This is a genomic window from Mycolicibacterium sp. XJ879, from assembly GCF_053483935.1.
In genome coordinates, this window is the sequence record NZ_JBEFTH010000002.1 from 229,353 (window position 1) to 340,752 (window position 111,400).

Here is a 111,400-nt window from a genome sequence, read left to right on the forward strand (position 1 = left end):
AGCAGGTGTTCGAGGAAGCCGCCGTCGACCTCGGTAAAGGCCTGAAAGCGTGGTCTGATTCGCGATCGGGAAAGCGTAAAGGCAAGCGGGTCGGGTTCCCGCGCTTCAAGAAGAAGAATGGGGGCATCCCATCGTTTCGGCTACGCAATAAACATCGGCAAGGCAAACCGCCGGCCATCCGCATCGGCGACAATAATCGCCCACGCTCAGTCACGCTGCCTGGCATCGGATTGGTCGGGGTGCATGACGACACCCGCCGGTTGCGCCGCATGCTCGCCAAGTGCCGGGCGAAAATCCTGTTCGCCACCATCAGCCACCACGGCGGCCGGTGGTGGATCTCGCTGAACGTGCAGGCCGCTGACCTGCACCCCGACCACCAACATCCGACCCGCCCTGACGATGGTGGCGGCTGGGTGGGCGTGGACCGCGGCCTGTCGGCGTTTCTGGTCGCCGCCACCGCCGAGGGCACCGAGGTCGCCCGCATCAGCGACGCGCCCAAAGCGTTAGCCGCCGGCATGCAACAGCAACGGCGGTTGGCGAGGTCGTTGTCGCGTAAGAGGAAAGGATCACATAACCGCAAGGATGCCGCGGCCCGGCTGGGTCGGCATCACCATCGTGTCGCCAATGTGCGCCGCCATTTTCTGCATCAGGTATCCGGCGAGCTGGTCAAGACCCACGACCGGCTCGTCATCGAGAACCTCAACGTGGCGGGAATGCTGCGTAATCATCGGTTGGCTCGCGCCATTTCCGATGCCGGCTGGTCAGAGTTCGCCCGGATGCTGCGCTACAAGCAGGCCTGGCGCGGCGGGCAGCTCGTCCAAGCCGACCGCTGGTACCCCTCGACGCGCCTGTGCCCCCAATGCGGGGTAGTCGACAGGGCGATGACACTGGCCGATCGGGTGTTCACCTGCGGTTGCGGGCATACCGCCGACAGAGACACCAACGCGGCGACCAATCTGGCCCGTTGGGGCCAGGCCCTTCACGACCCTTATCGATCCCCGGACCCCCAAGCAGGAGGCCGGGCCACCAATGTCCGCCGACGGGACGGCGCTGACCAACACCCTCGTGTTGGTGAAACCAGCCCGAATGACGCGGGAACCGACGTTCACACCGCACCCGCGGCCTGAACCAACGGACGCCCGAGAAGGGCGGCGCCGAACACCAGAGTTGTTCGACACGCTTTAGTCTCGTCCATCGGACCACCCGCGATGACGGAAGAGGAAGGATTCGCCATGCGCACCACCGACATGTTTGACGCCGCCGCCGAAACCGGAACCGCGATGGAGCAAGCGGTCGCGGTTTTCATGTTGCATCCGGAGACGTTCGGCGAGAGCGCTGCCGCCGGCTACGCGAACCCGTTCGCCGGATACGTCGCCGGCCGCGGTGGTGTGCTGGGTGAGACCACCGGCGCCACGGTCGCGGCGGTGTTCGCCGTGTTCGAACCCACCGGTTTGGCGGCGCTGTGGGACGAGGGCCGGGCGGTCGACGGCGCCGCCGGTGCGGCGCAACGCTATTGGGAACAGGCCGCCGAGTTCGCGCGCAAGTACCTCACCGGTGCGACGGGTCTGCAGCGCGTCGCCGAACTGGGGGAGAAGCTGATCGCCTCGACGCCGGCCGCCGGGCTGCCGCTGTATGCCGGATGGCGCGCGATGCCGTTGGCCGACGACGCCCCGGCACGCGCGTTGCAGGTGATGTTCGTGCTGCGGGAGCTGCGGGCCGGGGTGCACTTCAACGCGCTCACCATCTCCGGTATCGCCCCGATCGAGGCGCACATGCTCAACAAGGGCGCTCAGTACGCCGCGATGTTCGGGTGGCCCGAACCGTATGCCGACGGCGCCGATAAGAAGGACCGCTACGACGAGGTCGAAAACCTGACCAACCGGCGGATGACCGAGTTGTTCGACGCCGCTTACGACGTCGCCGAAGCCCAGGAGCTGGCCCGGCTCAGCACCGACGCGCTGGTGACGCTCAAGGCCAACGCCGCAAACTAGCTGGGCCAGCCCGCCAGTGCCCGTTCGGCCAGGGCGTGCAGATCCGCGCGGCTCGCCCCGCTTCGCGCCTGGACGGCGATGCCCTGGCACACCGCGGCCAGCCAGCGCGCCAACACCATGGTGTCGACACCGTACAGTTCGCCGTCCGCGACCGCCTCGTCGAACCGTTGGGCGATCAATTGCACGGTGTCCTCGCGCATTTCGGCCAGCCCCGGGCCGTCGTCGACCGTGAGGCATCCGCGCGGTCCGGTGCTGACGGTGTCGGCGGCGCCGTGCACCGCCGCCTCGGCGACACCGCGCGCGGTCGGCAGGGTGAGCGCCTCAACCAGATAACCTCCGGGTCCGGTGTGGTAGCGCTCGACGGCCCGCGCGTACAACTGTTTCTTGGACCCGAACTCGGTGTAGATGCCGCGGCGGTTGACCCCCGTTGCGGCGGTGACGTCGGAGATCGAGACGCCGTCGAAGCCGCGCGCCCAAAACAGCTTCATCGCCGCGTCCACCACCGCATCGGGGTCGAACTCCCGCGGCCGTCCCACCGCCATGGCCCAGCCTCCTCTCTGCGATCCCGAAAACCGGGAATATCCCCGCAACCTAATGTCTTGACCTGAGCGTACTAAGGAACATATCGGTTCGTAACTCTGAGGAAGGCCCCGAAATGAGCACAGCACCCCTGACCGGTCGGCGCGCGTTGGTCACTGGAGGTTCCCGCGGGATAGGCGCGGAGACAGTACGGCGACTGACAGCTGACGGCGCCGCGGTCGCCTTCACGTACTCGGCCTCAGCGACCGAAGCCGAGAAACTCGTCGCCGAAGTCGCCGAACACGGCGGCCGCGCCGTCGCGATCCAGGCGGACGCCGCCGATCCCGCGCAGGTCACCGCCGCCGTCGAGCAGACCGTCGCCGAACTCGGTGGGCTGGACGTGCTGGTGAACAACGCCGCCGTCGCCCATATGGCACCGATCGACGAGTTTCCGGGCGAGGAGTTCGACCGTCTGGTGGCGGTCAACATCGGCGGAATGTTCTGGGCGGTCCGCGCCGCGGTGAAACATCTCGGCAAGGGCGCGCGGATCATCAACATCGGCAGCATAAACGCCGATCAGATTCCGCTGCCGGGGTTTTCGGTGTACGGCATGACCAAAGGCGCGGTCGCCTCGTTCACCCGCGGCCTGGCACGCGATCTCGGCACACGCGGCATCACCGTCAACAACGTGCAGCCGGGCCCCATCGACACCGATGCCAATCCCGACAACGGCAGTGACTTCTCCGAGGGAGCCAAGAAGTTGATGCCGCTCGGCCGCTACGGGCATGTCAGCGACGTCGCTGCCATCGTGAGCTTTCTGGCGGGCCCGGAATCGGGGTACGTGACCGGCGCCAACTGGAACGTCGACGGCGGGTTCACGGTCTAGTCAGGCCACGTTCCTGCCGTTTTCGATCCGAGGCGTCGGGGTAAGTGACGCGCGTGGGTCAACCCAGCTCCGACGACTCCGCGCCCAGGCCGGATCGCGGAACGCTGCTCGCGAGCGGCGCGCTGTCGGCGGCGAAGTGGTCGGTGGTCATCGTGGCGATCGCCGCTGGTGCGGTGGTACTCGGCTGGGTGGCAGCCAAGCTGTGGGTGATCTTCCTGCCGGTGCTACTGGCGGTCGTGCTCTGTACCGTGCTGTGGCCGCCGGCGCGGGTCCTGGTGGACCGTGTCGGTATGCCGCCGGCGGCCGCGGCGCTGACCACGCTCGTGCTGTTCCTGGCGATCGCGTCGGGCCTCATTGCGCTGATCGTTCCTCCGCTGCTGGACCAGATGCCGGCACTGGTCGACCAGGCGACCGCGGGCATCGACAGGCTGCAGGAGTGGATCGCAGGCCCGCCGATCAACTTGCAGCAGGAACAGTTGGACCGCTTCGTCGAATCACTGGTGAACGCGATGCGGGAATCCTCCTCGGCGATCGCGACAGGGGTTGTCAGCGGTGTGAGCACGGTCGGCAGCGTCCTGGTGACCCTGGTCCTGACCGTCGTGCTGTCGTTCTTCGTCCTCAAAGACGGTCGCAAGTTCGTGCCCTGGCTGACCGGGCTCACCGGTCGTCGCGCGGGGCGACACCTCGACGCGGTGCTCACCCGGATGTGGGACAACCTCGGCGGCTTCATCCGCGCACAGGCCGGGGTGGCGTTGATCGACGCGGTGTTCATCGGCGCGGGGCTGCTGATTCTCGGTGTGCCCCTGGCTCCGGCGCTGGCGGTGCTGACCTTCATCGGAGCGTTCGTGCCGTTTGTCGGCGCTTTCGTGGCCGGGGCGCTCGCCGTGCTGATTGCGTTGGTGGCCAACGGTTTTGTCAATGCGTTGCTGGTGCTCGCCGTCATCATCGCGGTGCAGCAGATCGAAGGCAATGTGCTGCAGCCTTTTCTGCAGAGCCGCGTCATGAAGTTGCACGCCGCGGTGATCCTGCTGGCGGTGACCGCCGGCGGTGCGTTGTTCGGGATCGTCGGCGCGTTCCTCGCCGTTCCGACGACCGCGATGCTGGCGGTCATCATCCGCTACCTCAGTGAGCAGATCGACCTGCGGGTGGAGGACGAGGCCGCCGGCGCGGATACCGGAGCCCGTTGAGCACGCCGAGTTCGGCCGCATCGTGCGTGCGATACTCGCGACGTGGTGAGCAAGAAGCCGACGGATTCGACGGTGCGCGAGTTAGCGGCCGTTCAGCTTGCCACCAGCGATCTCGTCGGGGTGGCCCTGCGCAGTGTCGAAGACCTGGAAGTCTCACTGCCACAATTTCGGCTGCTGCGGGTGCTCGACGACCTCGGTGAGGCGGGAGCCACCCGATGTGCCCAGGTGCTCGGCGTCGGTGGTTCATCGATCACCCGTTTGGTCGATCGGCTCGACGCGTCGGGTCACCTGGTGCGCCGTCCCGACGCCGCCAACCGCAGCGCCGTCGTACTCGCCCTCACCGATGAGGGCCGTCGGTTGGTGAAGAAGGTGGAGACACGGCGGCGCCGTGAGCTCAAGAAGGCGTTGGATCGGCTCAGTCCCGACGAGCGAGCCCAGTGCATCGCCGCGTTGGAGCGGCTGCATGACGTGCTGGACGCACCCGAAGATCCGCGGATCCCGTACTGACACATACCCGCATCATCACACGTTCTTGCAACACACAAGACTTGTCTTGCGCAAGACAATAGCTCAGGTTAATCTTGACGAACTCCAGAATCGAGGATCAGATGCGAAGCGCCGAGGACAAACTCCGCGCCGCCGGCCTCCGAGTGACCCGGCCGCGCCTAGCGGTGCTCGCCGAACTGGCGAACAACCCGCACGCCGACGTCGAGACGATCACCGTCGGCGTCCGGCAGCGGCTGGGCAAGGTGTCGACCCAGGCGATCTACGACGTGGTACATGCCCTGACCAAGGTGGGGATATTGCGGCGGGTGGAGCCGGCGGGCTCGCGGACGCTCTTCGAGGTCGAGACCGGCGACAACCATCACCACCTGGTTTGCCGAAGCTGCGCAGCGATCGTCGACATCGCCTGCGCAACAGGCGAAGTGCCGTGTCTGCAGGCCAGCGACGACCAGAGCTTCTGCATCGACGAGGCCGAGGTGACCTTCTGGGGCCGGTGCCCGGAATGCCGAACTGTTTCAACTGAAACCGCCAATTGAATGGAGCATTGCAGATGAACGCGCAAACACTCGAACGCACCGCTGTCCGGGGCCCGCAGAAGCTTGGGCCGCTGACGCCGCTGGTCGGCGAGTGGGAGGGCGACGCCGGTGTCGATCTGAGCTACCACAACCACGACGACGAAACCGGCGAGACAACCTATTTCGAGCGGGCCGTTTTCAAGCCCATCCCGGTTCAGGAGAACGGCCAACAGGTGCTCTGGGGCCTCAACTACTCGATGACGGCCTGGCGCCACGGGGAAGAGGCCATGGACCCCTTCCACGACGAGATCGGCTTCCTGCTCTGGGACAAGGCCAACGGTCAGGTGATTCGCAATGTGGTCTTCGGCCGGGGCATCGCAATCCTGGCCGGCGGCGACGCCGCCGTCGGCGACCGCATGCTGCATTTCAACGCCACACCCGGTGACCCCTGCTACGGCATCCTGCAGAACCGCTATCTACTCGATCGCGCCGAGATCACCGGCTTCACCAGCAGTTTCACGTTCGACGACGACGACACGTTCAGCTACACCTCGGATCTGGTGCTGCGACTTGCCGCCATCGGCGGGGAGATGCACCACACCGACCGAAACACCCTGCGCCGGGTCAAGCGCTACCACCCGGGTAGCGAAATGCGGATCACGGCCTAGACCCACCGCTGGCGCCACCGGGCTAGAGTCCGGGGCATGTTGGCAGCTCAATTGTGGACGGAGAACGACGACGTGGTGGCCGAGGTGCTGGCCAACCCGTTCGTGCGCGGTATCGGCGACGGCTCGCTGGACCGCAACCTGTTCGCCGGCTACATCGCCCAGGACGCGTTCTTTCTCGAATCCTTCGCCCGCGCTTACGGTTTGGCCCTCGCTCGCAGTTCGGACACGGCTACGCTGCTGACGTTCGCCGATCTGCTCGCCGGCGTGCGTGAGGAACTCGGGTTGCACGCGTCCTATGCGGCGTCCTGGGGTATCGAGATGGCCGGTGTCGAGCCTGCCCCGGCGACGCTGGCCTACACCGAGTTCCTCCTGGCCACCGCGGCCACCAGTGATATCGGCGTGGTGTGCGCGGCGATGACCCCGTGCATGCGGCTCTACGCCCACATCGGCACCACGCTGGACGCCGGCACCGCCGGGCCGTACGCGCAGTGGGTGCAGACCTACGCCGATCCCGACTTCGAGGAGGTGGCGGCGCTGCTGGAGCGGCTGCTCGACCAGCACGCGAACGACGTCGATGCCGCGCGCGTGGCTTACGGGCGGGCGATGCGGCTGGAGTTGGCGTTCTTCGACGCGGCGCTCAAGCCGGGTTCCTGAGTCCGCGACGTCAACCATCGCCGCACGATATCGCCGTCGTCGGCCTCGACGGAGCGCAGTTCGGTGAGCGTCGGGTGCCCGGCGTCTAGCAGCGCGCTGTCGGTGCCCTCCTCCGGCTTATCGGACACCTCGACCTCCGCGAGGCGCACGTCACCGCCACGGACCTCCTCGACGCGGGTCTGCACCGCGCCGCCGCGAGCCAGCCGCGCATAGCGGATCGCGCCCACCAGGTCAGCGGGTCGATCGGGGACGTTCAGCGAGAGCACCGTGCCGTCGGGCGCGTCGAGCAACAGATCGAGCACCGGTGCCAGCAGGCCGGCGGCGGTGGCCCAGTGCCGCTCACCGGTCGGGTGCAGCGCGACGTCCAGCGACACCGCCAGCGCGCGGGTGTCGCTGATCTTCGCGGTGAGCGCCGCGCCGACGGTGCCGGAGTGCAGGATGGCCCGTCCGACGTTGGCGCCGTGGTTGATTCCGGACAGCACCAGCTCCGGGCGCGGGTCGAACCAGCCGTTGAGCGCTGCGGCGACGATGTGCCCGGGCTGGGCGTGCACCGCCCATGCCTCGACGCCGTCGAAACCGGGCAGCTCACGCGGTTCGACAACCGTGCGGTCGTCGCGGCGCACCGCCGTCAGCGCCGCGCTCGCACCGCTGGCCTGCTCGGCCGGCGCGGCCACGATCACGTCCAGCCCCGCCTTCTGCGCCGCCCCCACCAGCGCGTGCAGACCGGGGGAGTCGATCCCGTCGTCGTTGGTCACCAGCGCGCGTGGCACCCCTCGTACTCCTTTACTTCCATGGCCGCAGCTCGACCCGTTCGGCAAGCGTTTCGACGGCCTGCCCGCCGCCCGTGCCCAGCCCGTGCCGCACGACGTTGAGCGCCCCGCAGGCCGCACCGATCTGCAACGCCCGGCGCAGCGGTTGACCGCTGGCCAGCGCGGCAACAATGCCCGCGGTCATCGAGTCCCCGGCGCCGGCGGAATCGGCCGGCTCCAACGTCGGCATCACGACCTCGACGACGTCGTCGTCATCGAGCAGGGCCAGGGCCGGAGCGTCGCCGGATCGCGACACGACGACGGCGCACGCGCCTTCGTCGCGCATCGCGCGCATGGCATTGACCAGGTCGGCAGGCTTGTCGGACTTGGCCCGGCCGTCCTCGAGCAGCTCCTCGTGGCTGACCTTGACGAGGTCCGGTTCGCCGGCCAGCACCGCCTCGAGCCGCTCGCCGGCGAGGTCGGCGGCCACCTTGCAGCCGTTGGCGCTCAGATCGGTGGACAGGCGCCGGTAGAGGTCGGCGGGCACCACCCGGTCGCCCTGTGGTCCGGACAACAGGACCCGGCCGTGGGTCAGGCCCTCGGTCAGGGTGAGCTCGTAGAGCGAGTCGAGCTCGTGTCGGTCAAGGGGGCTGCCGGCCGCTTCGGCGATGACTTCCCTTTTGCCCGTACGCCGGTCGTGCACATACGCTCCGTTGCGCGCGCTGACCGGCACCGTCTGCACCGTGATGTCGCGCATGGGCAGCAGGTGGCTGAGCACGTCGCCGGTCTCCCCGCCGAGGGCCGAACACAGCACCACCGGAACGCCCAGCGAGGACATCATCCGCGACTGCCACACCCCCTGGCCCCCGGCGTGGACGTGGATGTCGGCTTCCCCGGAGCGGTCCTCGATGGTCACGGTGAGAACAGGAAGGGGCGCGAAGATGACCACCGCGTCCCGGCCGCCCGCTCCGGCGGCGTTGTCGTCGGGTTCATCCCCGCGGGGCTCCGTGTCCGTCACGGGTGACGGGGTACCCCGTCCGGGGCGGTCGCACTCGGCGATCGCGCGAAGGAGCCCGTTGATGCCCTGACCTCAGGGCATGTTCGTGTCACGATCGGCGATCGGAGTCCAATACTGGCGTGCCGATGCCGCCGTTATCCCGCATGGATTCCAGGCTGAGGATGACGTCGTCGTCTCCGGTGTCGCGGCGCGCCTGTTCGTAGCGGGCCAGCACAAACGGGGCCATCAGAGGCACAGTCAGACATAGTTGACCTCGTTTTGGCGCGAATACGTCACCTTCTTCGATGAGAGCCTGGCGTATCCAGGAAAGTTCCTGGCTGGTCCGGCCGAGGATGCGCGCGAGCTGTGCGGTGGTGGCGCGACCCCCGCACAGGGCTAGGGCGGCAAGGAACTCCATTTGCCGGTCCGGCATGCGATCCCAGCGGGGACCGAGGCTGCGTTGCTCCAAGTGAGCAGCCGCTCTTGGCAATGCCATTTCGACGTCGTCGAGTGTGACGATGCTGGGCCCGGGCGCGACTGTCCACGTCGCGTGGGCGAAGAGCTGCAGGTGCGCCGGATAGCCGTTGCTGGCCGTCACGATGCGTTCGACCGCCTCGGGTTGCCAGCTGATGCCGACGCGACGCGCGGGTTCCACGATGGCGTACGCGGCGTCCTCGGCCTTGAGGGTGAGCGGTAGCGGCTCCAACATGAACAGGCGGTCCGGGTGGGTGACGCCGGCCTTTCGAAGCGCCTCCGGCGTGTGCGGGAGCCCGGTCCCGGTGAAGACGACAGCGGCTTCGGGGTGATCGACGTTGAGCCGGTGCAGTGTGGCTGCGAGCAGTGCCAGATCGGCGGGCGAGGCAACCTGCAGCTCGTCCAGTGTGATGAGCAGCCCGCCATTGGGCCGGTCCTTGCGGACTTCGGCGGCGACGGTCAGCAATGCCTCCGCCAGCGTGCCGGCATCGGTAGGCGGCAATCGGCCTTCTTCTGGCGAACGGGTGGTGAACCCGGCAGTGAAACCTGCCGCGCCAACGTTGACGCCGGCAAGCCGATCGAACGCCTTCTTTGCCCGCTGCCAGGGACCGGCGCCAGCTTGCAGCTTGCCGGTTGCCCTATGCAGGAGCGAATCGACGAGCCCTGCCTGCCCGGCGACGGCCTGAAGGTTCACGACTTCGTAGCCGGTGCTGGAGGCCAGCGTGCCATAGGCCGTCACAGTGACGGTCTTGCCGACGCCCCGGGGACCGGCCAAGATGATGTCCTGCGCTCGGACACGGCCCTGGACCGACACATCGTTGAGCATGAGCTCGAAGTCCTGCAGCAAGGCGTCGCGTCCGGCCAGAACACGGGGGGAATGGCCGGCTCCCGGCGTGTAGACGCTGCCCTCCATGAGCGACGATCACCTAGATTCACCTATAGATTGGTTCCTGTATAGGTGAGTATAGGCGCAGACCGGGACCGGCTCGACAGATCCCGCGCAGTTCGGCTGCGGCATGATGCCACGGTGACCTACCGTTCGCCGTCGTTGGCCGAGATCATCGCCACCCTCGAGGTGGAGCGCCGCGAGGACCACCTGTTTCTCGCCACCCAACTCGACAACCCCGCGCACCACATCGTCGGCGGCCATATCGCGGGCCAGGCGTTGATGGCGGCCAGCCGGACCGCGCCCGGGCGCGTTCCGCACAGCGTGCACGTCTACTACGTACGCGCGGGCGATGCCCGCCACCCCGTCGAACTGCGCGTGGATCCCGCGCGTGACGGCGGCACCCTGTCCACGCGGCAGGTGACCGCCACGCAGGACGGCCACATCCTGCTCGAAGCATTGGTCTCGCTGAGCGAACCGGTCAACTCGCTGGACTACCAGGTACCGATGCCGGCGGTAAGCGACCCGGATCGACTGGCTCCGGTGCAGGAGCAGTTGTCAAGCTACGCAGACGAATTCAGTGGCCACTGGGTGCGCCCGCAGCCGTTCGAGCTGCGCTACGTCGACGCGCCGCCGCGCCTTGCGCTCGAGTTGCCCGAACCGTCTCCGCGGCTGCGCATGTGGTGGCGCCCCGCCGAACCTGTTCCCGTCGACGAGATTCTGCACAGTTGCCTGCTGACGTATCTGTCGGGCACCACGATGCTCGAGGCTGCCCTCGTGATGCGGCGCGCCACCCCGATCGGCACGTTCAACGCGCTGATCGACCACGCGCTGTGGTTTCACCGGCCGGTGGACTTGTCGGATTGGGTGCTTTCGGACCAGTTCTCGGCCAGCGGTATTGCCGGTCGTGGTCTGACCACGTCCACGATGTACAACCGGGCGGGTCAACTCGTGTGCATTGCAACCCAGGAGCTCTATTTCGGCCGAGATCAGCGATTTGTGGAGCGTTAGCCGCGGCTGGCGCGGGTGCGGCACCACAAATCGCTGCATTGCAACTAATCCTCTGCGTCGGGCAGTCCCTCAGGCGGCGGAGTCGAATATGCGGGGTTCGCATGCGGAACGTCCGTTCCGGACGAATCCTGCTGCCCTTCGGTGTCGTTCGAGTCTGGTGACGTCATGGGTCCCCTTCAGCATCGGGTATCGATGCACAGGAATACCCGCATCCGTCACCGCGAATCACCCGCACCCCATGGCCGGACGGCGTGCCCGAGTCGCGCCGGTGCATTACCGTTTCACCAGTCCGATGTCTGATGCGATTGCGGCGGTGTGATGACGACTCTCGACAACCTTCTCGGCGATGCCAGCAGCTTCATCTGGGGTCCGTGGCTGTTGATCCCGCTCCTGCTGCTGACCGGCCTGTATCTCACGGTGCTGTTGCGCGGGATCCAGGTGCGCCGGTTCCGGTTGGCGTTCTGGCTGGCGTTCGTCAAGCGTAAGGACCTAGGCGCCGAAGGCGACATCTCGCACTACCAGGCGCTGTCGACCGCCCTGGCCGCCACCGTCGGCGTCGGCAACATCGCCGGCGTCGCAACCGCGATCGCGCTCGGCGGACCCGGGGCGGTGTTCTGGATGTGGTTCACCGGCATGGTCGGTATGGCGACCAAGTACAGCGAAGCTTTTCTCGGCGTGAAGTTCCGCCGCACCGACGCCGCCGGTGAGCAGTCCGGCGGTCCGATGCACTACCTGCGGCGCGGCATCAAGGGGCCGCTGGGCATCTTCCTCGGCGGGTTCTTCGCGGTCGCAGGGGCGCTGGCCGCGTTCGGCATCGGCAACATGACCCAGGCCAACACCGTCGCGGCCAACGTCAACGAAGAGTGGGGTGTGGCCGCACCGATCACCGGCGCGGTCATCGTGGTGCTGGCGGCCGCGGTCATCCTCGGTGGCATCAAGAGCATCGGCCGAGTGACCAGCCTGTTCGTCCCGGTGATGATCGTCATCTACATCCTCGGGGCGGCAGCCTTGCTCGCCTTCAACATCGGCGAGGTGCCTGGCGCCTTGGGGCTGATCTTCACCGACGCGTTCACGGGCACCTCGGCCACCGGAGGTTTCGCGGGAGCCGCCGTCGCAGCGGCGATTCGGTATGGCGTCGCGCGTGGCATCTTCTCCAACGAGTCCGGGCTGGGGACCGGAGGCATCGCCGCGGCGGCGGCACGGACCACCCATCCGGTCCGGCAAGCGCTCGTGTCAATGACGCAGACTTTCATCGACACGCTGGTGGTGGTGAGCTTCACCGCGCTGACGATCATCGTCACCGGCGTGTGGAAGGAAGCGGGCGCCGACGAGGCCGCCAGTTTCACCGCGCGCGCATTCGCCGAAGGTCTACCCGGCACCTGGGGGAGCATCATCGTCACGCTCAGCGTGATCTTCTTCGCGTTCTCGACCCTGCTCGGCTGGTCCTACTACGGCGAGCGGTGCGTGGAGTACCTGTTCGGACGCAAGGCGGTGGTCCCATACCGGATCCTGTTCATCATCGTGATCTACATCGGCGCAACCACGGCTCTGCAGACGGTGTGGACCTTCTCCGACGTCATGAACGGTCTGATGGCGCTGCCCAACCTGATCGGCTTGGTCATCCTGTCGCCTTTTGTCTACCGCGAGACCCGGGCCTACTTCAGGGGCGAGGAGCATGCGGAGGACATGCGCACGCGTAGCGGGGTGTGAGGAGAGGACGACAATGACCGAACCGCAGCTGGGCTGGGACGAGGTCTATCGACAGAACACCTTGCCGCCGTGGAGTATCGGCGCGCCCCAGCCCGAAATGGCGGCGCTGATCGAACAGGGCAAGGTGCGCAGCGAGGTTCTGGATGCCGGCTGCGGACACGCGGAACTGTCACTGGCGTTGGCGGCACAGGGCTATCGGGTCGTCGGCCTGGACGCGAGCCCGACCGCTGTCGCCGCCGCCACGGCGGCGGCAACCGAGCGGGGGCTGACCTCAGCCACGTTCGCCCAAGCCGACATCACCGACTTTGGTGGCTACGACGGCCGGTTCAACACCGTGCTGGACAGCGGGTGCCTGCATACGTTGCCGGTCGAGAGCAGGCAGGGTTATGTCGAGGCGATTCATCGGGCGGCCGCGCCCGGCGCCGCGTTGTTCGTCCTGGCCTTCGCCGTTCGACCTTTCGGCCACGACGGGCCCGGGCCCAACGGTTTTACTGCCGATGAACTGCGCGACACCCTCGCGACCCGCTGGATCGTCGACGAGGTGCGACCGGCGACGTTGTACGGCAACGACATACCAATGTGTGACGACACGGTTGAGATGTCCAACGTGAAACGCAGCCCCGACGGCATGCTGATGATGCCCGGGTTCTTGCTCAGCGCGCACAAGGATGTTTGCTGAAGTAACCGCGGGCGAACGCATCGGCGCCTATCATCGAGGTCTGGCGACTGGAATCTGACACTAGCGATGGTGGCTCACATGTTTCCGTTGATGCATCTTGGGATGGCGACCGCGGTCCTCGCAGTACTTTTTGCCGCTCCCGCCGGCGCGACAGAAGACGAATACCTGGAAGGCTTGCAGGAACGCTATACGTACCTGCAAGCCGATCCGCTGCTCTCGCTGGGCCACCGGGCGTGCGCGGCCACCAACTCCGGTGTGCTGGCACCCGACGTCGTCATCATGATTCGGGAGGACCTGGGTGTGGCGACTGGCGTAGCGATGGACATCCTGAGCGCCGCGCAACGTGACCTGTGCTGATCGCTTCGTTGGTCTACCGCGAGACCCGTGCCTACTTCCGCGGCGGGAGCATGCGGAGGAGGTGGAAGTGATAATGACCGAGCCACAGATGCATGCGACGCCATCTACCGGCAGGACACCCTGGCGCCGTGGAGCACGGTGCGTCCCAACCCGCACTGGCGGTGCTGATCGAACAGGGCAAGCCGCGTAGCGAGGCGCTCGACGCTCGCCACGGCCGCAGCAGCCGAGCGGGGCGTCACGTCAGCCACCCTCGCCCAAGCCGAATAACCGACTTCGGTGGCTAAGGACGGATGATAGTTCGGCGAAGATGTTGTCAACAGCCCAGAAGCGGTCGGTTGAAAGGCACCATGGAGTGATGGATAGCGCCGAGCAGTCGTCGACCTGCACCGCGGATCCTGGCTACCGCGCCCTCGTGGTCGACGACGAGGTGCCCCTGGCGGAAGTGGTGGCGAGTTATCTCGCCCGCGAACTTTTCGAGGTAACGGTCCGTCACACGGGGCTCGAAGCGCTGGACGCCGCGCGGAACGTAGATCCCGATGTGGTGGTGTTGGATCTCGGCCTGCCCGGCATAGACGGTGTCGAGGTTTGTCGCCAGTTGCGGACCTTCTCCGATGCCTATGTGGTGATGCTGACCGCCCGCGATACCGAGGTCGACACGATCGTCGGCCTCTCGGTCGGCGCAGATGATTACGTGACCAAGCCGTTCAGTCCACGGGAGTTGGTCGCACGGATTCGGGCCATGCTGCGGCGTCCTCGCACCGTCGGCCCACCAGACCCGATGAGCACCGAGGTGGTGGCTCCGCGAAAGTTTGGTCCATTGTCGATCGATGTCGCCGGTCGGCAAGTGTATCTGGGCAACGAGCTGATTGCGTTGACGCGCACTGAGTTCGACATTCTCGCCGTCCTGTCCTCACGCCCCGCCGTGGTGTGGAGCCGGCGGCAGCTCATCGAAGCTGTTTGGGGCGAAACATGGGTCGGTAACCGCCATCTCGTCGATGTCCACGTCGGACATCTTCGACGCAAACTCCGTGACAACCCCACCGACCCCAGGTTCGTGTTCACCGTTCGGGGGGTGGGATACCGGATGGGGACTGGGCAGTGAGAGCGCGGGCGGGCAGCGGGATGCTCCGCCGGTTGCTGTTGGCGCAGGGAGTGGTGTTGCTTGCCGTGGGTGTCACGACCTGGGTAGTGGCGTCACTGGTCGGTCCGCCATTGTTCCGTGAGCATCTCCATCAGGCAGGTGTGTCACAAGACTCCAGTGAGCAGTTCCACGCCGAACAGGCGTACCGGCACGCCACCGCGATTTCAATAGGCGTCGCGATCGCGGTGGCGGCCTTAATCGCGTTTGTGGTCACCGTCTATCTGAGCCGGCGCGTACAACGCTCGGTCGCCGAGATATCAGCGGCAGCGACGACTGTGGCCGAGGGCCGCTACGACACCCGGGTGACACCACCGCGACTGGGCGACGAATTCAGTGGGCTGGCAGCCGCGTTCAACCAGATGGCGCAACGGCTGCAGGAGGTGGATTCGACCCGGCGCCGGCTATTTGGAGATTTAGCTCACGAGATCCGCACCCCGGTGGCGGTGCTCGAAGCGTACCTGGAGGCCGTCGAGGACGGGGTGAAAACCCTCGACCCGCGGACCATCGCGATGCTGCGTGAGCAGACCGGCCGGTTGGTGCGGTTCTCGGCTGACGCCGCCGCTCTCGCGCAAGCCGAGGAGGCCCGCACCACCATCGCACCGGAATGGGTTGACCCCGGCCAACTGGTCGGCGCGGTGAGTGCCGCAGTCGCCGAACGCTATGCCGCAAATGGTGTGGCGCTGAAGGTTCGGGCCGATGGCGTCCCCCGGCTGTGGGGCGACGGTCAGCGCCTGGCCCAGGTGATCGGAAATCTGCTCGACAACGCGCTGCGCCACACCCCGACGGGCGGCCACGTCACCCTCGCTGTCGGGACTGTTGGCATTGACGTGGTTTTCACCGTGTCCGACGACGGCGAAGGCGTCGCCGCCGATCACCTTCCGCATCTCTTTGAGCGTTTCTACCGCGTAGACACCGCCCGAGACCGTGACCGGGGCGGTGCGGGGATCGGGCTGGCGATCGCCAAGGCGCTGACGGAGGCCCATGGCGGCCACATCAGCGCGACCAGCGGCGGACCCGGAAAAGGAACCACCTTCACGGTTGCGGTGCCGATCCACCGGCCGACGTCACGCCGAGCCGACGGTCAGCGCGTGAGTCAACGCGCACCAGAGCATGCGTAGTCGCAACGCCATCCACACGGTGCCGCCCACTACAGCGACTTGAGTATCTCGTTCATCGTATCGATCTCCTTCTGCTGACTGCTCACGATCGACTTGGCTAGCGCGATGGTGTCGAGGAACTCACCGTTGTCGATTTCGTTCTGCGCCATGGTAATTGCGCCCTGGTGGTGCGGGATCATCTGGGTGAGGAACAACTTGCTGGCCTCAACACCCTGAGCGTTCTGCAGGGCTTGCATATCTGCCGGCGACATCATCCCTTCCATCCGGGGCATGTCTCCCATACCCGGCATCATCGGCCGGCTCGGTGCGGGCGATGCAGGGGGAGAGCCGGTTTCGGTGCCAGAGCCAGGCATGCCGCCGTGACCGGGTGGCATGTTGCCCCCAGTGCCTCTTGGCCCGGGCATCCCACGTGCTGCGGGCATACCCCACTGGTCGAGCCAGCTCCGCATCTGTTCGATCTCGGAATTCTGCGCATCCTTGATCTGCCTCGCCAAGTCGGCCACCCGCGGGTCGATGCCCTGCTTTTCCAAGATCATATTGCTCATCTCGACCGCCTGTTGGTGGTGCGGGATCATGTGGTGGGCGAACATCACGTCGGCATGATTGTGGCCGGCAGTTGGAGCTGCACTTGCGGTCTGAGTCGGAGCGGGGGATGCCGATGTCTCTGGGTTGGTCGCAGAGTTGCTGCACGCTGCGACGAGGGACGCAGCGGACAGCGCTGCCGCTGCGATAATCATGGGCCTGTTCATCCTCACAGCAAATCCTCCACATCAACACCGATACGCCTGGAAGTCTTCTCGAAGGCTGTAGGACTGCTGTAGTCGTTCCCTGAAGATTTGGTAAAGAAGCTCGGCTCCCAACAGCGGGTGGACTGGATTCTGTGTCTCAACTCTGGGAACGCCGCGAAGCCTTTGCACCAGCGTTGACAGGTCTTCGCGCATCGGCGGGAGCGCTGCTGTCGCGACGCGATAACGAGATGGCGTCAAGTCACCAGCCGAGCGAGACGATCGCCATTTCGCTGCTAGCCTCGGCAACATTGTGAGAGACAAGGTGGCCGTCCCGGCGCCGCGGGCCCGCGCGGCAATCGCGTTGGCGCTGGCGTTGTGGATCGTCGCAGTCGCCGCCGAATGGGCGCTGCCGGTCAACGAGATCACCCCGGCGCATGGACCACATGCACTTTCGTCGGCCCTCGTCGGTGATCAGCCCATCGTCATCGATCATCCGCACATCGGCGAGGCGCCGCTCCCGCTGCCACCAGATGCGTTCGCCGAGGCGGTTCTTCCGCGGGCCTCCACCGCCCTGGCTGCGTTTGGGCTGACCACCGCGCTAGCGGTTGTCGCGGTGCGCTGGCACCAACCGGCACTGGCCGCCATCCGCGGTCCGCCCAAAATACGACCGTACGTTCTGTCTGGCCGGGTGACGCTCACCCGGCTCTGCATCGCGCGACGCTGATCCGGTGGCGTCAGACCACGCCGCCTGGCTGCGGCACGGTCGGTGACCGTCGCCCCTTTTCAGCTGCCGCCTACCGATTTCCGCGGCTCGATGCAGAAGCGATCACTTAGATGAATCACGTTTTGTCCCTTAATAATCGAAGACTCCATACGCCTGGGCAAAAATGCCTGGGCCGCTACGACTGGCCGGGCACCATGGTCGGCCGCACGCCGGTGCTGCGCATCACAGAACCCTTCGCACCGGCTGAACGAGGGTTCTGGGCCAAGCTCGAGGGCTTCAGTCCTGGCGGCATGAAAGACCGTCCGGCTATGTACATGGTGGAACGGGCGCGCGCGAGCGGTGCGCTCCGACCGGGCGGCAGAATAATCGAATCGACCAGCGGCACCTTGGGTTTGGGTTTGGCGCTCGCCGGCACGGTATATCGGCATCCCGTCACCCTGGTGACCGATCCTGGCATGGAGCCGATCATCCAGCGGATGTTGCGGGCTTACGGCGCCGATGTCGATCTGGTGACCGAGCCGCACCACGACGGCGGTTGGCAGCAGGCGCGACGTGATCGGGTGCTACAGGTTTTGGCCGCCGACGAAAGCGCGTGGTACCCGGATCAGTACAACAACCCCGATAACGTCGACGCGTACCGCGGGCTGGCATTGGAATTGCACGCGCAACTCGGCAACGTCGACGTACTGGTGTGCTCGGTCGGCACCGGCGGCCACTCGGCCGGGATAGCGCGGGTGTTGCGAGAATTCAACCCCGACATGCAATTGATCGGCGTCGACACGGTGGGCTCCACCATCTTCGGTCAACCGGCCGCGACACGACTGATGCGGGGTTTGGGGTCGAGCATCTATCCGGCGAACGTCGACTACCTTGCCTTCAACGAGGTTCATTGGGTTGCCCCTGCCGAAGCCGTGTGGGCATGCCGCAAGATGGCCGCCACCCACTACGCCAGCGGCGGTTGGAGTGTCGGGGCGGTGGCCCTCGTCGCCGGCTGGGCGGCGCGCACCCATCCAGCGGACATGACGATCGCGGCGATCTTCCCCGACGGCCCACAACGCTACTTCGACACCATCTATAACGACGATTTCTGCCGGCAGCACGGTCTCGTGGGTGAAGCGCCCCCCACCGAACCGGAGGTTCTCGATGGCCCGACACACCGCGTGGTGTCCTCATGGACACGGTGCGCCACGGTGGTGGATCCGATAGCGGCGATGCGATGAGGAGCCTCGTCGCCGAGTTCCGGAGTTTCGGGTGGCCGAGCCGGCTGCTGATGATCAACCAGTTCGGCATCAACCTCGGCTTCTACATGCTGATGCCTTACCTGGCCGGATACCTCGCCGGGCCGCTCGGGCTGGCCGCCTGGGCCGTCGGCTTGGTCTTGGGAGTGCGCAACTTCTCCCAGCAGGGCATGTTCATCGTCGGCGGAACCTTGGCCGACCGCATCGGATACAAGCCGCTCATCGTCGCCGGTTGCCTACTGCGCACTGTCGGCTTCGGCCTGCTGATCATCGCCGGCTCCTTACCCGCCGTCCTGATCGCCTCGGCTGCAACAGGATTCGCTGGTGCACTCTTCAATCCGGCGGTGCGGGCGTATCTCGCCGACGATGCCGGTCCCCGTCGCGTCGAAGCCTTTGCGTTGTTCAACGTTTTCTACCAAGGAGGCATCCTCGCCGGTCCGCTGGTCGGTCTGGCGCTGATGATTCTCGATTTTCGCATAGCCGCCGCCGCGGCGGCCGCGATCTTTGCGGCTCTGACGATCGCGCAACTCTTCGCGCTCCCACAGCACACCGCCACCCAGCCCCGAGAAGGTTCTTCGATAATGGACGACTGGCGAACGGTGGTGGCCAACCGATCGTTCCTGCTCTTCGCAGCGGCAATGATCGGCTCGTACGTGCTCTCCTTCCAGGTCTATCTAGCGCTACCGCTACAGGCCAAGTACCTGATGCCGCATGCCGAAGTGCTTGTGGTCGCAGGTGTTTTCGTCATCTCCGGCGTGGTCGCGGTCGCCGGCCAGCTGAAGATCACACAGTGGTTCGCCAAGCGGTGGGGGCGCGGGCACTCGCTGGTGATCGGCATGCTGATTCTCGCGTGGTCGTTCATTCCGATGGCCGTGCTGCCCGACGGTAGCCGTGCCGGCGAGATCGCAGCGGTGGCGGCTCTCCTCGCTAGTGCTGCAGTGCTGGCAATCGGATCGGTCGCGGTGTTTCCATTCGAAATGGACATGGTGGTTTCGCTGGCCGGGGGCCGGTTGGTCGGCACGCACTACGGGTTCTACAACACCATCGTCGGAATCGGAATCCTCGTCGGCAATCTCGCCACGGGAACGCTAATGCAGAAGGCCGCCCGCGTCGGAGCGCCAGAGCTGACGTGGATCGTATTGAGCGTGATCGGCGTGACATCCGCCTTTGCGCTCTACCGACTGGACCGCGCCGGCCGACTTCAACCTCGGACGGCGCGAACGTGGTCCACAACGCCGTAATGCACTGCGCCGCACAGCTCAGCGTAGGTCAGATGCCGGTGACCTGACGGCCGTCGGCCTGCCACGCGCGCATGCCCCCGCGGAGTTCGACGACATCGGTGTAACCGAGATCGCGAAGTGTTTCGGCCGCAATCGTACTCATCGGCCCGGACCGGCAGTAGATGGCCAGGGCTGTGCTGCGGTCGGAGGGAAGGCGCTCAGCTTGCGCGGCGATCTGATCGAACGGGATAGACATATCCGTGCCGGGAATGTCTCCTTCGAAGGGCACGTGGACATTAACCGTCACGCGATCGGGTTTTGCGATTGCCGCGGCGAACTCGTCTGGGTCGACCAGTCGCGCGGCGCTCGCCGATTCGAGTTGCGATACGGAGCCTGGGTCACCGTCTTCCGACGCACATGCGCTCAACGCCACCACGCCGATTACCGTCAGTGCCGCGGCAAGCAATCGTGACGGACGGGTGACCGCCGCGGATTGAGCTGATTCAGACATGCCGCAAAATATACCCCTAGGGGTACTTATATACCAGGGCGGTCGGCGGAGCGCCTCCGGCGGTCCGACCAGGCAGCGCGTCATCGAACTGATCGCGGCGGGCTGGGTGATCGCTCAGCGGAAGCGGATGTTCATCGTCGCCAGGCCGAAGATCTTCTTCCCGGCCGACTTCGCCGCGACCACGACGACTCCGGAGCGGGTCTGCGGGTCCAGCGATTTGATCCGCCCGCTGAACTCGATGTCGGCGCCCTCTTTGGCCGATACGATCGCCGGCGCCGAAAGCCGCACCGCATAACGCGTGACCGCCCCCGGATCCCCAGACCAGGCGGAGACGAACCCGGCACCCAACCCCATCGTGAGCATGCCGTGGGCGATCACATCGGGCAGCCCGGCCAGCTTGGCGATCTCCTCGTCCCAGTGAATCGGGTTGGCGTCACCGGCCACCCCGGCGTAGTTCACCAGGTCGCCGCGGGAGAGCCGGGTGTGGCGCACCGGCAGTTCGTCGCCGACATTCACCTCGTCGAAGGACGGTGTGCCCGGCGTGCGGGCCATGCCCGCTTCGGCGATCCGGATCTCGCCCTCGGGGCGCACCGTCTTGTGGTACGCCGAATCCAGCGTGCTGACGCCGGAGAAGTCGACGTCGTGCATCATCGCCTTCTGCACCGCCGTCTTGACCTCCGGGTTGAGATCCTCGGCGGTGACGCCGACGACGGTGGTGTGCAGCGTGTGCACCCGCTCGCCCGCGGTGTCGGTGAAGGTGTTGGTCACGGTGATCATGTCCCGGCCTGCAATCCGGCGCACCGAGGTCAGCTCGACGTCGACCTTCAATTCGTCACCGGCCACGATCGGGCGGTGCTGCTCGAAGACCTCCTCGGTTTGCAGGTAGGTGTCGTAGCCGACGACCACCTGCTCGAACATGTGGCGGTTGCAGGACATCCCCGGCGCCGAGGTGAACGTCAGCGGTGCTACCAGCCCCGAATAGCCCAGCTCAGCGGCGGCGGCGACGTCCCAGTGCGCGGGGTGATAGTCCTGCACGGCGCGGGCGTACTCGCGCACCTTCTCCCGGCCGACCAGATAGGTGCCGTCCATCTGGTAGTAGTGGCCGATCCTGGCTTCGAGCGCCGACGATTCTGCTGCTGTGGTCATGAAATTGCTCAACTCTTCTATCGGCTGGTTCGCGGTGGCCGACCAAAGCACCCTAACGCCCGGTGTCGAGGTGGCCCGGTTGCGCCGTGGGCGCTTCGAAGTCACCGACTACGGGTATTCGCGATTGGCGCGTCATCCGAGCGTGAGGATCACCCGTGAGCAAAACCAGCCAGCGTGAGCTAGGTGAGTCGGACAGTCCCATCGAGGACGAGTTGGAGGGCGCCTTCCAGCGGATGCTGGGGGAAGGCACGCAGCGTTTGCATCGCAGCTGGCGCGAAGTGCTGGTCACCGGCTTCTTCGGGGGCACCGAGGTGGCCGTCGGCATCCTCGCCTATCTGTCGGTGTTGGCCGCAACGGACAACCACCTGCTCGCCGGAATCGCCTTCTCGATCGGCTTCCTGGCACTGCTGCTCGGCCGCAGCGAGCTGTTCACCGAGGGCTTTCTGGTGCCGGTCACCACGGTCGCCGCCAAACGCGCCAGCATCCGGCAACTGCTCAAGCTGTGGGGTGGAACGCTGACCGCCAACCTCGCCGGGGGCTGGGTGATCATGTGGCTGATCATGACCGCGTACCCGAAATTGCATGCGCAGACGATCGAGTCGGCTACCCACTTCGCCACCGCTCCGTTGTCAGCCGAGACGGCGGCGCTTTCGTTGCTCGGCGGAATGGTCATCACATTGATGACGCGCATGCAGCACGGCACCGATTCGACGTTCGGCAAGATCGTCGCGGCCGTCGCTGGAGGGTTTCTGCTCGCCGGACTGCAACTGTTTCATTCGATTCTGGATTCGCTGCTGATCTTCGGAGCGCTGATAACGGGTCACGCGCCGTTCGGCCATCTCGATTGGCTCAAATGGTTCGGCTACACGGCCATCGGCAACGTCGTCGGCGGGTTACTGCTCGTCACGCTGCTGCGCGCATTGCGCAGCAAGGACCGCCTGCAGGACGAGCGGGACGAAGCCGAGGCGTCCTGAGTGGCTTTGACCTGGTCTTATACCGGCATCTGGTTAACTCGTGGGAGGTTCAAGATCACGCCGACGAGAAGGGACATCGACTTGGCTGCCATCCGCACCCCATTGATCGCGACGTTCGCAGGGTTGGCCACCGCCGGCCTGTTGTTCGGCGCCGGCACCGCCGTCGCAGAACCCCACGACAAGCTGCTCAACACCACCTGCAGCTTCCCGCAGTTCCAGGCGGCCGCCCAGCAGCACGCCCCCGACCTCGCCGCCAACCCGGAAAAGATGGGCAAGTTCGAGCGGATCCTCAACCTGTCCGTCGAGGAGCGCCACGCGAAGATGGAAGAGAAGCGGGCGAACAAGCCGGAGATCAGCCCCGAGAAGCGCGCCAAATGGGACGAATGGAAGAACTCCCCGGAGGGCCAGGCGAAGATCGCCACCATGCGGACCGTGCTGGACACCTGCAACCAGTTCTGACCGTCACGGTGCCGGGCTGGCCGTATTCAGCGCGGGTGCGGCCGCACCGGTGAGCCGTCGCAGCGGGCAGATCTGCAGGCGGGTACAGGCCAGCGTCGCGATCCCGGCGAGCGCGGTGAGCGCCGCGGCCGCTAGTCCGACGCTCGGGTGGATCTCCTGGCCCAGGATGACCGAGGACATCGCGAGCACGAACCAGCCGAAGGCTTTTCGGAGCACGTCGGGGTTGACCATTGCGGTCAGTCGGGCGCCGATGAGCGAACCCGCCACGGCCGCGGCAGTCACCGCCATTGCGACACTCCAGTCGATCTGCACGCTGGACAGGTAGCCGCCCAGACCCGCGAACGACTTCATCGCGATCACGACCAGCGAGGTGCCCACGGCCACCGGCATCGGCAAACCACCGAGCAGGGCTAGGGCGGGCACCACGAGGAATCCGCCGCCGGCGCCGACCAGACCGGTGACCAGGCCCACCACCAGACCTTCGGCCAAGATCTTGGGTACCGGCAGGCGACGGTCACCGGTGCCGGGCCCGAGGTTCTTCCGGCCGCGTAGCATGGCGACCGCCGTGGCGACCATCATCACCGCGAACCCGATGAGCAAGACGGTGCCCGAGATGTAGCGGGCCAGCAGCCCGCCCGCGTAGGCGCCGGCCATGCCCGCCCCGCCGAAGATCAGGCCGGTGCGCCATTGCACCCGCCCGGCCCGTGCGTGCGAGATCGCACCGATCACGCTCGTGACGCCCACGACCAGAAGCGAGGTGGCGATCGCCTGTTTGGCGTCCATCCCGGCCACGTAGGCCAGCAGCGGAACGGTCAGGATCGAGCCTCCGCCGCCGAGCAACCCCAGCGCGACGCCGACGAAGACGGCCAGACCGACTGCCAATCCAATCATGATCGGCCACCCTGCTTTTCGTCCGCAGCGCGCTTGTCGACGAGCTGGGCCACGATCGTTTGAGCGTCGCAGGAGGCCCCGCGGTTGTAGGGCAGCTTCGAAAGCAGCATGCCCATCGCGCAGGTGTTGGACAGCGCCGCGAAGGTGAGGCCGCCGCCGATGGCGCCGGCCAGCCACTTGAGCCTGGGCACGGCGACGCTCCCCAGGATGCTGGAGACCACGATGCCGCCCGCGACCAGACGGACCTGTCGTTCAAGATCCCAACGTTGGGTGCCGCGGTTGACCACGAATCCCTTGGCTTCCCAGGCGGTGATGCCGCCGGCGAGGATGTGCACATTGCTCAGACCCGCGTCGCGCAGGGTCTGCTCCGCTTGGGCGGCGCGCTGACCTGAGCGGCAGACCAGCACGACGTCTTGGTCCAGGTGCCGGCTGATCTCGTCGCGATGTTCGCGCAGCAGGTCCAGCGGCACGTTGTAGGCCCCGGCAATGTGGGCGGTCTCGAACTCGCCCGGGGTGCGGACGTCGAGCACCCGGGGAGGGGCGTCCGATGCGAGCAGCTGGCTGAGGTCCTGGCAGTCGATGGTCATTGGTGCGGTCATGTTTGGCGTCCTTTCAATGGCAGGCCCGTTGCTGGAGATACCGCCCGGGGTATCCTGCCCGCCATGATACATATGCCCCCGGGGGTATAAACAGGTGCGGAATATATATACCCCGTAGGGTACTTGACATACCCACAGGGGTATCGGCAGTCTGATGATCAGACGGCCCCGAGCACCGAAATGAAAGGACCGCCGCCATGAAGTTCATCCAGTACTACTTGGACTGCCTGTCGCACGCGTCGTACCTGATCGCCGACGAAACCACCGGGCGCGCGGTGGTTGTCGATCCCCAGCGCGACGTGGCCGAGTACCTCTCCGATGCGAAGAAGTACGGGTACACCATCGAGCTCGTCATCGAAACGCACTTCCACGCCGACTTTCTGTCCGGCCATCTGGAGCTTGCCAAGGCCGCCGGCGCCAAGATCGTGTACTCGTCGGTCGCCGAGACCGAATTCGAGTCGATGGGCGTGGCCGACGGCGAGCGCTACGCGCTGGGTGAGGTGACGCTCGAGTTCCGGCATACCCCCGGCCACACGCCCGAGTCGCTGAGCGTCGTCGTCTACGAACATCCCGACGACGAGGTGCCTTACGGGGTGCTGACCGGGGACGCGCTGTTCATCGGCGACGTGGGCCGCCCGGACCTGTTGGCCTCGATCGGTTTCACCCGAGAGGAGTTGGCCGACAAGCTCTATGACTCGCTGCACAACAAGCTGATGACCCTGCCCGACGCCACCCGGGTCTATCCCGCCCACGGCGCGGGTTCGGCCTGCGGCAAGAACCTGTCTACCGATCTGTGGTCGACGATCGGCGAGCAGAAGGAGACGAACTACGCGCTGCGGGCCCCCGACAAGAAAACCTTCATGGCGTTGGTCACCGAAGGGCAGCCGCCGGCGCCGAGCTATTTCGTCTATGACGCGATCCTCAACCGCAAGGACCGGGAGCTGCTGGACGAGACCAAGATGCCGTCGGCGATGAGCTACGAGCAGGTGCGCGAGGCGATGAATGCGGGCGCGCTGCTGGTGGATGGGCGTGGACCGGAAGAGTTCGCGCTGGGGCACCTGCGCGGCGCGATCAACGTCGGCCTCGAAGGCCGCTACGCCGAATACGCGGGTTCGGTGGTGCCCACCGACGTCGACATCGTGTTGTTCACCGAACCCGGCCACGAACTGGAAGCCAAGACCCGGCTGGCGCGCATCGGCTTCGACCGGGTGATCGGCTACCTGGACCGCCCGTTCGAGGCGATGTTCAACCACCAGGACGACGTGCAGATGGCCTCCCGGCTGACGGCCAGGGCGTTCGACGAGCGCGCAGCCGAGCTGGCCGACCTGCAGATCGTCGACGTCCGCAATCCGGGAGAGGCCGCCGCGGGGACGATCCCGAATGCGGTGGAGATCCCAGTGGGGCAGCTGCCGGCCCGTCTCGGCGAGCTGGATCCGGCCAAGCCGACCGTCGTCTACTGTGCGGGCGGCTACCGGTCTTCGGTGGCAGCAAGCCTGTTGCGGCACAACGGGTTCACTGATGTCAGCGACATCCTGGGCGGGTTCGGCGCCTGGGAGGAATCCCGGCAGAACGCCTGAGCCGACGAATCTGAAAAGGAAGAGAACGGCATGGTTACCGCGAAGCACCAGATCGTGATCGTCGGCGGCGGCACCGCCGGAATCTCGGTGGCCGCCCGCCTGCTTCGGCGCGGCCACTCCGACGTCGCTGTCATCGAACCGTCCGACACGCACTACTACCAACCACTGTGGACGCTGGTCGGCGGCGGGCAGGCAAAGGCGTCGGCCACGGCACGGCCCGAGGCCTCCGTCATGCCCCGGAAAGCGACCTGGATCAAGAACGCGGCAGCGGCAGTGGACCCTGACAACAACACGGTCACCTGCGCCGACGGTGCGGTCTACGGATACGACGTGCTCGTGGTCAGTCCTGGCATCCAGCTGGACTGGGACCGCACCGAGGGATTAGCGGAAGCACTTGGCAATCACGGGGTGTCGTCGAACTACCGGTTCGATTTGGCCCCGCGTACCTGGGAGTTCATCAGGGACCTGCGTTCGGGCACAGCGGTATTCGCGATGCCGTCGGGACCGATCAAGTGTGCCGGGGCGCCGCAGAAAATCGCCTATCTGGCCAGCGACTACTGGCGGTCCCAGGGCGTGCTCGACGACATCGACGTGCACCTGGTGGTGCCGACACCGCGGCTGTTCGGGATCGCCGCGATCGCCGACAATCTCGATGCGATCGCGGCCGACTACGGAATCACCGTACACACCAACGCCGAAGTGACCTCTGTGGACGCCGCAGCGCACAAAGTAGGCGTGACGGCGGTGGGCGGCGGGGGAGGCGACACCATGCTGTCCTACGACGTGTTGCACGCCGTACCGCACCAGTCGGCGCCGGACTGGATCAAGTCCAGCCCGCTGTCGACCGGCGCCGTAGGCGGTTACGTCGACATCGACAAGCACACCATGCAACACGTGCGCTACCCCAACGTGTTCAGCCTCGGGGACGCAGTATCCTCACCGAACTCCAAAACCGGCGCCGCGATCCGCAAACAGGCCCCGGTCGTGGTCGACAACATCGAGGCGTTCCTGGCGGGCCGACCACTGGACGCCTCATACAACGGTTACGGGTCATGTCCGATCGTCACGTCCTCGCACGCGATGCTGCTCGCGGAGTTCGACTACGACCTGAACATCACCCCCTCGGTCCCGCTGCTCGACCCCGCCAAACCCCACCGAAGTTACTGGTATCTGAAGAAATACGGGCTGCCGTTCATGTACTGGAACCTGATGCTCAAGGGCCTCGCATAGAAGCTCGCATAGAAGTTGGTATCTCCGGAAACAAGGAAAGGAAACGATCATGGCAACCAAGAACCTGACCTACGACAACTTCGAGTTCACCATCGTCGAGAATCCGATTGTCCTGGTCGACTTCTGGGCGTCGTGGTGCGGCCCGTGCCGCGCTTTCGCCCCGGTCTTCGAGCGCTCCTCAGCGGCGCACCCGGACGTCGTGCACGCCAAGGTCGACACGCAGGCCGAGCGCGACCTCGCAGCGACCCTGGAGATCCGGTCGATCCCGACGGTCATGGCGTTTCGCGACGGCGTGCTGGTGTACAGCCAGCCAGGGGCGATGCATCCGGCGGCGCTCGAGGACCTGATCACCCGGGTGAAGACGCTCGACATGGCTGAGGTCCGCGCCAAGATCGCCGCGCGGAAGGCGGCGTCGCTGGGTTAGGTCCAGCCGGTTACGTCGTCGGCGGCCCCGGGTCTCCGACCTTATTGGACCGTCAAGCCTGCGTTACCGGCAGTTTCGAAGTCGTCGTCGATGAGTACGACATCTCGGCCGGCGCGGGCGAGGAACGACGCCGCGATTGAGGACCGGTAGCCGGACGCGCAATGCACCCACACCCTAGACGCAGGGACATCATCGAGTCGTGCCGGAAGTTCGTGCAGCGGAATGTTCATAGCGCCCGAGACACGCTCCTCCTCGTACTCGTGGCGCTGACGCACGTCGAGCACCGTCACCGTCTCCGTCCCAAGTTCGGCCAGCGCGTCGAAGTCGGCGACCGGATACGAGCCGACCGGGATGCCGTCACTCAGCGCATCGATGTCTCCGGTGGCTGCTCCCGTCAACCGGTCGACTCCGATGCGTACCAGCTCGCGCTTGGCGTCGCTGATCTGCTCGGGAGATTCGCCGATCAGCGTCACCGGGGCACCCCATTGGTAGAGCCAGCCGAAGTAGCTGACGAACGAGCCCGACAGTTCAAAACCCAACGATCCCTGCAGATGCCCGGCCGCGAAAGCTGTCCGGTTGCGAAGATCGACCACCCACTCACCCGCCTCGAGACGACGCCGAAGCTCCTGGGGGTCGATCGGTTCGGGCGGCGTCAGGTCGACGGGCGCCGGCCCCGCACTGTTGATGACGCCCATGTGCGCGTAGTACGCGGGGTAGGCGGAGAGCCCGGCCAGCAGTTCGTCGACGAAGCTCTGCTCGTCCTGTGTGAGTGCCGGGTTGGTGTGCCGTTGTTCGCCGATGGTCGATTCGTCACCGGAAGCCGGTGTGGCCGAACAAAAGCTGCCGAAACCGTGGGTTGGGTAGATCGGCGTCTCGGCGGGCAGCCGCTCGGCGAGCCTGCGTACGGAGTGAAATTGCGCGTGGGTGAGCTCGCGGGTGGAGTCGGCGCCGATCAGGTCGGTGCGTCCGGTGGTGCCGAACAACATTGACCCCCCGGTGAAGACGCCGTGGGTAGCGCCGGCGTCGTCGCGGAGCACATAGCTGATGTGATGATGGGTGTGTCCGGGAGTGTGCATCGCCTCCAATCGGATGGGGCCCGCGTCGACGATGTCGCCGTCGGTGACGGGACGACGGGGATAGTTCACGTCGTCGCCCGCCGGCACCACGTACTCGGCACCGACGGTGCGCGACAACTCGAGCCCCCCGGTCACATAGTCATTGTGCAGGTGCGTTTCCAAGACATGGGTGATACGGGCCTTGCGTTCGTCGGCGAGGGTGAGCACCCGGTCGATGTCGCGCTGCGGATCGATCGCCACGGCGACACCACCGTCGCTGATCAGATAGCTACGGTCTCCGAGGCCGGAGGTTTCGATGATCGAGACGTCCATGAAATTTTCCCTTTCTGCGGTCAACGTAAGAAGATCGTGTCGACGAGCACGAATGCGGCGACGACGAAGACGAGGTAGGCGAACCAGCGCTGCAGGCGGTCGGTGTCGACCTTGGTGCCGAAGTATCCGGTGACCAGCGAGGCGACCATCGCGGCGGCGACGAAGACCCCCGCGACCGACCAGTCGACGCTGAGGCCCTCGAGATGGGAGAAGATCCCGGCTACCGAGTTGGCGACGATGATCAGCAGCGACGTGCCGATCGCCGTCGACATTTCGACGCCAAGAACGACCACGAGCGCCGGGATGATGAGGAAGCCGCCACCGACACCGAACAATCCGGTCAGCACGCCGACCAGAAGGCCCGCCCCGATCGACCGTGGTAGACAACGGCGCCAGTTGACCTGTCCCGCTCGGACTTCACATGCGGTGCCGGTATTGCCCTGGTCGGCCAACATGCGGATGCCGGCAACCACCATCACCGCCGCGAAACCGATCAGCAGTGCCGGTTCGGGCAGGTGCCTGCTGATTGCGCTGCCGAGAACGGTCGCGGGAACACCTGCCGCGGCGAAGATGCCGGCCATCCGCCACCGAACCTGTCTGGCACGGATTTTCGGGAGCACACCCACGGCAGATGCGGTGGCGACGACGACCAGCGAGATCGGGATGGCCTGTTCGATGCCGAGATTCATCCCGTAGACCAGTGCTGGAACGGCGAGTATCGAGCCCCCGCCGCCGAGCAGTCCCAGCAGTACGCCGATCAGCGCACCGAGGCCGACGCCTGCCGCCAACGCCATATAAGGTCCTGTACCCGCTACCGGCGCCAGAATCCGCCTGCGGGCCGCGGCGGCTTGGTGACCCGCTCACACCGGCACTGTTGCACGGCCGGCACCGACCGCAGCACGTCGTCGACATGCTCGCCGCAGCCGTCCCACGTCGTCTTACCGCAGGTCGGGCATTGAACTGGGTAACACATTGCCGAACCCCTTTCCTGTGTTGACACCGTTTAGGGTATATACCCCTATGGGTATATACCCTACGTGGCGGAGGGATTATTTCCAAGGCATGGCCGCACGGTGCGGTGCGGAGGCCGTCGGGGAATTCTCGTCACTGGGGTCGACGTTGAACTGGGCTAAACATACCCCCACGGGTAATGTAGGACTTCTAGTGGAAGGACAGAGAGATGGTCGGTGACCAGGAATCCATCGATGCGGTGCTGAACCGGCTGCGTCGCGCACAAGGACAGCTCGCTGGCGTGATCTCGATGATCGAGCAGGGCCGCGAGTGCAAGGACGTCGTGACCCAACTCGCGGCGGTGTCACGGGCACTCGACCGCGCCGGTTTCAAGATCGTCGCGACAGGTTTACGCGAATGCATAGCCGGCGACCATGAGGGGAATGAAAGGCCCATGACCGAGGCGGAACTGGAAAAGCTCTTCCTCGCCCTGGCCTGACCGTTCGGAGTGACAAAGACAAAGGAGTCATCATGACCATGGCGTTGGCCACGAGCCTCAAGACGTCGTTCGACGACGCCGTCGCCCGCACCCGTGAGGCGCTGGCGGAGCAGGGGTTCGGTGTGTTGACCGAAATCGACGTGACGGCGACGTTGAAGAACAAGCTCGGTGAGGACATGGAGAACTACCTCATCCTCGGCGCGTGCAATCCGCCGCTGGCGCACCGCGCCATTGGCGTGCAACGTCAAATCGGTTTACTGCTGCCGTGCAACGTCGTGGTGCGCAGCGATCCCGACGACCCGGACACCACCCTCGTCGAGGCGATGAATCCACAGGTGCTGGTCGACGTCACCGATGAACCCGGCATGAAACCAGTTGCGGAGGAAGTCGGCAGCAAGCTGAAAGCGGTCATCGACGCGTTGGCCAAGTGACCGCTCAGGCGCCGCGGTGTACGGGTCCAAGCCGGTCGGCGATCTGCTCGACGGCCGACTCGATCTCCTCGAGCCTGCCGCGCAGCCGCTCGGGCGCCCACGCCAACGCGATACGTGCCGGCGCCCAGTTGCTTTCGTCGATCGGAATGAGCTTGAACTCCGGCGGGGAGAACATCTTGCCGATGAACGAGTCGGGGGCATAGCTCACCAGCGCGATGAGCTGCCGGTTGAAAACCTGGGTGGCCATTTCGAGTTCACCGCCGCGCTGGTTGGTCGTGCGCACGATGCGGTGCACTCCCCGGCTGTTGAGCCTGCGGGTCAAACCGGCCAGCACCACCGGGTTGGGCCGGGCGAAGTCGATGACAACCTCCCGCTCACGCAACTCCTCGATCGCGACCAGGTCCTTGGTGGCGAGGGGATCGTCGAACCGAACCGCGACCGCGCCCTGGTAGCTGGCCACCACCTTGTGGCGCAGCCGTTTGTCGTTGGCGGGCAGGTGGATCAGACCCAGTTCGGCATGCCCGGCGATCAGCTTGGCGGCGACCTCGGTGCCGGACCCCGGCATGCTGAACTCGGTCGGGCGCCGCAGTTCACCCAGCACCGTCTCCAGTTGTGCGAGCAGGTCCGACGGTGCATAGGCCGTGGCGCTCAACCGAATCGGAGCCGAGCCACCCGCCCCTTCTTCGGCGGTGGCTTTGAAATCCTCCACCCGGCACAGGATCTCACGGGCGGGACCGATCAGCTTCTCGCCGAGCGGGGTCAGGCGCACCTCGTGGTAACCGCGTTCGAACAGCGCTCCGCCGAGTTCCTTCTCGAGGATCTTGATCTGCTTGCTCAGCGGCGGCGGGGTGATCAGCAACTTGTCGGCGGCCCGCTTGAAGTGCAGTTCGTCGGCGACGGCGACGAAGTACCTGAGCCTGGTGAAGTCGATGTCCATTCCTGCCGGTCTCGAACGGGATGCGGTGCACCCCGCATGCTACGAGATGAGCGGCGCACCCCGCCTAGCCCCGGCCGTGCTCTCGAGCACCCCGCGTTCGTGCAGCGCGGCGATCTCCGACGGCGTGAGGCCCAGCAGTTCTTCGGCGATCTCGGCGGTCTGCTCACCGATCAGCGGCGCCTGGCGCAACGGCGGATCGGCCACATGGTCGCAGTGGAGCTGCACGTTCTCCATCACGAACGGCACGTTTCCGTGCGGGTGAAGCTCCTCGCGGAACGCACGGCGTTGCTCGTAGTACGGCCACGACGGCAGTTCGTCCGCATGCAGAACGGCACCCGCGGGCACGCCTGCGGCCTGCAGTTTGTCCATCGCCTCGGTCGGGGAATGCCGGGCGGTCCAGGCGCGCACCGCGTCGGCACCCACCTCCCCGTCGCCGGGAATGCCCAACACCCAGCGCAACGCCTGACGGTCGGCATCGTCGCGCACGGTGATCGCGATCCATTTGTCGGTGCCTGCGGTGGGGAACAAACCCCACGGCGTACCGCGGTCCCGGTCGGAGCGTGGGTGCCCGGCGCGCTGCAGCGTTTCGGCGGCGATATCGGCGGCGACGTGGCTGAGCATCACCTCTGCCTGCGCGATGCTCGCCGAACCGCCTTCGCCGGTGCGTTCCCGGCGCAGCAGCAGCGCCATCGCGGACAACGCGCCAATCCGGGCGGCGACGTGGTCGGGGTAGACGGTGACGGTGTCGCAGAAGGTTTCGGGTTCGCCGGGGTAGACCCACAGGTTGGTGAACCCGACCGCGGCTCGCACCAGCGGTCCGTACCCAAGCCGCTTGGCCCACGGCCCGTTCGGCCCGAACGCCGAACTGTCCACCACGACGACGCCGGGATTGATTCGCCGCAGCGTCGCGTAGTCCACTCCCAGCGTTTCGGCGACGCCGGGCTTGAAGTTCGTCAGCACCACGTCGGCGGTCTCGACCAGGCGATGTGCGAGCACGCGTCCCTCGGCCGTGCGCAGATCGAGCCCGATCGAGCGTTTGTTGCGGTGCCCTGCGGCGAACGGCTGGGTCATGGTCGTCAACTTGCCGACCCGCAGCCCGTCCGGATGGGCCGAGTGTTCGATCTTGACGACGTCGGCACCGAGATCGCCGAACACCCGCCCGGTGTCGGCCCCGACCACGATGACGCCGAGATCCAGGACGCGGACGCCCTCCAGCGGCAGACCCTCGCCGCGGCGCTCGCGGGCCGCCAACACCGGTGCGGCGGTCAGACGCACATCCGGCGACGACGGCGCGTTGAGCGCGCTGGCGCGGTGACCGTCGACCTCGCTGACACCGACGGGGACGGGCGCCACCACCCCGGGCGCCAACTCCACGTCGCGGAAAAACCCGCGCGCGCCGAAGTGTTCGGCCGTCAATGCCTCGGACAGGGTGAGCACCGCCGCGGTGGGCACACCGTGGGCCTGCCCCTGTGCCTCGAGTTCGGCCCGGGTCTTGTCGGCGCAGAACCGCGCGATGGCCGCGAGCAGCTGCGGGGAATGGAAGCGCTTTCCGAGCTTGTCGAACGACGGATCGGCGAATTCTTCGGGGCTGCCCAGCCACCTGAACATGCCCCGCCACTGGCGTTTGGCCAGAATGCAGATGCGGACGTGACCGTCCTTGCATGCGATGATCGGATAGCGCTGCTGTTCGGCGTTCCAATCCCGTTGCTGCGCACTGACCGCGACGCCCGCCGACGCACTTCCCGCCGACCCGAACGGCGGGTCGAGGGTCTGCATCGCCCCTTCGAGGATCGAGAAGTCGATCAGGTCTCCCTCGCCGGTGCGCAGGCGGTCCACATACACCGCAAGCGTCATCACCGCGGCCTGTGCAGCGGCCACGTGATAGGGCAACTCGGCCGGCGGTATGAGCGGCTCGCGCCCTGGTATGCCCGACCGCGACAGTTCACTGGAGAGCGCATGGAACACCGGGCCCGTGCCCTGCCAAGTGCGGTAGGCGGTGTCGCGGCCGAAGTCGCTGAGCGACAGGATCACCAGCGCGGGGTGCCTGCGGCGGAGCTCGTGCACCGCCAGCGACGCTTCGGCGGGTGAGCCGGGGCCGGTGTTCTCGAAGAGGATGTCGCAATCGGGCAGCAGTCGTTCGAACTCGCCACCGTCTACGTCGATAATCGCCATGCCGTGGCGGTTGATCGCGGTCTGCACGGGCACGCCGCCGATGTGCGGGCCGACCACCTCGTCGTCGCTGACACCGGCCACGCGCAGCACCGTGACGTGCGCGCCGAGATCGGCGAACAGCCGTCCGAGGGCCGTCATCGGCCCCGACGTCAGATCGAAAATCCGCAAACCCAGCAGCGGCGGATCGTAAACGGCAACGGACGTCTGGGACACCCCGGTCAACTCCGGCGGGCCCGGCGGAACGGGATGTCGCGGTCGGTCTCGGGTTCCTTGGGCAGCCCGAGCACCCGCTCGCCGATGATGTTGCGCTGGATCTGGTCGGTGCCCCCGCCGATCGAGGTGAAGTACGCGTTGAGCGTAAGGAAGTTGACGTCGTCGGCGACCGGGTTGTCGGGGCCTGCCAACAGCGACTGGGCACCGATGATCCGGGTCTTCATCGCCGCCTCGGTGTGCAGGATCCGTGACATCGCGAGCTTGCCCAGCGACATGATCGAGCTCGACGTGCCCTGCGTGGCGGCGGCTTTCGCGCGCGCGTTGTTGAGCTTGTTGAGCTCACGCAGGGCGAGCACCGTGGCCAAGGGGTAGCGCACGGCAGCGTCGTCGAGGACGCCGTGTTCGCGGGCGAGTTTGATCAGGCTGTCGGCCTTTCGGTTACGCGAGCCGCGGCCGGTGTCGCCCATGATCGAACGCTCGTAGGCCAGCGCGGTCTGCAGCGCGCGCCAGCCGTGGCCCTCGCCGCCGAGCAGGTAGTCGTCGGACACAGCCGCGTCGTTGATGAACACCTCGTTGAAGTGCGACTCGCCGGTGATCTGCACCAGCGGGCGGACCTCGATGCCGGGCTGTTTCATCGGCATGACGAACAGGCTCAGCCCGTTGTGTTTGGGCACGTCCCAGTCGGTGCGGGCCAGCAGCAGCGCGTAGTCGGCGCTCAGCGCGCCCGACGTCCACACCTTCTGCCCGTTGACCACCCACTGGTCGTCGTCCTTGACGGCGGTGGTGCGCACGGCCGCCAGGTCCGAACCGGCGCCGGGCTCGCTGTAGAGCAGGCAGGTGCGGGAGCGTTCGATTAGAAAGTCGCGCAGCAGATCCCGCTTGAGCGTCTCGGTGCCGAGTTTGAGCGCGGTGTTGGCCGGGATGTTGTACTTGTCCTGCCGCGAGCCCGGCGCCTTCAGTGCGGAGAACTCCTGCCCGATGACGGTTGCGAGCTCACCGGGATAACCGCGTCCGAACCATTCGGCGGGATAGGTCGGCACCGCGTAGCCGGCGTCGAGCACCTTTTCCAACCAGGCGATGCGCTCCGGTGACGACACCCACGGGTCGTGGGACTTGGGTAGCGGAACCCAGTTGGCGCTGAGCCATTCCCGGACTTCGGTGCGTAACTCGTCGACGGTGGGCAGTGTGGTCATGTCAGGCGCCTTTCGAGACGAGGTAGCGCTCGCGGTGCAGGTGTGAGCCACCGAAGAGTTGCGTGCCGGTGCGCGCCCGGCGCAGGAACAGGTGGGCGGGGTGCTCCCAGGTGAAGGCGATCCCGCCGTGCATCTGGATGGCGTTCATCGCGATGGTCTCGTAGGCATCGGCGCAGGTGAAACCCGCCAAGGCGACGGCGCCGCCCGCGGTGTCGCTGTGCAAGGCGGTCTCGGCGGCGGCGTGCTGGGCGGCCGATGTGGCGTTTTCGACTTCGAGCAGCAGATCGGCGGCCAGATGTTTGAGCGCCTGGAAGCTGCCGATCTGGCGGCCGAACTGCACACGGGTCTTGAGGTATTCGACCGTCATGTCGAAGATGCGTCGGGCCCCGCCCACCTGTTCGCCGGCCGAGGCGATGACGGCGTAGTCCAGTGCCTGCTGTACGGCATCCCACCCGGCGCCGCCGAGCCGCCGCGCGGGCGTACCCGAGAAGGCGAACGTGGAAAGCCGCACGGTCGGGTCGAAAACCGTTTCGGCCGTGCGGGCGAAACCGGGCGCGTCGGCGCTGACCTCGAACACACCGACGCCGTCGTCGGTGCGCGCCACGACGAGCACGACGTCGGCGACCTGACCCCAGGTGACGTAGTGCGCGGCGCCGGTCAGGGTGCCGTCGGCAGCGGCGACGACGTCGACGCCGGCTTCAGTCCAGGAGCCGGCCGGACCGGTGAGTGCGACCGTGCCGATCGACGTGCCGTCGGCCAGTCCCGGCAGCAGCCGCTGCTTGTCGTCGTCGGAGCCGGCGGCCTGGATCAGCGCGACGGTCAGCACCGCGCTGGAGATGAACGGTGCGGGCGTCAGCGCCGCCCCGGTCTCCTCGGCGACGGCTTCGAGTTCCAGCGCGCCGAACCCGAGCCCGCCATGGTCGGCGTCGACGAGCATGCCGAGCACGCCCTGGTCGCCGAGTTGGCGCCACAGCTCCCGGTCGAATCCCTCCTCGGAGCTCATCACGCGGCGCACGTCGTCCTCGGTGCACTTATCGCGCAGCAGCGCGCCGACTGCCGTGCGCAGTTCCGCGCGTTCGGCCACGCTGATCGTCATCGACCCCGCCTCTCCTGGCATATTGCGTCCATACTCGGTGCCGGGCGGCGGGGTGTAAATCACGAATCGGGACACCGACGGGTTTCCGAACGGCACATGCGCGCCGATCACCGCTTCGGCCGCCGCGCGGGTGGTCGTCACCGGTGCAGGCACCGGGTGCCGGTGTCGTCGACCGACCAGCGGGGCAGGGCAGCGTGCAGGTGGTCGAATCCTCGTCAGGCCACCCGCCGGCGGTCCTGCGCGCATCGTTGCCACCATGGCGGTGCACCGTGACCTTCTCTGGAGTGAAAGCTGTTTCGTCCATGGTCGCCTGGAAAACCGCAAAGCGCTTGCCTTACCCGGACAACGCCGTCCGCTCCGGTTGTGGTGGCGTTACAACTCGGAGCTAGTCGAGGCGGCCCGCGTCGGTCACACGCAGCACCGGTGCGCCGGCCTCGTCGGAGGCGGCCAGATCCACCTCGGCGGTGAAGCCCCAGTCGCGGTCGCCCCCTGGATCGTCGAAGATCTGCCGCACCCGCCACACCTCGGGCGCACGGTCGATGATCAGCAGCGCCGGACCGCGGGCGTCGGCGCCGGTGCCGACGTCGTCGTGCTCGTCGAAGTAGTCCTCTCCGACGTCCGCCCAGCGCTGCGCCGTCCAGCCCGACCCGCTGTCCAGCGCGCCGAGTTCGTCCCAGCGAGCCCGGGCGAACAACTGCACCCGCCGGAACAACGCGTTGCGCACCATCGCCGTGAAAGCGCGCTCGTTGCCGGTCAGCGGGCGCGGCGGGGCCGGCACCGCGACCGGCGCGTCGTGCGGTTGGTCCGGGCTGGTCAGCTGTTCCCACTCGTCGAGCAAGCTCGAATCCACCTGGCGGACAAGCTCACCGAGCCACTCGACGATATCGGTGAGCTCCTCGGTCCTGGCTGCGGCGGGCACCCCGGACCGCAGCGCCTGGTATGCGTCGGACAGGTAGCGCAGCACTGCACCCTCCGCGCGGGTCAGACCGTACTCGCTGACGTACTCGCGGAACGTCATTGCGCGTTCCCATATTTCGCGCACCACGGACTTCGGGGACAGCCGGGCGTCGGCGGCCCACGGGTTGCTCTGCAGGTACACCTCAAAGGTGTGCTCGAGCAACTCCTCGAGCGGTTTGGGGTAGGTGACGTCGTCGAGCAACTCGATGCGCTCCTCGTACTCGATGCCCTCGGCTTTCATCGCCGCGACCGCTTCACCCCTGGCCTTGTTCAGCTGTGCCGCCAGGATCTGACGGGGATCCTCCAGCGTCGCCTCGATCACCGAAACCACATCCAGCGCAAAGCCTTCCGACGCGGGATCGAGCACGTCGACGGCCGCGAGCGCGAAGGTCGAAAGTGGCTGATATAACGCGAAATTCGGCGGTAGATCGACGGTCAGTCGGTACCTGCTGCCGTCGGGGCCGGGTTCGTCGAGGCGTTCCACCACTCCGGCCTGCAGCAGCGACCGCGCAATGCCCACGGCTTCGCGGATGTGCTGCAGTTGCCGTTTGCGTGGCTCGTGGTTGTCGGTCAGCAGCCGCCGCATCGCCTCGAACGGATCCCCGGGGCGGGCCACGACGTCGAGGAGCATCGCCGTCGACACCCGCATGTTGCTGGTCAGCGGTTCGGGCGTGGCCTCGATCAACCGGTTCATGGTCGACTCGCTCCACGGCACCATGCCCTCGGGCACCTTGCGGCGCACCAGCTTTCGGCGCTTCTTGGGATCGTCGGCGACCTTGGCGAACTGCTTGAGGTTCTCCACCTCATGGTCGGGTGCCTGCACGACGACGGTGCCCGCGGTGTCGTAACCCGCCCGACCGGCCCGGCCCGCGATCTGGTGGAACTCGCGGGCGTTGAGCAGCCGGGTGCGCACACCGTCGTACTTCGACAGCGCCGAGAACACCACGGTGCGGATCGGCACGTTGATGCCGACGCCCAGCGTGTCGGTGCCGCAGATCACCTTGAGCAGCCCGGCCTGCGCCAACTGTTCGACCAGCCGCCGGTACTTCGGCAGCATCCCGGCGTGGTGCACGCCAATCCCGTGTCGCACCAGGCGCGACAGCGTCGTACCGAACGCCGTGGAGAACTGGAACGCACCGATCATCTCCCGAAGCTCGGCCTTGTCCTGTTTGGTGCTGACGTTGACGCTCATCAACGCCTGCGCGCGCTCCAGCGCCGAGGCCTGGGTGAAGTGCACGACGTAGATCGGGGCCTGTTTGGTGTCGAGCAGGTCGCCGATCGTCTCGTGCATCGGGGTGGTTGCATACGAAAAGTACAGCGGCACAGGCCGTTCGGCGTTGGCGACCAGCGCCGTCGGCCGCCCGGTGCGCCGGGTGAGGTCGTCGCGCAAGAACGAGACGTCACCCAACGTTGCCGACATCAGCAGGAACTGCGCCCCGGCCAACTCCAGCAGCGGCACCTGCCATGCCCACCCGCGGTCGGGGTCGCCGTAGAAGTGGAACTCGTCGGCCACCACCAGCCCGATGTCGGCGGCTGGGTCCGTCTGGCCGCCCTCCCGCAGCGCGATATTGGCCAGCACCTCGGCGGTGCAGGTGATGATCGGGGCGTCGGCGTTGACCGCGGCGTCGCCGGTCAGCATGCCGACGTTGGCGGCGCCGAACACCTCGCAGAGCGCGAAGAACTTCTCGCTGACCAGCGCCTTGATCGGCGCGGTGTAAAAGCTGCGGCCGTGTCCTGCCGATGATCGAGCCAGCGCCGCGTACAGCGCGCCGGTGGCCACCAGCGACTTGCCCGAACCGGTCGGGGTCGCCAGGATCACGTTGGCGCCGCTGACCAACTCGATCAGCGCCTCCTCCTGCGCCGGGTACAGCACGGTGCCGTTGGCCTCGGCCCAGACGGCAAAGGACGCGAACAGCTCGTCGGGGTCGGCGCCCTTGGCGCGCAGCGCGGACAGATCGCCCGGATCGTCGAGCAGCGCAGCGGTGTCGGTCATGCCTTACCAAACCGCCTCTCCTGGCTCGTTGCCTGCACCACCGAGCATGCCGTGCACCCCGCAGGCCGGGTTTGAGCGGGGTCGTGGCTGGAAAAGAATTGATCATGCCCATGCCACGAACTGCTGTCTCGATGCTCGCGCTGAGTGCGCTGGTGCTGACCGGATGCTCGGCGTTCACGAACAAGGCTGCGACCAGTTCAGCGACGACGACCACTCAGAGTCCGGTGGCGACGCCGAGGACCGAGGCGGTGACACCGGAGCCCGTCCCGCCCCCGTCGAACACCAAGGTCGTGCCCACCCGAGAGGTGTCGCTGGCGATCGAGGACCGAGGCGACCTGGGCGAGATCGTCGTCGACAGCACGGGCCGCGCCCTGTACGCCTTTACGGCGGACGGCCCGAACGAGCCGACCTGTTACGGCGCCTGCGCCGACACCTGGGTGCCGCTGCTGGCACGCGGCGATCCGGCGGGCACGATCGGGATCGACGTGGCGTCGGTGCACATCGTCGCGCGCCGCGACGGCGGTGATCAGGTGACTTACAACCGGATGCCGCTGTACCGGTACGCAGGCGATACCGGTGATCGGGTCGCCAACGGACAGGGCCTGGACATGTTCGGCGGCGAATGGCACGTGCTGGCCAAAGACGGCCAACCCCTGGCCTGAGGAATAGCCGCGTTCGGAAGGAGCGTTGTGGCGCGCATGGAGCTCGGAATTTCGACGTTCGTCAACGACGACACCATCGACCCGGTCGCGTTGGCGCGGGCGCTGGAAGAGCGCGGCTTCAAGTCGTTGGCGGTCGCTGAGCACACCCACATCCCGGCGAGCCGTGAATCGGCTTATCCGGGCGGCGGGGAGCTGCCCGGCGTGTACTACCGCACGCTGGATCCGTTCGTCACGCTGGCCGCCGCGGCGGCGGTGACGTCGCAGATCGAGTTGATCACCGGGATCGCCCTGCTGATCCAGCGCGATCCGATCGTCACCGCCAAGGAGGCCGCCAGCATCGACCTCATCTCGGGCGGACGGTTCGTGTTCGGTGTCGGCGCGGGATGGAACCTCGAGGAGATGCGCCATCACGGCACCGATCCGAAGACGCGCGGCGCGCTGCTCGACGAACGCATCGAGGCCATCAAGGCGCTGTGGACCAGCGAACCCGCCGAATACCACGGTCGCTACGTCGACTTCGACGCGTCGTACCTGCGGCCCAAACCCGTGCAGAAACCGCACCCGCCGATCGTGGTCGGCGGCGACTCCGACGCCACCGTCAAACGCATCGTTCGCCATCAGGGCGGCTGGATCTCCAACCCGCTGCCGGTCGAGCGGCTGACCACACGCGTCGAGCAGCTGCGTGCGGCGGCCGGCCACGACGTACCGCTCACCACGTTCGGCACCCCGATCGATCCGCAGTACTGGGAGGCGATGGAGAAGCTGGGCTACCGGCAGGTGAACCTGCTGCTGCCGACCAAGCCGCTCGACGCCTCGCTTCGACTGCTCGACGAGTACGCCGAGGCGGTCGCCAAGTACCGCGGCTGACTGTTGGGGTGGTCTGCGCGGGGCCTGGGCTCGCTAGGGCCACACAATCGCGGCTGTTCCCATCCCACTTGCCCTCGACAGGTGTCGAGTTTCTATTGTGGCTGCATGAGCAATGACGCTGATGCCGAGCGGGTCGCCGAACTGGCGCGTGGAGTCGTCGCCGAACACGACCCGAAAACGGTGCCCGTCCAGCAGTTCCTCGGTGCCTGCTACGACGCCGGTTTGTCGTGGGTGCACTTCCCCGACGGCCTCGGCGGACTCGGGGTGTCCCGCGGACTGCAGGCGGTAGCCGACCGGATTCTCCAGGGCGCGGGAGGGCCGGTGCCGCTGGGGCTCAACCCAATGGGGTACGGCATGGCGGCGCCGACGATCCGCGAGCACGCGCAGACCGACGAGGTGAAGCAGCAATGGCTGCGGCCTTTGGCCACCACCGAGGACCTGTGGTGCCAGTTGTTCTCCGAACCGGGCGCCGGATCCGACCTGGCCGGGCTGGCCACCTCCGCGGTGCTCGACGGCACCGACTGGGTGATCAACGGCCAGAAGGTCTGGACCAGCCTCGCCCACCGCGCCCGCTGGGGACTGCTGCTGGCCCGCACCAACCCGGACGTGCCCAAGCACAAGGGCCTGACCTACTTCGTCATCGACATGCACGGCGAAGGGGTGGAGACCCGTCCGCTACGCCAGATGACCGGTCAGGCCGAGTTCAACGAGGTCTACTTCTCCGACGCGCGGATCCCCGACAAGCACCGGCTCGGCGACGTCGGCAACGGCTGGAACGTCGCGATGACCACGCTGATGAACGAGCGCACCGCCTTGGGCGGCAGCGGCAGTAGGCGCGGTGCGGGCACCATCTCCGACGCCACCGGGCTGTGGGCGTCACGCCCCGAACGGCACACCCCGGTGCTGCGTGACCGGCTGACGCAGCTGTGGTTGCGCTCGGAGGCCCAGCGCCTCACCTCGGAGCGCTCGCGGGCCACCGCCACGGTCGGCGGCCCGGGCCCGGAAGGATCGATCGGCAAGCTGGTGGGCGCCGAACTCAACCAGGACATCTACCAGTGGTGCATGGATTTCCTTGGCCCCGAAGGGCTTCTGTACCACGGCTATCAACAAGGCCGCGGCGGCGGTGCCGCCAGAGAAGACACCGACTGGCAGGGACCCATCCAGCAGCGGTTCTTACGCAGCCGCGCCAACACCATCGAAGGCGGTACATCCGAAGTGATGCGCAACATCCTCGGCGAACGCATCCTCGGGCTGCCCGGCGATCTGCGGGCCGACGCGGGGATGCCCTGGAAGGAGATCCCCCGTGGCTGAGAAGCTTGCGAACCAGCCCGAATATCGGGCTGAGTACAAGTTCACCGACGAACAGAACCAATTACGCGACGCCGTAAGGAAGTTCAGCGCCGAGCACTTCTCCGAGGAGAAGGTTCGCGAACTGATGGAAGCCGACCCGCCGTTCGACCCCAAGGTGTGGGCACGGCTGGGCGGTGAGCTGGGCGTGCTGGCCCTTTCGGTGCCCGAGGCCGACGGCGGCGTCGGCGGCACCCTGGTGGACCAGGCCGTCGCGATCGAGGAACTCGGCGCCCGGTTGGCGTGCGGGCCGCTGTTCGGCACGGTCTACCTGGCGATCCCGGCGCTGGTGGCGGCCGGGTCCGGCGACGTGCGCGACGGGCTGCTCGGCGACCTGATGGAGGGCAACCGCACCGCGGCGGTCGCGGTCACCGACCGGGCCGGCGTATTCGACGCGGATGCGGTGACAGTGACCGCCGACGGAAATACCTTGTCGGGCACGGTTACTCAAGTGGTCGACGCGGCAATTGCCGACGTTCTGCTGGTCGCCGCCCGCGGATCCGACGGGGTCGCGCTGTACGCCGTCGACACCACCGCGAACGGCGTGCAGCGCACCCCGTTGGACACCCTCGACCTCACCCGGTCCGCGGCCAACGTCACGCTCACCGAGGCGCCCGCTCGCCTGGTCGCCGGAGCGGACGAGACCGCGCGGGTGCTCGACCATGCGTTACAGGTCGGGGCGGCGCTGCTGGCCGTCGAACAGGTCGGCGCCGCACAGCATCTGCTCGACCTGTCCGTCGAGTACGCGAAGTCGCGACTGCAGTTCGGCCGGCCGATCGGATCGTTCCAGGCGGTCAAGCACCGGCTTGCGAACCTGCTCGTCGACGTCGAACACGCCAGATCCACTGCTTACCATGCGGTTTGGGCGCTGACCGACGGATCGGACGATCCGGCGTTGGCGACCAGTATCGCCCAGGCCGTGTGTTCGTCCGCGCTGACTCATGTCGCCACCGACACCATCCAGGTGCACGGCGGCATCGGGTTCACCTGGGAGCACCAGGCGCACCTCTATTACAAGCGGGCCACCACCGACGCCGTGCTGCTGGGCAGCGCCGAGCAGCACCGGGACCGGATCGCGGCGATGGTGCTGGACGACACCGAGGCCAACCGGGTGCCGCGCGTCGCCGACGGCCTGCCCGCCTGACGAGGACGGCGCGATGATCGTCACCGTCGCCAAAGTGCACGACCTCGATCAGTTCCTCGAGGCGTTCTCGACGGTGGGTGCCGAGAAGCGCAGGGAACACGGCTGCAAGGGTTCGCGGGTGTTCTGTGATCCCGACGACTCCGGCAAGGTGTGGGTGTACTTCGACTGGGCGGCCGAGGATTATCAGCGGTTCCTCGCCGATCCGGACATCCCGGCGATTGCACAGCAGCTCGCCCTGAAAGAACCGCCGGTGCACGCCGAACCTGTCGCGCAGTACGACTCCTGAGGTCGGACCCGACTATGACAAGTCGGGAAACGTCCGTACGGTCGGGGTCATGGACGTTTACGGCCTAGCTTTCGAATGGACGGAGACGAACCGGCACTGGCTGATCGAGGTGCCGGTGCGGATCGCCGTGTACCTGGTGGTTGCCCTGATCGTGCGGTACATCCTGCACCGGATGATCGACCGGGCCACCACCGGTAGGCGCCGCAAGACGCGCAGCGAGGAACAGCCGCAAGAACAGACGAAGCCGCCACTGCTGCGCCACCTGCGCGACAAGGTGCCGAAAGTCGCCACCAGTGCGCAGATCGCCGAGCGGCGACAGCAGCGGGCGAAGACCATCGGGTCGGTGCTCAAGTCGATCGTGTCGATCGTCCTGCTCACCTGGGTGATCCTGGCGATCCTCAGCGTGGTCGGGGTGAACATCGCCCCGTTCATCGCCTCTGCCGGTGTGGTGGGTCTGGCCATCGGCTTCGGCGCCCAAAACCTGGTGCGCGATTTCGTCAGCGGCATGTTCATGCTGTTGGAGGACCAGTACGGGGTGGGTGACATCGTCGACCTCGGCGAGGTGATCGGTGAGGTCGAGAGCGTCGGACTGCGGATCACCAGGCTCCGAGACATCGACGGCACCCTCTGGTACGTGCGCAACGGCGAGATCGTGCGCGTGGGCAACATGAGCCAGGAGTGGGCCTACGCGCGGCTCGAACTGCCGGTCTCCTTGTCCGCCGATGTGGAGAAGGCCAAGGAGGTCGCCCTCGAGGCCGCGGTGGCGGCGGTGGCCAAGCCGCCGATGGCCGCCAAGGTGCTCGGCGAACCCGAGATGTACGGGGTTCAGGAGGTCGCGCCGGACCTGTACACCTTGCGGATCCTGCTCAAGACGCGCCCGAACGAGCAGTGGAGCGTGCAACGCCAACTTCGGGCGGAGATCCTGCGTGCGTTCGACGAGCACGGCATCGACATGCCGTACCCGCGCGGACGCATCCAGGCCGTGGTCGGACGTTAGGCGGCGCCGCCGCTGCGGTCGCGGTTGCGGGACACGGCCACCCACGCGCGCACCACTGCCAGCGCCAGCACGGCCGCGCCGGCGAGCGAGGCGATCAGGATCGGCGTGGTCTCGTTCAGGCGCACCGCGATGCCGATCAGCGCCCAGATGATCACCAGCGGGTAGGCGATGTCGTTGTGGCGCAGGTTCATCACCAGCCCCAGCGCCGCCGCCACCACGACCATGATCACACCCCAGGTCGGCTCGGACAGGCCGAAGCCCGTCCAGCCGGCGTCGTCGAGGGTGATCGTCGCGTTGGCGATCGTGGCCACCGAGACCCAGCCCAGATAGACGCGAAACGGGATGTGCACCACCCACAGTTCCAGCGTCGAGGCCGGCGGCCGGTCGACCTGCAGGCGGTAGATGACGATCAGCGCGCCCAGCAACACGACCATCAGCAGCATGCTCAGCGCGAACTGGTTGTGGTGCCAGGCGAACAGCCAACAACAGTTGGCCACCGCGGTCAGCACGTACCAGGGCGCGATGGCCCGCGCGGCGCCACTGTCGGATCGGCCCTGCGCCATGGTCAGGCTCAGGTACACGCTGTAGGCGATCACCCCGAAGTAGATCAGGCTCCAAATGGAGAACACATAGCCCGCGGGCACGAAGTACACCTCGATGCGACGGGTGATGTCACCGGTGGTCTGGCCGTTGATCGGCAGGCTGTTGGCCAGGTAATTCACGACGAGCGTGGCCACCGTCGCCAGCGTGACGATGAGTGGTAACAGCAACGTCGAACTCGACCGGCGCTCTACGGCTCTGTCGGCCATGGGGTGCTCCTCTGCTCCAAACGGGTACGCCGTACATGCCCGTTTGCAGGGAGTTCGAACCATCGGGCGCGTCAGCGCCCGAAGCCGGCCTTACGCAAGGCGTCGGCCATCGATCCCGTCGGTGCCTCGGGCCGCCGTGTCCCTTTGTCACGACGCGCACCGGTGTCGCGGCGGCTGGTCCCGGCGCGCTCGGAGCGTTTGCCCTTGTCGCCCGGCGCGTCCTTGAGCCGCAGGCTCAACCCGATCCGTTGCCGCTCGACGTCGACCTCGATCACCTTCACCCGCACCACCTGACCGGATCGCACGACCTCATGGGGGTCGGACACGAACCGGTCGGCCATCGCAGAGACGTGCACCAGGCCGTCCTGGTGCACGCCGACGTCGACGAACGCACCGAACGCGGCCACGTTGGTGACGACGCCCTCGAGCACCATGCCGGGTTTCAGGTCGGCCACCTTCTCGATGCCCGCGGCGAACGTCGCAGTGGAAAACGCCGGCCGCGGGTCACGCCCGGGCTTCTCGAGTTCGGCGAGGATATCGGTGACCGTGGGAGTGCCGAACCGGTCGTCGGCGAAGTCTGCGGGTTTCAGCGACTTCAGCACCCGCTCGTTACCGATGAGCTCGGTCAGCGTGATGCCCGCGCGGTCGAGGATGCGGCGGACCACCGGGTACGCCTCGGGGTGCACACCGGAGGCGTCGATGGGATCGTCGCCGCCGCGGATCCGCAGAAACCCGGCGCACTGCTCGAATGCCTTGGGCCCCAACCGCGGGACGTCGAGCAGCGCCTTGCGGTTGCGGAACGGGCCGGTGGTGTCGCGGTATGCGACGATGGCCTCGGCCAGGGACTCCGATACGCCCGACACCCGCGCGAGCAGGGGAACCGATGCGGTGTTGAGGTCGACGCCGACCGCGTTGACCGCGTCCTCCACGACGGCGTTGAGGCTGCGGGCGAGTGTGCCGGGCGTGACGTCGTGCTGGTACTGCCCGACGCCGATCGACTTGGGGTCGATCTTGACCAGCTCGGCCAGCGGATCCTGCAGGCGCCGCGCGATCGACACGGCGCCACGCAACGTCACGTCGAGCGCCGGCAGCTCACGCGTGGCATACACCGAGGCCGAATACACCGACGCGCCTGCCTCGCTCACCAACGCCTTCGTCGGTGCGTCGGCGCCCGCGGCGCGGATGTCGTTGATGAGTTCGGCTGCCAGCGCGTCGGTTTCGCGTGACGCGGTACCGTTGCCGACGGCGATCAGCTCGACGCGGTGCCGGGCGACCAGCGCCGCCAGCGTGGCCTTGGCCGTATCCCATTGGCGCTGAGGCTGATGCGGGAAGATCGTGGCGGTGTCGAGCACCTTGCCGGTGCCGTCCACGACGGCGACCTTCACCCCGGTGCGAAAGCCAGGGTCCAGGCCGAGCGTCGTGCGGTTGCCTGCGGGGGCGGCCAGCAGAAGATCCTTGAGGTTGGTCGCGAACACCGCGACGGCTTGTTCCTCGGCGCGGTTACGCAGCCGGATGCGGGCGTCGACCTTGGCCGAGATCATCAGCTTGGTGCGCCACGCCCACTCGACGGTGCCCACCAGCCACGGCGTCGCGGCGGCCTGCAAGGCCATGTCGACGCCGAGCGCCTTCGCGATCATGGCGTGGTATCCCGCGTCGTCACCGCCGTCGAAGTTCAGCGCCAGCACCTCTTCCTTCTCACCGCGCATCACGGCGAGCACCCGGTGTGACGGCATGGTCTCGAGCGATTCGCCGTACTCGAAGTAGTCCCGAAACTTCTGCGCCGCAGCGCTCTTGGACACCGCATCGGAGTATGGCGCGGTACGAAGCGAGCCGCTGTTCCAGAACTTTTCGCGGACGGCACCGACCAGCGCGGCGTCTTCGCCGGCTCGCTCGGTGAGGATGTGGCGTGCGCCGTCGAGTGCCGCGGCGGCGTCGGCGACGTCATTGCCGACGAACGGTGCGGCAGCTTCCTCGGGGACCAGCGTCGGATCGGCCAGTAACCGATCGGCCAGCGGCTCCAACCCGGCCTCGCGGGCGATCTGCGCCTTGGTGCGCCGCTTCGGCTTGTAGGGCAGGTAGATGTCCTCGACACGCGATTTGGTGTCGGCCGCCATCAGCGCGGCTTTCACCTCGTCGGTGAGCTTGCCCTGGTCGTCGATGGAGGCCAGCACGGCGGCGCGCCGGTCGTCGAGCTCGCGCAGATACTGCAGGCGCTCCTCGAGTGTGCGCAGCGCCGCGTCGTCGAGGCTTCCGGTCGCCTCCTTGCGGTAGCGGGCGATGAACGGGACGCTGGCGCCGCCGTCGAGCAGCCGTACGGCCGCGGCGACCCGCGCCTCTTCGACCGCCAATTCCTCAGCAAGACGGGTGTTTACAGACTTCACGGTTGAGCTCTGTGGCACGCGGCGACTCTACATGGCAGGTCCGACAGCGACGAACGTGTGCCCTTACCGTGTCGCAAGGATTCAGCGACGCAGCGGTGCGGCCGCCTCGAACGCCGCCGCCTTGCCGCCGGACTGCCACTGCAGCCACTTCTCCCACCGTCTCAGGTTGACCCGCTGCCACCAACCGTCCACTCGGCCGGACGCACGCCGCGCCAGCTCGAGGGTGAAAATGGCCGGAGACCGTAACAGCAGCAACAGAATTCCCGGCAACGCCGACGGTAAGCGGTAGCGGCGGCGGTTCCACGGCAGCATGTACAGCCCGAGGTACCCGGCTTGCACCCGGTAGTGGTATTGGGCGCGCAGCCGTGCCAGGCCGCGGTGCGCCGGGGCGGGCGCGAAGGCGGGCACGAACGATTCGACGAGTTCCCTCCCGGTGTCGGCGCTGTCGTAGCTGCGCGCGGCGTCGGCCAGAAACAGGATCCGCCAGGCGTCGGCGACGGTCTCGGGAAAGTAGCCGTCGCAGCGCACCCCGACCAGGTGGCCGCAGTAGCGGTTGAAGTGCAGCACCGCCCGCATCTCCCGCGGTGAGGTGAGGTGACCCAGCAGGTACAGGCCGAACGCGGGGGCAACACTTCCGCCAAGCAGGGTCAGCAGCATGGCGGACTGGCTGATCGGCAGCCCCCACCGCTCGGCGTCCCACTCCGGATGCGCTCTGACCCGCTCGCGGATGCTGACGTGCATGACGCGCACGTGCAACGAGATGTTGCGACCCGCTGAGCCCGGCGTGAGGATAGCGCCTGGTCGGCAGACCTCGATCCACCACCGCGAGGTCTCCAGGTAACGGTGCAGCGCCCGCTGACCGGCATAGCCGCCGGAGAGCGACAGCGGCACGGCCAGCCAGCCCTCCGTGTAGGTGTCGTTGGTGCCTGCGTTGCCCAACGCCCCGAGCGCGTAGGCCCAGCGGCGCCACACCGCGGCGCCCTCTTCGACCAGGACTAGATCCACCCACTCGGGCAACTGCTCGAACTCCTCGAACAGCGCGCGCATGGAGTCGGGCGCCTCCGGGACGTTGTCGATGCCGTCGCGCTGCGCCCGCTCGACGAGGTCGCGGGCCTTCCTGGCGCCGAGCTCACCGTGGTAGGTCTCGGCGACGAACCGCTCCGCGACGGGGTCGCCCTCGTTGAGGCCGGAGATGAACGCCCGTGCGACGGCCTCGGTGGGAAAGAGATCGACGCCGGTGCACCGCATCACCGAGTTGCGCAGCGCGACACGCCGACCGTTTCCGTCCGGATATCGGAAGGCGCTCGGCATGCTTCTTTCATACCGCAGCCAGCTAGTGGGCACCGTGCCGCCGTCGAGGCACTCAGGCCAGTGACGCCAGCGCGGTCTGCGGGTCGTATCCTGCGAACGTGTCGAGTTCGTTGGCACGCAACCGATTCACCCAGCCCGGATCGGCCAGCAACGCACGCCCGATGGCGACGACGTCGAACTCGCCGGCGTCGAACTGCTCGACCAGGCGGTCGACCGGGGCCGGCGCGATGACCTGGCCGCGTCGTTCACTGCGAAACTGCGTCTCCAACCCGACCGAGCCGACCGCGATGACGGGTACGCCGGCGACCTTCTTCGTCCAGCCGGCGAGGCTGAGGTCGCTGTCGTGGTCGGGGAACGCCGGCGCATAGTGTCTGCGCGTCGAGGGATGCAGGACATCGACCCCGGCGTCGACCAACGGCGTCAGCAGTTCCTGCAACTGGGTCGGGTCCTCGGCGATGGTCGCCGTGTAGTCGGTGCCCTTCCACTGTGAGAACCGGAAGATGATCGGATAGTCGGGACCGACCGCGGCGCGCACCGCGGCCACCACCTCGGCGGGAAACCGGGTCCGCGCGGCCAGCGGCCCGCCGTAGTCGTCGGTGCGCAGATTCGTTCGTTCCCAGAAGAATTCGTCCAACAGGTAGCCGTGCGCGCCGTGCAGTTCGACGGCGTCGAAGCCGACCTCACGCGCGGTGACCGCGCTTCGCGCGTACAGCTGCGTGAGCTGGGTCAGTTCATCGGTGCGCAGCGCACGCCCTTTCGGTTGCCCGTGCCCGTCCACGCCCGACGGGCTGACCGGCGTCACGCCGTCGGCGTCGTCGCGTTCGGCGCCCTGGTGCCACAGCTGCGCGGCGATCGTGGCGCCCTCGGCGTGCACCCCGGCGACGACGCGCCGCCAGCCGTCGAGCACTTCGTCGCCGGCCAGGGCGGGAATGCGCAGCGGATATCCGGCGGCCGGGTCGGGCAGCCGGATCCCTTCGGTGATGATCAGCCCGACGCCGCCGGCGGCGCGGCGGCGGTAGTACTCGGCCACATCGGCGCCGGGAACCCCGCCGGGTGACGCCTGCCGGGTCATCGGCGCCATCGCGAATCGATTGGGCACGGTCAAAGAGCCGACGCGCAGCGGTGTGAACAGATCGTCTAGGGCCATGTCCCCCGCAACGCTTCGGCCCCGACGGTGATTCCGCGCGCAGTTCTGTCCTGAGACAATGCGGTCATGGTCGAACAGAGCATCTGGATGCAGAAAGTCACGGCCGATCCCGGGCATTCGCAGTGGTACATCGAACGGTTCCGGTCCATGGCGCGCGCCGGCGAGGACCTGGTCGGCGAGGCACGCTTGGTCGACGCGATGGTGCCCCGCGGCGCGCGCATCCTCGACGCCGGCTGCGGACCCGGCCGGTTGTGCGGATACCTGTCGGCGGCCGGGCACCAGGTGGTCGGCGTCGACGTCGACCCGGCGCTCATCGAAGCCGCCGAGCAGGACTACCCCGGGCCGCGTTACCTCGTCGGCGACCTCGCCGAACTCGACCTGCCCGCGCGCGGCATCGCCGACCCGTTCGACGTCATCGTCTCGGCGGGCAACGTCGTGACGTTCCTCGCGCCGAGCACTCGTGGTGTGGTGCTGAGGCGGCTGCGCGCGCACCTGGCGGCCGACGGCCGCGTGGTGGTCGGGTTCGGCGCAGGCCGCGACTACCCGTTCGACCGGTTCTTCGAAGACGTGGCGGAGGCGGGGCTGACGCCCGATCTGCGGTTGTCCACCTGGGATCTGCGGCCGTTCGCCGACGACTCCGACTTCCTGGTCGCGCTGCTGCGACCGGCGTAGCTCAGCGCGCCAGCGGTTTGTAGAACACCAGCCCGTTGCCTTTGTTGTCGTAGACCACCGCACGCCGTTCGTGTGCGTCGTCGTAGGGGCCGTTGACGACGCCGCCGCCGCTGTCCTCGACGGCCTTCGCGGCACCGTCGACGTCGTCGGTCTTGATCCCGACGACCACCTTGCCGGGGATGGGATGGTCGACGGCGGTGGCCAGCGCCAGCGTGACGGACCCGCCGTCCAGCGCGGCGAAATGCGCACCGTCGCGGAACTTCAACGACATCCCCAGCGTCTCGGTGTAGAACCGAATCGACTCGTCGAGATCATCGGTCGACAGGATGATCATCCGAACGTCATGGTCACTCACGCTGCCTCCTAGTCGAAATCCCTTAGATCATAAGGCGGAAACGACCTGGGGTTTCGCCTCCCCGCGGCCTGGAAACCCTGAGGGTCATGAGACGACCGATACGCGCGCTCGCCGCTGCGACCGCCACGGCGGTGACCGCCGTCGCCGCGCGGGACATCTTTCAGCACAAGCATGCGCTGCTGCGCAACTTCCCGCTGATCGGACACGCGCGATACCTTCTCGAATCCGTCGGCCCCGAACTGCGCCAGTACATCGTGGCGTCCAACGACGAAGAACGGCCGTTCACCCGCGACCAACGGCGGTGGGTGTATGCCTCGGCGAAACAAGAGAACAACTACTTCGGGTTCGGCACCGACAACAACGTCGAGCACACACCTGGCTATCCGATCATCAAGCACCACACCTTCGGCCGCGCCATACCGGTGTCGGCGCCGGCCGCCCCCCGCGAGGTTTGGTTGCCCAGCGCCAAGGTGATCGGTGCCGCCCGCAACCGGCCAGGGGCATTTCGGCCCAATTCCGTGGTGAACATCTCCGCGATGAGCTTCGGGTCGTTGTCGGGCAACGCCGTGGAGGCCCTCAACAAGGGCGCTGCACTGGCCGACTGTCTGCACAACACCGGCGAGGGCGGCATCGCCAAGTATCACCGGAACGGCGGTGAGCTCATCTTCCAGATCGGCACCGCCTACTTCGGTTGCCGCGACGCCGACGGCCGCTTCGACCTGGAGAGGCTCAAGGCGCTTGTGGCGAGCGCGCCGGTGCGGGCGCTGGAGGTCAAGCTGAGCCAAGGCGCCAAGCCGAGCCTCGGCGGGCTGTTGCCTGCGCCCAAGGTGTCCGCCGAAATCGCCGCTGCCCGAGGCATTCCGGAAGGACAGGACTGCGTCAGCCCGTCGCGGCACGCGGAGTTCTCCGATGCCGACAGCCTGCTGGACTGGGTGGAGTTGCTCGCCGCCGAGACCGGCTTACCCGTCGGCATCAAATCGGCGGTCGGCGATCTCGACTTCTGGCATGACCTCACCGACCTCATGTGCGAAAGCGAACGCGGGGTCGACTTCGTGACCATCGACGGCGGCGAGGGCGGCACCGGCGCCGCGCCGCTGATCTTCACCGACGCCGTGTCGCTGCCGTTCCAACTGGGGTTCTCGCAGGTGTACCGGATCTTCGCCGAACGCGGCCTGCACGAAAAGGTCACGTTCATCGGCGGCGGCAAGCTCGGCCTGCCCGGCAATGCCGTGGTCGGTTTCGCGCTCGGCTGCGATATGGTCAACGTCGCACGCGAAGCGATGCTCGCGGTCGGTTGCATCCAGACCCAGAAGTGCCACACCGACACCTGCCCCACCGGCGTCGCCACCCAGAACGCCTGGCTGACCCGCGGCCTGGTGCCCGACGAAAAGGCGGTGCGCGCCGCCAACTACGTCAAGACGCTGCGGCGCGACCTGGTCAAGATCGCCGAAGCCTGCGGGGTGGAGCATCCCGGGTTGATCAGCACCGAGGCCGTCGACATCCTCGATGGGCGCACCCACTCCACACCGTTGCACGAGGTCTACGGATACACCCCGGGGATGGGGCTGCCGTCGGCGACCGACCGCGAGGAAATCGTCTGGATCATGACGCACGCCGAACCCCGCCGCGGCTCGGCGCAACCGTCGCCATCGGCCGTCGGTTGAGCGATTTCGGTGCGCAAACCAGCGCTGAGCGCAGGTTTACGCACCGAAATCACACTGGGGGATCAGCGACGACGACGCGGGCGCAGGTCGGTGGTGATGTCCGCACCGCCGCTGCCTGCCCACACCCCCATACCGTGCAGGGCCACCGCGCGGCTGATGTCGGACGGCGAGACGATGCCGACCAGCCGCCCCTGGTCGTACACCAGGGCGCGGCCGTCCGCGCAGCCGCTGAGCCGGGGCAGCAGGTCCGTGAGCGGTTCCTCGGGTGTGGCCGACGGGATGTCCTGCGGCGGGCACGCCACGTCGCGCAGCCGAACCGTTTCGCGGTCGCGAATCGGAACCGAGCGCAACCGGTTGAACGTGATCAGCCCCTCGACCCGGCCGAACCCGTCGACCAGCGGGAAGGCGGAATGCCGGCGCAGCAACATCACGTCGCGCAGAAAGTCGCCGACGGTGCGCTCACCGTCAACCGTCTCGGGATCCGCGGTCATCACGTCCACCACGCGCACGCCGGCGAGCATCGTGGTGGTGCGGGCCTGGTGTTCTTCCGCGCTGGCCATCGTGACGATGAACAGACCCAACAAAATCCACCACAGCCCGCCCATGCCGGAGAGAATCCGCATCAGGCCGAGGCCGATCAGCAGGAAGCCAAACAGCCGTCCGGCGCGGGCGGCCCAGACCGTCGCCACGAACTGGTCACCGCGCCACGCCCAGATCGCCGAACGCAGAATCCGGCCCCCGTCCAGCGGCGCGGCCGGAATGAGGTTGAAAACGGCCAGCACCACGTTGATCAGGGCCAGGTAGGACAGCACGGTCACGGTCAGCGAGCTGAACCCGGCGTCGTCGGCGAGCAGTGCCGCCACGCCGAACACCGCCGCGGCGAGGAAACTGGTCAGCGGCCCGACCACCGCGATGCGGAACGCCGCCCCCGGGGTCAAGGCGTCACCGGTCAGCCGGGCGACACCGCCGAGCAGCCACAACGTGATGCCCTCGACCCCGACACCGTTGCGCCGCGCCCATATCGCATGCGCGATCTCGTGGGCCAGCAGCGACAACACGAACAGGACCGCGGTCACCACCGCGGCGATGATGTACTCCCAGGTCGCGTACCCCTCGGCGAGCACCCGGAACTGCACTGACAGGCCGACGACGAGCAACAGCACAATGCCCAAAACGCTCCAGTGCACCCCGACCGATACACCGGCGATCCGTCCCAGCCGCACCGTCGCCTTCACCATGGCTCCTTCCGTGGTCACCTCGGGCGCCCGCAGGGATGATGAAGAAACCGCGGGCTTCCATCACCGTCGAGTATCCGTCACCGGCCGGGTCGGGCTGTCGAGAACGATGCGACGGCTCCGTCTCATAGGTGAGCGACCACTAGGGTCGCCACTTGCGAAGGGAGAACTCATGGCCAAGTACCTGATGCTCAAGCATTACCGGGGTGCGCCCGCGGCCGTCAACGACGTGCCGATGGATCAGTGGACACCGGCCGAGGTCGAGGCGCACATCAAGTACATGAACGACTTCGCCGCCCGGCTGCAGGCCAGCGGCGAGTTCGTCGACAGCCAGGCCCTGGCCCCGGACGGCGCCTGGGTCCGCTTCGACGGCGACGGTAAACCCGCCGTCACCGACGGCCCGTTCCCCGAGACCAAGGATCTGATCGCGGGCTGGATGATCATCGACGTCGACTCCTATGACCGCGCGGTCGAACTCGCCGGTGAGCTGTCGGCGGCGCCCGGCGCGGGCGGTAAGCCGATCCACGAGTGGCTCGAGCTGCGGCCGTTTTTGACCGCTGCGCCGACCATCACCGAGTAGGTCGTCGGTGCCTGCGGACGAGGCGCAGCTGCGGGAGCTGATCCCCGGCGTGCTCGCGGCCCTCGTCCGCCGCGGGGCGGACTTCGCGACCGCAGAGGACGCCGTGCAGGAGGCGCTGGTCCGGGCCATCGAGAGCTGGCCCGACCGGCCGCCCCGCGACCCCAGGGGCTGGCTGATCACCACGGCGTGGCACCGCTTCGTCGACCTCAGCCGATCCGACGACGCCCGCCGTCGCCGTGAGGTCCGGGTGGCCGCGCAGCCGCCGCCCGGCCCGGCCACCTCCACCGATGACACCCTGCAGCTGTACTTCCTGTGCGCGCACCCCAGCCTGACGCCGGCGTCGGCCGTCGCGCTGACGCTGCGGGCCGTCGCCGGGCTCACCACCCGCCAGATCGCGCAGGCGTATCTGGTGCCCGAATCGACGATGGCCCAACGGATCAGCCGGGCCAAGCGCACGGTGAGCCAGGTTCGGATGGATCGGCTCGGCGATCTGGGCACCGTGCTGCGGGTGCTGTACCTGGTGTTCAACGAGGGATACACCGGCGACGTCGACCTGGCTGCCGAGGCGATCCGGCTGACCCGGCAGCTCGCCGCGACCACCGACGACCCGGAGGTTGCGGGCCTGCTCGCCCTGTTTCTGCTGCACCACGCCAGACGGCCGGCCCGCACCCGTGCCGACGGCAGCTTGGTGCCGCTGGCCGAACAGGACCGCAGCCGGTGGCGGCGCGAGTTGATCGCCGAGGGCGTGGCCGTGCTTCAGGCCGCGCTGGCCCGCGACCGGCCCGGCGAATATCAGGTGCAGGCCGCGATCGCCGCGCTGCACGCCGACGCGCAGAGCGCCGACGAGACCGACTGGGTGCAGATCGTCGAGTGGTACGACGAGCTCGTCGCACTGACCGACAGCCCGGTGGTGCGGCTCAACCGCGCTGTGGCCGTCGGCGAGGCCGACGGACCGCAGGCCGGCCTGGCCGCGCTGGCCGAACTCGACGCGACGCTGCCGCGCTACACCGCGGCCGTCGCCTATCTCCGGGAGCGGGCCGGGGACCTGGCCGCCGCCGCGCACCTCTACCACGAAGCCGCTTCGCAGGCACAAACTCTCGCCGAGCGTAACCACCTCACGCTGCGCGCGGCCACCCTGCGGCAGCGCCTTTCGAGCCGGTGAGCCCCGTTACCGTGCCGCGCGCGCCTTGATGAACGACCGCGCCCCGGCGACGAGGTAGATGACGAGCAGCACCAGCATGATGATGCTCGTGATGATCGCGGCCGGGCGTTCGGCGGTACCTGCGAACAGGTCGCCGACCTTGGCGACGTTGCGCAATGCACCCAGCGCCGCGAGCAGCGCGATCACCAGCGCCACATGCATGGCGGGCTTGCGGAACTTCTCCGCACGATGGGCGACCAGCGCGGCGAGAAGCAGCAGCACCCCGACGAACGCGGGGATCAGCGCCGTGACGCTGACAAAAGCGGTGACGACATAGGCGATCACCCCGGTCGCGACGAGCAGGGCGCCAGTCCAGGTTGTCAGGGCGAGCATCGACGTCCTTTCCACATTCGGCAGAGCGCCGCGAAATCCGTGGTTGCGACCCTATCAAGGCCGCTCAGGTTTTCCCCTTTGCGTTGCGGGGGATAAGGGGCAAGCTGACAAGCATCGACGTTGGAGGCCCCCATGCAGCCGATTCTCCCGACCGACGCCCTGTTTCTGCTCGGTGAATCCCGAGAGCACCCAATGCATGTCGGCGGTCTGCAGCTGTTCGAACCGCCGAACGGCAGCGGGCCGGAGTTCCTGCAGGAGACGTACGAAGCCCTGGTGTCGCAGACGGATGTGCAGCCGACATTCCGGAAACACCCGGCGTTTTTCGGCGGCATCACGAACGTAGCGTGGTCATCGGACAAAGACCTCGAACTCGACTATCACCTGCGCCGGTCCGCGCTGCCCGCGCCGGGCCGGGTGCGCGAGCTGCTGGAGCTGACCTCGCGGCTGCACGGCACGCTGCTCGACCGGCACCGCCCGCTGTGGGAGGCGCATCTCATCGAGGGTCTCGACGACGGCCGGTTCGCGGTCTACACCAAGTTCCACCACTCGCTGATCGACGGCGTCTCGGCGATGAAGCTGATGCAGCGGGTGTTGTCGACCGATCCCGCCGACAGCGAGGTGCGCGCCCCGTGGAGCCTGCCGCCCAGGCGCAGGTCTGTCGCCGGCAGCGGGCGGTCGCTGGTGCGGACGGCGGGCCAATTGGCGAGTTCGGTCGCGGGTATCGCGCCCAACACCCTGTCGCTGGCCCGGGCCGCGCTGCTCGAGCAGGAGCTGACGCTGCCGTTTCAGGCGCCCAAGACCATGCTGAACGTCCCCATCGGAGGGGCCCGCCGCGTCGCGGCGCAGTCCTGGGCGTTGGAGCGGATCAGGAACGTCAAGGCCGCGGCGGGGGTGACGGTCAACGACGTCGTGCTGGCGATGTGCGCGGGTGCGCTGCGGACGTACCTGGCCGAGGAGGACGCGCTTCCGCCCACCCCGCTGGTGGCCATGGTGCCGGTCAACCTGCGCACCGAGAACGACGCCGACGGCGGCGGCAATTTGGTCGGCGCGATCCTGTGCAACCTCGCCACCGATGTCGAGGACCCGGCGCGCCGCGTCGAAACCATCGCCGCGTCGATGCGCGACAACAAGAAGGTGTATTCGGAGCTGCCGCGGGTGCAGCAGCTCGCGTTGTCGGCGTTTCTGATCGGCGGCGTTGCGCTGGCGTTGGTGCCGGGCTTCGTGCGGACCGCGCCCCCGCCATTCAACATCGTGATCTCCAACGTGCCCGGGGCGCGGGAACCGTTGTGGTGGAACGGCGCCCGCCTCGACGGCAACTATCCGCTGTCGATTCCGCTGGACGGGCTTGCCCTCAATATCACGCTGGCCACCAACGCCGACAACCTCGACTTCGGGTTGGTCGGAGGCCGGCGTGAAGTCCCGAGTCTGCAACGGCTGCTCGGCCACCTCGAGACGTCGCTGAAAGATCTGGAACGCGCAGTCTGCTAGGACTCGCCGAATTCCACCAGGGTGTAGGCGCCGCGGTAGTTCTTGGTCAGCTTCAGCTGCCAGAAGGCCGGGAACGCCCGCTCGAAGAACACCCCGCGGCCCTTGGGCATCGGCAGGTCGTGCACGGCGCGGATACCGGGCACGGTGTTGGCCAGATCGGCCAGTTGCGCCGCCGACAAACTGAACGGCATCGGCGGGACCCGGTACCGGCGGGTGGCCCGCATCCCCTTCGGCGCGAACTTCTTGACCAGCACCGGCGGCAGATCGAAGATCATCTGACCGCCCGGAAAGTGCTTGGCGCACTGGGTGATCAGACCCATCGCCTGCTCGGGTTGCAAATACATCAGCAGACCCTCCGCGGTGATGAACACGCCGTTGCTGGTGTCCACCGCGTCCATCCAGCTGTAGTGCAGCGCGTCCTGTGCGATGGTGGTGATCCGCGGCGAGGATGGCAACAGCTTCTTACGCAACTCGATGATCGGCTCGAAGTCGACGGTGACCCAACGGAATTCGCTGTCGGGTAACACCTCGCTCAGTCGCCAGAAACTGGTCTGCAGGCCTTCGGCCAGCGCGACGACGGTGGCCGACGGATTCGTCGACAGGTATCGGATCGCGGCGCGGTCGAAGGCCAGCGAACGCAGCGCCATCTCCTGGCCTTTGCGGCCGAACTTGTCGAAGTCGAAATCGATGGCGTCGACGAGTTTTATCGCCATCGGGTCGTCGATGATGGCGTTGGGATGGCGGGCCTGGTGCGCACGTCCGTTCAGGGTGAGCAGCGCGGTCTCCGATACTCCGGTCAGCATGCTGGCGTCGGCGGGATCCACCACATCGAACCTACCTGCACCGTCGCACGCCAGCCGCGGCGATGCGGCGTATACGGTTTCGATATGGATCGAGTTGTGGTGATCACCGGTGGTGCGGGCGGCATGGGTCAGGCGACGGCGCGGATCGTCGGCCGCGACCACACCGTGGTGCTCGGTGATGTCCGAGCCGACCGCCTCGACGCGGCGGCCGCCGCGCTGGCCGACCTCGGCATCAAGGCGACGGCCGTGCACTGCGACGTCACCGACCGCCAGGCGGTCACCGGGCTCGTCCGGACCGCGGCGAGTCTCGGCACGCTGGCGTCGGTGATCCACACCGCGGGGGTGAGCCCCAGCATGGGCGATGCCGAGTATGTGATGAGGACCAACGCGCTGGGCACGCTGCACGTCAACGAGGTGTTCTACCAGACGGCCGGTGCCGGTGCGGCAATCGTCAACGTGGCCTCGATGGCGGCTCACCTGCTGCCCGACGCGCTGATCCCCACCTCGACGTTCCCGTTAGCGCTCACCGACGCCGACGCGTTTCTGTCCGACATGCTGGCGGCGTGCGAGATCGTGCCCGAGGAGGGCCGGTCGGGGATCTCGTATGCCCTGAGCAAGAGCTTCGTGCGGTGGTACAGCACCGCGCAGGCCGAACGGTTCAACGGCCGCGGGCTGCGCATCGTCTCGGTTTCGCCGGGATCCGTCGACACCGAGATGGGTAGGTTGGAAGAGCAGGCTGGCGCCGGGGCGATGGTCGCCGACGCCGCGGTGCCCCGATGGGGCCGACCGGAAGAGATGGCGGAGCTGCTCACCTTCTGTGCCAGCGACAAAGCCGGCTACCTCACCGGCACGGATATCTTGAACGATGGCGGAGTGGTCGCCTCCATGACGGAGCGCGCCAGGAAGGCCGCCGAGGAAGGGTGAGAACCGCGTGACCGACGAACGCCAGCCCAGCGGCGATGCTTCGGCGCCGCGTGTGATCCGGCGTCCGGAGGTCGATGCGGCCACCGAGCGTGCCTTCGGCCGACCCGGTGGCGCGGACGCCGGTCGCGGGCCGTACGACCCGACCGATCAGGAACCCGGCCCGGTGCTGGCCGCCGCTTTCGGTTCGGCGACCGCCCCCGACGACGACGCCGACGACGCCGTAGGCGGCGCCGACGCGGATTATGAGGCGCCCGCACCGCAGGCCCCCGCCCCGGCGCCTCCGGTCGCGCCCGCCGAAAAGCTGGGCGTGCGCGACGTGCTGTTCGGTAAACGGCTGAAGTTGACGGCGTTGGTGACCCTGGCGGTCCTGGCGTTGGTCTTCGGGCTGCTAGGCGGTTGGGTGGGTCGCAAGACCGCCGAGGTCATCGAGGCGTTCACCACGGCCAAGGTCACGCTCTCGACCACCAACGAAGGTGATCTGCCTGACGGTCGATTCGCCAAAGTGGCTGCTGCCGTAGCGGATTCGGTGGTCACGGTCGAAGCGGTCAGCGATTCGGAAGGATCGCAGGGCTCCGGGGTGGTGGTCGACGGGCGCGGTTACATCGTCACCAACAACCATGTGATCGCCGAGGCCGCTTCGACGCCCGACCGGTACGAGGTGTCGGTGATCTTCAACGACGGTCAAGAGGTGCCGGCCAATGTCGTCGGCACCGATCCCAAAACCGACCTGGCGGTGCTCAAGGTCGATGATGTCGACAACCTGACCGTCGCGCGGCTGGGCGATTCCGACAAGCTGCGCGTCGGCGACGAGGTGATCGCCGCGGGGGCTCCGCTGGGTCTGCGCAGCACCGACACCCAGGGCATCATCAGCGCGCTCGACCGTGCGGTGCGCATTCCTGGCGAGGGGTCCGACGAGATCGTCATCGCCGCCGTGCAGACGGACGCCCCGATCAACCACGGCAACTCCGGTGGTCCGCTGATCAACATGAACGCCGAGGTGATCGGCATCAACACCGCGGGCAAGTCGCTCTCGGACAGCGCGAGCGGGTTGGGCTTCGCGATTCCGGCCAACGAGATGAAGCACGTCGTCGAGACGCTGATCCGCGACGGGGAGATCAGGCACCCCACACTCGGGCTGACGGCGGAGTCGGTCAGCGAACCAGACCTCGTTGGAGCGCGGGTGACGCGGGTGGTGGCCGGCGGTGCGGCCGACCGCGCCGGGGTCGAAGAGAACGACGTCGTCGTCAGGATCGGGGACCGCAAGATCGACGGCGTCGACGAGTTCGTCGTCGCGGTACGGGCCCTGACCGTTGGTCAGGACGCGCCGATCGAGGTGATCCGCGACGGTGAGCACGTCACGATGAGCATCAACCCGGAGCCCGACAAGAGCCGCTAGCGGCGTCAGATGCGGGTCGGCAGCGCGCCGATCAGCTTCGACGGCCGGCTAAGCAGCGTCATCGCGATGCACAGCGCCGCGGCGACCGCGAAGGCGGCCTGCACGTTGAACGCGTCGGCGGTTCCGCCGAGCAACGCCGCGGCCAGCGGGCGTGAACCGAGGAAACCGACCAGCCACAGCGCCATTATCCGGCCGCGCAACTCCTCGGGCGCGCGTTCCTGTACGACGGTGCTCAGCCCGGTCATCGCCCAGCCGAAGCCCAGGCCCGCCAACGCGAACCCGGCCAACGCCACCGCGGTCACCGGCGTGACGACCAGCATCGCGCAACCCGTGCCCAGCCCCGCCAGACCGATCGCCGAGACGTTCGCCGAGGCCATCCGCCCGCGCATCATCGCCAGCGTCGCCATCCCGACCGCCGCACCGATACCGAAGACGGCGGACAATGTGCCCACTAGTTCAGCGCCGCCGCCCAGCGCGTTGGCCATCGAAGGCGCCAGGGTGATCGACGAGTCCGAGGCGAAACCCACCGCGGTCACCGCGAGCAACGCCAACAGCAGCGGGCGGTCCCGCCAGACGTAGATGAGCGCGGCGCGCACCCGATAGTCGGCGTCGGCCAGGCGCGCCGGCGGCGCCGGGAAGCGCACGGCGATCAAGAAGAACGCGAACACCAGGTGCAGTACGGCGCTGACCGCGAACGCGACGCCCGAGCCGAACTGCGCGGCCACGTATGCGCCGGTGGCCGGACCCAGGATGCGGCCGAGCGTCATCGGAATGCTGTTGAGCGCCATGGCCGTCGACAGCTCACCGGGGCGGATCAGGTTGGGCACGATCGACTGCATCGCCGGCCCGCCCACCACGAAACCGAGGCCCACCAGCAAGGTTCCGAGCAACACCGGAGCGGCGATCGACATGCCCTGCTGCGCCGGGTCGACGATCAGCCACACGGCGGTGAAACCCGAACCGGCCACGCACAACACCCGGCCGAGCAGGATTTGACGGGCGGGGTCGCCGGTGTCGGCCCATTTGCCGGTGGTGGGGCTGAAGATGAGCTGCGGGCCGAACTGCACGACGCCGACCAGCCCGACCATCAGCGCTGAATGCGTGGCGTCGAACATCACGATCGCCGCGACGATGCCGTGCGTCCACACGGCGACGACCGAGAACATCTTGCCCCAGAACAACGCGCCGAACACCCGGTCGAACATCAACCCGAGCGCACCGCGCGGTTGCGACAGCGATGTGCGTGCTTCGGTGCGTGCCGTCACCCGATCACCGCGCCTTCGAAGCGTTCGGAGAGTCGGCTCAACAGTGACACCAGCGTGTCCACGTCGGCGTCGGGCCAGTCGGCGACCATCTCGCGGACCAGCTCCCTTCGCCGCTCGGTGACCGCCTGCAACGCTTTACACCCCTCGTCGGTCAGCACGAGCGCGCAGCGCCGCTGATCGTCGGCGGCGAAGTTCTTCGTCAGCAGCCCGGCCGCGACCACCGCGGCGACCGAGCGGCTTGCGGTGGAGTGTTCGACGGCCATGAATTCGGCGACGTCGCCGACCGATGCGCCCGCGCCGAGCTGCTGACACTGTTCGACCGCCCGCAGCACGCGCAACGTCGACGGGTTGGCCACCGGGCCGCTGGCGTCGAGTACCCGGTCACGCCAGCTCGGCCGCTGGCGCGCGATCGCAATACGCGTCAGCAGGTCGTCGAGTCGGTCGTAGTGGGAGTGCGGCACGAATATATGCATAGCACATAGATATTTATAGGGCGAATCCCCAGGTCCGCGGCGCTAAGGTCTGACGGTCGGCCAGAGCAGCGCGAACATCCGGTCCTCCCAGTGTTTGCCACCCGGCCTTGCGGGCCCGCTCGGTGATGTAGGCGCCGAGGATCGCCGCGATCGCCTCCGTTTCGGGCTTCCGTGCGGAGGCGGCGACGCACGCGACCGGTTGACCCCGTCAGCGGCGTCAGCTAGCCCGTAGGCCGTACATGTAGGTGGTGAGATATTCGTCGATGACCGGGGTCCGGATTTCCTTGGACTTTGGCATCGTGATCAGCAGCGCGTAGAGCCCCACCAGAAACGACACGCCGTTGAGCATCACGTCGACCTCGGCGGGTATCTCGCCGCGCTCGCGCGCACGTTGCAGTTCTTCGACCACCGCCACGATGACGGGGTGGTTCGTCCACTCTTCAGATGGTGGCCGCGTGGTCGAGAAGTGCAGTGCCAGAAAGTCTTTGAATAAGCGGTTGCCCAGACGACGCTCCAGTGCCTCGAGAACGCGCACCGCCTCGGCAAGCGTGGCCCGCACGTCGTGGGGTTTTGCGAAGAAGCGGTTCAACTCCGCGGCCATCCGCTCTTCTTCCCGCCTCTCCAATTCCACCAGGACGTGCTCCTTGGTCGGGAAATGGAAGAAGAACGTGCCGTGTGCGACGCCGGCCGCCGAGACGATGGCGGCGATATCGGCGGCCGCCATCCCGTCGCGTTTGAACTCCGCCATCGCCGCACCGAGCAGTCGCTCGCGGGTCTGGCGCCCCTTCGTCCCGCGCTCCTGAACCTTGTCGTTGCGCACCGAGGCGAGTCTACGGCAACAAAACCGACTTAAGTCAGAAAGAGTCTTTCCTTCGATGGCCGCAGCCGTTACGGTTCAGCCAGAGCGATTCGGTTGGTGGACCCCAGCATGCGCGGTATATGGCGCCTGCGCAAGTTACCGGCTCGGCCGCTTGATATCTGACTGAAGTCAACTCAGGAGGCGGCCGGTGCAGATCCTCGCGCAGGTGCAGGACCTGCCGAAGGCCGGAAATATCAAGGCGCAGTGGGTGAGCCTGTGGACCGGGCCCGCCGTGGGCGCCGTGCTGCTGATGGCGATGCTGGCGTTTCCCGGTTTCTGGCCGCCGATGTCGCCGGCGATGACGGCCGGCCAGGTCGCCTCGTTCTACGCCGAGAACACCGCATGGATCCGGTTCAGCCAGGTGACGTTCAACCTCTGCGGAATCATGGTGCTGCCGTTCTTCATGGTGGTCGTGGTCCAGATGAAGCGGATGAAGACCCAGAGCCACGTGTTGGCGTACTGCTATCTGACCGCGGTGGTCAGCGGCGCGACGATCTTCGCGCTTTCCAACATCTTCTTCCTGGTCGCCGCGTTCCGGCCGGACCGCAACCCCGAGATCGTCCAACTGCTCAACGATCTGGCGTTCATCGTGTTCATCGCACCGATCGGCATGGTGGTGGCGCAGTTCGTGCTGCTGGCCGTAGCGGTCTACTTCGACGACGGGCCGGACCCGGTCTTTCCCCGTTGGGTGGGGTACTACTCCGCGGCGACCGCCGTGGCGATGATGCCCGCGGCCGGCGCCGCCGTCTTTCTGACCGGACCGCTGGCCTGGGACGGCTTCCTCTCGTTCTGGGTGCGCAACGGGGCGTTCGCGTTGTTCGTCGTCGTGATGTTCTTCGTGCTGCGCCGGGCGGTCTATCAGCAAGCCCTCGAAGAGGGAGTCGTGGCGGGCGCTGCGCGGTGAGCATCCTGACACCTGACCGATCGGCCGGAACGGCGCACGCCCCCGGCGGTAAACGCGATGTGCGGCTGGTGTGCTGGTTCTTCCCGACGTGGTACGCGGTCTTCGGCGTCATCATCTGCGTGCTGGCGCGGGTGACGCCACCGCCGCGACCCGACGTCACCGCGGCCGACAAGGTGGCGTTCTTCACCACCAACGGCCTGACCATCCAGATCGGGTTCAGCCTGCTGCTGATCCTGCTCGGGGGCGCCGCGATCACCAACGGGCTGGTGGCCTATCAGATGAAGCGGATGTCGGTCGGATCCGTCTTCGCCTACGCCTACATCGGCGGGATGGGCGTCGGCGCGCTGCCGGGCTTCCTTCTGGTGGCGGTGTGCTTTCTGACCGCGGCGTTGCGCGCCGACCGCGACCCCGGGCTGGTCAGCATGCTCTACGACGTCGGCATGCTGTCGTACAACGGTTCGCTGGGGTGCTTTTCGGTCGCGTACCTGGTGCTGGCGATCGCGATCCTCTACGACCGAAACGACATTTTTCCGAAATGGTTTGCCTACGTGAGCATCTGGCAGATCATCACCGAAGTCATCGCCACCCAGATGTTCGTCTTCTACTCGGGGCCGTTCGCGTGGAACGGATCCCTGGCGTTCTGGTGGTCGGTTGTGGTGTTCACGATCTGGCTTGGTGCGCTGATCATGCTGCTGAAGCGGGCGACGCTGCGTGAACCCATCGACGCGCCACCCGTGGACTGACTTCATGACGCCATTGGATTCGCTACCCGCCGCCGTGGGTGCCAGACGCCTCGATCACCTGCCCGGCGATATCCACATGTGGGTGATGGTGCTGGGCGACCTGATCATCTTCGCCGGCTACTTCGTCATCTTCATGGTCTACCGGGCCATGAACCCCGAGGAGTTCCTCGCGGCGCAGCAGCATCTGGATATCAACATCGGCGTGATCAACACGGTGATTCTGTTGACGAGTTCCTGGGTGGTGGCCCGCAGCGTGCTCGCCGCGCGCGACGGCCGCCACCGCGACGCCATTCGGCTCACCTATGCCGGCGGCTTCGGCGGCGTCCTGTTCATCGTCTTCAAGACGTACGAGTGGAGCAGCAAGATCGCCGCCGGCCACACGAACTCGGAGATGTTCTACTCGTTCTACTACGTGCTCACCGGGGTCCACCTGGTGCACGTGCTCATCGGGCTCATCGTCTTGGGCGTCGTGATCCGCGAACTGCGCAACCCCGCCCGCCGCAGGGTCTCGATGGTGGAGTCCAGCGCAATCTACTGGCACATGGTGGATCTGCTGTGGGTCATCATCTTCGGCCTGCTCTACGTGATGAGGTGACCATGACCGACACTGCCGAAGCCCATCCCCACACCACCTCGGCGCGGATGACGTGGTGCTGGATCGTGTTGACCGCCATCACCCTGGCGTCGTGGTGGTTGGCGCCCGCGCACTTCACCAACACGGTGCACGCCAGCACCCCGATCACGGCCCTGGTCCTGATCCTGGCCTGGCTCAAATCCCGGTTGATCATCCGCAACTTCATGGAGGTGCGCACCGCGCCGCGGTGGCTGCGGTTGTCCACCGACGCCTGGCTCGGTGTGTTGTTCACCGCTGTGTTCGTGATCTACCTGGTCTGATCTCGGCACTCCGTAAGCTCTACAAGGTGCCAAGCGTGCTCTCGGTGAACATCGCCCACCGCTACTCGGACGGACCGTCGGGTCAGACCGGTTTCGACAAGCGCCCGACCACCGAACCCGTCGAGGTGCGCGCACCCGGCAGCAAACGCGCCGGGCTCGGCAGCGGCCTGACCGGTGATCTGATCGGCAACCGCAGGTACCACGGCGGTGACGACCAGGCCGTGTACGCCTACGCGCGCGAAGACCTGGACGACTGGGAGCGACAGCTGCAGCGGCCCTTGCGCCCCGGCATGTTCGGCGAGAACTTCACCACCGCCGGGATCGACGTCACCGGCGCGGTGATCGGCGAGCGGTGGACGGTGGGGTCCGGGGGCCTGGTCTTGGAGGTGTCCCGGCCGCGCACCCCGTGCCGCACGTTCACCCAGTTCCTGGGCCTCCGCGGCTGGATGAACACGTTCACCCGCGCCGCGAAACCCGGCGCGTACCTGCGGGTGATCACCCCCGGGCCGGTACGGGCCGGCGATCCGTTGACCGTCACCGACCGTCCAGGGCACGGCATCACCGTCGGCTACGTGTTTCGCGCCATCATGACCGAACCCGAACTGTTGCCCGACATCCTGGTCGCCGACGCCCTGGCCGCCGAGATCCAGCGGCGCGCGCGTCGACGCCTCGCCGGCTGAACCCGTCCTGTACGCTCGTACAGCGTCACGGGAAGGGTCGGGGCATGACGAGATACGACTACATCATCGCGGGGGCCGGCTCCGCCGGATGCGTACTGGCCAACCGGCTGTCGGCCGACCCGAAGGTCAACGTGTTGCTGATCGAGGCCGGCGGCGTGGACCGCCACCCGCTCTACCGCATTCCCAAGGGGTCGGGGATGTTGTTCGAGAACGAAAAACACATGTGGCACTACGAGACCACCTCGTTCGGGCGCACCCCGCACACCGAACAGTGGTTACGCGGCAAGGTGCTCGGCGGGTCGAGTTCGATCAACGGCATGATCTACAACCGCGGCAACCGTGCCGACTACGACGGTCTCGAGCGGCTCGGCAACAAGGGTTGGGGCTGGGACGATATCCTGCCGATTTTCAGGCAGTTCGAGGACAACGCGTTCGGCGCATCACCGACGCGGGGTGTCGGCGGGCCGCTGCACATCTCGGTGCCCCGCGATCCCGACCCGCTGTGCGCCGAGATGCTCGACGCCGCAGCCGCATCCGGTTTGGCGCGGGTGCAGGACATCAACGAATCCGACGACGAGCGCATCGGATACGCCACCGCTACCATCAAGAACGGCCGCCGGGTCAGCGCCGCCACCGCCTTCCTCAAACCTGCGTTGCACCGGACGAACCTCACCGTGCGAACCCGCACCATCGTGCGGCGGTTGTTGTTCGACGGCGGCCGGGCCGTCGGCGTGGAGGTCGACGTCAAGGGCGCTACCGCGCAGATCCGGGCGACCCGCGAGGTGATCGTGTCGCTGGGCAGCCTCAACAGCCCCAAGCTGCTTCAGGTTTCGGGCGTCGGCCCGCGCGATGTGCTGGCCGCGGCGAACGTCGCCGTCTACCTCGGCAACCTCAACGGGCCGATCATCGCAATTGCTTGGCGCGCAGCCGATTTCATCCTGTGCCACCAGTAGGACCGGCTTCCCTCACCCGATGACGGCGGATCACGCAGCGTGCTGTACGCTCGTACAGCGAATGTCGGGTCGAGTGCGAGGAGACGTGCGGTGAGCCGTGTGGCGGTGGTGACAGGTGGAGCCTCCGGGCTCGGGCAGGCGATGTGCACGGGGCTGGGCAACGACGGCCACCGGGTCGCGGTACTCGACATCGACGCCGAAGCCGCGGAGAAGACCGCCGCAGCGCTGCAGGAAAACGGGGCACAGGCGGTCGCCGTCGGCGTGGACGTCTCCGACGAGGGCGCCGTCGAGGCGGCATTCGACACGGTCAGAACGCAACTCGGCGCGGTGGAAATCCTCGTCACCAGCGCCGCGATCGCCGGGTTCACCCGCTTCGACCGGATCACCTTGGCGGAGTGGAACCGCTACCTCGCCGTCAACCTGACCGGAACGTTCCTGTGCCTGCGCGCCGCGCTGGCCGACATGGTGCCGGCCAAGTGGGGACGAATCGTGACGATCTCCTCGGCCGCGGGCCAGCAGGGCGCCCGGCGGCAGGGCCACTATGCGGCGACCAAGGGCGGTGTGATCGCGCTGACCAAGACGGTGGCGTTGGACTATGCGAACAAGGGCATCACCGCGAACACAATCCCGCCGTTCGTGATCGACTCGCCGATGCTGCGACGCCAGCAGGCCGAAGGCAAACTTCCTGCCGCCGAGTACCTCACCCAGGCCATACCGGCCGGACGGTTGGGAGCGGGCGAAGACGTCGCCGCAGTCTGTTCGTTTCTCTGCTCGGACGCCGCAGGCTATGTCACGGGTCAGGTGGTTGGGGTCAACGGAGGGGCGGTCATCTGATGAAGACACCCGTAGCTGTCGTCACGGGGGCCAGCCGCGGTGCCGGGGCGGGGATAGCGCATGCGCTAGGCAGCCACGGTTGCACGGTCTACGTCACGGGACGCACTGAAACATCCGACCCGGCAGCGCTTCCCGGCACCATTTGTGAGACCGCCGAACGGGTGACCGCCGCCGGTGGGCAGGGCATCGCCATGCGCGTCGACCACGGTGATGACGAACAGGTCAAGGCGCTGTTCGAGAAAATTGAACGCGAACAGGGCCGGGTGGACATCCTGGTCAACAACGCCGCGATCATCCGCGACGAGATGATGGCCCGCACGAAGTTCTGGGAAGAACCCGTCAACGTGATGGACACCCTCAACGTCGGGTTACGCAGCAGCTACGTCGCCACGGTGTATGCCGCACCGCTGATGCTGCCGCAGCGCGACGGGCTAGTCGTGCTCACATCGTCGTCAGGCGGTGTGCACTACGCCTTCGGGCCGGCGTACGGTGTGCCGAAGGCGGGCACCGACAAGATGGCCGCCGATATGGCGGTGGACTTCAAAGACGTTGGTATCACGGCGGTCTCGATATGGATGGGATCGCTGCTGACCGACCGGGTGCGGAAAATCATTGCCAGCAACCCGGCCAAGTTTGGCCGCATCCGCGAAACCGCGGAGACCCCCGAGCTGACCGGCCACGTGATCAAGGCTCTTTATGACGACCCCGACCGGATGAACCTCAGCGGGCAAACGCTGATCGGTGCGGAGCTCGCGGTCAAGTATGGCATTAAAGACGAAGACGGCCGCCAACCCCCGTCGTACCGCGAACTTTTCGACGTCCATCCGCACCAGCAGCAAGCGCACATCATGCGTTAGTTTCGCGACGCGGCCGGGCACCCCGCCCGTAGGTGATGTCGGCCCGCTCGGGATCCCACCGGTCGCGGAACATCACGTCGGCCACCGGCCGTCGTCGCACGGGACCGTGGCTGCCTCGCGGCCACCCGACGACCACGTGTCCGGCGAGAAACCACTCGTCGGGGATGCCGACGGCGTCGCGCAGCACCTTCTCGCCGTCATAGGATGCCCAGCTCGTGAAGCACGCGCCCAGGCCCTGCGCCCGTGCGGCGAGGTAGAAGTTCTGCATCGCGGGGTAGATCGAGCCGCCCTGCAGGTACTCGGAGGCGAACTCGTTCTTGAACGCGGTGAACAGCACGGAGGTGTGGTCGCCGGCGCGGTCGTGTAGTTCGTAGGTGGCGCGGTTGTTGCGCGCCGCACGGCTGTTGTCGTCATCCGCTGGTCGGCTCATCCCGTACACCGATTCGATTGTCGCCAGGGCTATTCGGGCGGCTTCGGCGACGGCAGTGCGCTGTGGCGGTGCGTCCAGCACGATGAAGCGCCACAGCTGGGCGTTGGCCCCGTTCGGCGCCCAGGTCGCGGCCTCCAGGCAGCGGTAGAGCGTCTCGTCGTCCACCGGTTCGTCGGTGAACCGGCGGATCGAGCGGGCGGTGGAAAGCACTTCCCAGACGTCGTCGGTCGGATGCGGCATCCCATTGGTGTACTCGACGCCGGTGAAGTTGTCGAGACGCACCCTGGCGATGCTGTACAGTCGTACTGCAACCGACCCGGACAGGAAGTGGTGCTGTGAACGACAGGTTCTCGATGGAGGGAAGGGTCGCTGTCATCACCGGCGGCGGAACCGGTATCGGGCGCGCTTCGGCGCTGGTGCTCGCCGAGCACGGCGCCGACATCGTGCTCGCCGGGCGTCGCGAAGAACCGCTGAAGTCCACTGCGGCAGAGATCGAGGCGCTGGGCAGGCGCGCGCTGGCGGCGCCGACCGACGTCACCGACGCCGAGCAGTGCCGCGCGCTCGTCGATGCGACGGTCGCCGAGTTCGGCCGGCTCGACGTGTTGCTCAACAACGCCGGCGGTGGCGAGACCAAGTCGCTGATGAAGTGGACCGACGACGAGTGGCATGATGTGTTGAACCTCAACCTGTCCAGCGCGTGGTACCTGTCGCGGGCCGCGGTGAAGCCGATGATCGACCAGGGCCGGGGCGCGATCGTCAACATCTCCTCAGGGGCGAGCCTGCTGGCGATGCCGCAGGCGGCGATCTACGGGGCGGCCAAAGCCGGGTTGAACAACCTGACCGGATCGATGGCCGCAGCGTGGACCCGAAAAGGGGTGCGGGTCAACTGCATCGCGTGCGGCGCGATCCGCACCCCGGGCCTGGAGGCCGACGCGCAGCGGCAGGGTTTCGACATCGACATGATCGGGCAGACCAACGCATCCGGGCGCATCGCCGAACCCGAAGAGATCGGCTATGGCGTGCTCTTTTTCGCCTCCGACGCGTCGAGCTACTGCTCCGGACAGACGCTGTACATGCACGGCGGCCCCGGGCCTGCGGGGGTCTGATATGGACGTCAGCCATGTCGGTGTGCGTGTGCGCGACCTTGACAACTCGTTAACCTTTTACAGGGTACTCGGTTTCGCCGAGGTGAAGCGGTTGACGGTGCCCGACGAGATGGCCGCCGGGTTGCTCGGGCTGGCGCCGCCGATCGGCTTCGCGGCCGTGTACCTGCGCAACGGCGGCGTCATTCTGCAGTTGTTGACGTTCTCGGGTTACCCGGCGCCGGAGGAAGCCGAACGTGGCATGGTGGGCGCGGGCCTGACGCACGTGTCGATCGCCGTCGACGACATCGCCGCCGCGCAGGCCGCGGTGCAGGCAGCCGGAGGAACCGTCGTCGCCGACCCCGGCGGCGGATTCGCCTGCATGGTGCGGGATCCCGACGGCCAGCTGCTCGAACTGGTGCACTCCCGGGTGCGCCCGGTGCCGGAGGCCTGAGCCAAGTCAGGCTCGCAGCTCGGCGACCATCGCGGCGTACCGGTCGAGGAACGACATCGTGGTCGACGGATCATCGGCGTTGCGTCGCCCACCGCCCAACACCACCCGGTTGAACCCCATTTCGCGGTAGGCCGCCAGCTTCTCGAGCTTGGGATCGCCCCACGCCATGAGCGTCAGGTCCAGCGTCGCGGGGTCTCGACCTGCCTCTTGTGCGGTGCGGCGGAAGTCGGCCAGCGCGGCGCCCACATCGCGGAATGCGGCGTCACCGGGCAGCCAACCGTCGGCCCAGCCGACGCAGTCGCGGATCGCCTTTGGTCCGGTGGCGGCCGCCAGCAGCGGCGGATGCGGACTCTGCAAGGGTTTGGGATAGGACCACACCGGCTCGAAATCGAAGAAGTCACCGTGGTGCTCGGATTCATCCTCGGTCCACAACGTGTTTAGCGCGGCGACCATATCAGCCAGCACGCGGTAGCGATCCGACCATGCCAGCGGCCGCGACACCGAAAGCTCGGTACGGAAACCCACTCCGACGCCCAGCAGCAGCCGGCCCTGGCTCATCTCGTCCAAGGTGGCGACTTGCTTTGCCGTCGTGAACAACTCACGTTCAAGGGGCAGCGCGACCGCGGTGCCGAGCCGCAGCGTGGTCGTCCCTTGTGCCGCGGCGAGCAGCGACAGGAACGGGTCGCGCATCTGCTTCTGCGCCTCGAGTAGACCGCTGGGGAACTGATCGGCGGCGGCCACCGGGATCTGGGGGTGCTCGCCCACCCAGATCGACTCGAAGCCGCGCGATTCCAGCTCCACGGCGAGCGTCTCCGGCGCGATATCACGGGCGGTGTTGAGCGAGACGAAGCCCAAATCCATTGATCACCTTTCGGCACTATGCGTGTGCTGTACGATCGTACAGGTGTCAGAGCTTTCGTACGACCCCTACGACGTGGCGATCGACGTGGACCCGTATCCGGTGTACAAGCGGCTGCGCGACGAGGCGCCCGTGTACTACAACGAGAAGTTCGACTTCTGGGCGCTGAGCCGGTTCGCCGACGTCGAGGCGGCGCTGCGCGACGCCGAGAACCTCAGTTCAGCCAAGGGCGACATCCTCGAGGTGGTCAAGGCCGAACCGGTGATGCCGTTGGGGGTCTTCATCAACGAGGACCCGCCGCTGCACACCGTTCACCGGTTGCTGGTGTCGCGCGCGTTCACGCCGCGGAAGATGGCGGCGATCGAGGATCAGGTGCGCGCGTTCTGCGCGGCCTGCCTGGATCCGCTGCGCGACGGTGACCGGTTCGACTTCACCACCGACCTCGGCGCCGAGATGCCGATGCGGGTGATCGGCATGCTGATCGGTATCCCGGACTCGTTGCAGCGCAGCGTCCGCAAGGTCGCCGGTGCGCGGTTGCGCAACAAACCCGGCGAGCCCTTGCCGGTCAAGAAGGACAACTACTTCAACGGCGACATGTTTCGCGACTACGTGGCGTGGCGTAGGGACAACCCGAGCGACGATCTGGTGACCGAGTTGCTCAACGTGGAGTTCGACGACGTCGACGGACAGCGGCGCATACTGCGCGAGGAGGAGTTGTTGGTGTTCCTCGGTGTGATCGCCAACGCCGGGACGGAGACGGTGGGCCGGCTTTTCGGCTGGCTGGGCAAGCTTTTCGGTGAGCATCCTTCGCAGCGGCGGGAACTGGTCGAGAACCCGTCGCTGATCGGCGGCGCGGTCGAAGAGGTGCTGCGGTACGAACCGCCGGTGCATTCGATCGCGCGATATGTCGCCAACGACGTCGAGTATCACGGGCAGGTCATTCCGGCCGGCAGCGCGCTGCTGCTCATGTCTGGATCGGCCAACCGTGACGACCGCAAATTCGACAACCCGGACGTCTTCGACATCCACCGCAACGCCAACCATCTGTCGTTCGGCCGGGGCACTCACTTTTGTCTGGGTGCATCACTGGCCCGGCTCGAAGGTCGGGTCGCGCTCGAGGAAATCCTGAAGCGCTGGCCGGACTGGACGGTGGACATCGACAACGCCGTACGTGCCCCCACCGCGACCGTGCGGGGTTGGGAGAGCATGCCCACGATTGTGGGCTGAGGGCCTACCACGAGGCGCCGACAATTCTTGGGTGGGTGCTTGCAGTTATCCCCAACGGCGTATTGATCCACAGATCGATCGGTTAATCTGTCGAGTCCGCAGATCTTTTCGATAACGTTGCGGCATGGGTGGTTTCATTACCGGACAGGCGGCGCGCGAGCGAATCGGCGCGCTACTGGACCAGGTCGATGCCGCCTACGGCGAGCTGCGCGAGCTGTCCTCTGATGTGGTCGGAAACAGCTACCGCGTGCAGATGGCCGAGCGCTTGGAGGGCCAGGAGCGAGTGAACCGGGGGTTGATGTACCGGGTGTTCGGTGAAATCGCCAATCCTCCGGACGAGTCCGCGATGGCGCCGGGCTTGATCGACCGGCTGTGGGCGCGGCTGCGCATCCCGCCCGCCGAGATCAAACGACGCATCAAGATGGCGCAGAAGATCTGTCCGCGCCGCCAGCTGAGCGGGCCGCCATTGCCGGCGTTGCTACCCGAGACGGGCGCCGCCGTCGAACAGGGTGCGATCGGTGAGGACCACCTCAAGGAGATCTGCACGGCGATGGACCGGTTACCTTCCAGCATCTCGGTCACCGACCGCAACGATGTAGAGGCCAGCTTGGTCCGCCAGGCCACCAAGAACGACGCCGATATCGTCAAAGCAGCCGGCAAACGCATCGACGACATCTTCAACCCCGACGGCCACTACACCGAAGAGGACCGTAAACGCCGCCGCGAAGTCTCGCTGGGGCCGCAGGGCCGCGATGGGATGTCGCGACTGACGGGCTGGGTCGACCCGGAGACCCGCAGCTACATCGAGGCATGCAGCGCCGCGGTGCGCCCTGGACGGCATCTGCCCGACGGCGCCGTCGAAGAGGTGCCCGATGACCGCAACTCGGCGCAGCGGTGTCATGACGGCATCAAGCTGGGGCTCAAGGAAGGCATCACCTCAGGCGGGTTCGGATCCCATCGTGGGCACGCGGTGACGGTGATCGCGCGCACCACGCTGGCGGAGCTGAACCAGGCCGCCCACGCGGTGATCGATCCGATCGTGTCGATGCCCGCCCCGGCGCGTACCGGCGGAAACACCGCGCTGCCGATGCGGGACCTGATCCGCATGGCCGCCGGGGCGATTCACTACCTGGCCGTGTTCGACGACCACAGCGAGCGCCCGATCTACCTGGGCCGGCAGAAGCGCATCGCCACCGCCGATCAGCGGATCATCTGCTACTCGCGCGACGGGGGCTGCACCCGACCCAATTGCCTGGCGCCCGGCTATCACAGCGAGGTCCACCACGCCACGGACTGGTCAGCCGGTGGCACCACCGACGCCGACACCCTGTTCTTCGCGTGCGGACCTGATCATGCGGCCGTCACCGAGGGCCGGTGGCAGACCACGGTCACCGAAGGCGGCCGGCTGGCGTGGACCGACGGCAGCGCCGCACCCGAGATCAACCATGCGCACCATCCCGACGAACTGCTCCGCGGGGATCCGGATCCGCCCGATCAAGGCTAAGTCGGGCGCACCGGTGTGTTAAGCCGCTGATCGGCAACGGGCACACCGGCAAAAGTCATGGGCCAGGGAGGTTTTCCGTGTTGCACTACCCAGCAGGTACCGGTGTCGTCCAGCGGGGCGGTGGCGGCACTCAGGGCGGCGTCGGCGACGGCGTCGGCTTCCATGACCGGGACGCCGATCCGTTCCACGAGCCGGCGGCGATCGCCGAGGACGCCGGTCTCCGTGATGCCGGGGCAGATGGTCTGCACCGCAATGCCTTCGGTGGCCAGGTTCGGTGCGATCGAGCGCATGAACCCGACGACGGCGTGCTTGCCGAGCGCGTAGACGGCGTCGGGATGCCACGGCACCAGCCCGGCAAGCGAGGCGGTGGCCAGGATCGCGCGATCGGCGGCCGGAAGCGCACGCATGGTGCGCACGGCCGCGCGCGCACCGAATACCACGCCGTCAAGGTTCACGCCGACCGATCGGCGGTACTCGTCCAGGTCGAGCGCGCCGATGTCACCTGACCAGTGAATGGTGATGCCCGCATTGAAGAACGCCAGATCGACGCTGCCAAGCTCGGCGACGCACGCACCGAAAACCGTTTCGACCTGTTCAGAATCGGAGACATCGCACTGTAGCCCTAGCCCGCCGAGTGAGGATGCGACGGTGTCGGCGGCGCGGCCGTCGATGTCGACCACGCACACCCGCATCCCCTCAGCGGCGAACCGCTGCGCGGCCGCACGGCCGATACCCGATCCTCCGCCGGTGATCAGCGCGACACGATCGGTCAGCTTCACCGGTCACCACCGTTCGACAGGTTCACTCTCCAACGTCAACGGCCGAATGTAGGACGCGTCGGACTTATCCCACTTACCCTTGATGAAGCCCTGCACCGCACCGGAATTGAGCATCGAGGAGTCGCCGCTCATCATCCATTCGATCGTGCAGCGCCGCAGCGCTATCTTCCAGGTCCCGTCGCGGCGCTCGAGCCGGTCCAGGTAACGACCGCCCATCAGCGATACCACCTTGCCGCCCTTGGAGCGCATGGCACCCATCACGTAGCTCTCGGCGTGGGCTTCGTCGCCGTTGATCTCACACGTGTGCGTGGTGACGTTGTGCAAATGGTCCTCGAACACCGCACTATGGGCTGCGTTGGCCCACTCGCCGTACTCCGGGCCGGACTTGACCGTCGGCCCGTGCTCGTCGACGCCGTCTTCCCAGTACACGCTGCCCATCAACTCGGCGTCGTGGCGGTCGTGCCCGCGCGCCTGGTTCATCACGCAATCCAGGATCGCCATCCGGTCTTCGACATACTGCAGGCGCTGCCGCAACTGTTCGAGCTCATCGGACATCGTCAGGAGATCCTTCCGCGAGAGATACTTGCCTTGTACGACTGTACAGCACCGCCGATTGCGCCGTACAGTCGTACAACATCTCGAGGCGCATGGTCTTCACGCTGCATCGCTCAGCCATCGTCGAGTCGATCAGGCTGTCGGTGTCGACCAAGACGCTCGTCGGCAAACACCCGGCCGAAGGCGCCCATCTCGTGCGCATGCTGCGCGGCATCGTGGAAGGCCTGGCGGCTGAAGTGCCCGCCTAGCGGCGGGTGGGCTTGGCGCGCTTGCGGTTTGCCGACGGCGCCGGCGGCTCCACGGAATCCAGGAAGCGTTCGAACGCCTTGGTGACCTCCGCATGTGCGGTCTTGACGCCGACGCCCTCCTCGAGGTTGAGGAACTTCGGTAGTCCCGAAATCAACAACAGCAGCGCCGACAACGACAGATCGCCGCCCAACCGCGCGTTCTTACCGAACTTCGCCGTCAGCGCCTTCAACTGCACCTTACGCACGCTCTCGGTGGCCGCGGCGATCTCGGCCCGAATCGACTTGCGATGGTTGCCCAGCGCCATGAACTCCGTCATCAGCGCACCGGTGGCCTCGTCCCAGCTGTACTCCCACAGCGCCCGCAGCGGATCATCGGCGCGCTTCTCCAACGTCTTGTTGAGAAAGTCGAGGTTGCGTGCGGAGTAGCGCCGGATCGCGGCGATGAAGATGTCGTCGAGGGTGGGAAAGTAGTACTGCACCAGGCTCGGTGCGACGCCCGCTTTGGTGGCCAGGGCGCGGTACGTGACGCTGGGGTAGCCCTCGTCGAGCATCATCTTCTCGACGCAATCCAGCAGTGCGTCCCGCGTCTTCGATGTCTCGGCACCCACGCGGCGCGCAGATGAGGCCATGGTCTCCTCAGTTCTATCGACTGCAAACATTCTGACACTCCACCGGCGCTGTACGCCCGTATGGTGTCAGTTTTCACGGTTGACGGCCCGAACAAGCCGGTATCGTTCAGGCGCATCCTCCCTCGGATGCGGAGGTTCACATGGCGAAGACCGGTGCGGCACGCCCACTACGCGGCCGACGTGAGGAATGCGCGGCCCTGGACCGCCTGATATCGACCGTCCGTTCCGGCCAGAGCCAGGTTCTGGTGTTGCGCGGCGAAGCGGGCGTCGGCAAGAGCGCGCTGCTGGACTTTGTCGCCGATAACGCGGCGGGCTTCCGCGTCCTGCGGACCGCAGGCGTGGAATCGGAGATGGAACTCGCCTTCGCCGGGCTGCAACAGCTCTGCGCCCCGCTGGCGGACCACAGCGATGCGCTGCCCGCCCCGCAACACGCGGCGGTCGACACCGCGTTCGGCCGCAGCGCGGGTCCCGCGCCCGACCGCTTCCTCGTCGGCTTGGCGGTGTTGAGCCTGCTGGCCTCCGCCGCCCGGGATCAGCCGTTGATTTGCCTGGTCGACGACGCGCAGTGGTTGGACCGGGTCTCGATACAGACCCTGGCGTTCGTCGCCCGCCGGTTGTTGGCTGAGCCGGTCGCGCTGATCTTCGCGGCGCGTGAGGGCAGCGCCGACGAGTTGAACGGCCTGCCCACTCTGCCGGTGGGCGGGCTACGACCTGACGATGCCCGCGCACTGCTGGAGTCGGTCGTCCCGGGCCGCCTGGACGAGCGGGTGCGTGACCGCATCGTCGCCGAAACGCGCGGTAACCCGCTCGCCCTGCTCGAGCTGCCGCGCGACCTGACGGTCGCGGAACTGGCGGGCGGCTTCGGACGTCCTGACGCGCGGCCCTTGGTCAACAAGATCGAGCAGACCTTCCTGCGGCGTATCGAGGACCTCCCGCCCCAGACGCAGCGCCTGCTGCTGATCGCGGCGGCCGAACCTGTCGGTGACGCGGTGCTGTTGATGGGGGCCGCGCAACGGCTCGGGGTATCCCTCGACGCGGGCGTAGCCGCACAAGCCGCCGGCCTGATCGACATCGGCACCTCGGTGCGGTTCCGGCATCCGCTGGTGCGCTCCGCCTCCTACCGCGCCGCGGACCCACAGCAACGCAAGGCCGTTCATCAGGCGCTGGCCGAAGCGACCGACCCCGCAGCCGACCCCGACCGTCGCGCGTGGCACCTCGCCAACGCTGCGTCAGGACCGGACGAAGAGGTAGCAGCCGAACTCGAACGGTCCGCGGACCGCGCCCAGGCCCGAGGTGGAATCGCAGCAGCCGCAGCGTTTCTCGAACGTGCGACGGAGCTGACCATGGACCCGGCCCGCCGCGGTGCCCGCGCGCTGGCCGCCGCACAGGCCAGGCGCGACGCCGCGGACCTCGACGGCGCCGACCACCTGATTGCCGTCGCGCAGGACACGCCGCTGGACGCGCTGCAGCGCGCTCGGCTGGCGCGGCTGCAAGCCCAGATCGACTTCGCTAGGAGCCGCGGCGGCCAGACATCGATGTCGATCTCCGAGACGGCGGTGGGCCTGCTGATGGCGGCCAAAGGACTCGAGACGCTCGACGCCGGGCTGGCCCGTGAGACATACCTGGAAGCCATGGGCGCGGCGATGCACGGCAGCAGGCTCTGCCCGCTCGGCGGCGCGGTGGAGGTGGCCCAGCCGGCACGACTGGCACCGCCGGGCCCGCAGCCGCCACGGCCGATCGACCTGCTGCTCGATGGCCTGTCGGCGAGGGTGGCCGACGGCTACGCGGCCAGCGTGGCGACGCTGCGCAACGCGGTGACGCTACTGCACGAGGAGGTCAACCGCGGCGCACCCGAGCTGTTGGACTGGCTGTGGTTGGCGTTTCCGGTCGCACAGGAATCGGCCGTGCACGAGCTCTGGGATGACGACATGTGGCACCGACTGGCCACCGACGCCGTGCGGCTTGCCCGCGATACCGGGACGCTGGCTGTGCTTCCGTCCGCCCTTGCCTATCGCGCGGGCGTGCACGTGCTGGCCGGTGAATTCACCACGGCAGCAACCCTTCTTGAAGAGACAGCATCGATCACCGCCTCAACCGGCTACGCGCCGCTGAGGTATCACGCCTTGTCGTTGCAGGCGTGGCGGGGTGCCGCAACCGCCGCGGGAGTTCTGGAATCGGCCGCGGCGGAGGCCACCGCCAGGGGAGAGGGCCGAGTGCACGGGTATACCGGGTACCTCGCCGCGGTCCTCTACAACGGGCTGGGCCGATACGAGGAAGCATTCGCGAATGCGCGGCGCGCGTGTGAGTTCGATGATCTCGGCTTCTACGGATGGTGTCTTTTGGAGCTCATCGAAGCCGCGGTGCACACCGGCGAGCGAGAAGCCGCCGCGGCGGCGCTCGAGCAGCTCGAGGAGCGCGCGGGCGGCAGCGGAACCGATTGGGGTCTGGGCAGCGTGGCGAGCGGACAGGCGCTGCTGGCCGACGATGACCGGGCCGACGCCCTTTTCGCCAAGGCCATCGCGCACCTGGAGCGCACCCGCGTCACCGTGTTCGCCGCCCGCGCACACCTGCGGTATGGCGAATGGCTTCGCCGCATGAACCGGCGCGTCGACGCGCGCACGCAGCTCAACGCCGCCCACGAGATGTTCACCCGGATGGGTGCGGAGGCATTCGCCGAACGCACCCGACGGGAACTGGCCGCCACCGGTGAGAAAGCGCGTAAGAAGACCGGTAGCTCCGGTGAGCAGCTGACCGCCCAAGAGGCCCAGATCGCGCGGCTGGCCGGTGCGGGGCTGACCAACCAGGAGATCGGCGCGCAGCTGTTCATCAGCACGCACACCGTCGAATGGCACCTACGCAAGGTGTTCGTCAAGCTCGGAATCACCTCGCGGCGACAGCTGCGCAAGATCTCGTGGGCGAGTTAGCCCCGCACACGACTACGGACTTTCAAGGGTTCGCCGTCGCGCCCGTGCCCGCCAGGCTGCGCTTATGGACGTATACGAAGCGGTGCGCACCAGGCGGGCGGTGCGCGGATTCCTTGACCGTCCCGTACCGAAAGAACTCCTGGATCGCGTGCTGACCGCGGCCGCCGGGGCGCCGTCTGGGTCCAACCTTCAACCGTGGCACATCTACGTCGTCACCGGCGCGCCGCTATGTCAGCTCAAGAAGCTGGCGACCCAACGGGTGAGTGCCGGCGATGCCTGGGATGAGCGGGAATTCGAGATGTACCCGCGCGATTTGAAGTCGCCTTACCGCGAGCGGCGATCCCAGTTCGGGCGGGAGCGCTACAGCGCGCTGGGCATCGAGCGCGAGGACTGGGAAGCGCGTCAACGCGCGGCGATCGCCAACTGGGACTGCTTCGGCGCACCGGTGGCCCTGTTCTGCTACATCGACCGCGACCTGGGCCGGCCCCAGTGGGCCGACGTCGGCATGTACCTGCAGACCGTCATGTTGCTGCTGCGTGCGGAAGGGCTACACAGCTGCCCGCAGATGGCGTGGTCGCAAGTCCACAAAACCGTCGCGGACATCGTGTCGCCACCGGAGAACCTGATGCTGTTCTGCGGCATGTCGATTGGATACGAGGACCCCACCGTTGAGTACGTCCGCCATGCCAGGGTGCCGATCGCCGAGACCGTCACCTACCTGAAGGCCACCGTTCGCCGACCCGACGAGAACCTGGCCGCACGGTTCGCCAGGGAGACCGAACCGCTCCTCGACGTGCTGTCCCGCGCTGCGCGCCGACTGACCCGCAGCCACGCCGACGCCGACGATCTCCTGCAGGACACCCTGTTGCACGCCTATTCGGGCTTTCACACCTTCCAGGAGGGCAGCAACCTTCGGGCATGGCTGTTCCGGATCCTCTACAACCGGTGGGTCAGCACTCATCGTCGCAAACAGAGCCGACCGGTCGAGGTTTCGGTCGCCACGTTCACCGAACACGACATCGTTCATCGCTCCGCGGAGGACGAAGTGTTGGATACGTTGCCCGCCAACGACATCAAGACGGCCATGGACGCGCTGCCGCAAAGCTTCAAAGAAGCGATCTACTACGCCGACATCCAGGGCTACACCTACGCGGAAACCGCCAAATTGCTGAACGTCCCGATGGGCACCGTGATGTCGCGGGTGTCACGGGGACGCCACCGGCTGCGCACCGCGTTGGCCCCCGCCTGAGAAAGGGAACACAATGGAACTCACCAATCACACAGCGCTGATCACCGGCGGCACCGCAGGCATCGGATTGTCTTGCGCGCGGCTGATGGCGGGCGAAGGTGCCTCGGTCATCATCACCGGCAGAGACCGCAAGCGCGGTACGGCTGCGGCTGACGAGATCGGTGCCCGCTTCATCCAGGCCGACCTTTCGGATCTGGACTCGGTGAAAGAACTTGTGCGCCAAGCAGGAGACGTCGACATCCTGGTCAACAACGCAGCCAGCTTCCCCGGCGCTGCCACGATCGAACAAGATGTCGACTCGTTCGAGAAGACGTTTGACACCAACGTGCGTGGCACCTACTTTCTGGCCGCCGGTCTGGTGCCGGGCATGGTCGAGCGCGGGTTCGGCTGCATCGTCAACGTCACCAGCATGGTCGCCTCCAAGGGCGTTCCCGGCGCATCCACCTACAGCGCCTCCAAGGCCGCGGTGGAGTCGCTGACCCGCACCTGGGCCGCCGAGTTCGGCCGGTATGGCATCCGCGTCAACAGCGTCGCGCCCGGGCCCACCAAAACCGAAGGTGTAGCGGCGGTGTGGGGCGACACCAACGAGGAACTCGGTCGCGCACTTCCGTTGGGCCGCACCGCAGATCCCGAGGAGATCGCCGACGCGGTGCTTTTCCTCGCCTCGCCTCGCGCCAGCTTCATCACCGGATCCACGCTGCACGCCGACGGCGGCGGCAGTGCTATTTGAAACCGATTTGAAGGAGACGAGAACCGATGTCCAAAAAATACGACGCGGCGTGGGAAACCGCGCTCACGGTGGTGCAGGAAGCCGAGCCGCCGTTCATCCCGCAAGATGCGCACACCATGACCGTCGTCGTCGAGTACCCGCCGGGCAGCGCGGGCGCCCCGCCGCACCGGCACCCGAGCGGACCGGCCTTCGGCTACCTGCTCGAAGGCGAGATGCTGTTCGAACTCGAAGGTGCACCGCCGCGAGTGATCAAGGCCGGCGAAGCGTTCTGGGAACCCGGCGGCGAGGTCATCCACTACTCGGACGCCAACAACCGCGACGACATCAAGGTCCGGTTCGTCGTCACCATGCTCTGCAAGCCGGATCAACCGATGCTGGTTCTCGTCGACGACGACGACCTCGCCGCACGCCGGCACCTGCGCGTCGGACCGAGTTGACCGGCCGACCCGACAGCATCCGACGATGAGTTTGGCGCGCTGAGCCGGTCAGAACCTGTATGAGACGTACCGGAGAGGCACCGATGACCAAACCGACCGCGTTGCCGCCCGTCGTCGACCACGACACCTGGCGGGCGGCGCTCGACGAGCTGCGCGTGCGGGAGAAGGCCGCGACCCGTGAGCTCGACGCCATCGCCGCCCAGCGCCGGCGGCTGCCCATGGTGAAAATGCCCGACTACACGTTGATCGGCGAACACGGACCGGTGCGGCTGGCCGACGTGTTCGAGGGGCGGTCGCAGCTGATCGTCTACCACCACATGTGGACCGACGGCGCGGAGTGGCAGTGCGGCGGTTGCACCGGCTTCACGTCCCAGTTCACCCGGTTGGGCTTCCTCGACAACTACGACGCCCGTTTCGTCATCGTCACCAACGGACCGATCGAGGAGGCGCTGGCCTACCGCGACAAGGTGGTGAATCGGATGGACTGGTACTCGTCGTCGCAGAGTTCGTTCGGCGCCGACGTCGACGCGCCGCCCGGCGGCGGCTTCGCGGTCAACGTGTTCCTACGCGCGACGGGTCCGTCGGGCGAGGAGGCGGTGTATCGCACGTGGCACACTAACGGCCGCGGCACCGAACAGCTCAGCCACACCTTCGCGCTCATCGACCTGCTGCCGTGGGGGCGTCAGGAACAGTGGCAGGACTCACCCGACGGCTGGCCACAAGGCCCGGCGTATGCGGGCTGGATGGACTCACCCGACATCGCCGCGGCGTACGGCTAGGACGAGCGCGACAGGAATTCCACCAGCAGCTCGGTCATGTTCGGAATCGCCTGGCGCGCAATGACTTCATAGCCGTGGGTGCTCAGCGTCGGCAGACACAGCAGCCCGGCGCGCGGCGTGAGCCCGATGCTCTTGGCATGCGAGGCGTCGGATTCGAACGCGCCGAGCACCGCCGCCTGCGGCGACAGTCCCAGGTCCAGCCCGATGCCCATCAACGCGTCGGCGACATCCTTGTCGTAGACACACTGCGCGTCGCTGTACCCCACGATCGGACCGCCGCGCACCGAGGTGTCGTACTCGGCTTCCGTCGGCCCCACCTCCAGCGCCAGGGTGAGATCGCCGGGCAGGGTCCGACTGGCGTAGGAGCCGCCCACCCCGCCGATCTCTTCGCTGGTGGTGAACACCAGGTACACGTCGTGGGCGGGGCGGCGGTCGTGGATCACGCGCGCCGTCTCCAGCAGCGCGGTCACCGGGGCGCGGTCGTCGAGGAAGTAGCTGCCGAGGTAGCCGTCGCCGACGTCGACCAGCGTGCGCTTGCTGCGGTCGATACACACCCGGGTTCCCGGCTGCACCCCGGCATCGGTCAACTCCTCTGGGGTATGCCCGGTGAAGACGTAGACGTGCATCCAGTCCAGCGACTTGTCGCCCTGGTCGGGTTTGGTCTCCCAGATCCGTTGGCTTTCCTTGGTGGTGTGCTCCGAACCCAACGTCAGCACGCCGCACACCGTCTGGCGGTCACCGAGCAGCATGACCGGGCCGAGCCCAAAGTTTCCCGGATACATCGTGCCCAACGGCGTCAGGTGCAGGGTGCCGTCGCTCTCGACCCGTTTGACCAGCATCGACAGCTCGTCCATATGGGCCATGACGCGGGTGGCGCGCCCGTCGTCGCGGCTTTCGCCGCGGACCTGCCCGATCAGGTTCCCGGCCGGATCCACCCACAACTCATCGACGTACGATTCGAGCTCGCGGCGGCAGATATCGCGCACCGCCCGCTCCTGCCCGCACGGCCCGTAGGCCCACAGCAGTTCTTGCAGCAGGTCACGGCGTAATTGATATTGATCGGTCACCGGCCATGAGTAACCGCATAACGGCGTCGGGAAAACCCGGGCCCTACTGGATCGGCGGATGCGGGAACGGCGGCGGCGCCGGAACGCACAAGCCGGTGCTGACGTCGAGCGCCTTGCCCGGCACGCAGAACGGCGCGCAACCGTAGATCACGCCGGTCTCACCCGGCGCGCAGCCGACGTTGCCGGGCTGGGCCACGGCGACGGCCGGAATGAAGGGGGTGACCGCCAGGGCAGCCGTGAAAAGCGCCGCGGACACCGACCGTCGCAGGGAAACCATGTTCGGCAGTGTATGCCGCAGGTCAGGTCCCGCAGAAGGTTTGGTACCTGCCGAAGTCCTCCGGCGCCGGTTCGGCGTAGCGCGCCAGGTCCGGCCGTTCGTCGTAGGGCGCGGTGACGGCGGTCAACAGCTGCTGCAACGGGTGCAGATCGCCGTCGGTGGCCGCGGTCAGGGCTTCCTCGACGAGGTGGTTGCGCGGGATGTAGATCGGGTTGACCCGGTCCATCAGCTCGGGGTCCGGGTGCAGCGCGCGCCAGCGGCTCACCCAGTCGTCGAATGCCGCCAGGTCGAGAAATAGTCCGCGCGCGGGCTCGGTGTCGCCGCGCGCGGCCCGGCCCAGCTGCCGGAAGAACGAGGTGAAGTCGACGTGGCTGGCCGCGAGCTGTTCGAGCAACTCGTTCATCAGCGGCGCCTGCTGCGCCGGGTCGCCGGTGAGCCCGATCTTGGCCTGCATGCCGCTGGTCAACGCCTGGCCGAACCGCACGCTGAACCCTTCGAGCCGGTCCTGGGCGATGGTGATCGCCTGCTCCTGGTCGTCGGCGAACAGCGGCAGCAGCGTTTCGGCGAACCGGGCGAGGTTCCAGCCCGCGATCGTCGGCTGGTTGCCGTAGGCGTAGCGGCCCCACGAGTCGATCGAGCTGAACACCGTCTCGGGGTCGTAGGCCTCCATGAACGCGCAGGGCCCGTAGTCGATGGTCTCGCCGGAGATCGTGGTGTTGTCGGTGTTCATCACGCCGTGCACGAACCCGACGAGCATCCACTGCGCGACCAACGCGGCCTGCACCCCGATCACCGCGTCGAAAAGCGCGACGTAGGGGTTGTCGGCGTCGGCCGCGGCGGGGTGGTGGCGCGCAATGGCGTGGTCGGCGAGGCGGCGCAACAACTCGGCGTCGCCCGTCGTCGCGGCATACTGAAAAGTGCCGACCCGCAGGTGGCTGCGCGCCACCCGGGCCAGCACGGCACCCGGCAACAGCGTCTCGCGGGTGACCGTGCGCCCGGTCGCGACGACGGCCAGCGACCGGGTGGTCGGAATTCCGAGGGCGTGCATCGCCTCGCTGATCACGTATTCGCGCAGCATTGGGCCGACGGCGGCCAGCCCGTCGCCGCCGCGGGCGAACGGGGTGGCCCCCGAGCCCTTGAGATGCAGGTCGCGCAGCTCACCCTCGGTGGTGGTGAGCTCACCGACCAGCAGCGCGCGCCCGTCGCCGAGCCGCGGGACGAAGCCGCCGAACTGGTGGCCCGCATAGGCCTGGGCCACCGGCGCGGCGCCGTCGGGCACCAGGGTGCCGGTGAGGAACCGCAGGCCGTCGGGGCCGCGCAGCCAGTCGGCATCGAGGCGGAGGTCGGCGGCCAACGCCTCGTTGAGTACGAGCAGGCGCGGATCGGGTGCCTCCTCGGCCCGCCAGCCGACGGTCAGCTCCGGGAATTCACGGGCGAAGCGGTCTCCGACGGAGATGGTCAAGGGTGCGGCGCTCACTACACCAAGGGTACGGAGACCGCGCTGGTCTGTATGGTGAGGCTTCCTAGCAAGCGCAGACGGTGGTCGTCGTGACCTGCCGCGCAGCGGGAAGTAATCGTCGGATCGAGGAGCAACCCGGTGACGCTGAACACCATCGCGCTCGAGCTCGTGGCCCCCAATGTGGACCGCGGCCGTGAGCAGGCGCTGGAGGATGCCGACAAGGTGCTGCGGTACTCCGAGCAGAGCGGCCTAGCCGGCCGGATCGGGCACGTGATGATCCCCGGCATGATCGAAGAGGACGACGATCGGCCCGTCGAGATGAAGCCGAAGATGGACGTCCTGGACTTCTGGTCGGTGATCCGACCCGAGCTGACCGGCGTCAAGGGGTTGTGCACGCAGGTCACCTCCTTCATGGACGAGCCGACGCTGCGCCGACGGCTGACTTCGTTGTCCGGTGCCGGGTTCGAGGGCATCGCGTTTGTCGGGGTGCCGCGCACGATGGCCGACGGCGAGGGCTCCGGCGTCGCGCCGACGGATGCGCTCGCGATGTTCGACGAGGTGGTGCCCAATCGCGGGGGGATTCTCATCCCGACCCGCGAAGGTGAGCAGGGCCGGTTCGAGTTCAAGTGCGACCGGGGCGCGACGTACGGCATGACGCAGCTGCTGTACTCCGATGCGATCGTCGGGTTCCTCCGCGAGTTCGCCGCGGCGACCGATCATCGGCCCGAGATCCTGCTGTCGTTCGGGTTCGTCCCGAAGATGGAGAGCAAGGTCGGGCTGATCCATTGGCTGATCCAGGATCCGGGCAACCCCGCGGTGGCCGAGGAGCAGGAGTTCGTCAAGCGGTTGGCCGGCACCGATCCGACCGAGAAGCGCAAGCTGATGGTCGACCTGTACAGGCGGGTCATCGATGGCGTCGCCGACCTCGGTTTTCCGCTGTCCATCCACCTCGAGGCCACCTACGGGGTGTCGGCTCCGGCGTTCGAGACGTTCGCGGAGATGCTCGCGTACTGGGCGCCGGACGCCACCTGAGGGTCCCGACCCGTCGTCACGACGCCTGGCGAGTCGGCATGATCGTCAGCTGTTGCAGGTTCACCCGCGCCGGCTGCGCCACCAGGAAGCCGATCGCCTCGGCGACGTCGGCGGGATCCAGCCACTCGATCTGATCCCGGGTGCCGTCCAGCCACTCCTGCGCGCCCGCATCGGTGACATGGCCCTGCAACTCGGTCTCGACGATGCCGGGCTCGACGGCCGAGACCCGCACGTTCTTGGCGCCGAGTTCGGCGCGCAGCGTGCGCGACATGTGCGTCACGAACGCCTTGGTGCCCGAGTACACCGCGAAGTGCGGGAACAGGTTCTGTGCGGCGATGGACGACGTGTTGATCAGATCGGCGACGCCCTTGTCGGCGGCGGAGGCCACCAGCTGCGGGACGAACGCGCCGATCGCGTTCGTCAACCCGGTGATGTTCAGGTCGATCTGCTGCTGCCACTGGTCAAAACGCTGCTCGTCGATCGGGGCGGGCAGCATGACGCCGGCGTTGTTGAACAGCACGCCGGCCGGGCCCCACTCGGCTTCCACCCGCTGCGCGGCGGCGCGCACCGCGTCGGCGTCGGTGACATCCACCGGCAGCGCGAGCGCGGTGCCGCCCGCCGCACCGATCTCCGCGGCGAGCTTCTCCAGCCGGTCGGCCCGGCGGGCGAGCAGCGCCACCCTGGCGCCCGAGGCGGCGAGCCGCTTGGCGGTGGCCGCGCCGATGCCGCTCGAGGCGCCGGTGATGACGGCGACGCGGCCGGACAGGGGATGGCTGGTGCTCGGGGTTGTCTTGGTCATGGCGATTCCTTTCATCGGTGGCGGCGGTGCTGCCGCACATCCGAGACAACACCGCCGAACAGCCCGCTGAGCGGCCAAAACGAGCCCGGTCGGGCCCCGGTTCGGCGTTCCTGGGTTTGGCAGACCCACGTTTGGGACGGTGCGGCGGGCCCGCTGCGCCCACACTGGAGGCATGGACCACAACGCCGAACTCAAGGAGTTCCTTCGGACGCGTCGCGCGCGGCTGCGCGTCGAGGACGTCGAGATCGGCGGGTCGGGACGGGTGCGCCGGGTGCCTGGTCTGCGTCGCGAAGAGGTCGCCCAGCTGGCCGGGGTGAGCGTGGACTACTACACCCGCCTGGAACAGGGCCGCCACCTCAACGTGTCCGACGAGGTGCTCGACGCGGTGGCGCGGGCGCTGCGCCTCGACGACGTCGAGCGGTCGTACCTGTTCGAGATCGCGCGCAAGAAGACGCGTCGCGCCCGGCGGCGGCCCGCGCCGGTGCAGCGGGTCCGGCCCGGTGTGCGCCGCGTGCTGGAGACGCTCGACGACGTCGCGCCGGCGTTCGTGTTCGGCCGCCGCATGGACATGCTGGCGGCCAACCGGCTGGCGCGGGCGCTGATGGGCGACTTCGAGGCGTTACCACCGCGGGAGCGAAACCTGTTGCGGTTCACCTTTCTCGACGAGTCCGCGCGGGAGCTCTTCACCGACTGGGAAGAGGTGGCCCGCGACAACGTCGCGATCCTGCGGCTCGACGCCGGGCGCCACCCCGACGATCCGTTGCTGACCGAACTCGTCGGTGAGCTCGCCGTCAAGAGCGAGGAGTTCCGCCAGTGGTGGGCCGACCACAACGTCCGCGAACGCACCCACGGGATCAAGCGCTACCACCACCCGCTGGTCGGTGACCTGTCGGTGAACTACGAAAGCGTCGCCGTACCCGGCGACCTCGACCAGACGCTGTGCATCTACACCACTGAGCCGGGGTCCCCGGCGGAGACGGCGCTGCGGCTGCTGGCCAACTGGACCAGCGCCCCCTCCGCGGATGCGGCGCTGCAGACCCCCTGACCCGCCGCCTATCCTCTGTTCGGTGTCCGAGCCGTCCGCCGCTGAGCTGCGTAGGCGCCTGGGCGGGCTGACCGTTCGCGACGCCGCCCGGTTCGGGCGCCGCCTGCGGCAGTTGCGCGGAGCGAGCCCGGACAAGGTCGCCAAGCTCGCCGAACAGATCGCCGCCGCCGAAGCGCTGGTGGCCGCCCGGGTGGCGGCGCTGCCCGCGATCACCTACCCCGACCTGCCGGTCAGCGAGCGCCGCGACGAGATCGCCAAAGCCATCACCGACAACCAGGTGGTGATCGTCGCGGGGGAGACCGGCTCCGGCAAGACGACCCAGCTGCCCAAGATCTGCCTGGAACTGGGCCGCGGGATACGCGGCACCATTGGGCACACCCAACCCCGGCGCCTGGCCGCGCGCACGGTCGCCCAGCGCATCGCCGATGAGCTGGGCCGCCCGCTGGGCGACACCGTCGGCTACACCGTGCGCTTCACCGACCAGGTCAGCGATGCCACGCTGGTGAAGCTGATGACCGACGGCATCCTGCTCGCCGAGATCCAGCGCGACCGCCGGCTGCTGCGCTACGACACCTTGATCCTCGACGAGGCCCACGAGCGCAGCCTCAACATCGACTTCCTGCTCGGCTACCTGCGCGGGCTGCTGCCGCGGCGGCCGGACCTCAAGGTGATCGTCACCTCGGCGACGATCGAACCGCAGCGTTTCGCCGCGCACTTCAACGCGGCCCCGATCGTCGAGGTGTCCGGCCGCACCTATCCGGTCGAGATCCGGTACCGGCCGTTGGAAGTTCCTGTCGTGGTGGAGGATTCGGATGACCCCGATGATCCCGACCACGAGATCGTGCGCACCGAGCTCCGCGACCAGATCGAGGCGATCGTCGACGCGGTCGCGGAACTGGAGAGCGAACCGCCCGGCGACGTGCTGGTGTTCCTGTCCGGCGAGCGCGAAATCCGTGACACCCGTGAAGCCCTGGTGGCTCTGCGCGGTCTCGACGACGATCTCGAGGTGCTGCCGCTGTACGCGCGGCTGCCGACGGCCGAACAGCAGCGGGTGTTTCGGCCCAGCCGCGCCCGGCGCCGGGTGGTGCTCGCGACGAACGTCGCCGAGACGTCGCTGACCGTGCCCGGCATCCGCTACGTCGTCGACCCCGGCACCGCGCGGATCTCGCGCTACAGTCGCCGCACCAAGGTGCAGCGGCTGCCCATCGAGCCGATCTCGCAGGCCTCGGCCGCCCAGCGCGCCGGCCGGTCGGGTCGTACCGCACCCGGCGTGTGTATCCGGCTGTACTCCGAGGAGGACTTCGCGGGGCGACCGCGCTACACCGATCCGGAGATCCTGCGCACCAACCTGGCCGCGGTGATTCTGCAGATGGCGGCGCTGAATCTCGGTGACATCCAGACGTTTCCGTTTCTCGACCCGCCCGAGAGCCGCAGCATCCGCGACGGTGTGCTGCTGCTGCAGGAACTCGGCGCCTTCGACCGGGACGGCAAGATCACCGACGTCGGCCGGCGCCTGGCGCAGTTGCCGGTCGATCCGCGGCTGGGTCGGATGATCCTGCAGGCCGACGCCGAGGGTTGCGTGGCCGAGATCCTGGTGCTGGCCGCGGCGCTGTCGATTCCCGATCCGCGGGAGCGGCCCGCCGACCGTGCGGAGGCGGCACGGCAGAAGCACGCCCGCTTCGCCGACGAGCATTCGGATTTCGTGTCCTACCTCAACCTGTGGCGGTATCTGCGGGAGCAGCGACAAGAACTGTCCGGCAACGCGTTCCGGCGGATGTGCCGCGACGAGTTCCTGCACTATCTGCGGATTCGGGAATGGCAGGACCTGGTCGGGCAGCTGCGCGCCATCGCCCGCGACCTGGGGATCAGGGAGTCCGGCGAACCGGCCGACCCCGTCCAGGTGCACGCTGCGCTGCTGGCCGGGCTGTTGTCGCACATCGGTGTGCGTGACGACTCGAAAGGCCGCGGCTCCAGGGAGTTTCAGGGCGCCCGCAACTCCCGGTTCGTACTCGCTCCCGGTTCGGTGCTCACCAAACGTCCGCCGCGCTGGGTCGTCGTCGCCGACCTGGTCGAAACCAGCAGGCTGTACGGACGCACCGCCGCGCGGATCCAGCCCGAGACCGTCGAACGCGTCGCCGGAGACCTGGTGCAGCGCAGCTACAGCGAGCCGCACTGGGACGCCGAACACGGCGCGGTCATGGCCTACGAACGGGTCACGCTGTACGGGTTGACGCTGGTGGCGCGCCGCCGCGTCGGCTATTCGCAGATCGAACCGGAAGTCGCGCGCGATCTGTTCATCCGCCACGCGCTGGTCGAAGGCGACTGGCGGACCCGCCACCACTTCTTCCGTGACAACGCCCGGCTACGCGAAGAAGTCGAGGAGCTCGAGGAAAAGGCGCGCCGGCGCGACCTGCTGGCCGGCGACGACGAGATCTTCGCCTTCTATGACGCCCGGGTGCCCGCCGAGGTGGTCTCGGCGCGCCACTTCGACGCGTGGTGGCGCAAACAACGGCACAAGACCCCGGATCTGCTCACCTTCACCCGCGACGACCTGCTTCGCACCAATGACGCCGCCGAGCAACCCGACGCGTGGCGCGCAGGCGATCTGGCATTGCCGCTGACCTACCGCTTCGAACCGGGCGCCGAGGACGACGGGGTCACCGTGCACGTTCCCGTCGAGGTGCTGGCCCGGCTCGGCGGCGACGAATTCGCGTGGCAGGTACCGGCGTTTCGCGAGGAGCTGGTGACCGCGCTCATCCGCACCCTGCCGAAACCGCTGCGCCGCAACTTCGTTCCCGCACCCGACACCGCACGCGCCATCCTGTCTGCGATCACCCCCGACGACGGGCCGCTGCTGGACGCCGTGCAACGCGAACTGCACCGGCGCACCGGCGTGCTGGTGCCGATCGACGCGTTCGACCTCGACAAGCTGCCGTCGCACCTGCGGGTGACGTTCGCCGTCGAATCCGCCGACGGCACCGAGCTGTCCCGCGGCAAGGACCTGGATACACTGCAGCACGAGCTGGCCGGGCCGGCGCGCCGAGCCGTCGCCGATGCGGTAGCCGGCGAGATCGAACGCACCGGGTTGCGCAGCTGGCCCGACGACCTCGACTCGCTGCCCCGAACCGTCGAACGCAACGCCGTGCGCGGCTATCCGGCGCTGGTGGATGCGGGCGCGACGGTCGACGTGCACGTGTTCGCAACACAGGCCGAGCAGGACAGTGCGATGGGTCCAGGAAGCCGCCGGCTGCTGCGCCTGGCGGTACCGACGCCGGTCAAAGCGGTTGAACGCCAACTCGATCCGCGCGCCCGCCTGGTGCTGGGCGCCAACCCGGACGGGTCGCTGCAGGCACTGCTCGAGGATTGCGCCGACGCCGCCGTCGACGTGTTGGCGCCCGCACCGGCATGGACGCGTACTGAATTCGATGCTCTGCGGGAACGCGTCGCCACCAACCTCGAACCCACCACCCGCGACATCGTCGCCCGCGTGCAGAAGGTGCTCGCCGCCGCACACGACGTCGAACTCGCGCTGCCCGCTGCGCCGACCCCCGCGCAGGCCGAGGCGATCGCCGACATCCGCGCCCAACTCGACACCCTGCTGCCCGAACGCTTCGTCACCAGCTTCGGCGCCGCGCACCTGGCCGATCTCACCCGCTACCTCACTGCGATCGGCAGACGCCTGGAGCGGCTGCCGCACGCCGTGGAAGCCGACCGCGAGCGGATGTCGCGCGTGCACGCCGTGCAGGACGCCTACGGTGACCTCGTCGCCGCGCTGTCCCCGGCCCGCGCCGCCGCTCCCGACGTCCGCGACATCGCGCGGCAGATCGAAGAGCTGCGCGTGAGCCTGTGGGCGCAGCAACTCGGCACCGCGCGCCCGGTCAGCGAGCAGCGCATCTACCGCGCGATCGACGCCGTTCGGCCCTGAGCCGCCACGGCGCCGTCGCGCAGCCACATCGCGAAGCACCCTGTGCGCAAACGGTCCATTTCACGAACAGTCGCGCTGAACGGCGGCGTTTGCGGAATACCCGAAGCGCGGATGCGGGTAGACGGGCCAAGAAGGAGGACGCCGATGACGACCGCGACGCGACGGCGCACGTCTAGCGCGCGCGCCAAGTCCGACTACGACGACATCCCGGAGCTGATCCGGACCGTCCGTGGCATGCCGCCCGAATCCGTTGCTTGCCAACGGATGCACGAGAAGATCGTGCGCCGCTGCCTTCCCCTTGCCGAGCACATCGCTCGCCGCTACGACGGCAGAGGTGAACCCCGCGACGATCTACTGCAGACCGCGCGGCTCGGTCTGCTCAACGCGATCGAACGCTTCGATCCGGCGTCCGGTCACGACTTTCTGTCCTTCGCCGTGCCGACGATCATGGGTGAGGTCAAACGGTATTTCCGCGACAACGGGTGGGCGGTGCACGTACCGCGGCGGTTGAAGGAGTCGCGCGCGGCGGTGGCCGCGGCGACGTCGCGGTTGAGCCAGCGCATGGGACGCGGCCCCACCGCGACAGAGCTGGCCGAGGAACTGCAGATGAGCCGCGAGGAGGTCGTCGAGGCGCTGATCGCGGCCCAGTGCTATTCGATCCGCTCGCTGGACGCGCCGGCGCCCGGCGACTCCGACGACGGCATGTCGATCGCCGACCGGCTCGGCAGCGACGACACCGCCATCGATCTTGTCGAGTTCCGCCAGGCCCTTCACCCGCTAGTGGCCGCGCTTTCGCCGCGGGAACGCGAAATCCTCACCATGCGGTTCTTCGGCTCCCACACCCAGACGCAGATCGCGCAGCAGTTCGGGATCTCCCAGATGCATGTGTCGCGGCTGCTCGCCAAGACGCTGGCCACATTGCGCGACGGCTTGGACGCCTAGCTATAGCTAGCGCCGGTGGCGACCGCTGCGGTAGGTATTAGCACCTATGGGCGTAATCGATACCGCACGGCGGCCTGCCAGCTGGCTGATCGCACTCGCGTTGTTCGTGGCGGCCGGATGCGGCGATTCGGCGCCCCACGCCGACAGCCAGCCTGCGACCGGCCCAGCCCCGGTGATCACCCCCGACGTGCTGGCGCAGATACCGCACGACCCCGCGGCGTGGACGCAGGGACTGGAGTTCGACGGGCCGGCGCTGTGGGAGGGCACCGGAATCGCCGGCGCGTCACAGGTGCGCGAACTCGACCCCGCCACCGGCGCGGTGCTGCGCGCCGCGCCCGCACCGAACGATTACTACGGCGAGGGCATCACCGTCGTCGGCGACCGGATCTGGCAGCTGACCTGGCGCGACGGCGTCGCGATCGAATGGGACAAAGCCACCCTGACGCCGGTGCGTGAGGTGCCCGTCGACGGCGAAGGGTGGGGCCTGTGCCACGATGACCGACCGGATGGCCAACGCTTCGTCCGCAGCGACGGCACCGACCGGTTGCGGTTCCATGACCCGGTGACCTTCGCCGAAACCGGTTCGGTCGCCGTCACCCGCGATGGCGTCCCGCAGACCAGCCTGAACGAGTTGGAGTGCGTGGACGGGCAGGTCTGGGCCAACGTCTGGAAGACCGACATGATCGTGCGGATCGAGCCGTCGACGGGCCAGGTCGACACGGTCGTCAACGCGACGGGGCTGTGGCCGGGGCAGGCCGGCGACAGCGACCGCGTGCTCAACGGCATCGCCCACATCGACGGCGACGAGTACCTGCTGACCGGCAAGAAATGGCCGTCGATGTACCGGGTGCGCCTCGCCGCGCCCCACGACGGTCCCCGGTGAGCCGACCGCGGGTGGTGGTCGCCGGCCTCGGCGACAGCGGCGTCCTGGTCGCCCTGCGGTTGGCGCGCCACGCCGACGTCGTCGGCATCTCGACCAAACCCGGCCTGGTGAGCGGTCAGGAACTCGGCGCCCGGCTCAGCCGGCCCGACGTGTGGGCGCGCGACTACTGGATTCCGTTCGACAGGTTCCGCGGCCTCGACCACGTGCGCACCGTCCACGCCACCCTGACCGGCGTTGATCTGGCCGCACGAAAAGTGTTCCGGCAGCAGGCCGATGGCGCCACACTGTCCGAACCCTATGACGCCCTCGTCATTTCGACAGGCGTGACCAACGGGTTCTGGCGCAGACCCGATCTGCAGTCGGCCGAGCAGATCCGCGCCGAGCTGCGTCAGCGCCACCGACGGCTCGCCGCGGCTGAGTCTGTGCTCGTCATCGGCGGCGGCGCGGCCGCCGTCAGCAGCGCCGCCAACGTGGCGCGGACGTGGCCGTATAAGCGCGTCTCGCTGTACTTCCCGGGCCAACAGGCGCTGACCCAGCATCATCCCCGGGTGTGGCAACGGATACGTCGCCGCCTGACCGAAGCCGGCGTCAACCTGAACCCCGGGCACCGCGCCGTCGTCCCCGACGGCTTCTGCTGCGACGACATCACCACCGGTCCTGTGCACTGGAGCACCGGCCAGCCACCTGCCGCAGCCGACGCGGTGCTCTGGACGATCGGCCGGGTGACGCCCAACACCGGCTGGCTGCCCACCGAGATCCTCGACGAGCACCGCTTTGTCCGGGTCACCCCGCAGCTCACGGTGCTCGGGCACCCAGACGTGTTCGCGATCGGCGACGTCGCGGCCACCGATCCGCTGCGCAGTTCGGCGCGCAACCGCGCCGACGGGCTGCTGGCGCACAACATCCGCGCCGCACTGACGGGCGGCAGACCGCGCGCCTTTCGGCCTGCGGCGCGGCGATGGGGTTCGGTGCTCGGCGTCCAGGCCGACGGGCTCGAGGTGTTCACCCCGAAAGGACAGGCGTTCCGGTTTCCGGCCTGGTCGATCGACCGGCTACTGCAACCGTGGATCGTGCGCCGCGGAATCTACCGCGGTGTGCGGGAGAACTCTGCGGTGATGCGATCCAGCAGCGCCCCATAGCGTTTGGCCTCGCGGTGCGGACCGGGTTTTCCGCTGCTGATCACCCCGGCAGCCAGCCCGCGTTGCGGGTCCGCCCACACCGCGATGTTGGTCAACCCGGTGTGGCCGAACGCCGCAGGCGCATCCCGCCCGAACGGCCCGAACCGCTTCGACCCCAGCATGTAGCCGGTGCCCCACCGCAGCGGCGCCAAACCGACCGCGACATCGGGCCGCAGCCGTCGGCATTCCGCCGTCGCCGCCCGCAACGTCTCGGGCCGCACCACCCGTACACCGTCGAGTTCCCCACCGCGGCGCAGCAGTTCGGCGAATCGGGACAGCTCGAACGCCGTAGACACCGTGTTCGACGACGGCAGCACGCTGGTCAGGTACCTCGGCGTGTTCGAGAACGGGATGATCTTGTGCAACGATCCGCCGACAGCCAGCCGGAACACGGCGGCGGCGGGCTGGGGCAGTGGCTTACCGGTGGCGTAGCTGGGCGCCACCGCTGAAACATCGTGCGGTGCAACACCGTAGTTCGTCCACCGGAAACCGAGCGGGTCGAGGATCTCGGTCGCCAGGATGTCACGGATGTTCTTGCCGGCGGCCGCACCGACGATCTCGCGGATCAGCGGCCCCCACGTCAGCCCGTGGTAGATGTGCACGAGCCCGGGCCGGTACAGCGGTTTGAGCTCGCTGAGTTGCGCGACGGTGTACTCGCTGTCGTCCATCCGGGTGAGGTCCGGCCGCGGCCCGGTATGGATGGGAATGCCGGCGCTGTGGGTCATCACGTGCCGGATCGTGGTCCGGTGCTTGCCGTGGCTGGTGTAGCCGGGCAGGTAGTCGCTGACCCGGTCATCGAGCGACAGGACGCCGCGCTCGACGAGCATGTGCACGACCGTGGCGGTGATCGCCTTGGCAGCCGAGTACGCGCAGAACGGTGTTTCCGTTGTGACAGGGACCTTTTCGGCGTCGGCCGGGTCAGTGGGACCGTTGCCCCAGCCGTGCCCGATCGCGCGGTTGAGCACGACCTTGCCGTGGTGCCGCAAGCACAGCTGGATCGCCGGATGCATGCCCGCGGCATACCAGTGCCGCGCGGCCTGCCAGATCCGCTCGACGGCGGCAGGGTCGAGCCCGGAGTGGTCTTCGTCGCCGACGGCCGTCACCGCGTCGAGATCGGTCGGCACGTCGATGCCGCCCTGCACCGCGTTCACGTGGCCAGCGTACGGCGGCGGTTACGGGGAGGGCGGCGGCCCGCTGAGGATGCCGGAGCCGATGAACGACCCGAGCTGGCCGAGCAGGTCCTGCGGGCCGGGCTGGGGCGGTGGTGCGGCGTTGGTGAGCTGCCAGCTCTGGCAGTCGTTGGTGGTGAACGTGGTGTCGTCGGCCTTGATCTGCACGACCTGCGGCTTCTTGGTCATGGCGTTGTCGACCAGCTTGCCGTCGCTGGTGCGCTTCCAGTAGCACACGGCGTCGGTGACGGGACCGGCCGAGGAGTACGTGCCGGGCACGATGTCGACGCCCACCTGGTAGGTGCCGTCGGCCTCGATGAACGACTGGGGAACGGCCGGGGTCTCGGCGTCGTCGGACTCCTCGGGCGCCGGGCCGGGTTCGGCCTCCGATGGCGCGTGGGGTGCCGGGGACGGCTCAGGCTGGGCATGCGCGACCCCCGCGGTCGCTCCACCAGCGGCGAGCAGGATCGCCGCGGTGAGCACGGAAACTCGCGTCGGGTTCATAGGAAGGCAGTCTATGCGTCTGTCGGATATGAGAAAACCCGCCGCCGCAGCGGGGCTGCGGCGGCGGGTCCTTGATTCGACGCTAGCCGGCCATGAACTCGTTGTAGGCCGACGCCAGCTCCGGCGGGAGCACCGAAACGTTGCACTTGCTCTGCACATCCCCGATCGGCGCGAGGATGCCGCGCAGCGCGTAGTACTCGCCCGGGTTGTTGGTGAAGTACCCACGCAGCGTGGCCGACGCCTCCGGACGCGGCTGGTTGAACGCCGTCGTCACCGCCTGGTTGGCGCCGGGATGGCTGTCGAGATACGCGCGGGCCTCTCCCGTCACCGAACTGACCGTGCCGGACACCGCGCTGGCGGTGCACTGGTCGGGCGAAGCCCCCGCCGACGGTGCGGCGATGGTTGCTGCGGCCAGACCGCCAAGCACGCCTGCCGCACATGCACCGGCGATACCCCGGCGCGCAGTGATACCACTGAATTTCATGTGTTTCTTCCTTCTGAATGCGATTGGTCGCTGGTTTCCCCGTACCTGAAAACCAAGGTAGCCGAACGTCAAAGGGGTGAAACCGGCGCAGAATTTCGTTTGCTGGATAGGGGCTGGCGTTACACCGAATGGGCGTGATCTGTACCGCAGTATCGGCCGAATTCGCTAAGCGAGCGACCAGAACTGGCGCCCATTCTCAGAATTTGCCCGCGGCTCTTAGATGATCGTGATCTGGACGGTGACCGAATCGTTATCGACCGCGGTTCACTGGCGGCCCGAAACCGCCTCTTTAAGGTGGTGCCTGTGACGTTCGATCAGGGCATACCCGCGGAGACGCAGACCTGCTACCGACACCCCGACCGGGTGAGCTATGTCCGCTGTTCCCGGTGTAACCGCAACATCTGCCCGGAATGTATGCGCAATGCGGCGGTGGGTCACCAGTGCGTCGAGTGCGTGAACGCCGGCGCCCGCACGGTCCGCCAGCCCAGGACCCAGTTCGGCGGCCGCCCGTCGGCCACCCCGACGGTGACCTACACGCTGATCGCCGTCAACGTGCTGATGTTCGTGCTGCAGACCATGTCACGGGACGTTCAGAGCGAACTCGTCCTGCATTCCGGCGCGGTCGCCGCCAACGGCGATCTCTACCGGCTGGTGACGTCGGCATTTCTGCACTACGGCATAACCCATCTGCTGTTCAACATGTGGGCGCTGTACGTGGTGGGCCCGGCGCTGGAGGCCGCGCTCGGCCGGCTGCGGTTCGGCGCGCTCTACTTCCTCAGCGCGCTCGGCGGATCGGTGCTGGTGTATCTGGCGTCCCCGGTGAACGCGGCGACCGCGGGCGCCTCCGGGGCCATCTTCGGCCTGTTCGGCGCGACGTTCGTGGTGGGTAAGCGCCTCAACCTCGATGTCCGCTGGGTGACCGCGATCATCGGGCTCAACCTGGTGTTCACGTTCGTCATCCCGCTGATCAGCTCGGTCAACATCAGCTGGCAGGGCCACCTCGGCGGGCTGATCACCGGCGCGGTGGTCGCCGCCGCGTATGCGTACGCGCCGCAGAAGTCACGCAACCTCGTACAGGCCGGGGTCACCGTCGCGATCCTGGTGCTGTTCGCCGTGCTGATCTGGTGGCGCACCGCGTACTTGATGGAGTTGTTCGGGCTGGCCTGACGTGATCGCGTACGCGGTGGCGGTGCCGCTCACCGTGGTGCCCGCGCTGGCCGTGCTGGGCACGCTGCTGTACGACGTGCCCTACGTGGGCCTGGCGACGGCGTTCGCGCCGTGGTTTCTCGTCTGGCTGATCGTGGCCGCGGCGATCGGCGCGGCGGTGGCGGGCTACCGCTGGTGGCGCGGACGTGGCTGGTTCGCCGCGGCGCTGACCGTGGTGGCCGTGCTCGCGCTGACGGGCGCGTCGTTCATCACCGCGCGGATGACAGCCGCCGTCGACGCCGCCGGAGCCGACGTCGACTTCGTCGACCTATTCGGCATCGGGCTGCCCGAATCCGCGGCGCCCGACGCCGAAGCGACCTACACGACGTTCGAAGGCGAACCGCTGCAGCTCAGCATCTACCGTCCGCCCGGCTCGACGGACACCTCGCGCGCACCGGTGCTGGTCTACATCCACGGTGGCGGCTGGGTCGCGGGTGACCGGCACTCGCGCAGCACGGATCTGCGGTGGCTCGCCGACCGCGGCTGGCTGGTGATCAGCGTCGGCTATTCGTTGTCGTCGCACGACCGTCATCTGGCCGACGTCGCCCAGGGCCAGCTCGGTTGCGCGCTGACCTGGATCGGTGCGAACGCCCACCGCTACGGCGGGGACCCGACGCGGATGTCGATCTCCGGTCACTCCGCGGGCGGCAACCTCGCCGTCAACACCGCCTACCTGGCGGCCGCGGGAACGCTGCCGTCGTCGTGCGGTGGCCGAGCGCCCGCGGTACACGCCGTGTCGGTAATGTATCCCGCCGTCGACCCGGCGGGCATGTACCGCAACCCCGACCCCGCGCTCGGCAACACCTCACGCGACATGGTCTCGGCCTACACCGGCGGATCACCCGAGCAGTTTCCCGAACGCTACCAACGCATTTCGTCGGCCAGCCATATCAGCGCCGACGCGCCGCCGACGCTGATCATCGCGCCCGAGGCCGATCACCTGGTGCCGGTCGACGGCACCTACCGGTTCGCCGAACAGGCCGCGGCGGCCGGCGTCGACGTCGAGCTGGTCACCGTGCCGTTCGCCGATCACGTGTTCGACGCGCGTCCCGGCAGCATCGGCCAACAGGCCTATCGCCAGCTGACCGCGCGCTGGCTGCGCGACCATGGTCAGGAACCGTAACGGCAGGGAGGTTCGGATGGACCCGCTCGACGAGCTCTACGCCGCCAGGCTCGAGGAGTTCACCGCGCTGCGCACCAAGCTCGCCGGAGCCGCAAAGAAACGCGGTGACACCGAGCAGGCCAAGACGATCTCGGCGGCACGCAAACCCACCACCGCGGCGTGGGTGGTCAACCGGCTTGCCCACGCCGACGAGGCCGTGCGGCAGCGCCTCACCGACCTCGGCGCCCGGCTGCGCCAGGCCCACGCCGAGATGGACGGTGACCGCATCCGCGAGTTGTCCATCGAACAACGCCGGCTCGTCGACGACCTGACCCGCACCGCGTTTGAGGAAGTCGAGCTGAGCAACCCGGCGGCGTCGCTGCGCGATGACGTCACCGCGACGCTGCAGGCCGCCGTCGCCGACGCGGACGTCGCGGCCAGGATCGGCCGGCTGACCAAGGCCGAACAGTGGTCGGGTTTCGGCGGATTAGGTGCCAGCGCAGCGGTTTTCAAGCCGACCAGAAGCGCCAAGAAGGCCAGCGCGAAAAAGACCAAGCCCGAGTCGGACCGCGACGAGGCGCGGGCGGCGCTGAAGGAAGCCGAACGGGTCAAAGTCGAGGCCGACGAGGCACTGGCTGAACTGCAGGCTGATGTGGCCACCGCCCGACTGCGCCACCTTGACGCGCAACGACGACTGGAGGAGGCCGGGGCGGCGCTGGCTGCCGCAGAAGACGCCTTCGAGAAGGGGAAACAGGCCAGCCGTGAAGCCGCGATGCGAGTTCGGTGCGCCAAAACGCGCTGAGCGCTCGTTCGCGCACCGAAACCGCTGAGGGGCTGACAGGATGGGGTCAGGGCCATGGCCGGTTTCGACAAGTCGACACAGCGGGTGATCGCGGTCATCGCGCTTCTGATCCTTGCCGTATGGGGGCTGCGCGGATACCTTCCCGGCGCACCCGAGCCGCCGGTGGAGCGCGAACCGCCGCAGAGCAATCCCGCGGCGCTGGCCGCCGTCGTCGCGCTGCTGACCGCGGCGGTGGCGATCATCGCGTTCGCGATCATCGTTCGGTTGCGCGACCGCCGAGCCCGCCCGCCGTCATCGGCTCCGCTGCCGGGCAGCCCCGGGACGGTGGGGCGGCCGAGCTGGCGCTTCTCGTTGATCGCGCTGGCCGTCGTCGTCGCCTGGCTGCTGCTGATCATCGTGTTGAGCCGGGTCGGCGGCCAGGACCTGATCGAACAGCCAGCACCCGAGGCCGCACCTGAGGGCGCCGGCGCGACGCCCGATGACCCGCGCCCCGCTGCGCCCACGCGGGCGCCCGACGACGCTGATGAGGGCGGCGGTGACGTCCTCGGATATCTCGTCGCACCGATGCTGGTTCTGATGGCGCTGGTGGTGCTCGGCACGGCGATCGCATCGCGGCGGCAGCGCCGCGCCGAACCGCCCGACGAGTTCACCGACGACGACAGTGCATCGTCGGCCGCGACGCGCCCGACGGACTCCCTTGCCAGGGCGGCAGAGATCGGGCTGGCCGAGATCGGCGATCTGCGCCGCGAGCCACGCGAAGCGATCATCGCGTGCTATGCGGCGATGGAATCTGAGCTGACCCGGGTGCCCGGCGCCATGCCGCAGGACTGCGACACCCCCACCGAGGTGTTGGCCCGCGCGGTCGCCCACCATGCGTTACGCGCCGACAGCGCAACCGAACTGGTCGAGCTGTTCGAGGAGGCGCGGTTCTCCCCGCACGTGATGACCGAGACCCACCGCACCGCCGCGGTCGGGGTGCTGCACCGCGTACTGGCTGAACTGCGTGACCGCATCCCGGAGGTGCGGGCATGAAAAGGCTTGCCGCGTCCGGGTTTCTGCTCGTCGTGGGCGTCGAGTTGATGGTGCTGACCGCACCCGATCGCGGCATGGCCCTCGTCATCTCGGGAATGGCGCTCGCAGTTGCGCTGCTGGGACTGCGTTGGCATCTGGTGCGCAGCCCCGATGACGGGGCGGGTGACATCCCCGCAGACGAGGCGGCAGCGTCGCTGCGACGCTGGCTGTCACGGACCGAGACCCTGGTCAGCAGGGCGGACTCCACCCGAAGGGACTGGGACCGCCACCTGCGGCCGATGCTCGCGCGGCAGTTCGAAATGGCAACGGGCCAAAAACGACTCAAGAACCGTGAGGCGTACTCGGCCACCGGCAAGATGCTGTTCGGCGCGCAGCTTTGGGCATGGGTGGACCCCGAGAACGTCGCGCACAGTGACGCCAACGAGCCCGGGCCCGGCCGGGCCGCGCTCGACGAGATCCTGAAACGGCTGGAGCGGATATGACCATGGGCCTTCCCGCGGCGACCACCACCGCGAACTGTGAAACCGTGCTCGACGAGATCGGGCGCGTCGTGGTTGGCAAACGCGGTGCGCTCGCGCTCATCCTCACCACCGTGCTCGCAGGCGGGCACGTGCTCATCGAGGATCTGCCGGGGCTCGGCAAGACGTTGATCGCCCGGTCGTTCGCCGCCGCACTGGGCTTGCAGTTCAAGCGGGTGCAGTTCACCCCGGACCTGCTGCCCGCCGACCTGCTCGGCTCGACGGTCTACGACATGCAATCGGGCCGCTTCGAGTTCCGGCCCGGGCCCATCTTCACCAACCTGCTGCTGGCCGACGAGATCAACCGCACCCCACCCAAGACGCAGGCGGCGCTGCTGGAGGGGATGGCCGAGCGTCAGGTCAGCATCGACGGCGTCACCCACCGGTTGCCCGCCCCGTTCATCGTGCTGGCCACCGACAACCCCATCGAGTACGAGGGCACCTACCCGCTGCCCGAGGCGCAACTCGACCGGTTCACGATCCGGCTGGAGCTGAACTATCTGGCTGAGCCCGAGGAGGTTTCGATGCTGCGCCGCCGGATCGACCGCGGTTCGGCCGAACCGGTGGTGCAGCAGGTCGTCGACGCCGACGAGCTGATCGCGATGCGGGAATCGGTGGAGCAGGTCAGCGTGCACGACGACGTCCTGCGCTACGTGGTGTCGCTGGCGGGGGCAACCCGCCAGCATCCGCAGGTCGCCGTCGGCGCCAGCCCGCGCGCCGAACTCGACCTGGTCCAGCTGGCCCGCGCCCGCGCACTGCTGTTGGGCCGCGACTACGTCATCCCCGAAGATGTGAAATCCCTTGCCGTACCGGCGATCGCACACCGGATCAGCCTGCGGCCAGAGATGTGGGTGCGCCGGGTACACGGCAGCGACGTGGTCCAGGAACTGTTGCACCGGCTGCCGGTCCCGCGGGCGCAGACGTGACCGAGACCCGCAGCGCCGAACCCCAATTGACCTGGCATGCTTCACCTCTCGCACGGGCACTGTTGACGTGTGCGACGGTCGCGTTCGTGGTGTCGGTGATCGCCGGGTGCTGGCAGCTGATGGTGTTCACCGCGCCGCTCATCGGAGTGTTGTGCTCGATCGGCTGGCAGCCGTCCCCGCCGACCGTGCGGGTCTACGCCCAACCCGGGACGCACCGGTGCTTTGAGTCCGAACGCGCGCGGATCACGGTGTGGGCGGACGCCCGGTCTGAGGTGACGCTCGCGGTCTCGGCCCCGGACGGGATGCGCTGGGACGTCGTCGACGGCGACGGTCCACGGCGAAAGACCGTCGAGGTGAGCGCCGACCGGTGGGGCCGCTATCCGATCCGGGCGCACGTGCGGGTCACCGCGCGCGGCGGGCTGCTCGATGGCCGCGGGACCGTCGACGCCGCCAACGTCTACGTCTTTCCGCAGGCTCCGCCCCAGTCGACGGCGCTACCGCGCACCGAACTTCTCGACCGGCTCGGCACGCACCTGACCCGGCATGTCGGGCCCGGCGTCGAGTACGCCGATGTGCGCCGATACGTGCCCGGTGACCAGCTGCGCACGGTCAACTGGCCGGTAAGCGCCCGGCGCGGCAGCCTGCATGTCACCCAGCGGCTGACCGACCGCGCCGCCGACGTCGTCGTGCTCGTCGACAACTATCCGCAACCGGCCGGGCCGGCGACCGAGGCCACCGACCGCACCGCGCGCGGCGCCGTGCAGGTGGTGCAGAGCGCGCTACGCAGCGGTGACCGTGCAGGCGTCGTCGCGCTGGGGGACCGGCGGCCGCGCTGGCTCGGCGCCGACATCGGGCGCCGCCAGTTCTACCGGGTGCTCGACGCGATCCTCGCCGTCGACGACGGGTTCGAAACCACGCCGGGCACGCTGGCGCCCCGCGCTGCGCTACCACCCGGCGCCATCGTCGTCGCGTTCTCCACGATGCTCGACACCGAATTCGGCTTGGCGCTCATCGATTTGCGCAAACGCGGACACACCGTCGTCGCGGTCGACGTGCTGGAGGGCGCACCGTTCGCCGACGACACCGACCCTCTCATCGCCAGAATGTGGACGCTTCAGCGGTCGTTTCTGTACCGCGACATGGGCACCGTCGGCGTCGACGTGGTGTCGTGGCGCGTGGTCGACACGCTGGATCAGGCGATGCAGTTGGTGCCCGAACGTCGACGCCCCGTGGGGCGGCCGCGGTGAACCGCGCAATGGCCACCGCGGTGAACCGCGCAATGGCCACCGCGGTGAACCGCGCAATGGCCACCGCGGTGAACCGCGCAATGGCCACCGCGTTCGGGCTGGTGATGGTGGCGGTCTCGGCTGTGCAGGCCGGCGACGCCGCACTGGTGGTGGCCGGGTCGGCGGCGCTGGCAGTGTTGGCGGGCAACGCGTTTGCGCCCTGCGCGACGCTTGCCGTGCTGTTGTCGGGTGCGGTGCTGGTGCTCTCCGACGCGGTGCCGATGCTGGCCGCGTTGTGTGGGCTGACCGCGGCCGGCTACCTGATGCTGCGGCACACATCTGCGGCGACAGCGCCCACAGTGATTGGTGCGGTGGGGTTTACGGCCATCGGGCTGATAGCGGTCTCGCTGCCCGCCGAGGTGCCGTGGCTGCCGCTGGTGGTGCCGGTCGCGGTGCTGGCGCTGGTGGTGCTTGCCACCCGACCGTTCTGGGCCGACCGATAAACTCCAAACCACACCGGCGCCAGCACTATTGAGCGCAACGCTTAATCTCAGGGAGCAGTACATGCCGTCCGACGTGCGCAAGGCCATCACCGGAGCATCGATCGGCAACGCCGTCGAATGGTTCGACTTCGCGATCTACGGGTTCCTGGCGACGTTCATCGCCGCGAACTTCTTTCCGGAGGGCAACGAAACCGCCGCTCTGCTCAACACATTCGCGATCTTCGCGGCCGCCTTCTTCATGCGGCCGCTCGGCGGATTCGTCTTCGGCCCGCTCGGCGACCGGATCGGGCGCCAGCGGGTCCTGGCGATCGTCATCCTGTTGATGTCGGCGGCGACGGTGGCCATTGGGCTGCTGCCGACCTACGCCTCGATCGGCGTCGCCGCACCGCTGCTGCTTCTGGTGCTGCGCTGCCTGCAGGGGTTCTCAGCAGGCGGTGAGTACGGCGGAGGCGCGGTGTACCTGGCCGAGTTCGCCTCCGACAAGCGCCGCGGGGTGACCGTCACGTTCATGGCGTGGTCCGGAGTGCTGGGCTTCCTGCTCGGCTCGTTGACCGTGACGCTGCTGCAGGCCCTGCTGCCCGCAGCCGCGATGGAGAGCTACGGCTGGCGCATCCCGTTCCTGATCGCCGGGCCGCTGGGCCTGGTCGGCCTCTACATCCGCCTGCGTTTGGACGACACCCCGCAGTTCGCCGAACTGAGTAAGTCCGATCAGGTGGTCAAGTCGCCGTTGCGAGAAGCCGTCACGACCGCGTGCCGGCCCATCCTTCAGGTGATCGGGCTGTTCATCGTGTTCAACGTCGGCTACTACGTGGTGTTCACGTTCTTGCCCAACTACTTCATCCAGACCCTGGAATTCTCCAAGACCAGCGCGTTCGTCTCGATGACGTTGGCCAGCCTGGTTGCGCTGATCCTCATCCTGCCGCTGGCGGCGCTGTCGGACCGCATCGGACGCAAACCGCTTCTCATCGGCGCCTCGGCGGGTTTCGCGGTGCTGGGCTATCCGCTGTTTCTGCTGCTGGACTCGGGCTCGTTGACGGCGGCGGTGATCGCGCACTGCTGCCTGGCCGCGATCGAATCGGTCTACGTGTCGGTGGCGGTGTCGGCCGGCGTCGAGCTGTTCGCCACCACCGTGCGCTACAGCGGCTTCTCCATCGGCTACAACATCTGCGTCGCCGGGTTCGGCGGCACCACACCGTATGTGGTCACCTGGCTGACCGCCGAAACCGCCAACAACGTGGCGCCCGCCTTTTATCTGATCGCAGCGGCGGTCATCTCGCTGGCTGTGGTGTTCACCATGCGCGAGACCGCCGCGCGCCCGCTTCCGCAGACCACCGACCAGCGGATGGCCGCTATCGTGGGGCCATGAAGCTTCAGGTGTTGCCCTTCGTCTCGATCGAGATCGACGACCGTCTTCGCCGCAGGCTGCGCTCGGCAGGCGATCGCTTCCGGGTCCAGATCCGGGCTTACCTGCGCAGCGCAGCCGACGACGTCGACGAGGCCAGCGACCGGGTCCGCGGGCTGTGCGACCGTGCGGTCACCCGCGTCGACACGGTGGTGGCGTCGGTCAACGACAAGATCGCGCCGACCCCCCAGCCGACGCCGCACGCGCCGCCACGCCTACGCGTGGTCGGGGGCCGCGAAGCCAGTTAGGTTCGCGCGCCGCCGGTGCGGCTGCCGAGGAAGAACCCGCCGACCAGGATCACGAGCCCGATGACCGCCACCGGAATTGCCCAGGTACGCCGCTGCGACACCGCCGACTCGCACTGCGCGACGTAGTCGGTGTGCGGGATCAGCTCGTTGAGCACCGGCAGGTTGGCCGGATTGCTGTTGTCCACGTCGCGGGCGGCTGCGTAGTCCGCGGCGATGGCATTACCGCAGCCGATGTCCTGATTGTCGGGTCCGGCTACCGATACGGGTACCAGAAGACCAATGACTCCCACGACCAACACGATCGCGCCCAGCAACAGCACCAAACGTCGCATGTTCATGATCGCTCAATGCCCACTCGGGCCGACGCCGAAACTTGCCCGCGGTCACACCGACTACGCGACCCATCGGCCCATATGGTCTGCTTGTCCGGTGCGCCGGCCGCGGTCTGAAGGGAGTTCGACGCCTTGCTAAGCCACGGTCTGGCCGTAGTTCTCGCGTTGCTCGCCGCGGTGTTCCTGGCGATCGGCATCGTGGTCCGCCAGCGCGCCACCATGGACGTCGCACCCGAGCACGGCGTCAGCAGCGTGATGCTGTTCACCCTGCTGCGCAGGCCATTGTGGTGGGCAGGCACCGCAGCCGCGGTCACCGGGTTCTGCTTCCAGGCGTTCGCGCTGGCGTTCGGTTCGTTGATGCTGGTCCAGCCCATCCTGGTATCCGCGCTGCTGTTCGCGCTGCCACTGAGCGCCCGCCTCGCCGATCGCCGCGTCACCCGAAGTGACTGGCTCTGGGCGTCGGCGCTGACCGCCTCGCTGGCCGTATTCGTCGTGCTGGCCAAGACCCGCCCCGGCGACTACGAAGCATCCGCGCCGCTGATGGTGATCGTGGCGGTGGTGTGCGCGGCGGTCGTGACCGCATGTGTGGTGGTGGCGGTGCGCAATCCGGGCTGGCGCCGTGCTGTGCTGCTGGCCGTCGCCGTCGGCGTGCTGTTCGGTGTCGTCGCGGTGCTCACCAAGGTCGTCATGCACATCCTCACCCACACCGGGCTGCTCGCCGTGATCAGCACACCGATCCCCTACCTGCTCGTGGCGCTGGGTGTCATCGCGGTGTTTTTGCAGCAGTCGGCGTTTCACGCCGGCTCGCTGCAGACCTCGGTGCCGACAATGCTGGTGCTCGAACCCGTCATCGCTGTGGTGCTCGGAGCCGTCGTACTCGGCGAACACATGACCGTGAACGGCGTCAAAGCCGTGGCGATCACGATCGCGGTCGTCGCGATGACGGCGTCGACCATCGCCCTCGGCCGCGAGGAGGGGGCACTGGAAGAAGAGCTCGAGGCCAGCCGAACTAGCCCGGTGGCCGGCCGACCGACCTAGTCCCGCAGACTCAGCCGACTTGTACCGTCGCGACCTGATCCAGACCCGAGATCTCCAGCAATGTCGTGATCGGCCCGTTCGCCGGCACCACCAATGTGAGTTTGCTGCTGGATGCGACCGAAAACAGTTCGCGCAGAGCGGTACTGTCGCAATAGGTGACCTGAACCAGGTCGACGGTGACTGCGGCGTGCTCATCGGCGGCGCGCGCCAGTACCGCGGCGAACTCGTCGATGTTGGCCAAATCGATCTCGCCGGTAGCGGTGACGACCGGTGCCTGCTCGGCGTCGGGGCGGCTCAACCGGAACTGCGAGGTGGTCATGGCGTGCGCGGCGGAGCCGACCCGCAGGGGTAAACACCAGTGCCGCACCAATGTTGGCGCATCGCAACTCCTGAAATCGACCCGCGCTGATTGCCGATTGAACCAATACCACGCGGACGCTCGCGGCGTGGTACCCAAGCCTCAGTTGCCGTCGTCCGGCAATCGAAACGACATCTCCACCGTCGTGCCCGCGGGTGTGCCGTCCAGATCCACCCCATCGCTGACCGCGCGCATCAGCAACAACCCCCGCCCCCTGGTGCCCGGGTCGGCAGGCGGCGGCTTCCACGAACCATGGTCGGAGACGCTGATGTATACCTCGTGTTCTTCGACGTCGGCTGCCACCCGCATACGGCCGGAATCCCGGTCGCGGTAGGCATGCTCGACCGCGTTCGAACACGCTTCGTTGACCACCAGCACGATGTCGTCGGCCAGCGGCGCAGGAACGCCGTTGCCGTGCAGCCATGCGGCCAGCCGGTGCCGAACCTCGCTGAGCCGGGTCGCTGCGGCTTCGATGTCGATGCGCAGCGGCATGTAGGCGTGCCGGTAGAGCACGATCGCGACGTCGTCGTCGAAACCGTTGTCGGGCATCAGCTTTGCCAGCACCGTGTCCGCGACGGTTTCGATGTGTTGTTCGGTGGTTTCAGCGAGAACGTCGCTGAGGTGGGCGATCTGGTGGTCGATCGCTTCGGCACGCCGCTCGACCAGCCCGTCGGTGTAGAGCATCAGCGTCGAGCCGGGCGTCAGCGCGCGGTCCGCCTGCGGGCGTGGTTCACCGCGCAGCACCGCCAGCGGCACCGAACGCCCGTCGGTCAACAGTTGCGGCGGTGACCCACCGCAGGCAAGCACCGGCGGCACGTGGCCCGCGCTGCTGTAGCGCACGGACTGAGCTTCGGTGTCGAGTACCGCCACGAACACCGTGGTGCAGAACGCGTCCGGGATCAGATCGGCCACCGAGTCGAGGTGCTCGAGCACCGCCGCGGGCTCCGCGCCCGTCAGCAGCAGCGCCCGCGTGGACGCCCGCAGCTGGCCCATCACCGCCGCCGCCGACAACCCGCGGCCGACACAGTCGCCGACGACCACGCCGATCCGGTGCTCGGCGACCGGCAACACGTCGTAGAAGTCGCCGCCGATCTCCAGCGGCGGAACGGCCGGCTCGTAGCGCACGGCGAAACCGGACGGAAGCGTGGTGGAGGCGAGCATCGAGCGCTGCAGCGTCAGCGACGTCTCCCGGACGCTCTCGAACTGGCGGACATGCTGCATGGCCAGACCCAGATGCCCGACCAGCGCGCTGACCAGTCGCCGGTCCTCGGTGCTGACCACGCGGGGGTTGCGGTGCTCCAGGCAGACCACGACGTCGCGGGTGCTGGACAGCACCGCCGCGAAGCCCCGCGTGGTGCCGGCGCTGGGCGCGGCGCCGACCGGGTTGACGGTCAGCGGCAGCCAGTCGCGGGCGTCCTCGAAGGTGCGACGCCAGTCCGGGTCCAGGTCCTGCCAACTCGCCACGGCGGGCTCACCCGCCACGTGGATCGTCGGGTCGGTTCCGGTCGGGGACCAGATGGCCGCGGTCACCCGCGCGACGTCCAGTGCGGATGCGCACTGCGCCAATGTGATCGACAGCAGCTCGTCGACGTTCTTGGCGAGGCTGACCGCGGTGGCCAGCCTTGCCACCGCGCTGTCGCGTTCGGCCGCCGCCCGCGGAGCGGTGATGTCACGGAGCGTGCCGACATAGGCAGTGCGGTCTGATGCGTGCCCGGTGATGACGTTCATGCTCAGCGCCACCCACCGGCGGCGCCCGTCGCGGTGCTGAATGGCGACCTCGGCCGTGCCCGCACCGCGCCGCGCCACCTCCGCCAGATGTGCGATCGCGGTGTCGGGATCGTCCACCCAGGGATGGGGCATCGGGTAGGGCAGGCCGTTGGCGCCATACCCGGTGATGTCGGTGAACGCGTCGTTGATCTCCATGATGGTGCCGGTGTGGTCGGCGACGAAGAAGCCATCCTGAAGGGAGTTCACCAGCGCGGTGCGAAACTCGTCGCGACCAGCGAGGTAGTCGGCGCGGGCCCGCTGCTGTGCGTAACGCCTTCTGCCGTCGAGGAATCCGCGAGATGCGACATCGAACGCCGCCAGCGACTGCAACAGAAACTGCAGTGCTCTGCCGGAATCGGTATCGCGGTCGGCGGTGCCGGCCAGACGTGAATGGTTTTCGACGATGTCGAGCACGCTCATCTCGTCGCGCAGCGCCTGACGTCCGAGGACGTGTCCGAGCGCCAACGCAGCTTCGTCACCGGTACGCAGGTAGGTTTGCAGCGCCTCGGCGTAGCGGGCGTAGAAGTCGCCGGCGTCGGTCATGGCCCCTCACGCCTATGCACCGTCGGGAACCCACTTCCACATCTCGATCACCGTGCCCGTGTCCGGCCCGCAGTCGACCTGCACTC

114 protein-coding genes and 3 pseudogenes (2 of these 117 only partly in view) are annotated in these 111,400 nt (G+C 67.6%); 73 read left to right on the forward strand and 44 right to left on the reverse strand.

Features of this window, described 5'->3' with window-relative positions; translation table 11 throughout:
• Both ABQF13_RS04805 and ABQF13_RS04810 read left to right on the forward strand, forming a co-directional pair.
• Positions 1-1,127: the 3' portion of an RNA-guided endonuclease InsQ/TnpB family protein gene (locus ABQF13_RS04805; RefSeq protein ID WP_448391591.1), read on the forward strand. Its footprint begins 301 nt before the window's first position; 1,127 of the gene's 1,428 nt are visible here — the last part of the coding sequence; its start codon lies beyond the left edge, outside the window; it ends in the stop codon at positions 1,125-1,127.
• Between the two features lie 105 nt (positions 1,128-1,232).
• Positions 1,233-1,991 carry an SCO6745 family protein gene (locus tag ABQF13_RS04810; RefSeq protein WP_448391592.1) on the forward strand — a complete coding sequence of 253 codons (759 nt, stop codon included), beginning with the start codon at positions 1,233-1,235 and terminating at the stop codon, positions 1,989-1,991.
• On the opposite strand, the gene ABQF13_RS04815 is transcribed toward ABQF13_RS04810, so the two are convergent.
• Positions 1,988-2,533 (reverse strand): TetR/AcrR family transcriptional regulator, encoded by a 546-nt coding sequence (locus tag ABQF13_RS04815; protein ID WP_448391593.1) that lies wholly within the window; start codon positions 2,531-2,533, stop codon positions 1,988-1,990. The genes ABQF13_RS04810 and ABQF13_RS04815 overlap by 4 nt on opposite strands.
• 113 nt (positions 2,534-2,646) lie before the next feature.
• Between ABQF13_RS04815 and ABQF13_RS04820 the strand changes: the two genes are divergently transcribed.
• The 6 genes from ABQF13_RS04820 (at position 2,647) to ABQF13_RS04845 (ending at position 6,924) form a co-directional block, all read left to right on the forward strand.
• Positions 2,647-3,396, forward strand: coding sequence for a 3-oxoacyl-ACP reductase family protein (locus tag ABQF13_RS04820; protein WP_448391594.1), 750 nt, complete (start codon positions 2,647-2,649; stop codon positions 3,394-3,396).
• 44 nt (positions 3,397-3,440) lie between these two features.
• Positions 3,441-4,583 (forward strand): AI-2E family transporter, encoded by a 1,143-nt coding sequence (locus ABQF13_RS04825; protein ID WP_448391595.1) that lies wholly within the window; start codon positions 3,441-3,443, stop codon positions 4,581-4,583.
• 42 nt (positions 4,584-4,625) lie between these two features.
• The gene (locus ABQF13_RS04830) at positions 4,626-5,090 is read left to right on the forward strand and encodes a MarR family winged helix-turn-helix transcriptional regulator (RefSeq protein ID WP_448391596.1); all 465 of its coding nucleotides are present in this window, start codon (positions 4,626-4,628) and stop codon (positions 5,088-5,090) included.
• A gap of 101 nt (positions 5,091-5,191) precedes the next feature.
• A complete protein-coding gene (locus tag ABQF13_RS04835) occupies positions 5,192-5,623 on the forward strand; it encodes a Fur family transcriptional regulator (RefSeq protein ID WP_448392008.1) in 432 nt (143 codons plus the stop codon).
• 14 nt (positions 5,624-5,637) lie between these two features.
• Positions 5,638-6,270 (forward strand): heme-binding beta-barrel domain-containing protein, encoded by a 633-nt coding sequence (locus ABQF13_RS04840; protein WP_448391597.1) that lies wholly within the window; start codon positions 5,638-5,640, stop codon positions 6,268-6,270.
• A 36-nt stretch (positions 6,271-6,306) separates the two neighbouring features.
• Complete coding sequence (locus tag ABQF13_RS04845) at positions 6,307-6,924, forward strand: TenA family protein (protein ID WP_448391598.1); 618 nt, start codon at positions 6,307-6,309, stop codon at positions 6,922-6,924.
• On the opposite strand, the gene surE is transcribed toward ABQF13_RS04845, so the two are convergent.
• From surE to ABQF13_RS04860, 3 genes are all read right to left on the reverse strand, one after another.
• Entirely contained in the window at positions 6,861-7,694 is an 834-nt protein-coding gene (gene surE / locus ABQF13_RS04850) for a 5'/3'-nucleotidase SurE (protein ID WP_448391599.1), read from the reverse strand. The two genes, ABQF13_RS04845 and surE, sit on opposite strands and share 64 nt — an antisense overlap.
• A gap of 13 nt (positions 7,695-7,707) precedes the next feature.
• Entirely contained in the window at positions 7,708-8,691 is a 984-nt protein-coding gene (locus tag ABQF13_RS04855; protein ID WP_448391600.1) for a 1-phosphofructokinase family hexose kinase, read from the reverse strand.
• An 88-nt stretch (positions 8,692-8,779) separates the two neighbouring features.
• Entirely contained in the window at positions 8,780-10,057 is a 1,278-nt protein-coding gene (locus ABQF13_RS04860; protein ID WP_448391601.1) for a DUF8462 domain-containing protein, read from the reverse strand.
• Positions 10,058-10,171: 114 nt separating this feature from the next.
• On the opposite strand from ABQF13_RS04860, the gene ABQF13_RS04865 reads away from it, so the two are divergent.
• The 6 genes from ABQF13_RS04865 to ABQF13_RS04890 all read left to right on the forward strand — a co-directional run bounded on the left by ABQF13_RS04865 (position 10,172) and on the right by ABQF13_RS04890 (position 16,046).
• Positions 10,172-11,041, forward strand: coding sequence for an acyl-CoA thioesterase (locus tag ABQF13_RS04865; RefSeq protein ID WP_448391602.1), 870 nt, complete (start codon positions 10,172-10,174; stop codon positions 11,039-11,041).
• A gap of 318 nt (positions 11,042-11,359) precedes the next feature.
• A complete protein-coding gene (locus ABQF13_RS04870; RefSeq protein WP_448391603.1) occupies positions 11,360-12,751 on the forward strand; it encodes an alanine/glycine:cation symporter family protein in 1,392 nt (463 codons plus the stop codon).
• Positions 12,752-12,764: 13 nt separating this feature from the next.
• Positions 12,765-13,430, forward strand: coding sequence for a class I SAM-dependent methyltransferase (locus ABQF13_RS04875; RefSeq protein ID WP_448391604.1), 666 nt, complete (start codon positions 12,765-12,767; stop codon positions 13,428-13,430).
• 90 nt (positions 13,431-13,520) lie between these two features.
• Positions 13,521-13,787: a DUF732 domain-containing protein gene (locus ABQF13_RS04880; protein ID WP_448391605.1), complete on the forward strand. Its 267-nt coding sequence runs from the start codon at positions 13,521-13,523 to the stop codon at positions 13,785-13,787.
• A 355-nt stretch (positions 13,788-14,142) separates the two neighbouring features.
• A complete protein-coding gene (locus tag ABQF13_RS04885; RefSeq protein ID WP_448391606.1) occupies positions 14,143-14,889 on the forward strand; it encodes a response regulator in 747 nt (248 codons plus the stop codon).
• Positions 14,890-14,909: 20 nt separating this feature from the next.
• Entirely contained in the window at positions 14,910-16,046 is a 1,137-nt protein-coding gene (locus ABQF13_RS04890; protein WP_448392009.1) for a sensor histidine kinase, read from the forward strand.
• A gap of 29 nt (positions 16,047-16,075) precedes the next feature.
• On the opposite strand, the gene ABQF13_RS04895 is transcribed toward ABQF13_RS04890, so the two are convergent.
• On the reverse strand, positions 16,076-16,795 hold the full coding sequence (locus ABQF13_RS04895) for a DUF305 domain-containing protein (RefSeq protein WP_448391607.1): 720 nt from the start codon (positions 16,793-16,795) through the stop codon (positions 16,076-16,078).
• 289 nt (positions 16,796-17,084) lie between these two features.
• On the opposite strand from ABQF13_RS04895, the gene lpqS reads away from it, so the two are divergent.
• The 3 genes from lpqS to ABQF13_RS04910 all read left to right on the forward strand — a co-directional run bounded on the left by lpqS (position 17,085) and on the right by ABQF13_RS04910 (position 19,977).
• Positions 17,085-17,498 (forward strand): putative copper homeostasis (lipo)protein LpqS, encoded by a 414-nt coding sequence (gene lpqS / locus ABQF13_RS04900; protein ID WP_448391608.1) that lies wholly within the window; start codon positions 17,085-17,087, stop codon positions 17,496-17,498.
• A 110-nt stretch (positions 17,499-17,608) separates the two neighbouring features.
• On the forward strand, positions 17,609-18,718 hold the full coding sequence (locus ABQF13_RS04905; protein WP_448391609.1) for a PLP-dependent cysteine synthase family protein: 1,110 nt from the start codon (positions 17,609-17,611) through the stop codon (positions 18,716-18,718).
• Positions 18,715-19,977 carry an MFS transporter gene (locus tag ABQF13_RS04910; RefSeq protein WP_448391610.1) on the forward strand — a complete coding sequence of 421 codons (1,263 nt, stop codon included), beginning with the start codon at positions 18,715-18,717 and terminating at the stop codon, positions 19,975-19,977. Before ABQF13_RS04905 ends, ABQF13_RS04910 begins: the two co-directional genes overlap by 4 nt.
• Positions 19,978-20,005: 28 nt before the next feature.
• Here ABQF13_RS04910 and ABQF13_RS04915 read toward each other — a convergent pair whose 3' ends face one another.
• On the reverse strand, positions 20,006-20,392 hold the full coding sequence (locus tag ABQF13_RS04915) for a rhodanese-like domain-containing protein (protein ID WP_448391611.1): 387 nt from the start codon (positions 20,390-20,392) through the stop codon (positions 20,006-20,008).
• Positions 20,393-20,581: 189 nt separating this feature from the next.
• On the reverse strand, positions 20,582-21,613 hold the full coding sequence (locus ABQF13_RS04920) for a fused (3R)-hydroxyacyl-ACP dehydratase subunits HadA/HadB (protein ID WP_448391612.1): 1,032 nt from the start codon (positions 21,611-21,613) through the stop codon (positions 20,582-20,584).
• Positions 21,614-21,768: 155 nt separating this feature from the next.
• On the opposite strand from ABQF13_RS04920, the gene ABQF13_RS04925 reads away from it, so the two are divergent.
• Together ABQF13_RS04925 and ABQF13_RS04930 are read left to right on the forward strand one after the other, a co-directional pair.
• Positions 21,769-22,587 (forward strand): formate/nitrite transporter family protein, encoded by an 819-nt coding sequence (locus ABQF13_RS04925; RefSeq protein ID WP_448391613.1) that lies wholly within the window; start codon positions 21,769-21,771, stop codon positions 22,585-22,587.
• Positions 22,588-22,668: 81 nt separating this feature from the next.
• On the forward strand, positions 22,669-23,046 hold the full coding sequence (locus ABQF13_RS04930) for a hypothetical protein (RefSeq protein ID WP_448391614.1): 378 nt from the start codon (positions 22,669-22,671) through the stop codon (positions 23,044-23,046).
• 3 nt (positions 23,047-23,049) lie between these two features.
• Here the strand turns inward: ABQF13_RS04930 and ABQF13_RS04935 are convergent, their stop codons facing one another.
• Together ABQF13_RS04935 and ABQF13_RS04940 are read right to left on the reverse strand one after the other, a co-directional pair.
• Positions 23,050-23,937 carry a sulfite exporter TauE/SafE family protein gene (locus tag ABQF13_RS04935; protein ID WP_448391615.1) on the reverse strand — a complete coding sequence of 296 codons (888 nt, stop codon included), beginning with the start codon at positions 23,935-23,937 and terminating at the stop codon, positions 23,050-23,052.
• Entirely contained in the window at positions 23,934-24,536 is a 603-nt protein-coding gene (locus tag ABQF13_RS04940) for a rhodanese-like domain-containing protein (protein ID WP_448391616.1), read from the reverse strand. Before ABQF13_RS04940 ends, ABQF13_RS04935 begins: the two co-directional genes overlap by 4 nt.
• Before the next feature lie 197 nt (positions 24,537-24,733).
• Here ABQF13_RS04940 and ABQF13_RS04945 point away from each other — a divergent pair, with 197 nt between their 5' ends.
• The 3 genes from ABQF13_RS04945 to trxA are packed head-to-tail and all read left to right on the forward strand — an operon-like array spanning position 24,734 to position 27,767.
• A complete protein-coding gene (locus ABQF13_RS04945) occupies positions 24,734-26,113 on the forward strand; it encodes an MBL fold metallo-hydrolase (RefSeq protein ID WP_448391617.1) in 1,380 nt (459 codons plus the stop codon).
• A 30-nt stretch (positions 26,114-26,143) separates the two neighbouring features.
• A complete protein-coding gene (locus tag ABQF13_RS04950) occupies positions 26,144-27,343 on the forward strand; it encodes an NAD(P)/FAD-dependent oxidoreductase (RefSeq protein WP_448391618.1) in 1,200 nt (399 codons plus the stop codon).
• 49 nt (positions 27,344-27,392) lie between these two features.
• A complete protein-coding gene (gene trxA, locus ABQF13_RS04955; RefSeq protein ID WP_448391619.1) occupies positions 27,393-27,767 on the forward strand; it encodes a thioredoxin in 375 nt (124 codons plus the stop codon).
• 41 nt (positions 27,768-27,808) lie between these two features.
• On the opposite strand, the gene ABQF13_RS04960 is transcribed toward trxA, so the two are convergent.
• The 3 genes from ABQF13_RS04960 to ABQF13_RS04970 are packed head-to-tail and all read right to left on the reverse strand — an operon-like array spanning position 27,809 to position 30,128.
• Complete coding sequence (locus ABQF13_RS04960; RefSeq protein ID WP_448391620.1) at positions 27,809-29,155, reverse strand: MBL fold metallo-hydrolase; 1,347 nt, start codon at positions 29,153-29,155, stop codon at positions 27,809-27,811.
• Positions 29,156-29,175: 20 nt separating this feature from the next.
• Entirely contained in the window at positions 29,176-29,949 is a 774-nt protein-coding gene (locus ABQF13_RS04965; RefSeq protein WP_448391621.1) for a sulfite exporter TauE/SafE family protein, read from the reverse strand.
• Positions 29,950-29,966: 17 nt separating this feature from the next.
• Positions 29,967-30,128 (reverse strand): DUF8730 family Cys-rich protein, encoded by a 162-nt coding sequence (locus ABQF13_RS04970; protein WP_448391622.1) that lies wholly within the window; start codon positions 30,126-30,128, stop codon positions 29,967-29,969.
• Between the two features lie 207 nt (positions 30,129-30,335).
• Here ABQF13_RS04970 and ABQF13_RS04975 point away from each other — a divergent pair, with 207 nt between their 5' ends.
• Both ABQF13_RS04975 and ABQF13_RS04980 read left to right on the forward strand, forming a co-directional pair.
• A complete protein-coding gene (locus ABQF13_RS04975) occupies positions 30,336-30,605 on the forward strand; it encodes a metal-sensitive transcriptional regulator (protein ID WP_448391623.1) in 270 nt (89 codons plus the stop codon).
• A gap of 32 nt (positions 30,606-30,637) precedes the next feature.
• A complete protein-coding gene (locus ABQF13_RS04980) occupies positions 30,638-31,036 on the forward strand; it encodes a DUF302 domain-containing protein (RefSeq protein WP_448391624.1) in 399 nt (132 codons plus the stop codon).
• A gap of 4 nt (positions 31,037-31,040) precedes the next feature.
• Here ABQF13_RS04980 and ABQF13_RS04985 read toward each other — a convergent pair whose 3' ends face one another.
• From ABQF13_RS04985 to ABQF13_RS05005, 5 genes are all read right to left on the reverse strand, one after another.
• Positions 31,041-31,973 carry a LysR family transcriptional regulator gene (locus ABQF13_RS04985; protein WP_448391625.1) on the reverse strand — a complete coding sequence of 311 codons (933 nt, stop codon included), beginning with the start codon at positions 31,971-31,973 and terminating at the stop codon, positions 31,041-31,043.
• Between the two features lie 39 nt (positions 31,974-32,012).
• A complete protein-coding gene (locus tag ABQF13_RS04990; RefSeq protein ID WP_448391626.1) occupies positions 32,013-34,358 on the reverse strand; it encodes a CaiB/BaiF CoA-transferase family protein in 2,346 nt (781 codons plus the stop codon).
• Between the two features lie 5 nt (positions 34,359-34,363).
• The gene (locus tag ABQF13_RS04995) at positions 34,364-35,551 is read right to left on the reverse strand and encodes an acyl-CoA dehydrogenase family protein (RefSeq protein WP_448391627.1); all 1,188 of its coding nucleotides are present in this window, start codon (positions 35,549-35,551) and stop codon (positions 34,364-34,366) included.
• A gap of 1 nt (position 35,552) precedes the next feature.
• Positions 35,553-36,647, reverse strand: coding sequence for an acyl-CoA dehydrogenase family protein (locus tag ABQF13_RS05000; RefSeq protein WP_448392010.1), 1,095 nt, complete (start codon positions 36,645-36,647; stop codon positions 35,553-35,555).
• Between the two features lie 385 nt (positions 36,648-37,032).
• Entirely contained in the window at positions 37,033-39,597 is a 2,565-nt protein-coding gene (locus tag ABQF13_RS05005; protein WP_448391628.1) for a DEAD/DEAH box helicase, read from the reverse strand.
• Between the two features lie 104 nt (positions 39,598-39,701).
• Between ABQF13_RS05005 and ABQF13_RS05010 the strand changes: the two genes are divergently transcribed.
• The 6 genes from ABQF13_RS05010 (at position 39,702) to ABQF13_RS05035 (ending at position 44,900) form a co-directional block, all read left to right on the forward strand.
• Positions 39,702-40,259: a COG4315 family predicted lipoprotein gene (locus tag ABQF13_RS05010; protein ID WP_448391629.1), complete on the forward strand. Its 558-nt coding sequence runs from the start codon at positions 39,702-39,704 to the stop codon at positions 40,257-40,259.
• A gap of 36 nt (positions 40,260-40,295) precedes the next feature.
• Complete coding sequence (locus tag ABQF13_RS05015) at positions 40,296-41,126, forward strand: LLM class F420-dependent oxidoreductase (protein WP_448392011.1); 831 nt, start codon at positions 40,296-40,298, stop codon at positions 41,124-41,126.
• A gap of 105 nt (positions 41,127-41,231) precedes the next feature.
• Positions 41,232-42,437 carry an acyl-CoA dehydrogenase family protein gene (locus ABQF13_RS05020; protein WP_448391630.1) on the forward strand — a complete coding sequence of 402 codons (1,206 nt, stop codon included), beginning with the start codon at positions 41,232-41,234 and terminating at the stop codon, positions 42,435-42,437.
• On the forward strand, positions 42,430-43,617 hold the full coding sequence (locus ABQF13_RS05025; RefSeq protein WP_448391631.1) for an acyl-CoA dehydrogenase family protein: 1,188 nt from the start codon (positions 42,430-42,432) through the stop codon (positions 43,615-43,617). Before ABQF13_RS05020 ends, ABQF13_RS05025 begins: the two co-directional genes overlap by 8 nt.
• Positions 43,618-43,630: 13 nt before the next feature.
• A complete protein-coding gene (locus ABQF13_RS05030; RefSeq protein ID WP_448391632.1) occupies positions 43,631-43,903 on the forward strand; it encodes a putative quinol monooxygenase in 273 nt (90 codons plus the stop codon).
• A 49-nt stretch (positions 43,904-43,952) separates the two neighbouring features.
• Positions 43,953-44,900, forward strand: a complete 948-nt coding sequence (locus ABQF13_RS05035; protein WP_448391633.1) for a mechanosensitive ion channel family protein — start codon at positions 43,953-43,955, stop codon at positions 44,898-44,900.
• Here the strand turns inward: ABQF13_RS05035 and ABQF13_RS05040 are convergent.
• The 4 genes from ABQF13_RS05040 to ABQF13_RS05055 all read right to left on the reverse strand — a co-directional run bounded on the left by ABQF13_RS05040 (position 44,897) and on the right by ABQF13_RS05055 (position 50,548).
• Positions 44,897-45,709 (reverse strand): TspO-related membrane protein, encoded by an 813-nt coding sequence (locus ABQF13_RS05040; RefSeq protein ID WP_448391634.1) that lies wholly within the window; start codon positions 45,707-45,709, stop codon positions 44,897-44,899. The two genes, ABQF13_RS05035 and ABQF13_RS05040, sit on opposite strands and share 4 nt — an antisense overlap.
• 71 nt (positions 45,710-45,780) lie before the next feature.
• Positions 45,781-48,108 (reverse strand): Tex family protein, encoded by a 2,328-nt coding sequence (locus ABQF13_RS05045; RefSeq protein WP_448391635.1) that lies wholly within the window; start codon positions 48,106-48,108, stop codon positions 45,781-45,783.
• Positions 48,109-48,171: 63 nt separating this feature from the next.
• Entirely contained in the window at positions 48,172-49,401 is a 1,230-nt protein-coding gene (locus ABQF13_RS05050; protein WP_448391636.1) for an oxygenase MpaB family protein, read from the reverse strand.
• A gap of 52 nt (positions 49,402-49,453) precedes the next feature.
• Positions 49,454-50,548 carry an NADH:flavin oxidoreductase gene (locus tag ABQF13_RS05055; protein WP_448391637.1) on the reverse strand — a complete coding sequence of 365 codons (1,095 nt, stop codon included), beginning with the start codon at positions 50,546-50,548 and terminating at the stop codon, positions 49,454-49,456.
• Between the two features lie 66 nt (positions 50,549-50,614).
• Between ABQF13_RS05055 and ABQF13_RS05060 the strand changes: the two genes are divergently transcribed.
• A complete protein-coding gene (locus tag ABQF13_RS05060) occupies positions 50,615-51,220 on the forward strand; it encodes a class I SAM-dependent methyltransferase (protein ID WP_448391638.1) in 606 nt (201 codons plus the stop codon).
• A gap of 1 nt (position 51,221) precedes the next feature.
• Here ABQF13_RS05060 and ABQF13_RS05065 read toward each other — a convergent pair whose 3' ends face one another.
• On the reverse strand, positions 51,222-51,575 hold the full coding sequence (locus tag ABQF13_RS05065) for a VOC family protein (protein WP_448391639.1): 354 nt from the start codon (positions 51,573-51,575) through the stop codon (positions 51,222-51,224).
• 86 nt (positions 51,576-51,661) lie between these two features.
• On the opposite strand from ABQF13_RS05065, the gene ABQF13_RS05070 reads away from it, so the two are divergent.
• Positions 51,662-53,239 carry an FMN-binding glutamate synthase family protein gene (locus ABQF13_RS05070; RefSeq protein ID WP_448391640.1) on the forward strand — a complete coding sequence of 526 codons (1,578 nt, stop codon included), beginning with the start codon at positions 51,662-51,664 and terminating at the stop codon, positions 53,237-53,239.
• Positions 53,240-53,301: 62 nt separating this feature from the next.
• On the opposite strand, the gene ABQF13_RS05075 is transcribed toward ABQF13_RS05070, so the two are convergent.
• Entirely contained in the window at positions 53,302-54,477 is a 1,176-nt protein-coding gene (locus ABQF13_RS05075; RefSeq protein ID WP_448392012.1) for a site-2 protease family protein, read from the reverse strand.
• A gap of 169 nt (positions 54,478-54,646) precedes the next feature.
• Here ABQF13_RS05075 and ABQF13_RS05080 point away from each other — a divergent pair, with 169 nt between their 5' ends.
• Together ABQF13_RS05080 and ABQF13_RS05085 are read left to right on the forward strand one after the other, a co-directional pair.
• Positions 54,647-55,054 (forward strand): YciI family protein, encoded by a 408-nt coding sequence (locus ABQF13_RS05080; protein WP_448391641.1) that lies wholly within the window; start codon positions 54,647-54,649, stop codon positions 55,052-55,054.
• A 7-nt stretch (positions 55,055-55,061) separates the two neighbouring features.
• Positions 55,062-56,216 (forward strand): RNA polymerase sigma factor, encoded by a 1,155-nt coding sequence (locus ABQF13_RS05085; RefSeq protein ID WP_448391642.1) that lies wholly within the window; start codon positions 55,062-55,064, stop codon positions 56,214-56,216.
• 6 nt (positions 56,217-56,222) lie between these two features.
• Here the strand turns inward: ABQF13_RS05085 and ABQF13_RS05090 are convergent, their stop codons facing one another.
• Positions 56,223-56,588, reverse strand: coding sequence for a hypothetical protein (locus tag ABQF13_RS05090; protein ID WP_448391643.1), 366 nt, complete (start codon positions 56,586-56,588; stop codon positions 56,223-56,225).
• Positions 56,589-56,720: 132 nt separating this feature from the next.
• Here ABQF13_RS05090 and ABQF13_RS05095 point away from each other — a divergent pair, with 132 nt between their 5' ends.
• The gene (locus tag ABQF13_RS05095; RefSeq protein WP_448391644.1) at positions 56,721-58,076 is read left to right on the forward strand and encodes a WS/DGAT/MGAT family O-acyltransferase; all 1,356 of its coding nucleotides are present in this window, start codon (positions 56,721-56,723) and stop codon (positions 58,074-58,076) included.
• On the opposite strand, the gene ABQF13_RS05100 is transcribed toward ABQF13_RS05095, so the two are convergent.
• Complete coding sequence (locus ABQF13_RS05100) at positions 58,073-58,879, reverse strand: class I SAM-dependent methyltransferase (protein ID WP_448392013.1); 807 nt, start codon at positions 58,877-58,879, stop codon at positions 58,073-58,075. The two genes, ABQF13_RS05095 and ABQF13_RS05100, sit on opposite strands and share 4 nt — an antisense overlap.
• An 84-nt stretch (positions 58,880-58,963) precedes the next feature.
• On the opposite strand from ABQF13_RS05100, the gene ABQF13_RS05105 reads away from it, so the two are divergent.
• On the forward strand, positions 58,964-59,803 hold the full coding sequence (locus tag ABQF13_RS05105; protein WP_448391645.1) for an SDR family oxidoreductase: 840 nt from the start codon (positions 58,964-58,966) through the stop codon (positions 59,801-59,803).
• A gap of 7 nt (positions 59,804-59,810) precedes the next feature.
• The gene (locus ABQF13_RS05110) at positions 59,811-61,199 is read left to right on the forward strand and encodes a S1C family serine protease (RefSeq protein ID WP_448391646.1); all 1,389 of its coding nucleotides are present in this window, start codon (positions 59,811-59,813) and stop codon (positions 61,197-61,199) included.
• 5 nt (positions 61,200-61,204) lie between these two features.
• Here the strand turns inward: ABQF13_RS05110 and ABQF13_RS05115 are convergent, their stop codons facing one another.
• The 3 genes from ABQF13_RS05115 to ABQF13_RS05125 form a co-directional block, all read right to left on the reverse strand.
• Positions 61,205-62,404: an MFS transporter gene (locus ABQF13_RS05115; RefSeq protein WP_448392014.1), complete on the reverse strand. Its 1,200-nt coding sequence runs from the start codon at positions 62,402-62,404 to the stop codon at positions 61,205-61,207.
• Positions 62,405-62,460: 56 nt separating this feature from the next.
• Positions 62,461-62,937 carry a MarR family winged helix-turn-helix transcriptional regulator gene (locus ABQF13_RS05120; protein ID WP_448391647.1) on the reverse strand — a complete coding sequence of 159 codons (477 nt, stop codon included), beginning with the start codon at positions 62,935-62,937 and terminating at the stop codon, positions 62,461-62,463.
• A 217-nt stretch (positions 62,938-63,154) separates the two neighbouring features.
• Positions 63,155-63,757: a TetR family transcriptional regulator gene (locus tag ABQF13_RS05125; RefSeq protein ID WP_448391648.1), complete on the reverse strand. Its 603-nt coding sequence runs from the start codon at positions 63,755-63,757 to the stop codon at positions 63,155-63,157.
• A 187-nt stretch (positions 63,758-63,944) separates the two neighbouring features.
• On the opposite strand from ABQF13_RS05125, the gene ABQF13_RS05130 reads away from it, so the two are divergent.
• From ABQF13_RS05130 to ABQF13_RS05165, 8 genes and pseudogenes are all read left to right on the forward strand, one after another.
• Positions 63,945-64,700, forward strand: a complete 756-nt coding sequence (locus ABQF13_RS05130; protein ID WP_448391649.1) for a hypothetical protein — start codon at positions 63,945-63,947, stop codon at positions 64,698-64,700.
• Positions 64,697-65,443: a hypothetical protein gene (locus tag ABQF13_RS05135; RefSeq protein ID WP_448391650.1), complete on the forward strand. Its 747-nt coding sequence runs from the start codon at positions 64,697-64,699 to the stop codon at positions 65,441-65,443. The genes ABQF13_RS05130 and ABQF13_RS05135 overlap by 4 nt, the downstream gene beginning before the upstream one ends.
• Before the next feature lie 4 nt (positions 65,444-65,447).
• Positions 65,448-66,038 (forward strand): cytochrome c oxidase subunit 3 family protein, encoded by a 591-nt coding sequence (locus ABQF13_RS05140; RefSeq protein WP_448391651.1) that lies wholly within the window; start codon positions 65,448-65,450, stop codon positions 66,036-66,038.
• 2 nt (positions 66,039-66,040) lie between these two features.
• A complete protein-coding gene (locus ABQF13_RS05145; protein ID WP_448391652.1) occupies positions 66,041-66,337 on the forward strand; it encodes a cytochrome C oxidase subunit IV family protein in 297 nt (98 codons plus the stop codon).
• A gap of 26 nt (positions 66,338-66,363) precedes the next feature.
• The gene (locus tag ABQF13_RS05150; protein WP_448391653.1) at positions 66,364-67,017 is read left to right on the forward strand and encodes an MOSC domain-containing protein; all 654 of its coding nucleotides are present in this window, start codon (positions 66,364-66,366) and stop codon (positions 67,015-67,017) included.
• A 44-nt stretch (positions 67,018-67,061) separates the two neighbouring features.
• Positions 67,062-67,901: pseudogene (locus ABQF13_RS05155) on the forward strand (GMC family oxidoreductase); the annotation flags it as partial.
• Between the two features lie 168 nt (positions 67,902-68,069).
• The gene (locus tag ABQF13_RS05160) at positions 68,070-68,804 is read left to right on the forward strand and encodes an SDR family NAD(P)-dependent oxidoreductase (protein ID WP_448392015.1); all 735 of its coding nucleotides are present in this window, start codon (positions 68,070-68,072) and stop codon (positions 68,802-68,804) included.
• Positions 68,804-69,661, forward strand: coding sequence for an SDR family NAD(P)-dependent oxidoreductase (locus ABQF13_RS05165; protein WP_448391654.1), 858 nt, complete (start codon positions 68,804-68,806; stop codon positions 69,659-69,661). Before ABQF13_RS05160 ends, ABQF13_RS05165 begins: the two co-directional genes overlap by 1 nt.
• Here the strand turns inward: ABQF13_RS05165 and ABQF13_RS05170 are convergent.
• Entirely contained in the window at positions 69,651-70,331 is a 681-nt protein-coding gene (locus ABQF13_RS05170) for a nitroreductase family protein (protein ID WP_448392016.1), read from the reverse strand. The genes ABQF13_RS05165 and ABQF13_RS05170 overlap by 11 nt on opposite strands.
• Positions 70,332-70,426: 95 nt before the next feature.
• Here ABQF13_RS05170 and ABQF13_RS05175 point away from each other — a divergent pair, with 95 nt between their 5' ends.
• Positions 70,427-71,197, forward strand: a complete 771-nt coding sequence (locus tag ABQF13_RS05175) for an SDR family NAD(P)-dependent oxidoreductase (RefSeq protein ID WP_448391655.1) — start codon at positions 70,427-70,429, stop codon at positions 71,195-71,197.
• Between the two features lies 1 nt (position 71,198).
• Positions 71,199-71,627 carry a VOC family protein gene (locus ABQF13_RS05180; RefSeq protein WP_448391656.1) on the forward strand — a complete coding sequence of 143 codons (429 nt, stop codon included), beginning with the start codon at positions 71,199-71,201 and terminating at the stop codon, positions 71,625-71,627.
• A gap of 6 nt (positions 71,628-71,633) precedes the next feature.
• Here ABQF13_RS05180 and ABQF13_RS05185 read toward each other — a convergent pair whose 3' ends face one another.
• On the reverse strand, positions 71,634-72,488 hold the full coding sequence (locus tag ABQF13_RS05185; protein WP_448391657.1) for a TIGR03619 family F420-dependent LLM class oxidoreductase: 855 nt from the start codon (positions 72,486-72,488) through the stop codon (positions 71,634-71,636).
• A gap of 43 nt (positions 72,489-72,531) precedes the next feature.
• Here ABQF13_RS05185 and ABQF13_RS05190 point away from each other — a divergent pair, with 43 nt between their 5' ends.
• Together ABQF13_RS05190 and ABQF13_RS05195 are read left to right on the forward strand one after the other, a co-directional pair.
• On the forward strand, positions 72,532-73,713 hold the full coding sequence (locus ABQF13_RS05190; RefSeq protein ID WP_448391658.1) for a cytochrome P450: 1,182 nt from the start codon (positions 72,532-72,534) through the stop codon (positions 73,711-73,713).
• 124 nt (positions 73,714-73,837) lie between these two features.
• Positions 73,838-75,217, forward strand: coding sequence for a 13E12 repeat family protein (locus ABQF13_RS05195; RefSeq protein WP_448391659.1), 1,380 nt, complete (start codon positions 73,838-73,840; stop codon positions 75,215-75,217).
• Here the strand turns inward: ABQF13_RS05195 and ABQF13_RS05200 are convergent.
• Both ABQF13_RS05200 and ABQF13_RS05205 read right to left on the reverse strand, forming a co-directional pair.
• On the reverse strand, positions 75,214-75,996 hold the full coding sequence (locus ABQF13_RS05200) for an SDR family oxidoreductase (RefSeq protein WP_448391660.1): 783 nt from the start codon (positions 75,994-75,996) through the stop codon (positions 75,214-75,216). The genes ABQF13_RS05195 and ABQF13_RS05200 overlap by 4 nt on opposite strands.
• A gap of 3 nt (positions 75,997-75,999) precedes the next feature.
• The gene (locus ABQF13_RS05205) at positions 76,000-76,557 is read right to left on the reverse strand and encodes a nuclear transport factor 2 family protein (RefSeq protein WP_448392017.1); all 558 of its coding nucleotides are present in this window, start codon (positions 76,555-76,557) and stop codon (positions 76,000-76,002) included.
• An 86-nt stretch (positions 76,558-76,643) separates the two neighbouring features.
• Between ABQF13_RS05205 and ABQF13_RS05210 the strand changes: the two genes are divergently transcribed.
• Positions 76,644-76,799, forward strand: a complete 156-nt coding sequence (locus tag ABQF13_RS05210) for a hypothetical protein (RefSeq protein ID WP_448391661.1) — start codon at positions 76,644-76,646, stop codon at positions 76,797-76,799.
• Here ABQF13_RS05210 and ABQF13_RS05215 read toward each other — a convergent pair.
• Positions 76,796-77,428, reverse strand: coding sequence for a TetR/AcrR family transcriptional regulator (locus tag ABQF13_RS05215; protein ID WP_448391662.1), 633 nt, complete (start codon positions 77,426-77,428; stop codon positions 76,796-76,798). The genes ABQF13_RS05210 and ABQF13_RS05215 overlap by 4 nt on opposite strands.
• 140 nt (positions 77,429-77,568) lie before the next feature.
• On the opposite strand from ABQF13_RS05215, the gene ABQF13_RS05220 reads away from it, so the two are divergent.
• From ABQF13_RS05220 to ABQF13_RS05245, 6 genes and pseudogenes are all read left to right on the forward strand, one after another.
• Complete coding sequence (locus ABQF13_RS05220) at positions 77,569-80,352, forward strand: ATP-binding protein (RefSeq protein ID WP_448391663.1); 2,784 nt, start codon at positions 77,569-77,571, stop codon at positions 80,350-80,352.
• Between the two features lie 64 nt (positions 80,353-80,416).
• Positions 80,417-81,073: pseudogene (locus ABQF13_RS05225) on the forward strand (nitroreductase); the annotation flags it as partial.
• A 72-nt stretch (positions 81,074-81,145) separates the two neighbouring features.
• Positions 81,146-81,601 (forward strand): sigma-70 family RNA polymerase sigma factor, encoded by a 456-nt coding sequence (locus tag ABQF13_RS05230; RefSeq protein ID WP_448392018.1) that lies wholly within the window; start codon positions 81,146-81,148, stop codon positions 81,599-81,601.
• 13 nt (positions 81,602-81,614) lie between these two features.
• Positions 81,615-82,331 carry an SDR family NAD(P)-dependent oxidoreductase gene (locus ABQF13_RS05235; RefSeq protein ID WP_448391664.1) on the forward strand — a complete coding sequence of 239 codons (717 nt, stop codon included), beginning with the start codon at positions 81,615-81,617 and terminating at the stop codon, positions 82,329-82,331.
• Between the two features lie 26 nt (positions 82,332-82,357).
• Positions 82,358-82,768 (forward strand): cupin domain-containing protein, encoded by a 411-nt coding sequence (locus ABQF13_RS05240; protein ID WP_448391665.1) that lies wholly within the window; start codon positions 82,358-82,360, stop codon positions 82,766-82,768.
• 83 nt (positions 82,769-82,851) lie between these two features.
• Positions 82,852-83,547 carry a DUF899 domain-containing protein gene (locus ABQF13_RS05245; protein WP_448391666.1) on the forward strand — a complete coding sequence of 232 codons (696 nt, stop codon included), beginning with the start codon at positions 82,852-82,854 and terminating at the stop codon, positions 83,545-83,547.
• Here the strand turns inward: ABQF13_RS05245 and ABQF13_RS05250 are convergent.
• From ABQF13_RS05250 to ABQF13_RS05260, 3 genes are read right to left on the reverse strand one after another with little or no spacing between them, the layout of a single operon-like run.
• Entirely contained in the window at positions 83,544-84,614 is a 1,071-nt protein-coding gene (locus tag ABQF13_RS05250) for a M42 family metallopeptidase (RefSeq protein WP_448391667.1), read from the reverse strand. The two genes, ABQF13_RS05245 and ABQF13_RS05250, sit on opposite strands and share 4 nt — an antisense overlap.
• A 43-nt stretch (positions 84,615-84,657) precedes the next feature.
• Positions 84,658-84,891 (reverse strand): hypothetical protein, encoded by a 234-nt coding sequence (locus tag ABQF13_RS05255; protein WP_448391668.1) that lies wholly within the window; start codon positions 84,889-84,891, stop codon positions 84,658-84,660.
• Between the two features lie 22 nt (positions 84,892-84,913).
• The gene (locus tag ABQF13_RS05260; RefSeq protein ID WP_448391669.1) at positions 84,914-86,368 is read right to left on the reverse strand and encodes a protein adenylyltransferase SelO; all 1,455 of its coding nucleotides are present in this window, start codon (positions 86,366-86,368) and stop codon (positions 84,914-84,916) included.
• A 120-nt stretch (positions 86,369-86,488) separates the two neighbouring features.
• Here ABQF13_RS05260 and ABQF13_RS05265 point away from each other — a divergent pair, with 120 nt between their 5' ends.
• Positions 86,489-87,382 (forward strand): mycobacterial-type methylenetetrahydrofolate reductase, encoded by an 894-nt coding sequence (locus ABQF13_RS05265; RefSeq protein WP_448391670.1) that lies wholly within the window; start codon positions 86,489-86,491, stop codon positions 87,380-87,382.
• A gap of 16 nt (positions 87,383-87,398) precedes the next feature.
• On the opposite strand, the gene ABQF13_RS05270 is transcribed toward ABQF13_RS05265, so the two are convergent.
• Entirely contained in the window at positions 87,399-88,181 is a 783-nt protein-coding gene (locus ABQF13_RS05270) for an SDR family oxidoreductase (RefSeq protein WP_448391671.1), read from the reverse strand.
• Positions 88,182-88,353: 172 nt separating this feature from the next.
• Here ABQF13_RS05270 and ABQF13_RS05275 point away from each other — a divergent pair, with 172 nt between their 5' ends.
• From ABQF13_RS05275 to ABQF13_RS05295, 5 genes are all read left to right on the forward strand, one after another.
• Positions 88,354-89,226, forward strand: a complete 873-nt coding sequence (locus tag ABQF13_RS05275) for a helix-turn-helix transcriptional regulator (protein ID WP_448391672.1) — start codon at positions 88,354-88,356, stop codon at positions 89,224-89,226.
• A 22-nt stretch (positions 89,227-89,248) separates the two neighbouring features.
• Positions 89,249-93,151, forward strand: coding sequence for an ATP-dependent RNA helicase HrpA (hrpA, locus tag ABQF13_RS05280; protein WP_448391673.1), 3,903 nt, complete (start codon positions 89,249-89,251; stop codon positions 93,149-93,151).
• Between the two features lie 144 nt (positions 93,152-93,295).
• The gene (locus ABQF13_RS05285) at positions 93,296-94,093 is read left to right on the forward strand and encodes a SigB/SigF/SigG family RNA polymerase sigma factor (RefSeq protein ID WP_448391674.1); all 798 of its coding nucleotides are present in this window, start codon (positions 93,296-93,298) and stop codon (positions 94,091-94,093) included.
• Positions 94,094-94,139: 46 nt separating this feature from the next.
• Positions 94,140-94,976, forward strand: coding sequence for a glutaminyl-peptide cyclotransferase (locus ABQF13_RS05290; protein ID WP_448391675.1), 837 nt, complete (start codon positions 94,140-94,142; stop codon positions 94,974-94,976).
• The gene (locus ABQF13_RS05295) at positions 94,973-96,115 is read left to right on the forward strand and encodes an FAD-dependent oxidoreductase (RefSeq protein ID WP_448391676.1); all 1,143 of its coding nucleotides are present in this window, start codon (positions 94,973-94,975) and stop codon (positions 96,113-96,115) included. The genes ABQF13_RS05290 and ABQF13_RS05295 overlap by 4 nt, the downstream gene beginning before the upstream one ends.
• Here the strand turns inward: ABQF13_RS05295 and lipE are convergent.
• The 3 genes from lipE to ABQF13_RS05310 all read right to left on the reverse strand — a co-directional run bounded on the left by lipE (position 96,061) and on the right by ABQF13_RS05310 (position 98,311).
• Positions 96,061-97,305: a lipase LipE gene (gene lipE / locus ABQF13_RS05300; RefSeq protein WP_448391677.1), complete on the reverse strand. Its 1,245-nt coding sequence runs from the start codon at positions 97,303-97,305 to the stop codon at positions 96,061-96,063. The genes ABQF13_RS05295 and lipE overlap by 55 nt on opposite strands.
• Before the next feature lie 21 nt (positions 97,306-97,326).
• Positions 97,327-97,827 carry an Rv1352/Rv1906c domain-containing protein gene (locus ABQF13_RS05305; protein ID WP_448391678.1) on the reverse strand — a complete coding sequence of 167 codons (501 nt, stop codon included), beginning with the start codon at positions 97,825-97,827 and terminating at the stop codon, positions 97,327-97,329.
• 82 nt (positions 97,828-97,909) lie between these two features.
• Positions 97,910-98,311, reverse strand: a complete 402-nt coding sequence (locus ABQF13_RS05310) for a heme-binding protein (RefSeq protein ID WP_448391679.1) — start codon at positions 98,309-98,311, stop codon at positions 97,910-97,912.
• A 303-nt stretch (positions 98,312-98,614) separates the two neighbouring features.
• Between ABQF13_RS05310 and ABQF13_RS05315 the strand changes: the two genes are divergently transcribed.
• From ABQF13_RS05315 to ABQF13_RS05360, 10 genes are all read left to right on the forward strand, one after another.
• Positions 98,615-99,478 carry a rhomboid family intramembrane serine protease gene (locus ABQF13_RS05315; protein WP_448391680.1) on the forward strand — a complete coding sequence of 288 codons (864 nt, stop codon included), beginning with the start codon at positions 98,615-98,617 and terminating at the stop codon, positions 99,476-99,478.
• A 1-nt stretch (position 99,479) separates the two neighbouring features.
• Complete coding sequence (locus ABQF13_RS05320; protein ID WP_448391681.1) at positions 99,480-100,640, forward strand: alpha/beta hydrolase; 1,161 nt, start codon at positions 99,480-99,482, stop codon at positions 100,638-100,640.
• Between the two features lie 16 nt (positions 100,641-100,656).
• Positions 100,657-101,421 carry a hypothetical protein gene (locus ABQF13_RS05325; RefSeq protein WP_448391682.1) on the forward strand — a complete coding sequence of 255 codons (765 nt, stop codon included), beginning with the start codon at positions 100,657-100,659 and terminating at the stop codon, positions 101,419-101,421.
• Positions 101,422-101,475: 54 nt separating this feature from the next.
• A complete protein-coding gene (locus ABQF13_RS05330; protein ID WP_448391683.1) occupies positions 101,476-102,453 on the forward strand; it encodes a DUF4129 domain-containing protein in 978 nt (325 codons plus the stop codon).
• On the forward strand, positions 102,450-102,935 hold the full coding sequence (locus ABQF13_RS05335; RefSeq protein ID WP_448391684.1) for a hypothetical protein: 486 nt from the start codon (positions 102,450-102,452) through the stop codon (positions 102,933-102,935). Before ABQF13_RS05330 ends, ABQF13_RS05335 begins: the two co-directional genes overlap by 4 nt.
• Before the next feature lie 2 nt (positions 102,936-102,937).
• Positions 102,938-103,897: an AAA family ATPase gene (locus ABQF13_RS05340; RefSeq protein WP_448392019.1), complete on the forward strand. Its 960-nt coding sequence runs from the start codon at positions 102,938-102,940 to the stop codon at positions 103,895-103,897.
• Positions 103,894-105,144, forward strand: a complete 1,251-nt coding sequence (locus tag ABQF13_RS05345) for a DUF58 domain-containing protein (RefSeq protein ID WP_448391685.1) — start codon at positions 103,894-103,896, stop codon at positions 105,142-105,144. The genes ABQF13_RS05340 and ABQF13_RS05345 overlap by 4 nt, the downstream gene beginning before the upstream one ends.
• Positions 105,145-105,200: 56 nt before the next feature.
• Positions 105,201-105,626 carry a hypothetical protein gene (locus tag ABQF13_RS05350; RefSeq protein WP_448392020.1) on the forward strand — a complete coding sequence of 142 codons (426 nt, stop codon included), beginning with the start codon at positions 105,201-105,203 and terminating at the stop codon, positions 105,624-105,626.
• A 61-nt stretch (positions 105,627-105,687) separates the two neighbouring features.
• On the forward strand, positions 105,688-106,992 hold the full coding sequence (locus tag ABQF13_RS05355; RefSeq protein ID WP_448391686.1) for an MFS transporter: 1,305 nt from the start codon (positions 105,688-105,690) through the stop codon (positions 106,990-106,992).
• Entirely contained in the window at positions 106,989-107,276 is a 288-nt protein-coding gene (locus ABQF13_RS05360) for a hypothetical protein (protein ID WP_448391687.1), read from the forward strand. The genes ABQF13_RS05355 and ABQF13_RS05360 overlap by 4 nt, the downstream gene beginning before the upstream one ends.
• On the opposite strand, the gene ABQF13_RS05365 is transcribed toward ABQF13_RS05360, so the two are convergent.
• Positions 107,273-107,614, reverse strand: coding sequence for an aminopeptidase (locus ABQF13_RS05365; protein ID WP_448391688.1), 342 nt, complete (start codon positions 107,612-107,614; stop codon positions 107,273-107,275). The two genes, ABQF13_RS05360 and ABQF13_RS05365, sit on opposite strands and share 4 nt — an antisense overlap.
• A gap of 126 nt (positions 107,615-107,740) precedes the next feature.
• Between ABQF13_RS05365 and ABQF13_RS05370 the strand changes: the two genes are divergently transcribed.
• Entirely contained in the window at positions 107,741-108,646 is a 906-nt protein-coding gene (locus tag ABQF13_RS05370; RefSeq protein ID WP_448391689.1) for a DMT family transporter, read from the forward strand.
• A 10-nt stretch (positions 108,647-108,656) separates the two neighbouring features.
• Here ABQF13_RS05370 and ABQF13_RS05375 read toward each other — a convergent pair whose 3' ends face one another.
• The 3 genes and pseudogenes from ABQF13_RS05375 to ABQF13_RS05385 form a co-directional block, all read right to left on the reverse strand.
• Complete coding sequence (locus tag ABQF13_RS05375) at positions 108,657-108,965, reverse strand: STAS domain-containing protein (protein ID WP_448391690.1); 309 nt, start codon at positions 108,963-108,965, stop codon at positions 108,657-108,659.
• Between the two features lie 141 nt (positions 108,966-109,106).
• On the reverse strand, positions 109,107-111,314 hold the full coding sequence (locus tag ABQF13_RS05380; RefSeq protein ID WP_448391691.1) for a SpoIIE family protein phosphatase: 2,208 nt from the start codon (positions 111,312-111,314) through the stop codon (positions 109,107-109,109).
• A gap of 12 nt (positions 111,315-111,326) precedes the next feature.
• A pseudogene (locus ABQF13_RS05385) lies at positions 111,327-111,400 on the reverse strand (ATP-binding protein); its annotated part runs 229 nt beyond the window's last position; the annotation flags it as partial.

Excerpts from the sequence above, each read along its gene's own strand:
- ABQF13_RS04835 (WP_448392008.1), top strand. The coding sequence starts at position 5,192 with ATGCGAAGCGCCGAGGACAAACTCCGCGCCGCCGGCCTCCGAGTGACC.
- ABQF13_RS05335 (WP_448391684.1), top strand. The coding sequence starts at position 102,450 with ATGAAAAGGCTTGCCGCGTCCGGGTTTCTGCTCGTCGTGGGCGTCGAG.
- ABQF13_RS04920 (WP_448391612.1), bottom strand. The coding sequence starts at position 21,613 with ATGACCACAGCAGCAGAATCGTCGGCGCTCGAAGCCAGGATCGGCCAC.
- ABQF13_RS05105 (WP_448391645.1), top strand. The coding sequence starts at position 58,964 with ATGGATCGAGTTGTGGTGATCACCGGTGGTGCGGGCGGCATGGGTCAG.
- ABQF13_RS05020 (WP_448391630.1), top strand. The coding sequence starts at position 41,232 with ATGAGCAATGACGCTGATGCCGAGCGGGTCGCCGAACTGGCGCGTGGA.
- ABQF13_RS05275 (WP_448391672.1), top strand. The coding sequence starts at position 88,354 with ATGGACCACAACGCCGAACTCAAGGAGTTCCTTCGGACGCGTCGCGCG.
- ABQF13_RS05180 (WP_448391656.1), top strand. The coding sequence starts at position 71,199 with ATGGACGTCAGCCATGTCGGTGTGCGTGTGCGCGACCTTGACAACTCG.
- ABQF13_RS04810 (WP_448391592.1), top strand. The coding sequence starts at position 1,233 with ATGCGCACCACCGACATGTTTGACGCCGCCGCCGAAACCGGAACCGCG.
- ABQF13_RS04845 (WP_448391598.1), top strand. The coding sequence starts at position 6,307 with ATGTTGGCAGCTCAATTGTGGACGGAGAACGACGACGTGGTGGCCGAG.
- ABQF13_RS05270 (WP_448391671.1), bottom strand. The coding sequence starts at position 88,181 with ATGACCAAGACAACCCCGAGCACCAGCCATCCCCTGTCCGGCCGCGTC.
- ABQF13_RS05090 (WP_448391643.1), bottom strand. The coding sequence starts at position 56,588 with ATGCTCGCCCTGACAACCTGGACTGGCGCCCTGCTCGTCGCGACCGGG.
- ABQF13_RS04980 (WP_448391624.1), top strand. The coding sequence starts at position 30,638 with ATGACCATGGCGTTGGCCACGAGCCTCAAGACGTCGTTCGACGACGCC.
- ABQF13_RS05220 (WP_448391663.1), top strand. The coding sequence starts at position 77,569 with ATGGCGAAGACCGGTGCGGCACGCCCACTACGCGGCCGACGTGAGGAA.
- ABQF13_RS05145 (WP_448391652.1), top strand. The coding sequence starts at position 66,041 with ATGACCGACACTGCCGAAGCCCATCCCCACACCACCTCGGCGCGGATG.
- ABQF13_RS04935 (WP_448391615.1), bottom strand. The coding sequence starts at position 23,937 with ATGATTGGATTGGCAGTCGGTCTGGCCGTCTTCGTCGGCGTCGCGCTG.
- ABQF13_RS05060 (WP_448391638.1), top strand. The coding sequence starts at position 50,615 with ATGGTCGAACAGAGCATCTGGATGCAGAAAGTCACGGCCGATCCCGGG.
- ABQF13_RS05055 (WP_448391637.1), bottom strand. The coding sequence starts at position 50,548 with ATGGCCCTAGACGATCTGTTCACACCGCTGCGCGTCGGCTCTTTGACC.
- ABQF13_RS05245 (WP_448391666.1), top strand. The coding sequence starts at position 82,852 with ATGACCAAACCGACCGCGTTGCCGCCCGTCGTCGACCACGACACCTGG.
- ABQF13_RS04895 (WP_448391607.1), bottom strand. The coding sequence starts at position 16,795 with ATGAACAGGCCCATGATTATCGCAGCGGCAGCGCTGTCCGCTGCGTCC.
- ABQF13_RS05350 (WP_448392020.1), top strand. The coding sequence starts at position 105,201 with ATGGCCACCGCGGTGAACCGCGCAATGGCCACCGCGTTCGGGCTGGTG.
- ABQF13_RS04965 (WP_448391621.1), bottom strand. The coding sequence starts at position 29,949 with ATGGCGTTGGCGGCAGGCGTCGGCCTCGGTGCGCTGATCGGCGTACTG.
- ABQF13_RS05015 (WP_448392011.1), top strand. The coding sequence starts at position 40,296 with ATGGAGCTCGGAATTTCGACGTTCGTCAACGACGACACCATCGACCCG.
- ABQF13_RS05325 (WP_448391682.1), top strand. The coding sequence starts at position 100,657 with ATGGACCCGCTCGACGAGCTCTACGCCGCCAGGCTCGAGGAGTTCACC.
- ABQF13_RS05355 (WP_448391686.1), top strand. The coding sequence starts at position 105,688 with ATGCCGTCCGACGTGCGCAAGGCCATCACCGGAGCATCGATCGGCAAC.
- ABQF13_RS04820 (WP_448391594.1), top strand. The coding sequence starts at position 2,647 with ATGAGCACAGCACCCCTGACCGGTCGGCGCGCGTTGGTCACTGGAGGT.
- ABQF13_RS05215 (WP_448391662.1), bottom strand. The coding sequence starts at position 77,428 with ATGGCCTCATCTGCGCGCCGCGTGGGTGCCGAGACATCGAAGACGCGG.
- ABQF13_RS05050 (WP_448391636.1), bottom strand. The coding sequence starts at position 49,401 with ATGCCGAGCGCCTTCCGATATCCGGACGGAAACGGTCGGCGTGTCGCG.
- ABQF13_RS05365 (WP_448391688.1), bottom strand. The coding sequence starts at position 107,614 with ATGAACATGCGACGTTTGGTGCTGTTGCTGGGCGCGATCGTGTTGGTC.
- ABQF13_RS04945 (WP_448391617.1), top strand. The coding sequence starts at position 24,734 with ATGAAGTTCATCCAGTACTACTTGGACTGCCTGTCGCACGCGTCGTAC.
- ABQF13_RS05210 (WP_448391661.1), top strand. The coding sequence starts at position 76,644 with ATGGTCTTCACGCTGCATCGCTCAGCCATCGTCGAGTCGATCAGGCTG.
- ABQF13_RS05340 (WP_448392019.1), top strand. The coding sequence starts at position 102,938 with ATGGGCCTTCCCGCGGCGACCACCACCGCGAACTGTGAAACCGTGCTC.
- ABQF13_RS05290 (WP_448391675.1), top strand. The coding sequence starts at position 94,140 with ATGGGCGTAATCGATACCGCACGGCGGCCTGCCAGCTGGCTGATCGCA.
- ABQF13_RS05075 (WP_448392012.1), bottom strand. The coding sequence starts at position 54,477 with ATGGTGAAGGCGACGGTGCGGCTGGGACGGATCGCCGGTGTATCGGTC.
- ABQF13_RS05195 (WP_448391659.1), top strand. The coding sequence starts at position 73,838 with ATGGGTGGTTTCATTACCGGACAGGCGGCGCGCGAGCGAATCGGCGCG.
- ABQF13_RS05000 (WP_448392010.1), bottom strand. The coding sequence starts at position 36,647 with ATGACGATCAGCGTGGCCGAACGCGCGGAACTGCGCACGGCAGTCGGC.
- ABQF13_RS04975 (WP_448391623.1), top strand. The coding sequence starts at position 30,336 with ATGGTCGGTGACCAGGAATCCATCGATGCGGTGCTGAACCGGCTGCGT.
- ABQF13_RS04985 (WP_448391625.1), bottom strand. The coding sequence starts at position 31,973 with ATGGACATCGACTTCACCAGGCTCAGGTACTTCGTCGCCGTCGCCGAC.
- ABQF13_RS05255 (WP_448391668.1), bottom strand. The coding sequence starts at position 84,891 with ATGGTTTCCCTGCGACGGTCGGTGTCCGCGGCGCTTTTCACGGCTGCC.
- ABQF13_RS04840 (WP_448391597.1), top strand. The coding sequence starts at position 5,638 with ATGAACGCGCAAACACTCGAACGCACCGCTGTCCGGGGCCCGCAGAAG.
- trxA (WP_448391619.1), top strand. The coding sequence starts at position 27,393 with ATGGCAACCAAGAACCTGACCTACGACAACTTCGAGTTCACCATCGTC.
- ABQF13_RS04950 (WP_448391618.1), top strand. The coding sequence starts at position 26,144 with ATGGTTACCGCGAAGCACCAGATCGTGATCGTCGGCGGCGGCACCGCC.
- ABQF13_RS05120 (WP_448391647.1), bottom strand. The coding sequence starts at position 62,937 with ATGCATATATTCGTGCCGCACTCCCACTACGACCGACTCGACGACCTG.
- ABQF13_RS05005 (WP_448391628.1), bottom strand. The coding sequence starts at position 39,597 with ATGACCGACACCGCTGCGCTGCTCGACGATCCGGGCGATCTGTCCGCG.
- ABQF13_RS04880 (WP_448391605.1), top strand. The coding sequence starts at position 13,521 with ATGCATCTTGGGATGGCGACCGCGGTCCTCGCAGTACTTTTTGCCGCT.
- ABQF13_RS05070 (WP_448391640.1), top strand. The coding sequence starts at position 51,662 with ATGAGACGACCGATACGCGCGCTCGCCGCTGCGACCGCCACGGCGGTG.
- ABQF13_RS05235 (WP_448391664.1), top strand. The coding sequence starts at position 81,615 with ATGGAACTCACCAATCACACAGCGCTGATCACCGGCGGCACCGCAGGC.
- ABQF13_RS04970 (WP_448391622.1), bottom strand. The coding sequence starts at position 30,128 with ATGTGTTACCCAGTTCAATGCCCGACCTGCGGTAAGACGACGTGGGAC.
- ABQF13_RS05095 (WP_448391644.1), top strand. The coding sequence starts at position 56,721 with ATGCAGCCGATTCTCCCGACCGACGCCCTGTTTCTGCTCGGTGAATCC.
- ABQF13_RS04870 (WP_448391603.1), top strand. The coding sequence starts at position 11,360 with ATGACGACTCTCGACAACCTTCTCGGCGATGCCAGCAGCTTCATCTGG.
- ABQF13_RS05010 (WP_448391629.1), top strand. The coding sequence starts at position 39,702 with ATGCCCATGCCACGAACTGCTGTCTCGATGCTCGCGCTGAGTGCGCTG.
- ABQF13_RS05165 (WP_448391654.1), top strand. The coding sequence starts at position 68,804 with ATGAAGACACCCGTAGCTGTCGTCACGGGGGCCAGCCGCGGTGCCGGG.
- ABQF13_RS05080 (WP_448391641.1), top strand. The coding sequence starts at position 54,647 with ATGGCCAAGTACCTGATGCTCAAGCATTACCGGGGTGCGCCCGCGGCC.
- ABQF13_RS05030 (WP_448391632.1), top strand. The coding sequence starts at position 43,631 with ATGATCGTCACCGTCGCCAAAGTGCACGACCTCGATCAGTTCCTCGAG.
- ABQF13_RS05185 (WP_448391657.1), bottom strand. The coding sequence starts at position 72,488 with ATGGATTTGGGCTTCGTCTCGCTCAACACCGCCCGTGATATCGCGCCG.
- ABQF13_RS05035 (WP_448391633.1), top strand. The coding sequence starts at position 43,953 with ATGGACGTTTACGGCCTAGCTTTCGAATGGACGGAGACGAACCGGCAC.
- ABQF13_RS05330 (WP_448391683.1), top strand. The coding sequence starts at position 101,476 with ATGGCCGGTTTCGACAAGTCGACACAGCGGGTGATCGCGGTCATCGCG.
- ABQF13_RS04885 (WP_448391606.1), top strand. The coding sequence starts at position 14,143 with ATGGATAGCGCCGAGCAGTCGTCGACCTGCACCGCGGATCCTGGCTAC.
- ABQF13_RS04890 (WP_448392009.1), top strand. The coding sequence starts at position 14,910 with ATGCTCCGCCGGTTGCTGTTGGCGCAGGGAGTGGTGTTGCTTGCCGTG.
- ABQF13_RS04995 (WP_448391627.1), bottom strand. The coding sequence starts at position 35,551 with ATGACCACACTGCCCACCGTCGACGAGTTACGCACCGAAGTCCGGGAA.
- ABQF13_RS05380 (WP_448391691.1), bottom strand. The coding sequence starts at position 111,314 with ATGACCGACGCCGGCGACTTCTACGCCCGCTACGCCGAGGCGCTGCAA.
- ABQF13_RS04905 (WP_448391609.1), top strand. The coding sequence starts at position 17,609 with ATGAATCACGTTTTGTCCCTTAATAATCGAAGACTCCATACGCCTGGG.
- ABQF13_RS05375 (WP_448391690.1), bottom strand. The coding sequence starts at position 108,965 with ATGACCACCTCGCAGTTCCGGTTGAGCCGCCCCGACGCCGAGCAGGCA.
- ABQF13_RS04940 (WP_448391616.1), bottom strand. The coding sequence starts at position 24,536 with ATGACCGCACCAATGACCATCGACTGCCAGGACCTCAGCCAGCTGCTC.
- ABQF13_RS04860 (WP_448391601.1), bottom strand. The coding sequence starts at position 10,057 with ATGGAGGGCAGCGTCTACACGCCGGGAGCCGGCCATTCCCCCCGTGTT.
- ABQF13_RS04815 (WP_448391593.1), bottom strand. The coding sequence starts at position 2,533 with ATGGCGGTGGGACGGCCGCGGGAGTTCGACCCCGATGCGGTGGTGGAC.
- ABQF13_RS04875 (WP_448391604.1), top strand. The coding sequence starts at position 12,765 with ATGACCGAACCGCAGCTGGGCTGGGACGAGGTCTATCGACAGAACACC.
- ABQF13_RS05285 (WP_448391674.1), top strand. The coding sequence starts at position 93,296 with ATGACGACCGCGACGCGACGGCGCACGTCTAGCGCGCGCGCCAAGTCC.
- ABQF13_RS05360 (WP_448391687.1), top strand. The coding sequence starts at position 106,989 with ATGAAGCTTCAGGTGTTGCCCTTCGTCTCGATCGAGATCGACGACCGT.
- ABQF13_RS05170 (WP_448392016.1), bottom strand. The coding sequence starts at position 70,331 with ATGCCGCATCCGACCGACGACGTCTGGGAAGTGCTTTCCACCGCCCGC.
- ABQF13_RS05310 (WP_448391679.1), bottom strand. The coding sequence starts at position 98,311 with ATGAAATTCAGTGGTATCACTGCGCGCCGGGGTATCGCCGGTGCATGT.
- ABQF13_RS04960 (WP_448391620.1), bottom strand. The coding sequence starts at position 29,155 with ATGGACGTCTCGATCATCGAAACCTCCGGCCTCGGAGACCGTAGCTAT.
- ABQF13_RS05100 (WP_448392013.1), bottom strand. The coding sequence starts at position 58,879 with ATGCTGACCGGAGTATCGGAGACCGCGCTGCTCACCCTGAACGGACGT.
- ABQF13_RS05115 (WP_448392014.1), bottom strand. The coding sequence starts at position 62,404 with ATGTTCGACCGGGTGTTCGGCGCGTTGTTCTGGGGCAAGATGTTCTCG.
- ABQF13_RS04910 (WP_448391610.1), top strand. The coding sequence starts at position 18,715 with ATGAGGAGCCTCGTCGCCGAGTTCCGGAGTTTCGGGTGGCCGAGCCGG.
- ABQF13_RS05305 (WP_448391678.1), bottom strand. The coding sequence starts at position 97,827 with ATGAACCCGACGCGAGTTTCCGTGCTCACCGCGGCGATCCTGCTCGCC.
- ABQF13_RS05240 (WP_448391665.1), top strand. The coding sequence starts at position 82,358 with ATGTCCAAAAAATACGACGCGGCGTGGGAAACCGCGCTCACGGTGGTG.
- ABQF13_RS05140 (WP_448391651.1), top strand. The coding sequence starts at position 65,448 with ATGACGCCATTGGATTCGCTACCCGCCGCCGTGGGTGCCAGACGCCTC.
- ABQF13_RS05040 (WP_448391634.1), bottom strand. The coding sequence starts at position 45,709 with ATGGCCGACAGAGCCGTAGAGCGCCGGTCGAGTTCGACGTTGCTGTTA.